General features: G+C 66.0%; 105 protein-coding genes, 1 tRNA gene, 1 other RNA gene and 1 pseudogene (2 of these 108 running past the window's edge). 39 read left to right on the top strand and 69 right to left on the bottom strand.

Annotation, left to right across the window (positions count from 1 at the left end):
• Positions 1–735, top strand: partial view of a 3-deoxy-D-manno-octulosonic acid transferase gene (locus tag B6K69_RS11940; RefSeq protein WP_108643939.1) — the 3' portion only. It extends 456 nt beyond the left edge of the window; the window shows 735 of its 1,191 coding nt (coding positions 457–1,191); its start codon lies off the left edge, out of view; the stop codon is at positions 733–735.
• Positions 735–1,727, top strand: a complete 993-nt coding sequence (gene lpxK, locus B6K69_RS11935) for a tetraacyldisaccharide 4'-kinase (RefSeq protein WP_108643938.1) — start codon at positions 735–737, stop codon at positions 1,725–1,727. The genes B6K69_RS11940 and lpxK overlap by 1 nt, the downstream gene beginning before the upstream one ends.
• Positions 1,728–1,777: 50 nt before the next feature.
• Here the strand turns inward: lpxK and dxs are convergent, their stop codons facing one another.
• The 6 genes from dxs to B6K69_RS11905 all read right to left on the bottom strand — a co-directional run bounded on the left by dxs (position 1,778) and on the right by B6K69_RS11905 (position 7,006).
• A complete protein-coding gene (dxs, locus tag B6K69_RS11930; RefSeq protein ID WP_108643937.1) occupies positions 1,778–3,691 on the bottom strand; it encodes a 1-deoxy-D-xylulose-5-phosphate synthase in 1,914 nt (637 codons plus the stop codon).
• A 32-nt stretch (positions 3,692–3,723) separates the two neighbouring features.
• On the bottom strand, positions 3,724–4,593 hold the full coding sequence (locus B6K69_RS11925) for a polyprenyl synthetase family protein (protein ID WP_108643936.1): 870 nt from the start codon (positions 4,591–4,593) through the stop codon (positions 3,724–3,726).
• On the bottom strand, positions 4,590–4,829 hold the full coding sequence (locus tag B6K69_RS11920; protein WP_107671478.1) for an exodeoxyribonuclease VII small subunit: 240 nt from the start codon (positions 4,827–4,829) through the stop codon (positions 4,590–4,592). The genes B6K69_RS11925 and B6K69_RS11920 overlap by 4 nt, the downstream gene beginning before the upstream one ends.
• Positions 4,826–5,734 (bottom strand): histone deacetylase family protein, encoded by a 909-nt coding sequence (locus B6K69_RS11915; RefSeq protein ID WP_108643935.1) that lies wholly within the window; start codon positions 5,732–5,734, stop codon positions 4,826–4,828. Before B6K69_RS11915 ends, B6K69_RS11920 begins: the two co-directional genes overlap by 4 nt.
• Positions 5,735–5,799: 65 nt before the next feature.
• The gene (locus tag B6K69_RS11910) at positions 5,800–6,498 is read right to left on the bottom strand and encodes a response regulator (protein ID WP_108643934.1); all 699 of its coding nucleotides are present in this window, start codon (positions 6,496–6,498) and stop codon (positions 5,800–5,802) included.
• 13 nt (positions 6,499–6,511) lie between these two features.
• A complete protein-coding gene (locus tag B6K69_RS11905) occupies positions 6,512–7,006 on the bottom strand; it encodes a MarR family winged helix-turn-helix transcriptional regulator (RefSeq protein ID WP_107671481.1) in 495 nt (164 codons plus the stop codon).
• A gap of 142 nt (positions 7,007–7,148) precedes the next feature.
• Between B6K69_RS11905 and B6K69_RS11900 the strand changes: the two genes are divergently transcribed.
• On the top strand, positions 7,149–8,015 hold the full coding sequence (locus tag B6K69_RS11900) for a branched-chain amino acid aminotransferase (protein WP_108643933.1): 867 nt from the start codon (positions 7,149–7,151) through the stop codon (positions 8,013–8,015).
• A gap of 84 nt (positions 8,016–8,099) precedes the next feature.
• On the opposite strand, the gene B6K69_RS11895 is transcribed toward B6K69_RS11900, so the two are convergent.
• Positions 8,100–8,528, bottom strand: coding sequence for an organic hydroperoxide resistance protein (locus B6K69_RS11895; protein WP_107671483.1), 429 nt, complete (start codon positions 8,526–8,528; stop codon positions 8,100–8,102).
• Positions 8,529–8,635: 107 nt separating this feature from the next.
• On the opposite strand from B6K69_RS11895, the gene B6K69_RS11890 reads away from it, so the two are divergent.
• Positions 8,636–9,067 (top strand): MarR family winged helix-turn-helix transcriptional regulator, encoded by a 432-nt coding sequence (locus B6K69_RS11890; RefSeq protein WP_108643932.1) that lies wholly within the window; start codon positions 8,636–8,638, stop codon positions 9,065–9,067.
• Positions 9,068–9,088: 21 nt separating this feature from the next.
• On the opposite strand, the gene B6K69_RS18200 is transcribed toward B6K69_RS11890, so the two are convergent.
• From B6K69_RS18200 to B6K69_RS11840, 11 genes are all read right to left on the bottom strand, one after another.
• Entirely contained in the window at positions 9,089–9,256 is a 168-nt protein-coding gene (locus B6K69_RS18200; protein WP_164681950.1) for a hypothetical protein, read from the bottom strand.
• 31 nt (positions 9,257–9,287) lie between these two features.
• Positions 9,288–10,358 (bottom strand): tRNA epoxyqueuosine(34) reductase QueG, encoded by a 1,071-nt coding sequence (gene queG / locus B6K69_RS11885; RefSeq protein WP_108643931.1) that lies wholly within the window; start codon positions 10,356–10,358, stop codon positions 9,288–9,290.
• A 48-nt stretch (positions 10,359–10,406) separates the two neighbouring features.
• Entirely contained in the window at positions 10,407–11,072 is a 666-nt protein-coding gene (gene fzlA, locus B6K69_RS11880) for an FtsZ-binding protein FzlA (protein WP_108643930.1), read from the bottom strand.
• 68 nt (positions 11,073–11,140) lie between these two features.
• The gene (gene mtgA, locus B6K69_RS11875; protein ID WP_108643929.1) at positions 11,141–11,890 is read right to left on the bottom strand and encodes a monofunctional biosynthetic peptidoglycan transglycosylase; all 750 of its coding nucleotides are present in this window, start codon (positions 11,888–11,890) and stop codon (positions 11,141–11,143) included.
• Between the two features lie 81 nt (positions 11,891–11,971).
• Positions 11,972–12,511 carry a DUF1269 domain-containing protein gene (locus B6K69_RS11870; protein ID WP_107671488.1) on the bottom strand — a complete coding sequence of 180 codons (540 nt, stop codon included), beginning with the start codon at positions 12,509–12,511 and terminating at the stop codon, positions 11,972–11,974.
• Positions 12,512–12,649: 138 nt separating this feature from the next.
• The gene (gene gltB, locus B6K69_RS11865; RefSeq protein ID WP_108643928.1) at positions 12,650–17,188 is read right to left on the bottom strand and encodes a glutamate synthase large subunit; all 4,539 of its coding nucleotides are present in this window, start codon (positions 17,186–17,188) and stop codon (positions 12,650–12,652) included.
• A 3-nt stretch (positions 17,189–17,191) separates the two neighbouring features.
• Positions 17,192–17,632: a GFA family protein gene (locus tag B6K69_RS11860; protein ID WP_108643927.1), complete on the bottom strand. Its 441-nt coding sequence runs from the start codon at positions 17,630–17,632 to the stop codon at positions 17,192–17,194.
• Positions 17,622–18,341: a hypothetical protein gene (locus B6K69_RS11855; RefSeq protein ID WP_108643926.1), complete on the bottom strand. Its 720-nt coding sequence runs from the start codon at positions 18,339–18,341 to the stop codon at positions 17,622–17,624. Before B6K69_RS11855 ends, B6K69_RS11860 begins: the two co-directional genes overlap by 11 nt.
• A gap of 68 nt (positions 18,342–18,409) precedes the next feature.
• Positions 18,410–19,846: an NAD(P)-dependent oxidoreductase gene (locus tag B6K69_RS11850; protein WP_108643925.1), complete on the bottom strand. Its 1,437-nt coding sequence runs from the start codon at positions 19,844–19,846 to the stop codon at positions 18,410–18,412.
• Positions 19,847–20,041: 195 nt separating this feature from the next.
• The gene (locus B6K69_RS11845; RefSeq protein ID WP_228156721.1) at positions 20,042–20,845 is read right to left on the bottom strand and encodes an undecaprenyl-diphosphate phosphatase; all 804 of its coding nucleotides are present in this window, start codon (positions 20,843–20,845) and stop codon (positions 20,042–20,044) included.
• A gap of 15 nt (positions 20,846–20,860) precedes the next feature.
• A complete protein-coding gene (locus B6K69_RS11840; protein ID WP_108644913.1) occupies positions 20,861–21,847 on the bottom strand; it encodes a complex I NDUFA9 subunit family protein in 987 nt (328 codons plus the stop codon).
• 153 nt (positions 21,848–22,000) lie between these two features.
• On the opposite strand from B6K69_RS11840, the gene B6K69_RS11835 reads away from it, so the two are divergent.
• Positions 22,001–22,085: transfer RNA gene (locus B6K69_RS11835), tRNA-Leu, on the top strand.
• Between the two features lie 395 nt (positions 22,086–22,480).
• The gene (locus tag B6K69_RS11830; RefSeq protein ID WP_108643924.1) at positions 22,481–22,831 is read left to right on the top strand and encodes a hypothetical protein; all 351 of its coding nucleotides are present in this window, start codon (positions 22,481–22,483) and stop codon (positions 22,829–22,831) included.
• 220 nt (positions 22,832–23,051) lie between these two features.
• Here B6K69_RS11830 and B6K69_RS11825 read toward each other — a convergent pair whose 3' ends face one another.
• From B6K69_RS11825 to B6K69_RS11795, 7 genes are all read right to left on the bottom strand, one after another.
• Positions 23,052–23,276, bottom strand: coding sequence for a formate dehydrogenase subunit delta (locus B6K69_RS11825; protein ID WP_107671494.1), 225 nt, complete (start codon positions 23,274–23,276; stop codon positions 23,052–23,054).
• Positions 23,266–24,069: a formate dehydrogenase accessory sulfurtransferase FdhD gene (fdhD, locus tag B6K69_RS11820; RefSeq protein ID WP_108643923.1), complete on the bottom strand. Its 804-nt coding sequence runs from the start codon at positions 24,067–24,069 to the stop codon at positions 23,266–23,268. Before fdhD ends, B6K69_RS11825 begins: the two co-directional genes overlap by 11 nt.
• On the bottom strand, positions 24,069–26,957 hold the full coding sequence (fdhF, locus tag B6K69_RS11815) for a formate dehydrogenase subunit alpha (RefSeq protein ID WP_108643922.1): 2,889 nt from the start codon (positions 26,955–26,957) through the stop codon (positions 24,069–24,071). The genes fdhD and fdhF overlap by 1 nt, the downstream gene beginning before the upstream one ends.
• Before the next feature lie 5 nt (positions 26,958–26,962).
• Entirely contained in the window at positions 26,963–27,169 is a 207-nt protein-coding gene (locus B6K69_RS11810) for a DUF4287 domain-containing protein (protein ID WP_107671497.1), read from the bottom strand.
• Positions 27,166–28,686 carry a formate dehydrogenase beta subunit gene (locus tag B6K69_RS11805; RefSeq protein WP_108643921.1) on the bottom strand — a complete coding sequence of 507 codons (1,521 nt, stop codon included), beginning with the start codon at positions 28,684–28,686 and terminating at the stop codon, positions 27,166–27,168. Before B6K69_RS11805 ends, B6K69_RS11810 begins: the two co-directional genes overlap by 4 nt.
• Entirely contained in the window at positions 28,683–29,165 is a 483-nt protein-coding gene (locus B6K69_RS11800) for a formate dehydrogenase subunit gamma (RefSeq protein WP_108643920.1), read from the bottom strand. The genes B6K69_RS11805 and B6K69_RS11800 overlap by 4 nt, the downstream gene beginning before the upstream one ends.
• An 81-nt stretch (positions 29,166–29,246) precedes the next feature.
• Positions 29,247–31,793 carry a glycosyltransferase gene (locus B6K69_RS11795; RefSeq protein ID WP_164681949.1) on the bottom strand — a complete coding sequence of 849 codons (2,547 nt, stop codon included), beginning with the start codon at positions 31,791–31,793 and terminating at the stop codon, positions 29,247–29,249.
• Positions 31,794–31,948: 155 nt separating this feature from the next.
• Here B6K69_RS11795 and B6K69_RS11790 point away from each other — a divergent pair, with 155 nt between their 5' ends.
• The 8 genes from B6K69_RS11790 to B6K69_RS11755 all read left to right on the top strand — a co-directional run bounded on the left by B6K69_RS11790 (position 31,949) and on the right by B6K69_RS11755 (position 37,141).
• Entirely contained in the window at positions 31,949–32,563 is a 615-nt protein-coding gene (locus B6K69_RS11790; RefSeq protein WP_108643918.1) for a ribonuclease D, read from the top strand.
• Positions 32,544–33,503, top strand: coding sequence for a KpsF/GutQ family sugar-phosphate isomerase (locus B6K69_RS11785; RefSeq protein WP_108644912.1), 960 nt, complete (start codon positions 32,544–32,546; stop codon positions 33,501–33,503). The genes B6K69_RS11790 and B6K69_RS11785 overlap by 20 nt, the downstream gene beginning before the upstream one ends.
• A gap of 6 nt (positions 33,504–33,509) precedes the next feature.
• Complete coding sequence (locus B6K69_RS11780) at positions 33,510–34,112, top strand: LPS export ABC transporter periplasmic protein LptC (protein WP_108643917.1); 603 nt, start codon at positions 33,510–33,512, stop codon at positions 34,110–34,112.
• 20 nt (positions 34,113–34,132) lie between these two features.
• Positions 34,133–34,627, top strand: a complete 495-nt coding sequence (locus B6K69_RS11775) for an LptA/OstA family protein (RefSeq protein WP_107671503.1) — start codon at positions 34,133–34,135, stop codon at positions 34,625–34,627.
• Positions 34,627–35,397 (top strand): LPS export ABC transporter ATP-binding protein, encoded by a 771-nt coding sequence (gene lptB / locus B6K69_RS11770; RefSeq protein ID WP_107671504.1) that lies wholly within the window; start codon positions 34,627–34,629, stop codon positions 35,395–35,397. Before B6K69_RS11775 ends, lptB begins: the two co-directional genes overlap by 1 nt.
• 210 nt (positions 35,398–35,607) lie before the next feature.
• Complete coding sequence (gene hpf, locus B6K69_RS11765; protein ID WP_108643916.1) at positions 35,608–36,183, top strand: ribosome hibernation-promoting factor, HPF/YfiA family; 576 nt, start codon at positions 35,608–35,610, stop codon at positions 36,181–36,183.
• Positions 36,184–36,221: 38 nt separating this feature from the next.
• Positions 36,222–36,686, top strand: a complete 465-nt coding sequence (locus B6K69_RS11760; RefSeq protein ID WP_107671506.1) for a PTS sugar transporter subunit IIA — start codon at positions 36,222–36,224, stop codon at positions 36,684–36,686.
• A 140-nt stretch (positions 36,687–36,826) separates the two neighbouring features.
• Positions 36,827–37,141, top strand: a complete 315-nt coding sequence (locus B6K69_RS11755; protein ID WP_108644911.1) for a hypothetical protein — start codon at positions 36,827–36,829, stop codon at positions 37,139–37,141.
• A 70-nt stretch (positions 37,142–37,211) separates the two neighbouring features.
• Here B6K69_RS11755 and B6K69_RS11750 read toward each other — a convergent pair whose 3' ends face one another.
• Positions 37,212–37,859 carry a carbonic anhydrase gene (locus B6K69_RS11750; protein WP_107671507.1) on the bottom strand — a complete coding sequence of 216 codons (648 nt, stop codon included), beginning with the start codon at positions 37,857–37,859 and terminating at the stop codon, positions 37,212–37,214.
• A gap of 176 nt (positions 37,860–38,035) precedes the next feature.
• Between B6K69_RS11750 and B6K69_RS11745 the strand changes: the two genes are divergently transcribed.
• From B6K69_RS11745 to B6K69_RS11735, 3 genes are all read left to right on the top strand, one after another.
• Positions 38,036–38,416 (top strand): hypothetical protein, encoded by a 381-nt coding sequence (locus B6K69_RS11745; RefSeq protein ID WP_108643915.1) that lies wholly within the window; start codon positions 38,036–38,038, stop codon positions 38,414–38,416.
• A 61-nt stretch (positions 38,417–38,477) separates the two neighbouring features.
• Entirely contained in the window at positions 38,478–39,866 is a 1,389-nt protein-coding gene (locus B6K69_RS11740) for a leucyl aminopeptidase family protein (protein ID WP_108643914.1), read from the top strand.
• A 3-nt stretch (positions 39,867–39,869) separates the two neighbouring features.
• On the top strand, positions 39,870–40,685 hold the full coding sequence (locus tag B6K69_RS11735; RefSeq protein WP_108643913.1) for a C40 family peptidase: 816 nt from the start codon (positions 39,870–39,872) through the stop codon (positions 40,683–40,685).
• A 4-nt stretch (positions 40,686–40,689) separates the two neighbouring features.
• Here B6K69_RS11735 and B6K69_RS11730 read toward each other — a convergent pair whose 3' ends face one another.
• Positions 40,690–41,037: a DUF2794 domain-containing protein gene (locus B6K69_RS11730; RefSeq protein ID WP_107671511.1), complete on the bottom strand. Its 348-nt coding sequence runs from the start codon at positions 41,035–41,037 to the stop codon at positions 40,690–40,692.
• A gap of 56 nt (positions 41,038–41,093) precedes the next feature.
• A complete protein-coding gene (locus B6K69_RS11725) occupies positions 41,094–42,098 on the bottom strand; it encodes an asparaginase (protein ID WP_108643912.1) in 1,005 nt (334 codons plus the stop codon).
• Positions 42,099–42,272: 174 nt separating this feature from the next.
• Between B6K69_RS11725 and B6K69_RS11720 the strand changes: the two genes are divergently transcribed.
• The 3 genes from B6K69_RS11720 (at position 42,273) to B6K69_RS11710 (ending at position 45,416) form a co-directional block, all read left to right on the top strand.
• Positions 42,273–42,797, top strand: a complete 525-nt coding sequence (locus B6K69_RS11720; protein ID WP_107671513.1) for an invasion associated locus B family protein — start codon at positions 42,273–42,275, stop codon at positions 42,795–42,797.
• Between the two features lie 125 nt (positions 42,798–42,922).
• On the top strand, positions 42,923–44,107 hold the full coding sequence (gene rlmN, locus B6K69_RS11715) for a dual-specificity RNA methyltransferase RlmN (RefSeq protein ID WP_108644910.1): 1,185 nt from the start codon (positions 42,923–42,925) through the stop codon (positions 44,105–44,107).
• A gap of 106 nt (positions 44,108–44,213) precedes the next feature.
• Positions 44,214–45,416, top strand: a complete 1,203-nt coding sequence (locus B6K69_RS11710) for a winged helix-turn-helix domain-containing protein (RefSeq protein ID WP_108643911.1) — start codon at positions 44,214–44,216, stop codon at positions 45,414–45,416.
• Here B6K69_RS11710 and B6K69_RS18630 read toward each other — a convergent pair.
• From B6K69_RS18630 to hspQ, 6 genes are all read right to left on the bottom strand, one after another.
• Positions 45,413–46,183 carry a GFA family protein gene (locus B6K69_RS18630; RefSeq protein WP_335601249.1) on the bottom strand — a complete coding sequence of 257 codons (771 nt, stop codon included), beginning with the start codon at positions 46,181–46,183 and terminating at the stop codon, positions 45,413–45,415. The genes B6K69_RS11710 and B6K69_RS18630 overlap by 4 nt on opposite strands.
• Entirely contained in the window at positions 46,183–46,635 is a 453-nt protein-coding gene (locus tag B6K69_RS11695) for a GAF domain-containing protein (RefSeq protein ID WP_108643910.1), read from the bottom strand. Before B6K69_RS11695 ends, B6K69_RS18630 begins: the two co-directional genes overlap by 1 nt.
• Positions 46,636–48,207, bottom strand: a complete 1,572-nt coding sequence (locus B6K69_RS11690) for a gamma-glutamyltransferase family protein (protein ID WP_108643909.1) — start codon at positions 48,205–48,207, stop codon at positions 46,636–46,638.
• Between the two features lie 228 nt (positions 48,208–48,435).
• On the bottom strand, positions 48,436–48,855 hold the full coding sequence (locus B6K69_RS11685; RefSeq protein ID WP_108643908.1) for an ATP-binding protein: 420 nt from the start codon (positions 48,853–48,855) through the stop codon (positions 48,436–48,438).
• Between the two features lie 19 nt (positions 48,856–48,874).
• Positions 48,875–49,210: an STAS domain-containing protein gene (locus tag B6K69_RS11680; protein WP_107671518.1), complete on the bottom strand. Its 336-nt coding sequence runs from the start codon at positions 49,208–49,210 to the stop codon at positions 48,875–48,877.
• 71 nt (positions 49,211–49,281) lie between these two features.
• Positions 49,282–49,608 carry a heat shock protein HspQ gene (gene hspQ / locus B6K69_RS11675; RefSeq protein WP_107671817.1) on the bottom strand — a complete coding sequence of 109 codons (327 nt, stop codon included), beginning with the start codon at positions 49,606–49,608 and terminating at the stop codon, positions 49,282–49,284.
• A gap of 240 nt (positions 49,609–49,848) precedes the next feature.
• Between hspQ and B6K69_RS11670 the strand changes: the two genes are divergently transcribed.
• Positions 49,849–50,433 carry a transglycosylase SLT domain-containing protein gene (locus tag B6K69_RS11670; RefSeq protein WP_107671519.1) on the top strand — a complete coding sequence of 195 codons (585 nt, stop codon included), beginning with the start codon at positions 49,849–49,851 and terminating at the stop codon, positions 50,431–50,433.
• 15 nt (positions 50,434–50,448) lie between these two features.
• Here B6K69_RS11670 and B6K69_RS11665 read toward each other — a convergent pair whose 3' ends face one another.
• A complete protein-coding gene (locus tag B6K69_RS11665) occupies positions 50,449–51,048 on the bottom strand; it encodes a LolA family protein (RefSeq protein WP_107671520.1) in 600 nt (199 codons plus the stop codon).
• Between the two features lie 170 nt (positions 51,049–51,218).
• Here B6K69_RS11665 and B6K69_RS11660 point away from each other — a divergent pair, with 170 nt between their 5' ends.
• Positions 51,219–51,890 (top strand): class II aldolase/adducin family protein, encoded by a 672-nt coding sequence (locus B6K69_RS11660; RefSeq protein WP_108643907.1) that lies wholly within the window; start codon positions 51,219–51,221, stop codon positions 51,888–51,890.
• Here the strand turns inward: B6K69_RS11660 and rlmH are convergent, their stop codons facing one another.
• The 4 genes from rlmH to B6K69_RS18195 form a co-directional block, all read right to left on the bottom strand.
• Positions 51,891–52,361, bottom strand: coding sequence for a 23S rRNA (pseudouridine(1915)-N(3))-methyltransferase RlmH (gene rlmH, locus B6K69_RS11655; protein ID WP_108643906.1), 471 nt, complete (start codon positions 52,359–52,361; stop codon positions 51,891–51,893).
• Positions 52,361–52,696, bottom strand: a complete 336-nt coding sequence (gene rsfS / locus B6K69_RS11650) for a ribosome silencing factor (RefSeq protein ID WP_108644908.1) — start codon at positions 52,694–52,696, stop codon at positions 52,361–52,363. Before rsfS ends, rlmH begins: the two co-directional genes overlap by 1 nt.
• A gap of 241 nt (positions 52,697–52,937) precedes the next feature.
• A complete protein-coding gene (locus B6K69_RS11645; protein WP_108643905.1) occupies positions 52,938–53,555 on the bottom strand; it encodes a TetR/AcrR family transcriptional regulator in 618 nt (205 codons plus the stop codon).
• A 56-nt stretch (positions 53,556–53,611) separates the two neighbouring features.
• A complete protein-coding gene (locus B6K69_RS18195; protein WP_164681948.1) occupies positions 53,612–53,788 on the bottom strand; it encodes a hypothetical protein in 177 nt (58 codons plus the stop codon).
• A 151-nt stretch (positions 53,789–53,939) separates the two neighbouring features.
• On the opposite strand from B6K69_RS18195, the gene mbfA reads away from it, so the two are divergent.
• The 7 genes from mbfA to B6K69_RS11610 all read left to right on the top strand — a co-directional run bounded on the left by mbfA (position 53,940) and on the right by B6K69_RS11610 (position 59,812).
• Positions 53,940–54,917, top strand: coding sequence for an iron exporter MbfA (mbfA, locus tag B6K69_RS11640; RefSeq protein ID WP_108643904.1), 978 nt, complete (start codon positions 53,940–53,942; stop codon positions 54,915–54,917).
• Positions 54,918–55,015: 98 nt separating this feature from the next.
• The gene (locus tag B6K69_RS11635) at positions 55,016–55,945 is read left to right on the top strand and encodes an AEC family transporter (protein ID WP_108643903.1); all 930 of its coding nucleotides are present in this window, start codon (positions 55,016–55,018) and stop codon (positions 55,943–55,945) included.
• A complete protein-coding gene (gene fghA, locus B6K69_RS11630; RefSeq protein ID WP_108643902.1) occupies positions 55,942–56,772 on the top strand; it encodes an S-formylglutathione hydrolase in 831 nt (276 codons plus the stop codon). The genes B6K69_RS11635 and fghA overlap by 4 nt, the downstream gene beginning before the upstream one ends.
• An 81-nt stretch (positions 56,773–56,853) precedes the next feature.
• Positions 56,854–57,333, top strand: coding sequence for a YaiI/YqxD family protein (locus tag B6K69_RS11625; protein WP_108643901.1), 480 nt, complete (start codon positions 56,854–56,856; stop codon positions 57,331–57,333).
• A gap of 9 nt (positions 57,334–57,342) precedes the next feature.
• Positions 57,343–58,287: a DMT family transporter gene (locus B6K69_RS11620; protein ID WP_108643900.1), complete on the top strand. Its 945-nt coding sequence runs from the start codon at positions 57,343–57,345 to the stop codon at positions 58,285–58,287.
• Positions 58,284–58,901, top strand: a complete 618-nt coding sequence (locus B6K69_RS11615) for an HAD family hydrolase (protein ID WP_108644907.1) — start codon at positions 58,284–58,286, stop codon at positions 58,899–58,901. Before B6K69_RS11620 ends, B6K69_RS11615 begins: the two co-directional genes overlap by 4 nt.
• Positions 58,898–59,812, top strand: a complete 915-nt coding sequence (locus tag B6K69_RS11610; RefSeq protein ID WP_108643899.1) for an ornithine cyclodeaminase family protein — start codon at positions 58,898–58,900, stop codon at positions 59,810–59,812. The genes B6K69_RS11615 and B6K69_RS11610 overlap by 4 nt, the downstream gene beginning before the upstream one ends.
• Positions 59,813–59,818: 6 nt before the next feature.
• On the opposite strand, the gene B6K69_RS11605 is transcribed toward B6K69_RS11610, so the two are convergent.
• The 11 genes from B6K69_RS11605 to leuC all read right to left on the bottom strand — a co-directional run bounded on the left by B6K69_RS11605 (position 59,819) and on the right by leuC (position 70,704).
• Entirely contained in the window at positions 59,819–60,937 is a 1,119-nt protein-coding gene (locus B6K69_RS11605; protein ID WP_108643898.1) for an ABC transporter permease, read from the bottom strand.
• Positions 60,934–61,842, bottom strand: a complete 909-nt coding sequence (locus B6K69_RS11600; RefSeq protein WP_108643897.1) for an ABC transporter ATP-binding protein — start codon at positions 61,840–61,842, stop codon at positions 60,934–60,936. Before B6K69_RS11600 ends, B6K69_RS11605 begins: the two co-directional genes overlap by 4 nt.
• On the bottom strand, positions 61,839–62,780 hold the full coding sequence (locus B6K69_RS11595; protein ID WP_108643896.1) for an HlyD family secretion protein: 942 nt from the start codon (positions 62,778–62,780) through the stop codon (positions 61,839–61,841). The genes B6K69_RS11600 and B6K69_RS11595 overlap by 4 nt, the downstream gene beginning before the upstream one ends.
• Complete coding sequence (locus B6K69_RS11590) at positions 62,773–63,405, bottom strand: DUF1956 domain-containing protein (RefSeq protein ID WP_108643895.1); 633 nt, start codon at positions 63,403–63,405, stop codon at positions 62,773–62,775. Before B6K69_RS11590 ends, B6K69_RS11595 begins: the two co-directional genes overlap by 8 nt.
• Positions 63,406–63,486: 81 nt before the next feature.
• Positions 63,487–64,443: a DMT family transporter gene (locus tag B6K69_RS11585; RefSeq protein WP_108643894.1), complete on the bottom strand. Its 957-nt coding sequence runs from the start codon at positions 64,441–64,443 to the stop codon at positions 63,487–63,489.
• A 115-nt stretch (positions 64,444–64,558) separates the two neighbouring features.
• A complete protein-coding gene (gene leuB / locus B6K69_RS11580) occupies positions 64,559–65,665 on the bottom strand; it encodes a 3-isopropylmalate dehydrogenase (RefSeq protein WP_108643893.1) in 1,107 nt (368 codons plus the stop codon).
• Positions 65,666–65,849: 184 nt separating this feature from the next.
• Positions 65,850–67,016, bottom strand: coding sequence for an endonuclease/exonuclease/phosphatase family protein (locus tag B6K69_RS11575; RefSeq protein ID WP_108643892.1), 1,167 nt, complete (start codon positions 67,014–67,016; stop codon positions 65,850–65,852).
• The gene (locus tag B6K69_RS11570; RefSeq protein ID WP_107671538.1) at positions 66,899–67,717 is read right to left on the bottom strand and encodes a hypothetical protein; all 819 of its coding nucleotides are present in this window, start codon (positions 67,715–67,717) and stop codon (positions 66,899–66,901) included. Before B6K69_RS11570 ends, B6K69_RS11575 begins: the two co-directional genes overlap by 118 nt.
• Before the next feature lie 416 nt (positions 67,718–68,133).
• On the bottom strand, positions 68,134–68,739 hold the full coding sequence (gene leuD / locus B6K69_RS11565; RefSeq protein WP_107671539.1) for a 3-isopropylmalate dehydratase small subunit: 606 nt from the start codon (positions 68,737–68,739) through the stop codon (positions 68,134–68,136).
• 13 nt (positions 68,740–68,752) lie between these two features.
• Complete coding sequence (locus B6K69_RS11560; RefSeq protein WP_108643891.1) at positions 68,753–69,268, bottom strand: HdeD family acid-resistance protein; 516 nt, start codon at positions 69,266–69,268, stop codon at positions 68,753–68,755.
• Positions 69,269–69,285: 17 nt separating this feature from the next.
• Complete coding sequence (gene leuC / locus B6K69_RS11555; RefSeq protein WP_108643890.1) at positions 69,286–70,704, bottom strand: 3-isopropylmalate dehydratase large subunit; 1,419 nt, start codon at positions 70,702–70,704, stop codon at positions 69,286–69,288.
• A 356-nt stretch (positions 70,705–71,060) separates the two neighbouring features.
• Here leuC and B6K69_RS11550 point away from each other — a divergent pair, with 356 nt between their 5' ends.
• The 4 genes from B6K69_RS11550 to tnpC all read left to right on the top strand — a co-directional run bounded on the left by B6K69_RS11550 (position 71,061) and on the right by tnpC (position 75,619).
• Positions 71,061–72,950, top strand: a complete 1,890-nt coding sequence (locus tag B6K69_RS11550) for a class I SAM-dependent methyltransferase (protein WP_108643889.1) — start codon at positions 71,061–71,063, stop codon at positions 72,948–72,950.
• 329 nt (positions 72,951–73,279) lie between these two features.
• Positions 73,280–73,603 carry a transposase gene (locus tag B6K69_RS11545; RefSeq protein ID WP_164681946.1) on the top strand — a complete coding sequence of 108 codons (324 nt, stop codon included), beginning with the start codon at positions 73,280–73,282 and terminating at the stop codon, positions 73,601–73,603.
• Positions 73,600–73,944, top strand: coding sequence for an IS66 family insertion sequence element accessory protein TnpB (gene tnpB / locus B6K69_RS11540; protein WP_108643887.1), 345 nt, complete (start codon positions 73,600–73,602; stop codon positions 73,942–73,944). Before B6K69_RS11545 ends, tnpB begins: the two co-directional genes overlap by 4 nt.
• A gap of 85 nt (positions 73,945–74,029) precedes the next feature.
• Complete coding sequence (gene tnpC, locus B6K69_RS11535; protein ID WP_108643886.1) at positions 74,030–75,619, top strand: IS66 family transposase; 1,590 nt, start codon at positions 74,030–74,032, stop codon at positions 75,617–75,619.
• Positions 75,620–75,764: 145 nt separating this feature from the next.
• Here tnpC and B6K69_RS18410 read toward each other — a convergent pair whose 3' ends face one another.
• The 9 genes from B6K69_RS18410 to ffs form a co-directional block, all read right to left on the bottom strand.
• On the bottom strand, positions 75,765–78,509 hold the full coding sequence (locus B6K69_RS18410; RefSeq protein ID WP_228156720.1) for a Hint domain-containing protein: 2,745 nt from the start codon (positions 78,507–78,509) through the stop codon (positions 75,765–75,767).
• A 711-nt stretch (positions 78,510–79,220) separates the two neighbouring features.
• Positions 79,221–80,498 carry a bifunctional folylpolyglutamate synthase/dihydrofolate synthase gene (locus B6K69_RS11525; RefSeq protein ID WP_108643885.1) on the bottom strand — a complete coding sequence of 426 codons (1,278 nt, stop codon included), beginning with the start codon at positions 80,496–80,498 and terminating at the stop codon, positions 79,221–79,223.
• Positions 80,495–81,421 (bottom strand): acetyl-CoA carboxylase, carboxyltransferase subunit beta, encoded by a 927-nt coding sequence (accD, locus tag B6K69_RS11520; protein WP_108643884.1) that lies wholly within the window; start codon positions 81,419–81,421, stop codon positions 80,495–80,497. Before accD ends, B6K69_RS11525 begins: the two co-directional genes overlap by 4 nt.
• Positions 81,422–81,507: 86 nt before the next feature.
• Positions 81,508–82,104, bottom strand: coding sequence for a recombination mediator RecR (recR, locus tag B6K69_RS11515; protein ID WP_108643883.1), 597 nt, complete (start codon positions 82,102–82,104; stop codon positions 81,508–81,510).
• A 7-nt stretch (positions 82,105–82,111) separates the two neighbouring features.
• A complete protein-coding gene (locus B6K69_RS11510; protein WP_108643882.1) occupies positions 82,112–82,456 on the bottom strand; it encodes a YbaB/EbfC family nucleoid-associated protein in 345 nt (114 codons plus the stop codon).
• A gap of 64 nt (positions 82,457–82,520) precedes the next feature.
• Positions 82,521–82,994, bottom strand: coding sequence for a GNAT family N-acetyltransferase (locus tag B6K69_RS11505; RefSeq protein ID WP_108643881.1), 474 nt, complete (start codon positions 82,992–82,994; stop codon positions 82,521–82,523).
• Positions 82,991–84,757, bottom strand: coding sequence for a DNA polymerase III subunit gamma/tau (locus B6K69_RS11500; protein ID WP_108643880.1), 1,767 nt, complete (start codon positions 84,755–84,757; stop codon positions 82,991–82,993). The genes B6K69_RS11505 and B6K69_RS11500 overlap by 4 nt, the downstream gene beginning before the upstream one ends.
• Positions 84,758–84,838: 81 nt before the next feature.
• Positions 84,839–85,861 carry a ribosome small subunit-dependent GTPase A gene (gene rsgA / locus B6K69_RS11495; protein WP_108643879.1) on the bottom strand — a complete coding sequence of 341 codons (1,023 nt, stop codon included), beginning with the start codon at positions 85,859–85,861 and terminating at the stop codon, positions 84,839–84,841.
• 132 nt (positions 85,862–85,993) lie between these two features.
• Positions 85,994–86,090: signal recognition particle sRNA small type (gene ffs, locus B6K69_RS11490), an RNA gene on the bottom strand.
• Between the two features lie 316 nt (positions 86,091–86,406).
• Between ffs and B6K69_RS11485 the strand changes: the two genes are divergently transcribed.
• From B6K69_RS11485 to B6K69_RS11475, 3 genes are all read left to right on the top strand, one after another.
• Complete coding sequence (locus tag B6K69_RS11485; RefSeq protein WP_108643878.1) at positions 86,407–87,258, top strand: sulfotransferase domain-containing protein; 852 nt, start codon at positions 86,407–86,409, stop codon at positions 87,256–87,258.
• A 73-nt stretch (positions 87,259–87,331) separates the two neighbouring features.
• Positions 87,332–88,720 carry a sulfotransferase family 2 domain-containing protein gene (locus B6K69_RS11480; protein ID WP_108643877.1) on the top strand — a complete coding sequence of 463 codons (1,389 nt, stop codon included), beginning with the start codon at positions 87,332–87,334 and terminating at the stop codon, positions 88,718–88,720.
• 115 nt (positions 88,721–88,835) lie between these two features.
• Complete coding sequence (locus B6K69_RS11475; RefSeq protein WP_123876559.1) at positions 88,836–89,210, top strand: hypothetical protein; 375 nt, start codon at positions 88,836–88,838, stop codon at positions 89,208–89,210.
• 39 nt (positions 89,211–89,249) lie between these two features.
• Here the strand turns inward: B6K69_RS11475 and B6K69_RS11470 are convergent, their stop codons facing one another.
• The 3 genes from B6K69_RS11470 to B6K69_RS11460 all read right to left on the bottom strand — a co-directional run bounded on the left by B6K69_RS11470 (position 89,250) and on the right by B6K69_RS11460 (position 95,096).
• A complete protein-coding gene (locus tag B6K69_RS11470; protein WP_108643875.1) occupies positions 89,250–92,432 on the bottom strand; it encodes a DNA translocase FtsK in 3,183 nt (1,060 codons plus the stop codon).
• Between the two features lie 13 nt (positions 92,433–92,445).
• Positions 92,446–93,624, bottom strand: a complete 1,179-nt coding sequence (locus B6K69_RS11465) for an aminotransferase class I/II-fold pyridoxal phosphate-dependent enzyme (protein WP_108643874.1) — start codon at positions 93,622–93,624, stop codon at positions 92,446–92,448.
• A gap of 140 nt (positions 93,625–93,764) precedes the next feature.
• Positions 93,765–95,096 carry an amidase gene (locus tag B6K69_RS11460; RefSeq protein ID WP_108643873.1) on the bottom strand — a complete coding sequence of 444 codons (1,332 nt, stop codon included), beginning with the start codon at positions 95,094–95,096 and terminating at the stop codon, positions 93,765–93,767.
• Between the two features lie 83 nt (positions 95,097–95,179).
• Between B6K69_RS11460 and B6K69_RS11455 the strand changes: the two genes are divergently transcribed.
• On the top strand, positions 95,180–96,409 hold the full coding sequence (locus tag B6K69_RS11455) for a UbiH/UbiF/VisC/COQ6 family ubiquinone biosynthesis hydroxylase (protein ID WP_108643872.1): 1,230 nt from the start codon (positions 95,180–95,182) through the stop codon (positions 96,407–96,409).
• Between the two features lie 67 nt (positions 96,410–96,476).
• On the opposite strand, the gene B6K69_RS11450 is transcribed toward B6K69_RS11455, so the two are convergent.
• Both B6K69_RS11450 and B6K69_RS11445 read right to left on the bottom strand, forming a co-directional pair.
• A complete protein-coding gene (locus tag B6K69_RS11450; RefSeq protein WP_108643871.1) occupies positions 96,477–96,683 on the bottom strand; it encodes a hypothetical protein in 207 nt (68 codons plus the stop codon).
• A gap of 80 nt (positions 96,684–96,763) precedes the next feature.
• Complete coding sequence (locus B6K69_RS11445; RefSeq protein ID WP_108643870.1) at positions 96,764–97,864, bottom strand: MFS transporter; 1,101 nt, start codon at positions 97,862–97,864, stop codon at positions 96,764–96,766.
• Positions 97,865–98,034: 170 nt separating this feature from the next.
• Between B6K69_RS11445 and bktB the strand changes: the two genes are divergently transcribed.
• On the top strand, positions 98,035–99,204 hold the full coding sequence (gene bktB, locus B6K69_RS11440) for a beta-ketothiolase BktB (protein ID WP_108643869.1): 1,170 nt from the start codon (positions 98,035–98,037) through the stop codon (positions 99,202–99,204).
• 82 nt (positions 99,205–99,286) lie between these two features.
• On the opposite strand, the pseudogene pbpC reads toward bktB, so the two are convergent.
• Together pbpC and B6K69_RS11430 are read right to left on the bottom strand one after the other, a co-directional pair.
• Positions 99,287–101,328: pseudogene (gene pbpC, locus B6K69_RS11435) on the bottom strand (penicillin-binding protein 1C).
• Positions 101,325–106,778 carry an alpha-2-macroglobulin family protein gene (locus B6K69_RS11430; protein WP_108643868.1) on the bottom strand — a complete coding sequence of 1,818 codons (5,454 nt, stop codon included), beginning with the start codon at positions 106,776–106,778 and terminating at the stop codon, positions 101,325–101,327. The pseudogene pbpC and the gene B6K69_RS11430 overlap by 4 nt, the downstream one beginning before the upstream one ends.
• A 178-nt stretch (positions 106,779–106,956) precedes the next feature.
• Here B6K69_RS11430 and B6K69_RS11425 point away from each other — a divergent pair, with 178 nt between their 5' ends.
• Complete coding sequence (locus B6K69_RS11425) at positions 106,957–109,524, top strand: hybrid sensor histidine kinase/response regulator (RefSeq protein ID WP_108643867.1); 2,568 nt, start codon at positions 106,957–106,959, stop codon at positions 109,522–109,524.
• A gap of 7 nt (positions 109,525–109,531) precedes the next feature.
• Here the strand turns inward: B6K69_RS11425 and yaaA are convergent, their stop codons facing one another.
• The 3 genes in view from yaaA to B6K69_RS11410 are tightly spaced (at most 16 nt apart) and all read right to left on the bottom strand, a layout consistent with a single transcriptional unit that may run on beyond the window.
• A complete protein-coding gene (gene yaaA, locus B6K69_RS11420) occupies positions 109,532–110,332 on the bottom strand; it encodes a peroxide stress protein YaaA (protein WP_108643866.1) in 801 nt (266 codons plus the stop codon).
• Positions 110,333–110,348: 16 nt separating this feature from the next.
• Positions 110,349–112,385 (bottom strand): DNA helicase RecQ, encoded by a 2,037-nt coding sequence (gene recQ, locus B6K69_RS11415; protein ID WP_108643865.1) that lies wholly within the window; start codon positions 112,383–112,385, stop codon positions 110,349–110,351.
• Positions 112,385–112,461 carry the final stretch of a YggT family protein gene (locus B6K69_RS11410; protein WP_107671566.1) on the bottom strand. It continues 211 nt past the right edge of the window, so only the last 77 of its 288 coding nucleotides appear in the window; the start codon falls outside the window, past its right edge — the gene reads right to left on this strand; the stop codon is at positions 112,385–112,387. Before B6K69_RS11410 ends, recQ begins: the two co-directional genes overlap by 1 nt.

Here is a 112,461-nt window from a genome sequence, read left to right as displayed (position 1 = left end):
ATCTTCGCACTTGATCCGGCCTCGGCCCAGGCCTTCCGCCGCGCCGGGGCCCTGCCCTCGGCCGTCACCTATGCGGGGCGGATGGAGGAACGCTCGGCCGTGCTGCCCTGCCTTGAGGCGGAACGGCAGGCGCTGGCGCAGATGCTGGCCTCGCGCCCGCGCTGGCTGGCCGCCGTCCTGCCCGAGGATGAGGTGGACAGCATCATCACCGCCCATCGCACCGCGATGGGGCTGGCGCACCGGCTCTTGCTGATCGTGATGCCCGAACGCCCCGAAGCCGCCGAATCGCTTGCCCAGCGGCTTGAGGGGGACGGCTGGTCGGTCGCCCTGCGCAGCGCCGAGCAGGAGCCGGAACCCGAAACCGAGATCTATGTCGTCGATCACCCGTCCGAACTGGGCCTGTGGTATCGGCTGGCGCCGATCACCTTTCTGGGCGGCAGCCTGGCCGGCCCCGGCGCGATCCGCAATCCGATGGAACCGGCCTCCTTGGGGTCGGCCATCCTGCACGGCCCCCGCCCGGGCGCGCATGGCAGCGCGCTGGGCCGGCTGGGCGCGGCACGGGCGGCGCGCGCCGTCGCCTCCCCCGGCGATCTGGCCGAGGCGCTGGGCGACCTGCTGTCCCCCGACCGTGCCGCCCGTCTGGCGCAGGCCGCCTGGACCGTGGTTTCCGAAGGGGTCGAGGTGACCGAGGCGGTGCTGGCCCGCATCCGCCGCGAACTGGAAGGCCGGGGCTGATGCGCGCGCCGGGCTTCTGGACCACGCCCCCTGACCGGCCCGCACTGGCCGCCCGCCTGCTGGCGCCGCTGGGCCGGATCTATGCCGCCGCCACCGCGCGCCGGCTGCGCGCCCCGGGCCACCGCGCCGCCGTGCCGGTGATCTGCATCGGCAACCTGAACGCGGGCGGCACCGGCAAGACGCCCACCACCCTGGCGCTGACCCAGCGACTGCTGGCGCGCGGCCACGCCGTCCACATCGTCAGCCGCGGCCATGGCGGCAGCCTGCCCGGCCCCGTGCGGGTGGACGACCGCCGCCACAGCGCCGCCGAAGTCGGGGATGAACCCCTGCTCCTGTCCGCTTTCGCGCCGGTCTGGGTGGCCAAGGACCGCGCCGCCGGCGTCCGCGCCGCCGAATCGGCCGGGGCGGGGGTGATCCTGCTGGATGACGGGTTCCAGAACCCCTCCGTCGTCAAGGATCTGTCGCTGATCGTGGTTGATGCCGAACAGGGGTTCGGCAACGGCCTGTGCCTGCCCGCCGGCCCCTTGCGCGAACCCGTCGCCACCGGCCTTGCCCGCGCTTCGGCGGTTCTGTCCATCGGCGCCCCCGCCGCGCAAACCGCGTTTCGCGCCACCTGGGGCACGGCCCTTGGCGCCCTGCCGCACCTGACCGGCCACCTGGCGCCGCTGCAAATGGGAATGGACTGGCAGGGCGAACGGGTGCTGGCCTTCGCCGGCATCGGCCACCCGGAAAAGTTTTTCGCCACCCTGCGCGAACTGGGGGCCGTTGTCGTGCGGGCCGAACCCTTTGACGACCATCAGCCGCTGTCCCCCGCCCTGCTGTCGCGGCTGGACTCCGACGCAGCCAGCCTTGGCGCGCAACTGGTGACCACCGAGAAGGACGCCACCCGCCTTCCCGCCAGCTTCCGCCCCAAGGTGCTGACGCTGGTGGTCCGGCTGGAGCTGGACGACTGGACCCCGCTTGACACGCTGCTGGCCGGCATGGGCCTGTAGCGGCAAAAAATCTTCGAAGATTTTTGCAAATTCCTTCGAAGGAATTTGGCCTAGGCCCGCAGCCCGATCACCTCGACACCCAGCACCTGTAGCACCTTGGCCTCGATCTGGGCCGCGTCCATTCCGGCGGCGCGATACATCGCTTCGGGGCTGGCGTGGTCGATGAACGTGTCGGGCAGCACCATGCTGCGGAAGCGGAAGCCGCGGTCGAACACGCCCTCCTCCGCCAGCAGTTGCGCCACATGGCTGCCGAAGCCGCCGATGGCGCCCTCTTCCACGCAGATCAGCGCCTCGTGGTGGCGCACCAGTTGCAGGATCAGCTCCCGGTCCAGCGGTTTGGCAAAGCGGGCGTCGGCCACGGTGGGCGCCAGCCCCCGCGCGGCCAGCGATTCGGCGGCCTTCAACACCTCGGCCAGCCTTGTGCCGAAGGACAGGATCGCCACGCGCGCGCCTTCGCGCAACACCCGGCCGCGGCCGATTTCCAGCGGCACGCCGCGCGCCGGCATCTCGACCCCCATCCCCTCGCCCCGCGGATAGCGGAAGGCGATGGGGCCCGCGTCATGTGCCACGGCGGTGGCAACCATATGCTTCAGCTCGGCCTCATCGGCGGCGGCCATCACCACGATGCCCGGCAGGTTGGCCAGGAAGGCCACGTCGAAGGCCCCGGCATGGGTGGCCCCGTCGGCCCCCACCAGCCCCGCCCGGTCAATGGCGAAGCGCACCGGCAGGCGCTGGATCGCCACGTCATGCACCACCTGGTCATAGCCGCGCTGCAGGAAGGTGGAATAGATCGCGCAGAACGGCTTCATCCCGCCCGCCGCCAGACCGGCGCTGAAGGTCACCGCATGTTGTTCGGCAATGCCCACATCGAAACAGCGGCGCGGGAACCGGCCGGCGAACAGGTCCAGCCCGGTGCCATCGGGCATCGCGGCGGTCACGGCCACGATCTTCTCATCCCGCTCGGCCTCGGCGATCAGGCTTTCCGCGAAGACGCGGGTATAGGCCGGCGCGTTCGACGGGGCCTTCTTCTGTTCGCCCGTCACCACGTCGAACTTGCCCCGGGCATGGCCACGGTCGGGCGCCGTCTCGGCCGGGGCATATCCCTTGCCCTTTTTCGTCAGCACATGAATCAGCGTCGGCCCCGTCGCCCGCGCCTTGACCATGCGCAACACCGGCAGAAGCTGGTCCAGATCATGCCCGTCGATCGGGCCAATGTAATTGAACCCCAGTTCTTCAAACAGCGTGCCGCCCACGGCCATGCCTTTCAGCATTTCCCGCGCCCGCCGCGCCCCTTCCTGCAGGGGCGGCGGCAACAGCGACACGAACCCCTTGGCCACCTGCCGCAGATCCTGCACCGGGGCCTCGGCATAAAGCCGGCTCAGATAGGACGACAGCGCCCCCACCGGCGGGGCGATCGACATCTCGTTGTCGTTCAGGATGACGAACATCCGCTTCTTCAGGTGGCCGGCGTTGTTCATCGCCTCGAAGGCCATGCCCGCGCTCATGCTGCCATCGCCGATTACCGCGATGGCATCGCCCGGATCGCCACCCAGATCCGCCGCCAGCGCAAAGCCCAGCGCGGCGGAAATCGAGGTCGAGGAATGGCCCGCACCGAACGGGTCATAGGGGCTTTCGCTGCGCTTGGTGAAGCCTGACAGCCCGCCCTCGGTGCGCAGGGTGCGAATCCGGTCACGCCGCCCGGTCAGAATCTTGTGCGGATAGCACTGGTGGCCCACGTCCCAGACCAGCTTGTCGCGCGGCGTGTCGAACACGGCATGCAGCGCCACCGTCAGTTCCACCACGCCCAGACCCGCGCCCAGATGCCCGCCGGTGACCGACACCGCCGAAATCGTCTCGGCCCGCACCTCCTGGGCCAGTTGCGCAAGCTCGCGGTCGCTCAGCGCCTTCATGTCGGAAGGCGACTGCACGCGGTCAAGGATCGGGGTGGCGGGACGGTCGGCCAAGCGGGCCTCCTTCGTGGCTGCGGTTCCGGCGCTCAGTTCCGGCGGTGGATGGTGAATTCGGCTGCGGCTATCAGCTTCGCCGCCGCCGCACCATAGGGCGACAGCGCCGCCGCCGCCTGCGACACAAGGTCCGCCGCCTTGGCCCGCGCGCCGTCCAGCCCCAGCAGCGAGACAAAGGTTGCCTTGCCCGCCGCCTGGTCCTTGCCCACGCGCTTGCCGGCGGTGGCGGCATCGCCGGTCACATCCAGAATGTCGTCGGCAATCTGGAAGGCAAGGCCCAGCGCCGTGGCATAGGTCCGCAGCGGTGCCCGGTCGGCCTGCGCCAGAATCGCCCCCGCCTCGGCGGAAAACCGGATCAGCGCGCCGGTCTTGCCTGCCTGCAAGGCGGTGATCTCGTCCAGCGTCAGCGGGCGGCCGGCGGTTTCGGCGGCAATGTCCAGCGCCTGTCCCAGCACCATGCCCTCGGCCCCGCTGGCCTGCGCCAGCGCCTGCACCAGCCCGATCCGCACCTCGGCCGGGCCGGCCACCGGGTCGCACAGCAGTTCGAACGCCAGCGTCTGCAGGGCATCGCCCGCCAGAACCGCCGTCGCCTCGTCCCATTTCACATGCACCGTGGGCAGGCCGCGGCGCAGGTCGTCATTGTCCATGCAGGGCATGTCATCATGCACAAGGCTGTAGGCGTGCAGACATTCCACCGCCGCCGCCGCCGGCAGCGCCCGCGCCTCGGGCAGGCCCAGCATCCGCGCCGATTCCAGCACAAGGAACCCGCGCAGCCGCTTGCCGCCCTGCACCGCATAGCGCATCGCCTGCACCACCGGCTGGTCGGGCTTGCCCGCCAGAACCGAATTCAGATGCGCCTCGATCCGGGCGGCATCGGCCGTCAGTTGCGCGGTGAAACTCACAGCCCCTCCGCGGGCACCGTGCCCGTGACCTTGCCTTCCGCGCTGCGGATCATCTCGACCTTGGCTTCCGCCTCGGCCAGCTTGGCGCCGCAATGCGCCTTCAGCGCCGCCCCGCGTTCATACAGCGCGATGGATTGCTCCAGCGCCACCTCGCCCCGTTCAAGCTGCGACACCACGCCTTCCAGCGCCGCCATCGCCTCTTCAAAGCTCATTTCCGATACGGGTTTGTCACTCATGCTGAAAGCCTTGTCATTTCGCCCACATAGGCCGCGACCGAGGCCGCAAGCGCATCCAGATCATAGCCGCCTTCCAACGCAGATACCATGCGTCCCCCCGCCGCTTCCCACAACCCCGCCGCGAGCCAGCGAAAATCCTCGGCCTGCCACGCCAGCCCGGCCAGCGGATCGGCGGCATGGGCATCGAACCCGGCGCTGACAAGCACCAGATCGGGCCGCCAGTCGGCCAGCGCCGGCAGGATCACCCGCTCATAGGCCGCCCGCATCGCCGCCCCGTCGCTGCCCGCGCGCAGCGGCAGGTTCAGCACCTGGCCATGCGCGCCGCGCTCCTCGGGGGCGCCGGTGCCGGGGAACAGCGGCCGCTGGTGGCTGCTGGCAAACAGGCAGCGCGCCTCGTCCCACAGCAAATCCTGCGTGCCATTGCCGTGGTGCACGTCGAAATCCACCACCGCCACCCGGGCCAGCCCGTGATGGTCCAGCGCGCGCTTCGCCCCGATCGCCACCGTGCCATAAAGGCAGAACCCCATCGCCTGCGCGGTTTCGGCATGGTGGCCCGGCGGCCGCGCCGCGACAAAGGCCGCCCCCGCCTCGCCCGCCACCACCGCATCCACCGCCGCGCAGATGCCACCCACCGCCCGCATCGCCGCCCGGTGCGACCCCGGCGCAAGAAAGGTGTCGCCATCCAGTTGCGCCCAGCCCTCCGCCGGCACCGCCAGCTTCACCCGCGCCAGATACCCCGCCGGGTGGCAGCGCAGAACCTCGGCCTCGTCCCCCGGCGGACAATCCCGCCGCTCAACCGCCAGCCCCTCCAGCCCGGCCTCAACCGCGCGCAGCCGCTCCACCCGCTCGGGGTGGCCCGGCGGCGTGACATGGCCGTCACACTCGGCATGGGTGAAGACCAGCACGCCCGCTCCTTCCAGTTGGCGCAAATACCCCGGGGTCCGGGGCAGCGCCCCGGGCGCCTGCCCGCTCAGTCCGGTGCCAGCATATAGCCTTCGCCGCGCACCGTCTGCAGATAGCGCGGCGCCTTCGGATCGTCCTCGATCTTGCGCCGCAGCCGGGTGATCTGCACATCCACCGCCCGTTCCTGCGCGGCATCCTCGCGGCCCAGATCGGCCACCAGCCGCTCGCGGCTGATCGCGGCGCCCGGCATGGCGGCGAACAACCGCATCAGCGCCGCCTCGGTCGCCGTCAGCCGCACCGGATCGGTGCCGCGCCACAGCTCGCCCCGGTCCATGTCATAGCGCACCGCCCCCAGATGCAGCACCTTGGGCGCCGGGTCCGCCGCCCGCACCTGCGGCACCCGCCGCAGGATCGCGCCCACCCGCAGCAACAGCTCCTTCGGCTCGAACGGCTTGACCAGATAGTCATCCGCCCCCGCTTCCAGCCCCTCGATCCGGTTCGCCGCCTCGCCCCGCGCGGTCAGCAGCAGGATGGGCGTCTGCATCCGGCGGCGCAATTCGCGCGTCAGGGTGATGCCGTCGTCCCCCGGCATCATCACGTCCAGCACGATCAGGTCGAACTCCAGCCCCGCCAGCAGCTTGCGCGCCTGCGCCGCGTCGCGCGCCGCCGTCACCAGATAGCCGTTGCGCAACAGGAACTTCTGCAACAGCCCCCGGATGCGTTCGTCGTCATCGACAATCAGCAGATGCGCCAGCGCCTCTGTCATGCCCGGCCCTCCTTCAGGTGCCATCCTTCAACCGGCTATATTGCACCCGCATTTCCGGGTCCATCATCGCCTCAAGCACCTGCCGGAAACCCTGCACCGCCTGCGGCCCCGCCGCGCGATAGGCCGCCCGCATCCGCGCCCGCTGCGCGTCGGACAGCGACCGTTCCAGTTCGGCCCCCTTGGCGGTCAGGTACAGGTGCCGCTCGCGCGCATCGACCTTGCCCTTCTCCACCCGCACCTGCCCCTCGTCGATCAGCGTGCGCAGCACCCGGTTCAGGCTTTGCTTCGTCACCCCCAGGATCGCCAGCAGGTTGGAAACCGTGGTGCCCGGGCTGCGGTGAATGAAATGCACCGCCCGGTGATGCGCGCGGCCATAGTCCATCGTTTCCAGAATCCGGTCCGGGTCGGCGGTAAAGCCGCGATAGGCAAAGAACATCGCCTCGATGCCTTTGCGCAACTGTTCGTCCGTCAGGTAAAGCAGGTTCTCCCCGCCCGGTGCCTCGGCCATGCGATCCTCCCGTGTCGGATCGAATTTACGTCAGCCTTGTTGACATTCCAAGTCATAAAAGCTAGCGATTCGCCGCCTTGACGCAATTTTATGTCCGATGCGGACCAATATCGCGCAAGATTCGAAAACAAGGGGGCCTATCATGGCATCATATGACGATCGCGACGGATTCATCTGGATGGACGGCAAGCTGGTTGAGTGGCGGACCGCGAACGTCCATATCCTGACCCATGCCCTGCATTATGCCAGCGCCGTCTTCGAAGGCGAACGCTGCTACAACGGCCGCATTTTCAAATCGACCGAACATTCCGAACGACTGCTGAAATCGGGGCAACTTCTTGACATGCCCATCCCGTGGACTGCCGCGCAGATCGACGCCGCCAAGGAACAGGTGCTGCAGGCCAACGGCCTGACCGATGCCTATGTCCGCGCGCTGGCCTGGCGCGGCGCGGGCGAAGAGATGGGCGTCGCGTCCCTGGGCAACCCGGTGCGGCTGGCCATCGCCTGCTGGACCTGGGGCGCCTATTACGGCGACGCCAAGTTCAAGGGCGCCAAGCTCGACATCTCGAAATGGAAACGCCCCAGCCCCGAAACCATCCCGTGCGAGGCCAAGGCCTCGGGCCTGTACATGATCTGCACCATGTCCAAGCACGCCGCCATGGCCAAGGGCTGCAGCGACGCGATGATGTTCGACTATCGCGGCTATGTCGCCGAAGCGACCGGCGCCAACATCTTCTTCGTCAAGGACGGCGAAGTGCACACCCCCGCGCCCGACTGCATCCTGAACGGCATCACCCGGCAAACCGTGATCGGCATGTTGCGCGACATGCAGGTCAAGGTTCACGAACGCCACATCGAGGCGCATGAACTGGAAGGCTTCGAACAGTGCTGGCTGACCGGCACCGCCGCCGAAGTCACCCCCGTGGGCCAGATCGGCACCTGGACCTTCGAAGTCGGCGACCTGACCCGCCGCGTGGCGACCGAATACGAAAAACTGGTCCGGGCCTGATCCCGGCCAGCCCCTGAACAGAAACGCCCGGACCGAAAGGCCCGGGCGTTTGCTTTCCCCACGGCGCGTTGCGCACCGTCAGGTTCAGGCCAGTTCGGTCACAACCTCGATATTGCCCTTGGTCGCGTTCGAATAGGGGCAGATGAAATGGCCGCGTTCGACGATCTTTTCCGCCACCGCGCGGTCAAGCCCCGGCAGGCTGACCACCAGCCGCACCTTCAGCCCAAAGCCACCGTCCGAGCGCGGGCCAATGCCGACATGGGCGTTCACCGTGGCATCGTCGGGCACCGTGCCCAGCTTTTCCGACGAAGCGGCAAAGCGCATCGCGCCCAGGTAGCAGGCGGAATAGCCCAGCGCGAACAGCTCTTCCGGGTTGTGGCCCAGGCCCGAACCGCCCAGCTCCTTGGGGCTGGCCAGCGTCATGGTCAGCTGCCCGTTGACCAGCGTGGTCAGGCCATTGCGCCCGCCGCCGGTCGCCTTGGCCTCGGTCCAGTATTTTGCATCCACGGTCATCGGCTTCTCCTGTCGTGTTCGATTTAATCGTGTGCGATATAATTACTCCCGAATCGCACCGCTGTCAATCGCTTGCGCTTGCATCGCGCGCGATATAAAATACCTGCATGGCCCTCGCCCCACCCGACATGCTCTGCTTTGCGCTGCATTCCGCGGCCCATGCCATGCACGCCGCCTATGCGCCGCTGCTGGAGCCGCTGGGCCTGACCTATCCGCAATATCTTGCGCTCAGTGCCCTTGCCGCCCGGGGTGACCTGACGGTCAGCGAACTGGGCGCCGACCTGCGGCTGGAATCCAACACGCTGACCCCGCTGCTGAAACGGATGGAGGCGGCGGGCTGGCTGTCCCGCCGCCGCGATGATCGTGACGAACGTCAGGTGCGCCTGTCGCTGACAGACGAAGGCCGGGCACTGGCCGAACGCGCCGCCGGGGTGCCGCGCGCCTTTGGTGAAAAGACCGGCCTCGACCTGGCCGAAATCACCGATCTTCGCGACATCCTCTCAGCCCTGCGCGACCGGCTGAAACCGGCCAGGGGCTGACAGTCCCCGCCGGGTCCGCGCTCAGGCCGTCCGGCCGCGCTCGATCCGCAGGAACTGCGCCAGACGGGCCGCTCCGGCCGCCTTGCGCGGCTGGTGCCAGGTTTCCCGGGCCGACCGCGCCAGCCGCAGGAAATGCTTCACCCGCCCGCTGGTCGGGGCTTTCTGATGATCTGCCAGATGTTTCGACATGGTCTGTCTCCTCATGCTGCTGCAGGTCAGCCTAGCATGATTCGCCGGCAAACCCCACCCGTGCATCCTGCGGTTGCGACAGTTGGCCCAGCGCCCAGCGCGCGGCCTCGGCCACCGTGGGGTCGACGTCGCCCGTCAGGCCCGCCGCCACCGGCGCCAGCGCCGCCTCGCCCGAATTGCCAATGGCATAAAGCGCGTTGCGCACCATCCGGTTGCGCCCGATCCGCTTGACCGGGCTGCCGGCAAACCGCGCGCGAAAGGCCGCGTCGTCCAGCCCCGCCAGATCGGCCAGTTCCGGCAGGCCCACCCGTGGCGCATAGCCGATCTCGCGCGCGGCCCGGGCAAACTTGTTCCACGGGCAGGCGGCCAGGCAATCGTCGCAGCCATAGACCCGGTTGCCCATCAGCGCCCGCAGCTCGGGCGCAACCGGCCCGTCATGCTCGATCGTCAGATAGGAAATGCAGCGCCGCGCATCCAGTTGATAGGGCGCCGGAAAGGCCGCCGTCGGGCAGGCGTCCAGACAGGCGGTGCACCTGCCGCAATGGCTGATCTCGGGCGCGTCCGGCTCCAGCTCCAGCGTGGTGAAGATCGCGCCCAGAAAGAACCAGTTGCCCAGATCGCGCGACAACAGGTTGGTATGCTTGCCCTGCCAGCCCAGCCCCGCCGCCTGCGCCAGCGGCTTTTCCATCACCGGCGCGGTGTCCACAAACACCTTGATCTCGCAGGCCGTCCCCTGCCTCGCCGCCTGGTCGATCAGCCAGCGCCCCAGCCGCTTCAGCCGCCGCTTGACCAGATCATGGTAATCCCTGCCCTGCGCATAGGCGCTGACCACGCCCCGCCCGGCCTGCCCGTGCCCCGCCAGCGGGTCGCCCTCGGGCGTGTACAGCTCGGCCAGCATGATGACAGACCGCGCCTCGGGCCACAGCGCCGCCGGGTTGCCGCGCCAGCCCTCGCGTTCGGCCATCCACTGCATCTGGCCATGCCGCCCCTGCGCCAGAAACGCGCGCAACTGCCCCGCCGCCTGCGGAATGGCATCGGGCCGGCAGATGCCCATGGCCGAAAACCCTTCGGCCAGCGCCTGATCGTGCAACCGCCGCTTCATCTTGGCGCAAATACCCCGGGGTCCGGGGCAGCGCCCCGGGGCCGGGGATCAGAAATCCAGATCGGCATAATGCGCCGGCGGCGGAAAGCCCGGCACCTGATCGGCCAGCAAGGGCCGGAAACTGGGGCGCGACTTGATCTTGGCATACCAGTCCTTGACCACCGCCGAACGGTTCCAGTCCACATCGCTGATATAGTCCAGACAGGACAGATGCGCCGCCGCGGTGAAATCGGCCAGCGTCATCTCGTTGCCCGCCAGCCAGCGCCGCTGGTCCAGCAGCCAGGCCAGATAGTCCAGATGATACTTGATCCGGTTCGCCCCGGTCTTGACGTTCTTCGAATCCGGGTAGCCCTGCCCCGTCAGCTTCTTGTTCACCCGTTCGTACAGCAGCTTCGAGGTCACTTCGGAATGGAACTTGTCGTCGAACCAGGCGCACAGCCGCCGCACCTCGAACCGCGAATCGGGGTCGCGCGGCATCAGCGCCGGGCTGGGCACCGTTTCCTCAAGATATTCGCAGATCGCCTGGCTTTCGCTCAGCGTCCGGTTCTCCAGCCGCAGCACCGGCACCTTGCCGGCCGGGTTGCGGCGCAGGAAATCGGGCGAGGGTTCCCAGTAGCGTTCCTCGACCAATTCCACCTCGATCCGCTTTTCGGCCAGCGTCAGGCGCACCTTGCGGCAGAATGGCGAAAGCGGAACGTGATAAAGACGGTTCATGCGAAGGTTTCCCGGGTGTTGCCCCTTCCTAGCCGCGCGGGCGGGGTCGTTTCAATCCCCGCGCGGGTCTAGCCCTCGAAACAGGCGGATCTTCCGTCGGCGGCAATCGTCTCGGCGCCCGAGATGATGGCCCGCGTCCGTTTCTTGACAAAGGCCGAAGGCTTGGCCGCATCGCGCCCTTTCGGATCGGGCAGCACCGCCGCCAGCCGGGCCGCCTGCAAGGCCGACAGATCCTTGGCATCGACGCCAAAGTAATGCTGCGCCGCCGCCTGCACACCGAACACGCCCTCGTCGAACTCGGCCACGTTCAGATAGACCAGCAGGATGCGCCGCTTGGTCCAGACCAGCTCCACCGCCGGGGTCAGCGCCGCCTCCAGCGCCTTGCGGAAATAATTGCGCCCCTGCCAGAGAAACACGTTCTTCGTCACCTGCTGGCTGATGGTCGAGGCGCCGCGGTTGCTGCCCTCTTCAATGGCCAGCCGGATCGCCGTCATGTCAAAGCCCCAGTGCAGGCAGAAATTCGCATCCTCCGCCGCCACGGCCGACCGTGCCATGACCGGCGCGATCTCGTCCCAGCTTACCCAGTCCTTCTCGATCCCGCCCAGACGGAAGCGTTCGCCCATCTGGTACAGGTTGATCGGCGGCGGCACGAAGGCGAACAGCACGATCAGCAGCGTGTAAAAGGCGAACACCCCGCCGGCAATGCGTCCGGCCCAAACCAGCGCCTGCCGCCAGCGCGGCGGTGTCGCCTCTGGCGGGGGCTCCGCCTTTTTCGCCGTCTTGCGGCGGGGCTTTTTCTCGGCGGTCGTCTCGGCCATGGGGCAGCATAGGCCCCAAGCCCGCGCCGGGGTCAAGCCTGCCGGGCCGCGCCAAAGCCGCGCGCCCGGCCGGGCCGGCGGTCAGGCGCGCGTATTGCCGCCCAGTTGCGGCTCGGCCGTGCCCATCGGGTGGGTCCGCTCCAGCACCTCGCGCAGCTTCGCCTCGGCCTCGCCGCTCAGCGATGTCTGAATCACCCGGCCCTTGGCCCGGAACTTGTCCATCCGCGCCAGCAGCTTGTCCGCCGTCATCTTGCGGATCAGCACCGCCACCGCCGACTGGCCCTTGTCCAGCGACTGGCCAATATCCTTGAGGAAGGTGTCGTCGATCCCCGCATCGCTCAGCGCGCCCGACAGGGCACCGGCACCGGCGCCCGCCGCGGCCCCCAGGATGGGGTTCAGGAACAGCAGGCCGATCAGCATCCCGAACATGCCGCCACTGACCGCCCCCGCCGCCGTCAGGTTCACCGCCTGATGCAGCTTGACCTCGCCCGCCTCGTTGCGGGTGACGACAACCGCATCCTCCATCTCGATCAGATATTCCTTCTGCAGGCGCACCAGTTCGGCCCGCGCCTCGAAGGCCGTGGCCTCGTCCTGAAAGGCGACAATCACCAGATCCGACATGTTCGCATCCTTCCGCTGTTCGCAGGCCCCCAGGGCCCGCTTCGCGACCAAGTGTAACCCTGTCCGGGGCAAAAAGGCACCTCACGCCTGCGTGGCCGGACCGCCATGGAAAAGGGCCCCCGAAGGGGCCCTGTCCTGTCATTCCGCCGGCACCCTGACCGGCTCGTCCGACAACGGGTGCGACAGCAGCGGCACCATCTCCTTCGGGCAGACCTGAAGGAAGTTGCGCTTCTCGCTCTCCCACTCGGCCAGGATGCGCTGCGCCAGCTTCGATCCGGTTTCCTCGGCGTGCCGCTCGATCAGGCCCTTCAGTTGCGCCTCCCAATGCGGGTGGCCGATGCCACAGGTAACCAGGCTTTCCAGGTTGACGAAATCCTCGGCCACGCCCTTCGGGTCGTAGACATAGGCCATGCCCCCGGTCATGCCGGCACCGAAGTTGGCGCCGATCCGGCCCAGAATCACCGCCACCCCGCCGGTCATGTATTCGCAACCGTTCGACCCGCAGCCTTCCACCACCACCGTCGCGCCCGAATTGCGCACCGCAAAGCGTTCGCCCGCCCGGCCCGCCGCGAACAGGAAGCCGTCGGTCGCGCCATACAGCACCGTGTTGCCGATGATGGTGTTCTCCTCGGCCTTCAGCGGCGAAGACATCAGCGGCCGCACCGTGATCGTGGCGCCCGACAGGCCCTTGCCAACATAGTCGTTGGCATCGCCCATCACCTCGATCTTCAGCCCCCGCACGCCAAAGGCGCCCAGCGACTGCCCGCAAGACCCGGTCAGCTTCACCGTCAGATGGTCGGGCTGAAGGCTGTTCTTCATGCCGAACTTCTTGACAATGTGGCTGGACGCCCGCGTTCCGATGGTGCGGTGGGTGTTCCGCACCGCATAGGAAAGCTGCATCTTCTCGCCGTCTTCAAAGAAGCGATGACCGTCCTTGATGATCTCGGCATCCAGCGTGTCGGGCACCGCGTTGCGCGGCTTCGAACGGTCATAGGTGATCCGGTTGGTGCCATCGACGCTGATCAGCAGCGGGTTCAGGTCAAGGTCATCCAGATCGGCATGGCCCCGGCTGACCTGCGTCAGCAGGTCGGCCCGGCCGATGATCTCGTCCATCGACCGCGCGCCGATCTGCGCCAGGATTTCCCGTACCTCCTGCGCATAGAAGGTGATGAGGTTCACCACCTTGTCGGCGCTGCCGCTGAACTTGGCGCGCAGCGCCTCGTTCTGGGTGCAGACGCCCACCGGGCAGGTGTTCGACTGGCACTGACGCACCATGATGCAGCCCATGGCGATCAGCGCGGCGGTGCCGATGCCGTATTCCTCGGCCCCCATCATGGCCGCCATCACGATGTCGCGCCCGGTGCGCAAGCCGCCATCGGTGCGCAGCGTCACCCGCTCGCGCAGGTTGTTCATCGCCAGCACCTGATGCGCCTCGGTCAGCCCCATTTCCCAGGGCAGGCCGGCATATTTGATGCTGGTGGCCGGGCTGGCCCCGGTGCCGCCGTTGTGCCCCGAAATCAGGATTACATCCGCCTTGGCCTTGGCCACGCCCGCCGCGATAGTGCCCACCCCGCTGGCCGACACCAGCTTGACCGTCACCTTGGCGCGCGGGTTGATCTGCTTCAGGTCGTAGATCAGTTGCGCCAGGTCTTCGATCGAATAGATGTCATGGTGCGGCGGCGGGCTGATCAGCGTCACGCCCGGCGTGCTGTGCCGCAGCCGCGCGATCAGCGCCGTCACCTTCATGCCGGGCAACTGCCCGCCCTCGCCGGGCTTGGCCCCCTGCGCCACCTTGATTTCCAGTTCCTCGCAGGCGTTCAGATATTCCGCCGTCACGCCGAACCGGCCGCTGGCCACCTGCTTGATCTTGGCGCTGGGGTTGTCGCCGTTCGGCTCGGGCAGGAAATGCGCCGGGTCTTCGCCACCCTCGCCGCTGTCGCTCTTGGCACCGATCCGGTTCATCGCCACGTTCAGCGTCTTGTGCGCCTCGGGGCTCAGGGCGCCCAGGCTCATCCCCGGCGTGACAAACCGCTTGCGGATCGAGGTGATGCTCTCCACCTCCTCGATCGGCACCGGCTTGCCCAGCGCCTTGATGTCCAGCAGGTCGCGCAGGTGGATCGGCGGGTTCGCCCGCATCGCGGCGGTGAACTGCTTCCACATGTCGAAGCTGGCCTTGTCGCAGGCCGCCTGCAACAGATGCATGGTCTGCGCTTCCCAGGCGTGTTTTTCGCCCGACCGCCGCGCCTTGTAGAACCCGCCGATGGGCAGAACATCCTGCCCGCCGCGCCAGCCCTTGGCATGAACCTCTTCCAGCTTCTGCTCCACGCCATGCAGGCCGATGCCGGAAATCCGGCTTTGCATTCCGGGGAAGTATTCCGCCACCATGGCCCGGCTCAGGCCCACGGCTTCAAAGTTCAGGCCGCCCCGATAGGACGAGATGACCGAGATCCCCATCTTGGACATGATCTTCAGCAGACCCGCATCCACCGCCTCGCGGTAGCGGCGCATCGCGTCTTCCAGGCTGCCCTCCAGCAGCCCGCGCGCAATGCGGTCTGCAATCGAATCCTGCGCCAGATAGGCGTTGACCGTGGTGGCGCCGCTGCCGATCAGCACCGCGAAATAATGCGGGTCGATACATTCCGCCGACCGCACGTTGATCGAACAGAAGGTCCGCAGCCCCTTGCGCGTCAGCCAGGAATGCACCGCGCTGGTGGCCAGGATCATCGGCATCCCCACCTTCTCGGGGCCCTGATGTTCATCGGTCAGCACAAGCTGCCCCGCGCCGCTGCGCACGGCATCTTCGGCCTCGGCGCGGATGCGCTCCAGCGCCTGGCGCAGGTCGTCATGGCCCTCGGCCACCGGGAAGGTGCAGTCGATATAGGCCACCTGGTCGCCGAAACGCTGCACCAGCACCTCGAACTCGGCATTGGCAATGAACGGGCTTTCCAGCACCAGAATCTCGGTCTGGCTGTTGCGCTCGTCCAGCACGTTGCGCAGGTTGCCGAACCGCGTCTTCAGGCTCATCACCCGGCCTTCGCGAAGACTGTCGATGGGCGGGTTCGTCACCTGGCTGAAGTTCTGCCGGAAATAATGCGACAGCGGGCGATAGACCTTGGACAGCACCGCCGGCGGTGTGTCGTCCCCCATCGAGGCGACGGTTTCCTTGCCGTCCTCGGCCATCGGCGCCAGGATCGTTTCCAGCTCTTCCACCGTATAGCCGGCGGCGATCTGGCGCTTGCGCAGCTCGGCCCCGGTGAACAGCGCCTTTTCCGGCACATGTACCAGATCGGCGTTCAGATCGACGATCTTGCCCACCCATTCGCCATAGGGCTGCCGGCTGGCCAGCCGGTCCTTGATCTCGGTGTCGTGGTACAGCTTGCCATCGGTCATATCGACCGCGATCATCTGCCCCGGCCCCAGCGCGCCCTTTTCGCGCACCGTGGTTTCATCCACCGGCACCATGCCCGCTTCCGACCCGGCGATCAGCATCCCGTCGCCGGTCACGACATAGCGCATCGGGCGCAACCCGTTGCGGTCCAAGCCCCCGCAGACCCAGCGGCCATCGGTCATGGCCAGCGCGGCCGGGCCATCCCAGGGCTCGATCACGCTGTTGCAGTAGGAATACATGTCGGCCCAGGCCTTGGGCATGTTGGTGGTGGCCTTCGACCAGGCTTCCGGCACCAGCATGGTCTTGGCCATCGGCGCCGACCGCCCCGACCGCACCAGAACCTCGAACACCGCGTCCAGCGCGCCGCTGTCCGACGTGCCGCTGGGGATGATCGGCTTGATGTCCTCGGCCGCATCGCCAAAGGCGCTGCTGGCCATGCGGATCTCATGGCTCTTCATCCAGTTGACGTTGCCCTTCAGCGTGTTGATCTCGCCGTTGTGGGCCAGCATCCGGAACGGCTGCGCCAGCCACCACTGCGGGAAGGTGTTGGTGCTGTAGCGCTGGTGATAGATCGCGAAGGCGGACTCGAACCGCTCGTCCTCAAGATCGGGATAGAAGGTCGAAACCTGCTCGGCCAGCATCATGCCCTTGTAGATGATGCTGCGGCACGACAGGCTGCACAGATACATCCCCTGGATGCCCGCCGCCGTTGCCGCCTTCTCGATGCGGCGGCGGATGATGTAGAGTTCGCGCTCGAACTGTTCCTGGTCGATGTCCTTCTCGCAGCGGATCAGGATCTGCTCGATCTCGGGCCGCGTAGCATTGGCCTTTTCGCCCAGCACCGAAATATCCACCGGCACATGTCGCCAGCCATAGATGTAATGGCCCATCCGCAGCACTTCGGTTTCCACGATGGTCCGGCAGCGTTCCTGCGCGCCGAAATCGGTGCGCGGCAGGAAGACCTGGCCCACGGCGATCAGCTTCTTCGTGTCCGGCTCGTGCCCGGTGCGGCGCACCACGTCATAGAAGAACTTGACCGGGATCTGCACATGGATGCCCGCACCGTCGCCCGTCTTGCCATCGGCATCCACCGCGCCCCGGTGCCACACCGCCTTCAGAGCGTTGATGCCGTTCTCCACCACCTTGCGCGACGGCTTGCCGCTGATCGAGACCACCAGCCCCACCCCGCAGGACGAATGTTCGTCCTCGGCCTTGTAAAGACCGTTCGCATCCAGCCAGGCGCGCTTTTCTTCCTCGGCCCGAACCCAGGCGTCATCATAGGTCGTCATGGCTCACTCCTTCGCGGCTGGCGGGGGAAGCATCGCAAGAAACTCGGCTTCCGTGATCTGGCGGGTGGGGCCGGCAAAGGCGAATGCCTCCGGCTTGCAGTCGATGTAGATTTCATTGGCCAGCGTCAGGCCGGACAGATCGTCCAGCAGGCCCGCCGCCAGGTAATAATCGGTCGGTGCGCCGGGGGCGGTCAGCCGATACCAAAGCGTGCTGCCGCAGGTGCCGCAAAAGCACCGCTGCGCCCAGTCGGACGAGGTGAAGGCCTTCACCGCCTCGGCACCCTCGATCTCGATCTGCCCCTCGGGCACGTCCAGCGTGACGAAGGCCAGCCCCGTCCAGCGCCGGCACATGCTGCAATGGCAGGCGTTCAGATGCGGTTCCGGGTCGGTCACGGTCACGCGGACCGCGCCGCACAGGCACCGGCCGCTGCGCTTATCCGCCATAGCCCGCCCTCCACACCGATTGCGGCAGCCCGGCATCGGCCGTCAGCGCATCGCAGTCATAGATCGGCTGCGTGCTGGCAAAGCCCTTGTCGCCCGGAAAGGTGAAATCCACCGGGCTGCCGTCGATGGGCAGCCACTGGCCATCGCCCAGATCGGTTTCGCCGGGGCCGGCGAAGAACAGGCGCTTGTCACGGCTGATGTATTCGTTGCCGCGCGCCCGGCGCAGCACCGTGCCGAAATCATCGGTCTCGGAATAGTCGAACTCGGTCTCTTCCAGCGTCTGCCCGTCGATCACCCGGGTCCGCCCGGTCAGCCGGTCCACCCCGATCACGTTGGAATGGCCGCCGTCATCGCGGCTCAGGCTGAAGGCATAGGTATCCACGCCCGAGGCCAGCAATTCGCTGAACGACGCGGGGTCTTCCGCGCCGGGGTCCAGCGTCTGGCGCACCGGCGGGTTCTGCTCAAGGCTTTCGATCCATTCGCCTTCCGCATTGATGCGCGACCGGAAGAACAGCCCTTCCTGATCGAAATCCGCCCGCCACTGTTCCCCCGCCGCGTCTTGCGTGCAGGTATAGTAGTTCGACACCCGGCACCCCTTGGACTGCACGGTCATGAACACCTCACACCCCTCGGGCGCGGTCCAGGTGCCGGCAAGGGCCGGCTGCGCCAGCGCGCCGGCGATCAGGGCAAGGGCAAGGGTCGTCTTCATTGCATCGCTCCCGGTCGGGGGTCTGTCGTCACATGGCCCTGCCCGCCCGAAAGGCGCGGGCAAGACGCCTATTCCGCCGCCACGCTGGCGGTTTGCGCCAGATAGGCCAGCATTGCCTCGGCCGCCTCGCGCCCGTCGCGGATCGCCCAGACCACAAGGCTGGCGCCGCGCACGATGTCGCCCACGGCATAGACGCCGGGCAGGCTGGTCGCGTGGCTGCGGAAATCGGCCTTGATGGTGCCCCAGCGGGTCACGGCCAGCTCGGGCACGCCCCACAGGCCGGGCAGGTCTTCCGGCTCGAAGCCCAGCGCCTGCACCACCAGATCGGCCGGCTCCACATAATCGGCGCCCTCGATCACCTCGGGCGACTGGCGGCCGCTGGCATCGGGCGCGCCAAGGCGCATCTTCTGCACGATGACGCCTTCCACCTCGGTGCCGCCGGTGAAGCCGCGCGGCGCGGTCAGCCAGACAAATTCCACGCCCTCTTCCTCGGCGTTCTGCACTTCGCGCTGGCTGCCGGGCATGTTCGCCCGGTCGCGGCGATAGAGGCACTTCACCGATTGCGCGCCCTGCCGGATGGCGGTGCGCACGCAGTCCATCGCCGTGTCGCCGCCACCAACCACAACCACCCGCTTGCCGCTGGCGTTCAGCGCGCCCGAGTCATACTCGGCCACATCGTCGCCAAAGCTCTTGCGGTTCGAGGCCGTCAGATAATCCAGCGCCTTGACGATGCCGCGCGCCCCGGACCCCGGCGCCTCGATGTCGCGCGCCTTGTAGACGCCCGTCGCGATCAGCACCGCGTCATGCTGGCCCCGGATGGCGTCGAAGGTCAGGTCGGTGCCCACGTTGCAGTTCAGGATGAAATTCACCCCCGCCGCGCGCAACTGCTCCACCCGCTGCATCACCACCGGCTTTTCCAGCTTGAACCCCGGAATCCCATAGGTCAGCAGCCCGCCCGCGCGGTCATAGCGGTCATAGACCGTGACCTGCACCCCCGCGCGGCGCAGCACGTCGGCGGCGGCCAGGCCCCCCGGCCCGGCCCCGATTATGCCCACGCTTTCGGGGCGCTCCATCGCCGGCAGGATCGGCTTGACCCAGCCGTTTTCCCAGGCGGTATCGGTGATGTATTTCTCGACCGCGCCAATCGTCACCGTGCCGTGGCCCGATTGCTCGATCACGCAATTGCCTTCACACAGCCGGTCCTGCGGGCAGATGCGGCCGCAGATTTCGGGGAAGGTGTTGGTCGCCTGGCTGATCTCATAGGCTTCCTGCAACCGGCCCTCGGCGGTCAGGCGCAGCCAGTCGGGAATGTTGTTGTGCAGCGGGCAATGCGCCTGGCAATAGGGCACGCCGCACTGGCTGCACCGGCTGGCCTGTTCGGCGGCCTTCTGGGCGGCGAACTCGCGGTAGATCTCATCGAAATCCTGGCTGCGCTGGGCGGCGTCGCGCTTTTCGGGCGTCTCCTTCCCGACGGTCACGAATTTCAGCATCTTCTGCGTGGCCATGGCTGGGCATTCCCTTGCAAGCACTCCGGGCGTGTTTTCCTACAGCCAGCCAAATCGAAATAAAAGTCAGTATAGTTTACCTATCTTTGGGTTTTTTACGCTTTGACCAACGCTCAGAGAAGTTTTTGCAAGATTTTAGGTCAGCACACGCTACCTATCCGCCCACATACCCCGCAAAAACCCTGTGATTCGCCGTCAGGCGGTAATCAGGCCGGCCCCGGCCAGCACCAGCAAAAGCCCGCCAAAGGCGATGCGATAGTAGGCAAAGATCCTGAAGTCATGGGTGCGGATGTAGGTCAGCAGCCATTTGACCGACACGAAGGCGGTGATGGTCGACGCGATGAAGGCAACGCCAAGCGCCGTCCAGTCCTCGCTGGCCGCCCCCGCCTGCAACTGCTTGGCAACCTCATAGGCGCTGGCCGCATACATGGTGGGGATGCCCACCAGAAAGGCAAACTCGGTCGCGGCGGCGCGGTTCGACGTGCCCAGCAGCATGGCGACAAAGATCGTGGTGCCCGAGCGTGACAGACCGGGGAACACCCCCGCCACGACCTGCGCAATGCCGACGGCAATGGCGACGCGCAGGGTGATGGTGGCGCAATCCGGCTTGCGGGCGGCAAAATACTCGGCCGCAATCATCCAGATCCCGCCCAGCACCAGCGCCCAGGCAACGGGCTGAATGGTGGTGGGCAGTTCGAACCCCAGCTTCTTGGCCAGCAGCCCCAGAACGGCGGTGATGCCGAAGGCCAGACCCAGCTTGATCAGATAGTCGCGGTTCTCGGGCCGGCGCCAGTTCAGCAGCAGCCCGGTGATGCGCTGCCAGTAGATCAGCGTCACCGCCAGAATCGCGCCGGCCTGGATCACGATGTTATAGGTATCGGACCGCGCGCCCAGCCAGTGCTGGGCCACCAGCAGATGGCCCGTGCTGGAAATCGGCAGAAACTCGGTGATCCCTTCGATCACGCCCAGCAGGATGTCGTTCAGATAGGTCACGGGCATCCTGCCTTGTCGGTTTCAGACCTTGCGCAGGTTCTTGGCCGAAGCCTTGATGGCCGCGTATTGCCCCGAGGGGCGATAGCGCCACAGGTATTCCGGCAGCACCGCATCCATCGCGGTGGGCGTGATGCCCAGATCGGCCAGCGTCCGCGCCTTGTCCGACACCACGTTCGGCACGCCAAGGCTGGCCAACTGGTCGCGCGTCAGCAGCCCGTTGCGCAGGATGCCCGCCGTCACGAACTCGATCACGTCGAACAGCGTTGCAACGGGGGCCATGACGAAGGTCGGCATGTTCACCACCGGGCGCCAGCGCTGGATCACCGCCTGCATCTTCTTCAGCAGCTTGCGGAAGGTGGCCACGTCCGGCCCGCCCAGCTCATACACACCCGGCGCGGCCTGCCCCAGCACGCCCTTCACCGCCGCCTGTGCCACGTCATCCACATAGACCGGCTGGAACTTGGTTTCCGACCGCACCACCGGCACGAAGGCCCAGGTGCGCGACATTTCGGCAAAGCGGTTGAAGAACTTGTCCTCCGCCCCGAAAATCACCGAAGGCCGCAGGATCACCGCGCCGGGGAACGCCTCGACCACCGCCGCCTCGCCCTCGGCCTTGGACTGGCCATAGCGCGACGGCGAATTCGCATCGGCCCCGATGGCCGACAGATGCACCAGCGTCTGCACGCCCTGCTCGGTCGCGATCCGGGCAATCCGGCCCGCCGCGCGGACATGGATCATGTGAAAGCTGTTGTTGCCCCGCAGATCGAAGGTGCCGACGCAGTTCACCGCCGCATCCGCCCCCTGCATCGCCGCGCGCACGCTGTCATCGTCGCGGATGTTGCAGAACACCGGCTCCACCTGGCCGGGCAGGCCATAGGTCTTGACGAACAGCGCCTCGTTCGGACGGCGCACCGCGACCCGCACGCGCCACCCCTCCCGCGCCATGCGGCGTGCGATATAGCGGCCGACAAACCCCGAACCGCCGTAGATGGTGACCAGTTTGTTCATCGTGAAAGCCTCCCGCACGGGCATCGAACACTGCCCGGATCAATAACGGCGCCGGCACAGCCCAGCAAGGCAAAAGCCCGTCAGGAAATTTGTGTTTTCCCCGCTTGCGCCGTGTTGACAGTCCCGCGCACCGCCTTTACATCGCCTCTCAGTGCCCAGATGGCGGAATTGGTAGACGCACTGGTTTCAGGTACCAGCGCCGCAAGGCGTGGAGGTTCGAGTCCTCTTCTGGGCACCAATTTTCCCAAGAAAGCCCTGCAACATCAATGTGTTGCGGGGCTCTTGTTTTTTTCAATCCCCCTTCCGGCGCTCGCTTGGCCTGACTTGCTGGCGTGAAACTGGTATTGAGCAGTCCTACGGTTGCCTCACGCGGAGATTCGACTATCGGCCTTGGTGGCTGGGGTATCGCTACGCCCGGCGCGGCGACTAGCCCGGCGCCTCGCGTTGTCACCAGGGGTAAACTGGCATGGCCTAACACCCATGGCCCCACAAAAAGGCGTGCGCGGGGGGCGGGGCCAAGGTATAGGTAAATGTCTGTTCGTCTCAGGGGGCGCGGCGCTTGACTGGCTATCTGCGGGACGTCAGCTTGACGTCCACCTGTCCAGATAGGTTCTGGCTTCAGAGGGTTTCAAAATGTTAAAGGGTTTTCTCTTTGCCGCTACCGCCGCAACACTCCTGCCGTCCATGGCACTTGCGGAAGACTTGAAGGAATCCGCCGGTCGTGGCCTCAAAGCCGCCGTTACGGTTCGCACCCTCGCTGCCGAGTGCGACAGGGAAATCACCAGCACCTACGAATATGTCCTCTCCGCGCTGGAGAAGAACGCCAAAGAGAACCTGTCAGAATTGGACTATCAGGTGATAGTGCAGTTCGGCCCTCAGGATGTCGAAAAGGTGCTCGACGAAGAGGGGCGAACCTTCACCTGCGGTCCATATCTGGAAAGGGTCAATGAGATTTTGGGCGGGAAGGTTTTCCGGCCAAACTGACACCACCCCTCGCCACAAGGTGGCTCTAAGGCTAGTCCCTCACTGTCATTGGATGACAGTGAATCACAGCCTGCACCCGCGCGTAGTGCGCTCTTAATCCCGCAAGCCTTCGCGGTGCCTTGCCCACCTTTGCCGTTGTGCCTGCCGGCACTTTCCCCAGTTTGCGCAACACAGCGCGGCCTTTGTCATTTCCGGGGTTATATCCAGCCGGGCGGCGCGGTCAGGCCGCGTCGGCGGGGCGGCGGATGTCCTTTGCCGCGTCAATCACCACCGGGCGCAGGCCCAGACCGCCGGTATCCAGCACCTGGAACAGTTGCCGCCGCATCCGCGGTTCCCAGAAATCGTTGATATGGGCGGCAACGCCCTTCACCGCCTGTTCATGCGGCATCGATTCGAAGAAGCGGGCAATCTGGTTTGCCATGTAGATCAGCTTGTCAGCGGGCATGGGTCACCTCTGTCAGTCGGTCGGAATGGGAATAAACGTCGAATCGCCCGGGGCGCACCCCGGCGATCAGGGTGATGCCGGCCTCTTCGGCCAGATCGGCGGCATGGGCGGTGGGGGCCGACAGCGCGATCAGCACCGGCGCACCGAAGGCCGCCGCCTTTTGCACCATGTCCACCGAAACGCGGCAGGTCAGCACAAGGGCACAGTCGCCCGACGCCCCGCCCCGGATCGCCGCCCCGATCAGCTTGTCCAGCGCGTTGTGGCGGCCCACATCCTCGCGCAGCAGGGCAATGGCATCAGGCTGCCACAGCGCGGCGCAATGGGCGGCGCGCGTCAGGTCATGCAGCGCCTGCCCGGCCCGCAGCCCCTCGGCCGCCTGATGCACCTGCGCCGGCGTCATGCGAAACCCCGAAGGCGCGACCCGCGCCACCGGACGCAGCGCCTCGTCGATCGAGTCAATCCCGCACAGCCCGCAGCCCACCGGCCCCGCCATCGTGCGCCGCCGCTGCGACAGCCGCTCGGCCGCCGCCGGGGCCACCCAGACCTGCAGGTCAATGCCGCGCGGCGTTTCCACCGCCTCGACCGTTTCCACCTCATCGGGGCGGGCAATGCCTTCGGTCAGGGCAAAGCCATAGGCGAAATCCACCAGATCGGCGGGTGTCGCCATCATCACCGCCTGCGTGCTGCCGTTGAACGACAGCGCCACCGCCGCTTCCTCGGGCAGCATCCGGTCGGCCCGCGACACGCCGTCGGGGCCAAAGCTCAGATGCGCACGGCGGCGGGCGGCGTCCATCACTCGGCCGCCGGCAGGATGCGCCGCGACAGCGCCGCCTGCGCGGCATAGTCTTCCTGCCATTCCGAAGGCCCGTTCGACGGGCTGACCTGCACCGCCGTCACCTTGTATTCCGGGCAGTTGGTCGCCCAGTCCGAAAAATCGGTGGTGATGACATTGGCCTGCGTGTCGGGGTGGTGGAAGGTGGTATAAACCACGCCGGGCGACACCCGGTCGGTGATCTTGGCCCGCAGCGTGGTTTCGCCCGACCGGCTGGCCAGCCGCACGAACTGCCCTTCGTTCACGCCGCGCACCTCGGCATCATGCGGGTGAATCTCCAGCACATCCTCGTCATGCCAGACCACGTTCGACGTGCGCCGCGTCTGCGCGCCGACATTGTATTGCGAAAGGATGCGCCCGGTGGTCAGCAGCAGCGGGAACCGCGGGCCGGTCTTTTCATCCGTCGCCACATATTCGGTGTTGATGAACCGCCCCTTGCCGCGCACGAAGCCGTCGATATGCATCAGCGGCGTGCCGTCCGGCACCTTCTCGTTGCAGGGCCACTGGACCGAACCCTTCTCCTCCAGCACGTCATAGGACACGCCGGCAAAGCTGGGCGTCAGCATCGCGATTTCATCCATGATCTGGCTGGGATGGGTATAGCCCCAGCCCGCACCCAGCGCATTGGCCAGCATCTGGGTGATCTCCCAGTCGGCATAGCCGTTGCGCGGCGCCATCACCTTGCGCACGCGGTTGATGCGGCGTTCGGCATTGGTGAAGGTGCCGTCCTTTTCCAGGAAGGTCGATCCCGGCAAAAAGACATGGGCATAGTTCGCGGTCTCGTTCAGGAACAGGTCATGGACGATCACGCAATCCATCGCCGCAAGGCCCGCCGCGACATGCTTGGTGTCGGGGTCGGATTGCAGGATGTCCTCACCCTGGCAATACAGGCCCTTGAAGGTGCCCTCCACCGCCGCATCCAGCATGTTGGGAATCCGCAGCCCGGGTTCTGAGTCGATGGTCGTGCCCCAGGCCCGCTCGAACAGGTCGCGCACATCGGCGTTCTTCACATGGCGGTAGCCCGGCAGTTCATGCGGGAACGACCCCATGTCGCAAGACCCCTGCACGTTGTTCTGCCCGCGCAGCGGGTTCACCCCCACGCCGGGCCGCCCGACGTTGCCGGTCAGCATGGCCAGGTTGGCGATGCCGATCACGGTGGTCGACCCCTGGCTGTGCTCGGTCACGCCCAGCCCGTAATAGATCGCGCCATTGCCGCCGGTGGCATACAGCCGCGCCGCGCGGCGCAGCTCTTCGGACGGAACGCCGGTCAGCATCTCGGTCGCCTCGGGCGAATGCTGCGGCCGGCTGACGAACTCGGCGTAATCCTGGAACTCATCCCAGTCGCAGCGGGTGCGGATGAACTCTTCGTTCATCAGCCCCTCGGTCACGATCACATGCGCCAGCGCCGTGACCACGGCGACGTTGGTGCCGGGCCGCAACTGCAGGTGATGCGCCGCCTTGATATGGGCCGATTTCACCAGGTCGATCCGCCGCGGATCGACCACGATCAGCTTCGCCCCCTTGCGCAGCCGCTTCTTCAGCCGGCTGGCAAAGACGGGGTGGCCATCGGTCGGGTTGGCCCCGATCACCATGACGACATCGGTCTGTTCGACCGAATCGAAATCCTGCGTCCCGGCGCTGGTGCCGAAGGTCTGCCCCAGGCCATAGCCGGTGGGCGAATGGCAGACGCGGGCGCAGGTGTCGGTGTTGTTGTTGCCGAACACCGCGCGCGTCAGCTTCTGCACCAGGAAGGTTTCCTCATTGGTGCAGCGGCTTGAGGTGATGACGCCGACAGCATTCTTGCCATACGTTTGCTGTATGTTGCGCATACGCGTCGCAGCGAAGCTCAGCGCCTCATCCCAGGACACTTCGCGCCACGGTTCGCTGATGCTGTCGCGGATCATCGGGTTCAGGATGCGGTCCTTGTGGCTGGCATAGCCATAGGCGAAGCGGCCCTTCACGCAGGAATGGCCCCGGTTGGCCTTGCCATGCTTGTAAGGCACCATCCGCACCAGCTCATCACCGCGCATCTCGGCCTTGAAGCTGCAGCCAACGCCACAATAGGCGCAGGTGGTGATGACCGCCCGGTCCGGCGTCCCGATCTCGATCATCGACTTTTCTTGCAAGGTGCCCGTCGGGCAGGCCTGCACGCAGGCCCCGCAGGACACGCAGTCCGAGGTCAGGAAACTGTCGCCCGCCGCCCCGGCATGAACCCGGCTGTCCCAGCCCCGGCCGGTGATGGTCAGCGCAAAGGTGCCCTGCACTTCCTCACAGGCCCGCACGCAGCGGCTGCACACGATGCACTTGGCCGGATCATAGGTGAAATAGGGGTTCGACTCATCCTTCGGCAGCCATTGCGGATTGGCCTCGCCGCCGGTGTTGCGCGGGCGGAAATGGGTTTCCACCGCCTCATACCGCACATCGCGCAGACCCACGGCCCCGGCCATGTCCTGCAATTCGCAATCGCCATTGGCAGCGCAGGTCAGGCAATCCAGCGGGTGGTCGCTGATGTACAGCTCCATCACCCCGCGGCGCAGGTCTTTCAGTTTGGGCGTCTGGGTGTGAACCTTCAGCCCCGGCGCCACCAGCGTGGTGCAGCTTGCCGGGGTGCCGTTGCGCCCCTCGATCTCGACCAGGCACAGCCGGCACGATCCGAAGGCATCCACGCTGTCGGTGGCACACAGCTTCGGCACGGGAATCCCCGCCTCGGCGGCAGCACGCATGATGCTGGTGCCCTCGGGCACCGTCACGTCAAAGCCGTCGATGGTCAGCGTGACCATCTGCTTCGCTTTCGCGGCAGGGGTGCCGAAATCGCGGTCGGGAATGATGAAGTCCTTGAAGTCTTTCATGTCATTCACCCTTTTGCAGCCAGCGCATGGGCAACCACCGCATTCGCGTGGCCGTGCCCCATGCCATGTTCATCTTTCAGAAACGCCACGATCTTCATGTGCGGCTGGTCCAGCAGCGGCGCGATCTGGGTGAACCAGTGCTGCATCGGCTGGCCATATTTCGCCTCGATCGACGGGAAATAGGAGGCGGGCCCTTTCACCTTTTCGGTCATTCGGCGGCCTCCTTCGCGCGGGCGAAGTCGTCGGGGAAATGCGTCAGCGCCGACATCACCGGATAGGGGGTAAAGCCGCCAAGCGCGCACAGCGACCCGGCCTTCATCGTGTTGCACAGATCGGTCAGCAGCGGGATGGCGGCGGTATCGCCCCGCGCGATGCGGTCGATGGTTTCCACACCGCGCACCGCGCCAATCCGGCAGGGGGTGCATTTGCCACAGCTTTCGATGGCGCAGAACTCCATCGCGAACCGGGCCTGTTTCAGCATGTCGGCGGTGTCGTCGAACACCACGATCCCGGCATGGCCGATCAGCCCTTCGGCGCTGGCGAAACTTTCATAGCAGGTCGGCGTGTCAAACAGCGACGACGGGAAATAGGCCCCGAGCGGCCCGCCCACCTGCACCGCCTTGACCGGGCGGCCGCTGGCGGTGCCGCCGCCGATGTCGTTGACGATCTCGCCCAGACCCATGCCGAAGGCCACCTCGAACAGCCCGCCATGGCGCACGTTGCCGGCGATCTGCAGCGGAATCGTCCCGCGCGACCGGCCCAGCCCGAAGTCGCGGTAGAAGGCCGCACCCTTTTCAAAGATCACCGGCACCGTGGCCAGCGAGATGACGTTGTTCACCACCGTCGGCTTGCCCAGGAACCCTTCCAGCGCCGGCAGCGGCGGCTTGGCGCGCACCACGCCGCGCTTGCCCTCAAGGCTGTTCAGCAGGCTGGTCTCCTCGCCGCAGACATAGGCCCCGGCGCCAACCCGGATTTCGATGTCGAAGGCATAGGCCGACCCAAGGACCGACGGCCCCAGCAGCCCCGCCTTGCGGCCAACCTCCACCGCGGCGCGCATCACCCGGATCGCGTCGGGGTATTCGCTGCGGATATAGACATAGCCGCGCGTCGCCCCCACGGCGATGCCGGCGATGATCATGCCTTCGATCAGGTGGAAGGGGTCGCCCTCCATCAGCATACGGTCGGCAAAGGTGCCGCTGTCACCTTCGTCGGCGTTGCAGACAATGTATTTCTGATCGGCCTTCGCCTCGGCCACCGTTTTCCACTTGATGCCGGTGGGGAACCCCGCCCCGCCCCGGCCACGCAGGCCCGAGTCGATGACAGACTGCACGATTTCGGTCGGCGGCAGCGCCAGCGCGCGTTCCAGCCCGACAAGCCCGCCCTCGGCCCGGTAATGCGCCATGTCCAGCGGGTCAATCAGGCCGACGCGGGCAAAGGTCAGCCGCGTCTGCTTTTTCATCCAGGGCAGATCCTCCGTCGGCCCCAGCGCCTTGGCCGAGGTGTCGTCCAGAATGGCGGCCACATCGGCGGCTGTTGCGGGGCCATAGGCCAGCCGCATCCCATCGCGCTCCACCTCGACCAGCGGTTCCAGCCAGACCATGCCGCGGCTGCCGTTGCGGACCAGCGTCAGGTCCAGCCCGCGGCGGGCGGCCTCGGCCTGCACGGCGGCGGCCACATCGTCAGACCCAAGCGCGCGCGCGGCGGCATCGGCAGGAACATAGACCTTCATGCCAGCACCTCGGTCGCGATACGGTCCACCGCCGCCTCATCCAGCCGGCCTACCAGCCGGCCATTGACCATGGCCGCCGGGGCACAGGCGCACAGGCCCAGACAATAGACCGGCTCCAGCGTCACCTTGCCGTCGGCCCGGGTTTCATGGAACCCGACGCCCAGCTTGCGCTCGGCATGGTGGGCCAGATGGTCGCCGCCCATGGCCTGACACGCCTCGGCCCGGCACAGCTTGACCACCGACCGCCCGGCCGGTTCCGCGCGGAAATCGTGGTAGAAGGAAATCACGCCATGCACCTCGGCCTTGCCCAGGTTCAGCGCCTCGGCAATCACCGGCACCACGGCCTGCGGCACATGGCCGAAGGCGGCCTGAATGTCGTGCAGGATGGGTAGAAGCGGCCCCTCATCCGCGGCATGGGCGCGCAGGATGTCATCCAGCGTCTGGCGGGCATGTGGCTCAAGCACGTCGGCGACGGGCATCTGGCTCCTCCTCTTCCTTGCGTCCGGTCTAGAAGCGCCTTGATAGGAGATCAAACCTGAATATCCGTCATTTGATAGATTTCAGCTATCAAATTCGACAGGCGCCCGCGCTTGCAAATCCGCTGCCATGTCTTCGCGCAGGCTGGCCAGAGCATCGTTCCCGCCCTGGCGGTGCAGCCTTGCCAGGGCCAGATGTGCCTTGGGGTCATCGGGGGCCAGCGCCAGCGCCCCCCGCCGCCAGGCCAGGGCCCGATCAGGCTTGCCTGCCTGTTCCGCCGCCGCACCCGCCAGCGCCCACAAGGCCCCGGCCCCCGGCGCCCGCAACAGCGCGGCCTCGGCTTCGGCCAGGGCCGCCGCGTCGTTGCCGCGCGCCCGGTGCAGGCGGACAAGTTCGGCCACCGGGCCAGAGGTGGCAGGGTTCAGCGCCATCGCGGAACGGAAATACGGCGCGGGGTCGCCGGTCTCCGCCTCAACCGTCAGCAGGCCGGCAAGATACGCCTTGCGCCAGTCCTGCGGATCGGCCGTCACCGCCGCCAGCGCCTCGGTCAGCGCGGCGGCGGGGCTGAACGGGCGCAACGCTTCGGCCCGGGCAGCGGCAACATCGGCCTCATAAAGCCGCTCCAGCGCGTCGATGGCACCGGCGGCCCCCGCCTGCGTGGCCAGCCACTGCATCGCCTGCACCGCAGCTAGACGGCGCGGCGACAACCCGCCCCATCGCGCCGCCGCCGATTGCGCATGACCGCAGGCCGTTGCGATCCGCGCCGAAAACTCCGCCTCGGCCTTGTCGGACCCGACCCAGCCGCGAAACGGCGGGTGGTCTGCACGGCGCATCCCGCGCGCGCGTTCATCCGCCAGCAGGTCGCCCAGCATCGCCGGATCGCGGTGCGCGGTCAGCACCTCGGGCGCCCAGACCGGCAGGCCAATGTGATCGGCCCGGTGGTTCAGCACGCCATCTTCGTTCACGCGCAATCCGGGCGGGAAGGCGCCCGCCTCTTCCAGCAGCCAACGGGCGAAGGATCGGCCAAAGTGCATCCGCTGCACATCGGGCGTTTCCGGGTGACGGCCCCAGTAGTGCAGGTAATGCGCCGCGATCCCGGCCAGACTGTCCGTCTCGGCCGGCAGAACCGGGGTTGAAACTGACAGCGCCCCGGCCAGATGCCTCCGCATCCGCCCCGAGACCCACCCCGGCGCGGCCGTGCAATCGCCCGCCAGAAAGGCAACGTATTCCGCACGCGAGGCATCGACGCCGATGTTGCGCGCGGCCCCCACATAAAGCGGCGCCTCCACCTGGATCAGCCGCACGGCAGCGGCCAGCGGCCCAAGAACCGCCGCCGCATCTCCGCCGCCCGAGTTGACGACCACGATTTCCGCCGCCTCATCCTGATCCAGCAGCGACCGCACGGCCGCCGCCAGGCCGGGCTGGGCCTGATAGCCCAGAACGATCACGCTCATCCGCGCGCCCCGCGCCAGACCGGCCCCTTCGGACAGGCGGGCACGGCCCGAAACCCACCGTCGCCACAGGGCATCTGGCGCGGCGAAATCTACGGTGGCGCGGCAGCAGGCCGTGGCCAGCCAGTCCAGCACGGGCGACCCCGCCAGACCACCGGCCAGCACGGCAAGGCTTGCCTCCGCCAGATCGGCGCGCCCGCAACGGGCGGCGGCCAAGGCGTGCAGCAGATGGGCGTGCAGGTCGGCCTTGCCGCCCCGCACCAGCGGCACGGTCAGCTCCAACGCGGCTTGCGGATCGCCGGCAACCAGCGCGCGGCGGGCGCAGGCATGGGCCAGATCGGCATCTTGGGGCGCGGCCCGGCACAAATCCTGCAACGCATGAAAGGCCGCCGCATGGCCCCCGCGTTCGATCGAGCGTTTGGCGAAATGCAAGCGCACCGCAGGCGGGTCTGGCATGACCTGCCCGATCCGGCCTGGATCAGGCGCCCAAAGCCCGTGATCCTCGACAAAGGGCGGGGAATAGCCGCGCCCCTCGGGAATGGGCTCCAGCCGCATACCGCGTTCGTCATCCAGATAGTCATATCCCGGCCGCTGATACTGCCGGTCCGGGTCGGCGGCGGCATAAAGTGCGCGGCGCAACCGGCGCCGCACCGGCGAAGCCATCCGCATGTGATAGACGTTCAGGCCCGACGCGGCGGTACGGAACCTTTCGGCATCGGTCACCCAGGCCGCGTGCAGGGGCACCGTCAGATCCTCGCCCACGGCCGAGACGGAGAAAAACCGCATCACCGCCTTGGCACCCCAGATGCCATCTGTCCGGTAATGGGTGGCATCGAACATCTCGCGCATGGCCACAGTCCACAGCGTGCCCTCGCCTTCGGCCGCCATCTCGGGCAGGCGGCGGGCAAGACGATCCTCGAACCGTTCGTCCGGGTCGCAGGCCAGAAGCCACGCCGCCCCCAGCTTCTGCGCCTCAAGGATCAGCCGGTTCCGGCGCATCGGTTCGTCCGACAGGGCGGCAGCGGAACCGCGGTCATCCCAGGCAACATAGCCATGCACGGCCGGGCGGATGTTCTTGATCAGGCCGGGCACCAGATGCGCATCATAGCGATAGGAAAACACCGCAATACGACGGGCTTCGCCACGGCGGGGGGAACGAAAGATCTCGGTGTGAAACATCTGGGGCCAATATGCAGGGCACCGGGGAAATTCCGGCCGGTTGCAGCCTATCACCCCGCCGCTTTCCGGCAAGCCGGGAAGCCGCAGGTTGACCGCAGGGGGGCGGGCCGCTAAGCCAGCCGGCATCTGCCGCAACCCCGAACCGGGAACCTGCCTTGGCCATTCACCTGCACCAGAACGACCTTCCCGACGGCCTGACCCTTGGCACCGTCGTTGCCATCGACACCGAGACGATGGGCCTTGACCCGCGCCGCGACCGGCTTTGCGTCGTGCAACTGTCCGACGGCAACGGCGATGCGCATCTGGTGCAGATCGCCCGTGGCCAGACCCGCGCGCCCAATCTGGAACGGCTGCTGACCGATCCGGCCACGCTGAAGCTGTTTCACTTCGGCCGCTTCGACATTGCCGCGCTGAAACGCGCCTTCGGCGTGACCACGGCGCCGGTCTGGTGCACCAAGATCGCCGCCAAGATGGTGCGCACCTTCACCGACCGGCATGGCCTGAAATACCTGCTGGCCGATCTGGTCGGCGTCGATGTCTCGAAACAGCAGCAGACCTCGGACTGGGGCGCTGCGGTGCTGACCGAGGCGCAGAAGGAATATGCCGCGTCAGACGTGCTGTATCTGCACGCGCTGAAAGCCGCACTTGAGGAAAGGCTGGTCCGCGAAGGCCGGCTTGAGATGGCGCAGGCCTGCTTTGCCTTCCTGCCGACGCGGGCCGAGCTGGATCTTCTGGGCTGGGATGATGACCATGACATCTTCCACCACTGACCATCTGGCCATCGGCCGCCGCGTCATCCGGCGCGAGGCCGAGGCGCTGACCATGCTGGCCGAGACGCTGGGGCCCAGCTTCACCGAAGCGGTATCGCTGATCCTGCGCGCGACCGGCCGTGTGGTGGTGTCGGGCATGGGCAAATCGGGGCATATCGCGCGCAAGATCACGGCCACGCTGGCCAGCACCGGCACGCCGGCGCAGTTCGTTCACCCGGCAGAAGCCAGCCATGGCGATCTGGGTATGGTCACGCAGAATGACGTGCTGCTGGTGCTGTCCAACTCGGGCGAGACGCCGGAGTTGGCCGACATCGTTGCCCATTCCCGCCGCTTTTCCATTCCGCTGATCGGCGTTGCCGGGCGCGAAGGCAGCACCCTGCTGCGCGAGGCGGATGTGGCCATCCTGCTGCCCCCGGCCCCCGAGGCCTGCGACAGCGGCATCGTTCCCACCACCTCGACCACCATGACGCTGGCGCTTGGCGATGCCATCGCCATTGCGCTGATGGAACACCGCGCCTTTTCGCCCGACCAGTTCCGCATCTTTCACCCCGGCGGCAAGCTGGGGGCCCGGCTGCTGCATGTGCGCGACCTGATGCACGACAACGCGCCCCTGGTCGGCGAAGCCACCCCGATGAGCGAAGCCTTGCTGACCATCACCCGCGCCGGCTTTGGCGTGGTTGGCGTAACCGATGCGAAGGGCCATCTTCTGGGCATCGTCACCGACGGAGACCTGCGCCGCCACATGGACGGGCTTCTGTCGCTGACCGCCGGGCAGGTGATGACGCGCGCCCCGCGCACCATCGCCCCCGACGCCCTTGCAGTCGAGGCGCTGGCGCTGATGAACGAAAAGAAGATCACCTGCCTTCTGGTCACCACCGATGATACCCGGGTGACCGGCGTTCTGCACATCCACGATTGCCTGCGCGCAGGCGTGGCCTGATCGCGCATGACCCGCGGCGACACCCATTCGCGCCTGGTTGGCTGGCTCAAGCTGGCCCTGCCGCTGGCGGCGCTGGTGATCCTGTCGACGCTGTTCCTGATCGCCGACCGGATCGACCCAGAAGCAGCCATTCCCTATGCCAATGTGGATGTCGAGGATCTGGCGCGCGATCCGCGGATGACCACCCCTTCTTACGCCGGGCTGACATCGGACGGCTCGGCGCTGACGCTGACGGCCGAAACCGCCCGCCCCGCGGGCGAGGACAACTCCGCGCAGGCCAAGGGCGTGCAGGCCCGGCTGGACATGCCCGGCGGCGGCCATGCCGACATTGCCGCAGCAACCGCTGCGCTGGATACGGTGGCCGGGCGGCTGACCATGGCTGGTGGCGTGACCATCACCACCTCGACGGGCTATACCGTCACCACGGATGAAATGATCGCCCGGCTTGACCGGACGGGTGCCGAAAGCAGCACCGCGGTGGCTGCCGAAGGCCCCCCCGGCAGGATTACCGCCGACTCCTTCACCCTTTCGCAGTCACCCGATGCCGGAAATCCCTATCTTCTGGTTTTCAGCGGCCGCGTTAAGCTGCTATATCAACCCGGCGGCTGAAGCTGCATGACAGGCTCATCATGATTGGCGCCCTTCGCACCTTGTTCCTTGCTGCCGTTCTTGGCGCCAACGTCTCTGTGGCCATGGCCCAGGAGGCCAAGGTTGCCTTTGGCGGCCTGTCGCAAGACCCCAGCCTTCCGGTCGAGGTTCAGGCCGACAAGCTGTCGGTGAACAACGGCGACGGCAGCGCGGTCTTTGCCGGGAATGTTGTGGTCGTGCAGGGAGAAATGCACATGAACGCCGCCGAGGTGCGGGTGGAATACACCCCCGGCGGCAACCAGATCTCGCGCCTGCACGCGACCGGCGGCGTCACGATTTCCAACCTGGCCGACGCGGCCGAATCCCGCGAGGCGGTTTACACCATTGATGCCGGGACCATCGTGATGACCGGCGATGTGCTGCTGACCCAGGGGCCGACCGTGCTGTCGGGCAAGAAGCTGACCATCCACCTCAAGGACGGCACCGGGGTGATGGAGGGCCGCGTTTCCACCACTTTCGTGCCGAGCGGCAACTGATGGCCGCCTCGACCGCCCGCCCGGAACTGACCGTCACGGAAGGATCGCAAGGGCTGCAGATCCGTGCCTTGCGCAAATCCTACAAGAAACGCCCGGTGATCCGGGACGTGTCGATGGACCTGCGCCGCGGCGAAGTGGTGGCGCTGCTGGGGCCTAACGGCTCGGGCAAGACGACCTGCTTTTACGCCATTGCGGGGCTGGTCACGCCGGATGGCGGACAGGTGCTGATCGACGGCAAGGATGTGACCGCGCTGCCGATGTATCGCCGCGCCCGGATGGGAATCGGCTATCTGCCGCAGGAAGTTTCGATCTTCCGCGGCCTGTCGGTGGAAAACAACATCCTGGCCGTGCTGGAGATTGCCGAGCCCGACCACCACAAGCGGCGCGAGCGGCTGGAAGAACTGCTGTCGGAATTCTCGATCACCCATCTGCGGCAGGCGCCCGCGCTGGCCCTGTCGGGCGGGGAACGGCGCCGGGTGGAAATCGCCCGCTGTCTGGCGGCTGATCCCAAGTATCTGCTGCTGGACGAGCCCTTCGCCGGTGTTGACCCCATCGCCGTGGGCGAAATCCGCCATCTGGTGCATGATCTCAAGGGGCGCGGCATCGGGGTGCTGATCACCGACCACAACGTCCGCGAGACGCTTGAGATCGTGGACCGCGCCTATATCCTGCATGACGGCAAGGTTCTGATGTCGGGAACGACGGATGAGGTCGTCCGCGACGAGACCGTTCGCCGGGTCTATCTTGGCGAGAACTTCCGCATCATCTGATCGCGTCATCTGTGCCTGTTGACAGGCCGCCCTACCTGTCACCAAATGGAGGAGATGAGCGCCAAGATCGCCCCCTGCTTCCCCATGGACGCGGCTGATCACCGGCCCCGCCCCCGTGCGGTCAAACCGGCGCCATCACCGTCCGCATCAGAAGACCCGCGCAGCCACATGAAGGCTGGCCTGCGCGACCATGCATGAAAAGGAGAGAGCATGCGTTATCAGATCAGTGGAAAACAGATCGACATTGGCGAGGCTCTTCAGACCCATGTGAAAGCCGAGCTGGGCGAGGTGATTGAGAAGTATGCCCAGCGTCCGACCGAATGTGTGGTCGTCTTTTCAAGATCCGCGCATGAATACGTCTGCGAAACCGTGATACGCCTGTCCACCGGGCTGACGGCGCAGGCCAAGGGCACGGCGACCGAGATCTATGCCGCGTTCGAAGCCTGCCGCGAACGGATGGACAAGCAGCTGCGCCGCTACAAGCGGCGAATCCGCAACCACCATGTTGATCGCAAGGGCCCGGTTGAATTCGCCGGAGCGTCCCAGTATATCCTCGCCGCATCCGAGGAGACCGAGGACGCAGAGCCGGATACGCTTGCCCCCGTGGTCATCGCCGAGATGGAGACGAAGATCCCTTCGATCACTGTTGGCGAGGCCGTGATGCAACTGGATCTGGCAGGGCAGAAACTTCTGGTCTTCCGCAACGAAGGTCATGGGGGCGTGAACGTCGTGTACCGCCGCGAAGACGGCAACATCGGCTGGATCGACCCGCGCAACAGCAGATAGGCCAACAGGCCCCAACGGCGACAGGACCGAATTCCCGCATGGAACTTTCCAGCCTTCTCGTCCCCAATGCTGTCCGTGTTGTGGGGCAGTTCACGTCAAAGAAACGGCTCTTTCAGGAGCTGGGTGAAATCGCGGCGCAGGCCTACGGTATGCAGTCCGCGCTTGTTGTGGACGGGCTGCAGGAACGCGAAACCCTGGGACCAACCGGCGTGGGGCATGGCATTGCTCTGCCCCATGCCCGCCTGGAAGACCTGACCCGCATCGCCGGCATCTTCATCCGGCTGGAACGCCCGCTGGATTATGACAGCGTGGACCGCCAGCCGGTCGATCTGGTGTTCGGACTGCTGGCCCCCAAGGATTCGGGGGTAGACCATCTCAAGGCGCTGGCGCTGGTCAGCCGGACCATGCGCGATCAGGGCGTGGTATCCAAGCTGCGGGCCAACACCGACCCGGCCAAGCTGCACGCCATCCTGACCGAAGCCCGCGCGCCACAGGCGGCCTGAACCAGCCGCCCCGAAATCCGGCTGGTGCAGCAGGCGGGTGTCCGGTCAATCCGTCTCATTGCCAGTGCGGGATGGCGGCGGTAGTCAACCGGCGGCAGAAGCGATTCACCCTTCCCTCGTCGCCAAGAAGGATGCCCGACATGTTCCAGTTCCTCGCCTGCTCTTTTGCGCTGTCGCTGGTGCTGTTGCTGGGCGCGGCCGAGCTGGAGCGGCGGGCGATCGTGGCGCGGCGCATGGGCCCGAACGGCCGGGCCATGCTGGCCGCGCTGGCCATTTCGGCGCTGGCCTCGCTGGTGGTGATCGTGGTCGCGGCCTATTCGGCGGGCTGGATCTACCTGCTGCACCTGCTGGGGGCGACCATCGTCTATCACGGGGTCATGGGGGTTTTCCTGGTGCATGGCTTGCAGGAAGTCTCGGCCCGGGCAAATGCCGAAAGCGGCCCCTTGCGGAGCTGACGCCGCCCGGTGTCACGGGCGGCATCGGCCGATTTCATCGCGTCAGAGGCCGCGCGCCTGACGGCGTGGCTCAGACCGGCATGAACGCCTGACGTTCGGGATCGAACTGTTCCAGATCCCCTTCGCCGGTATCGGTCCAAAGACCGTGCAGGGTCAGCCGCTCGGCCTGAACCGCCTCGGCCACGAAGGGGAAGGTCATCAGGTTTTCCAGGCTGGTCAGGACGGCCTGCTTTTCCAGCGCGCGCAGGATCGTGTCATCGGACAGATGCGCGACCTTCTCGAAGCCGGGGCGAAGGATGTCCATCCAGCGACCGACAAAGCTGGTCTTTTCCTCCAGTGCCGGGGCATGGCCCCTGCACATGTCGTGACACCCCTTCACGCCGCCGCAGTTCGAATGCCCGAGCACGACGACATGCGCGACCCCAAGCGAGGTGACGGCATATTCCACTGCGGCCGAGGTCCCGTGATATTCGCCATCGGGGTTATAGGGCGGCACCAGATTGGCAACGTTGCGGTGGATGAAGAACTCGCCCTCGTCGGCCCCGAAGATCGAGGTGACGTGGACACGCGAGTCACAACAGGAAATGACCATCGCGCGCGGGTGCTGGCCGCTTTCGGCCAGGCGGCGATACCAGGCGCGGTTCTGCTGGTAGGTCGTTGCCTTCCAGCCATGGAAACGCTGGATCAGATAGGCGGGCAGCGGGCGGGCGTGGATCATGGGCGTCCTCCTTGCGGGCCTCAACAGGGGCGGCCTTGAGGTAGGGCGCATTTGCGGAAAATGCGAGGGGCAAAATGCGTGATCAGGCATCTGGTCGCAACGAACGGGTAAGCATGGCCTGCGAAACTGGCGGACGGGTGTGAAATGACGGGCTTTGAGGGGCGGGGGGTATCGGGATGGGCAGGGTCACGCAGTTGCGCCCGCGCGAACGGGTGCGCCAGGATGGTGAGGCTATCGCGGTGATCTACCGCAACCTTGGTGCTGCGGCGGCAGACCAGATCGTCGCCCGCGCGCTGGCGGAACTGGCGGCGGCCATGGCGGGCGTCGCCGCGCAGGTGAAGGGGCATCAACTGGCCGATCTGGGTCGCCACCTAAGGCGGGTGCAGGGCATGGCTGAAAACCTGGGCATGGTCAGCCTGTGCAATGTGGCCGCCGATGCGCGGGCCTGTCTGGACCGTGGCGATTCGACGGCCTTCGCGGCGGTCTGGGCGCGGCTGTTGCGGGTGGCGGAACGGTCGCTGGCGGCCGACCACGGCTTTGCCGATCTGTCGGTCTAGGGCTTGCAGGCGGCGTGGCCAGCGTTAGGGTCGGGGCGGAAACACCCAACCGGACCGGACCATGACCCCCGCCTTTGCCCCTGCCGATTCTGCCACGCTGCCCTTTCACGTTGTTTCGCCTGACGGGCTTGAGGCGTTCCTGTCGGGGCCAGGCGCGGCCCATGCCGGATGGCTGACCGCGACCGGCTTTCAGGCTGCCTTGGGTGAACTGCGGCTTCTGCCGGGCGCCGATGGCAAACTGGCCGGGGCCGTTGCGGGGTTGGGCACGGACAAGGCCCGCGCACGGCAACGCTTTGGCCTTGCCAAGGCCGTGGCCGGGCTTCCGGGCGGCGACTGGCACCTTGAGGGCCCCCTGACGCAGGACCAGACGGCAGAGGCGGCGCTGGCCTGGCTGTTGTCGGGCTATCGCTTCGACCGTTACCGCCCCGGCGCGGCGGCACCCGCGCTGTCCCGGCTGAAGGCACCCGCCGGGCTGGACACCGCGCGGATCGAGGCGATGGCGGCAGGTGAATTCCTGACGCGCGACCTGATCAACACCCCGGCCCAGGACATGGGGCCGGCCGAGCTGGAACAGGCGGTGCTGGATCTGGCCGCCCGCTTCGGCGCGACAACGCAGGCGATCCGGGGCGATGATCTGCTGGCGCAGAACTTCCCGATGATCCATGCCGTCGGCCGCGCCAGCCCGCGCGAACCACGGCTGCTGGACCTGCGCTGGGGCAGCACCGGGCCACGGCTGACGCTTGTGGGCAAAGGCGTCTGCTTTGATACCGGCGGGCTGAACATCAAGCCCTCGAACGGCATGAGCCTGATGAAAAAGGACATGGGCGGCGCCGCCACCGTGCTGGGTCTGGCGCAGATGGTCATGGCGCTGAACCTGCCCCTGCGGCTGCGGGTGCTGATCCCGGCGGTGGAAAATGTCATCTCGGGCAATGCGCAAAAACCCAAGGACATCCTGATCAGCCGCAAGGGCCTGACCGTTGAGGTCAATGATACCGATGCCGAGGGGCGGCTGATCCTGGGCGATGCACTGGCCTATGCGGTGGAAGAAGAAACCGATGCGCTGATCAGCATGGCCACGCTGACCGGCGCCGCGCGCATTGCCGTGGGCCCGGACCTTGCCCCCTACTGGGCGCAGGATGATGCCATGGCCGCCGCGCTGGAAGCGGGGGCGAAGACAGGGTTCGATCCGGTCTGGCGGCTGCCGTTCCATGACGCCTATGAAAGTGTCATCGAACCGGGCATCGCCGATCTGGACAACGCGCCGGGCTTCGGCTTTGCGGGCAGCATCACCGCCGCGCTGTTCCTGCGCCGCTTTGCCGACCATCCGCGCTACATGCATTTCGACATCTACGGCCACAGCCCGACCGAGGCCCCGGCCCGCCCGAAAGGCGGCGTCGGACAGGGGGCGCGGGCCATCCTGAACGCGCTGCCGCAGATGCTGGGGATCTGACCCATGGATCGCCGCCTGACCCCGTTTTCCGGCCGCAAGGCCCTGACCGTGCTGCAAGGCCAGGTCGCGGCCAGCTTTACCGAAGGCGAACCGGCCCGGATTGCGCCTGCGCTGGCCCCGCTGCTGGCCAACCCCGGCGGAATCGTTGACCGCACTCTGATCCATGGCGATGCGGTGACGGTGATCGACCGGCGTGACGGACATGCCTTCGTGCAGGCCGCGAAAGATGGCTATTGCGGCTGGCTGCCCGAAGCGGCGCTTGGGCCAGACGGCCCCGTCACCCACCGGGTCAGCAGCCCGGCCACCCATCTTTACCCCGCGCAGAACCTCAAGGCGCCGCCCATCATGCCGCTTTACCTGAATGCCCGCGTTCAGGTGCTGTCGGTCAGCGGCAAATGGGCCGAAACCCCCGCCGGCTTCATCGACTCCAGCCATCTGGCACCCGAAGGCAGTTTCGCCGCCGATCCGGTGGCGGTGGCCGAAACCATGCTGCACGCGCCCTATCTCTGGGCCGGCAATTCGGTGTCCGGGGTCGATTGTTCGGGGCTTGTGCAACTGTCGCTCCACGCCGCCGGCCGCCCCTGCCCCGGCGACAGCGACCTGCAACGCAGCCTTGGAACCGAAGTTCCCGAAGATGAACCGTTCCGGCGCGGCGACCTGATCTTCTGGAAAGGGCATGTCGCGCTGCTGGCGGCGCCCGACACGATCCTTCATGCCACCGCCCATACGATGCGCGTGATCCGAGAGGATCTGCAAACGGCCATCACCCGGATCGAGGCACGCGAAGGGCTGCCGGTCATCGCCCGGCGTCGGCCCTGAGGCTTCAGTCCACCGGGCGGATCAGCTTGCGCTCCAGCACCTTGAGAACAGCCTCAAGCTCATGCCCGCGGCGCAGGATATGGCCGCCTTCGCTGACCACGGCATAGATGCCCTGCTTGGCCCGCAGCTTTGGTCGCTTTTCAATCCGGTAAAGCGGGGTTTCGGCTGTGCGGCGGAATACGGCGAACACCGCCGCCTCGGCCCCGTGGGAAATGCCGTAATCCCGCCATTCGCCGGCGGCCACCATCCGGCCGTAAAGGCGAAGGATCAGCGAAAGCTCCCGCCGGTCAAAGGCCACCTGCTCGGGCAGATGGCCACCCGACGGAAAGGGAACGGGCGCTTCCATGTTCATGGGATCAGCCTGCCCGACCTTCCCCTTCAAATCAAGCGCGCGGCGTCACCTTGCCGTTACACGAACCCCGGCGCGACGCGCAGTTCGCCCGTGACCAGCCCGCGCCAGTTCTTCTGGATCGGGTTCAGCCGTTTTTGCGCGTCGGGATGGGCGGCGTCCAGCACCCCCAGCTTGACCAGCAACGCGGCGATGGCCGCCTCGGACGCGCGGGAATTGCCGTCCAGCACCTTCAGCGCGATGCCAAGGCCCTGTTCAGGCAGGATCGCCACGAACACCGCCTCGGCCCCGGTCTTGATGGCCACCTTGCCGCCCATGGCCCGCATCAGTTCGGTGCAGGCGCGGCCTTCGCCGGCCACCAGTTCGGGATACTGCGCCATGGCATGGGCCAGCCGGTGCATCGCGCTTTCGTGCACACCATGGCCTTCGCGCGCCGTGGCAAAGGCCGCCATCGACCGGGCCAGCCCTTCAAGGCTCATCGCGAAGTTCGGGGCGGAACAGCCGTCGATCCCCCAGCCCGAGATGGTTTCGCCGGTCACCTCCTCGGTCGCGGCGCGGATCGCCTTTTGCAGCGGGTGGTCGATCTCCACATATTCCGGCCCGGCCTTCAGATGGCGGGTTGCCGTCAGGAAGCCGGAATGTTTGCCGGAACAGTTGTTGTGCAACTGGCAAGGGGCGTCTCCGGCGCGGATCAGGCGGTCACGTTCCTCGCGGTCGGCGGGTTCATGCGCGCCGCAGCGCAGGTCGGCCTCGGTCATGCCAAGATTGGCCAGCCAGCGCCCGGCCATTTCCACATGCAGATGCGCGCCCTGGTGGCTGGCGCAGGACAGCGCCAGATGCGCATCGGTCAGACCCACCGCAGCGGCAGCCCCGCTTTCGACCAAAGGCAGCGCCTGGATCATTTTGCAGGACGACCGCGGAAACACCACCGCCGCCGGATTGCCCCAGGCCTGGACGATGCCACGGGCATCGCAAATCACGGCATGGCCCAGATGCGTGCTTTCCAGAAGCCCGCCACGCCACACCTCGGCCATGGGAACCGCGCCCTGATCCACCCTTGTCATGCCGCCTCTCCGTCACAGATGTGCGATTTTCTGCCCATGGGGCTTTCGCCCAATGGCCTTTTTCAGTAAAGCTGGAGTATCGGGTTCAGGACGCCTCTGCCAGCACGAACAAGGCCAAAGGCCGGGCAGCGCAGGGGCAAAGAGGCAAAAGACAGCTTGGAGGCTGCGTCAGACATGACTTCCGCCCTTCGCCGCGTGCTCTGCGCAGCCGCGTTCACCTTGGCCGCCACTGGCGTGGTTGCCGCTCAGGAATCAACCAATCGGGTGGCGACGCTGACCGACTGGAACGTATTTGTCGAGGAAAGCCCCAAGGAATGCTGGGGCGTGTCCAAGCCGAAGGAAACGGTCAACAGCCGCGATGGCAAGCCGGTCTCGGTGCGCCGCGGCGACATCCTGCTGTTCGTGACCTTCCGCCCCGGCAAACCCGGCGAGATCAGCTTTACCGGCGGCTATCCCTTCGCCAGCGGTTCGACCGTCAAGGTCACCATCGACGGCGGCAACAGCTTTGACCTGTTCAGCGATGGCGAATGGGCCTGGCCGGGCAGCGCGGCGGATGATGCGGCGCTGCTCAAGGCGCTCAAGGCCGGCGGCAGCGCGGTGGTCAGCGCCCGGTCGGGCAAGGGCACCCAGACCAAGGACACCTTCAGCCTGCGCGGCTTTACCGCCGCCATGGCCGATGCCGAGAAGCGCTGCAAGTAAGCCGCAGCCTGCGACCGGCCTGTAGATTTGCGCCCCGGCTTCCGGGGCGCTTTCGTTTTTCGGGGGAATCATCTATATCCCCGCCATCCGCCAGATCGCCTGTGACAAGGCCCGAACCGAAAGATCTGCCCATGACCGCCCCGATCACGCAAGACGTGCTGACCCTGCCGCGCAAGCTGCCCGACACCGGGCGGACCAACATCGTCGGCCTGACGCGCCCGCAACTGCGCGAGGCGCTGATCGCCGCCGGCACGCCGGAAAAGCAGGCCAAGATGCGCGTGGGCCAGATCTGGCAATGGGTCTATTACTGGGGCGTCCGCGATTTCGCCGCGATGACCAACCTGGCCAAGGACTATCGCGCCCTTCTGGCCGAGCGGTTCGAGATCGCGCTGCCGCAGATCGTGACGCGCCAGATCAGCGCCGACGGCACCCGCAAATACCTGCTGCGCATCGCCGGCGGGCATGAGGTGGAAACCGTCTATATCCCCGAGGAAGGCCGCGGCACCCTGTGCATCAGCAGCCAGGTGGGCTGCACGCTGACCTGTTCCTTCTGCCACACCGGCACGCAGAAACTGGTGCGCAACCTGACCGCGGGCGAAATCGTTGGCCAGGTCATGGTGGCGCGCGATGATCTGGGCGAATGGCCGGAACCGGGCGAAGGCAGCACGGGTGAACGCCTGATCTCGAACATCGTGCTGATGGGCATGGGTGAGCCGCTCTACAACTTCGACGCGGTGCGTGATGCCATGGGCGTGGTCCGCGATGACGAGGGGATTGCCCTTGGCCGCCGCCGCATCACCCTGTCGACCAGCGGCGTGGTGCCGGAAATTTCCCGCTGCGCCGAAGAAATCGGCTGCCAGCTTGCGATCAGCTTCCACGCCACCACTGACGAGGTGCGCGACCAACTGGTGCCGATCAACAAGCGCTGGAACATCAAGACCCTGCTGGACACCCTGCGCGACTATCCGCGCCTGTCGAACAGCGAACGGATCACCTTTGAATATGTCATGCTGAAAGGCGTGAACGACAGCGACGCCGACGCGCGCCGACTGGTCAAGCTGATTGCCGGCATCCCGGCGAAGATCAACCTGATCCCGTTCAACGAATGGCCCGGCAGCCCCTACCAGCGGTCGGACTGGGAGCGGATCGAGGCCTTCGCCGACATCATCTACAAGGCGGGCTATGCCAGCCCCATCCGCACCCCGCGCGGCGAAGACATCATGGCCGCCTGCGGCCAGTTGAAATCAGCCACCGAACGCGCGCGGAAACCGGCGCGCGAAGTGACGGCCGAGGCGGGGCTTCCGGCCTGACGCCACCGCGCTTGGCAAGCGGTGCATCGGGTATTTGGGCCAAGATGAAGTTCACGCTTTGTTTTCTTTTCTGGCGTGAAAACGCCGGGGCTGCTAGCCTGCGCGCATGACCCTGCCGCTGATCCCGAACACCACCGCCCGCCGCCTGTTCCTGGACCGTCATGCCCTGGCCGAAGCCCCCACGGGCGCGGCAAAGGGGGCGGCGCTGGCCGGGCTGATCGACCGTATCGGCTTCGTACAGGTGGACAGCATCAACACCGTCGAACGGGCGCATCACATGATCCTGTGGTCGCGCCGGCAAAGCTATCAGCCGGCCGCGCTGAAGCGGCTGGCCGAGCGCGACCGCGCGCTGTGGGAACACTGGACGCATGATGCCAGCGTGCTGCCGATTTCGGTCTATGGGCATTGGAAGCACCGCTTCAACCGCGACCGGCAGCGGCTGGTTGACCGCTGGACCGGCTGGCAGCGCGACGGGTTCCACCACAAGTTCGACGAGGTACTGAAGCGGGTGGCCGACGGTGGCCCGGTCAGCAGCGGCGACGTGGGCGAAGGGGAAGAGCGCGGCAAGGGCGGCTGGTGGGACTGGCACCCGTCAAAGGCGGCGCTGGAATACCTGTGGCGGGTGGGCGATCTGGCTGTCTGTCACCGCGACGGGTTCAAGAAGGTGTATGACCTGACCGAGCGCGTCATCCCCGAAGCGGCGCGGCGGGCTGACCCCGCGCCCGGGGAAACGCTGGACTGGGCCTGTTCCACCGCGCTGGACCGGCTGGGTTTTGCCACCAGCGGCGAATTGGCGGCCTATTGGGCGCTGGTCGGCCCCGACGAAGCCAAGGCCTGGACACGCGAGGCCCTGGCCCGCGGCACGGTGATCGAGGCCGAGGTCGAAGGCTGGACCGGCACCCGCCGCAAGGTGGTGACACGACCCGAAACGCTGAACATCGTGCCGCCGGCCCCACCCGCGCGGCTGCGGGTTCTGTCGCCCTTCGATCCGGCGCTGCGCGACCGCAAGCGGGCCGAGTTCCTGTTCGGCTTCTTCTACCGGATCGAGGTGTTCGTGCCCGAACCGCAACGGCAATACGGCTATTACGTCTTTCCGCTGCTGGAGGGCGACCGGCTGGTCGGCCGGCTGGATGCCAAGGCGTTCCGCGACACGGCCACGCTGAAGGTGCGCGGCTTGTGGCCCGAACCGGGCGTCCGGCTGGGCACCGGCCGCCGCGCGCGGCTTGAGGCAGAACTGGACCGACTGGCGCGCTTTGCCGGCTGTGATCGGGTCGAATATCTGCCGGGCTGGGAAAGGGCGGCGGCCTAATCGCCCGCGCCGGGCCATTGCGGCAGCCCGTCGGTCAGCGCGTAGTAATCGCCCTTGTCAGCCACGAAGATATGGCCGGCCAACCGCCCGCCGGTCGGCGCCTCGATACAGCCCGCCTCGACCGAGAAGCTGCCATCAGCCGCACGGAAAAACAGCGATGTGCCGCAACCGGGGCAAAAGCCGCGCCGCCCGCCCCCCGTGGTGACATATTCGGCCAGATGCCGGGCCTGCCAGTGCAGATCGGGTTCGCTGGCGTCAAAACTGGCCGCGTAATGCCCCGAGGTCTTGCGGCACTGGCGGCAGTGGCAGGCGGTGACTACGCCCATCGGGCCGGGCAGGGAAAAGCGGTTTGCTCCGCACAGGCAGGCGCCCTGCAGGACAGCGGGGGTGGTGGTCAGCCGGGGCGGCGGGCCACCGGCGGGGGTGTAATAGTCGCCCGCATCGGCATGAAAGATGCTGTCCGCGGTGGCCAGCCCGGTTTCCCCGTCCAGCGCGCCGGCGGCAAAGGACAGGCGATCCTCGGCTTCCGGCTGCCAGAACAGGAAGGACCCGCAATGCCGGCAGAAGCCGCGTTGCGCGGCGGGGCTGGCACGATACCAGACCAGACCGTCATCGCGCGTCAGGCGAAAGCGATCGTGCGGAACCGAGGTTGCGGCCCAGAAATGCCCCGATTGCTTGCGGCATTGCCGACAATGGCAATCAACCACGTCGCGCAAGGGCGGGTCCACCTCAAAGGCGACGGCACCGCAAAGGCAGGCGCCCTGCATCACGCCGCATCCCGGAACACCGTGGCCAGCAGCGGCACCAGCCAATCTTTATCGGCCTTGGTAAAGGCGGCGGGCGTGTTGCTGTCCAGATCCAGCACCCCCAGAAGCCGCCCCGCGCCGTTCCAGACCGGCAGCACCAGTTCGGACCGGGTGGTCGAGGAACAGGCGATATGGTCGGGGAAGGCGTCGACATCCGGCACGTTCTGCACCTGTCCGCTGCGGGCGCAGGCGCCGCAGACCCCGCGCGAGAACGGGATGACCAGACAGCCATGCCCGCCCTGATAGGGCCCGATCTTCATCAGCTCGGGCGCAACGACGCGGTAGAACCCCGTCCAGTCGCTGAACGGATGGCGGGCGTGAATCTCGCAGGCCAGCGTGGCCATCAGCGCCACCGCATCGGTTTCCCCGTGGGTAAGCGCGAGAATTTCCTTCGTGGCAGTTTCGTAATCCATTCAATACCCCAAAGCGCAGCCGTCCTTGCGCGCATCAGACCCGCCGGTCAGCAGCCCGTCCTCTCCGATCAGGATCGCCTGCGCGCCGCCCAGTGGCGTGCCCGGAATCGTCACCGCATGGCCCATCCGCGCCAGCGCGGCACGGGTTTCAGCGGAATAGCCGCGCTCCACCTCAAAGCCTTTCGGTCCGGCAAAGCTGCGCGGTGCGTCGATGGCGGCCTGAAGTTCCATCCCGTAATCGACAAGGTTCGACACCAGCCGCGCATGGCCGGCCGGCTGATACTGCCCGCCCATCACACCAAACGGCATGACGACACGGCCCGCGCGCCGCAGCATGGCCGGAATGATGGTGTGCATCGGCCGCTTGCCGCCGCCGGCCTCATTCAGGTGGCCCGGGGTCAGGCTGAACCCTGCGCCGCGGTTCTGGAAATTGATGCCGAACCGGGCCGAGGCAAGGCCCGAGCCGAAGCCCCAGAAGATGGAATAGATCAGCGACACCGCCATGCGATCCCGGTCAACCACGGTCAGATAGACGGTATCCTTGTGGACCGCCTCGGTCACAGGGGCGGGGTCGGGCATGGCGCGGTCAGCGTCGATCAGCGCGGCCAGACGGGCGGCGGTTTCCGGGGCAAGCATATGGTCCAGCCGCGGCGCCGGATCGGCGATGAAGCGGTTGCGCGCGTCATAGGCCAGTTTGGCCGCCTCGGCCTCAAGATGGGCGCGCAGGTGGCCCATCGGGGGCAGCGATTTCAGTTCGAACCGCGACAGGATGTTCAGAAGCAGGATTGCCGTAGCGCCCTGCCCGTTCGGCGGGTGCTCCAACAATTCGACATCGCCATAGCTGCCGCCGATGGGGGCGCCCCAGGTGGCCTGGGTGGCGGCAAGTTCATCGGCGGTATGGCTGCCGCCAAGGGCGCGCAGCGAGGTGATCATGTCCTCGGCCACCTCGCCGGTATAGAAACCGTCGCGGCCATGGCGGGCGATGCGGCGCAGCACTTCGGCCTGGCCGGGGGCGCGGAACATCTGGCCGGGTTGCAGCGCCGAACCATTCAGCGTGTAGAAGCGGATCGCGTCGCCTTGCAGCACCGGGGCATCCTCGGCCCAGTCATAGGCGGTGCGGGCTGCCACGGGGATGCCCTCATCCGCATAGCGGATGGCGGGGGCCAGCACCTGATCCAGCGGCAGGCGACCATGCGCCTCATGCAGTTGGCAAAACGCATCCACCGCGCCGGGCAGGGTGACGGCTTCGATGCCATGGATCGGCATCTTCGCATGACCGGCCCGCCGCAGCGCCTCGGCCGACAGCCCGGCCGGCGCGCGCCCCGAACCGTTCAGCGCCTGCACCTCTTCGGTTCCGGCGGGCTTGATCAGAACGAAGCAATCGCCCCCCAGCCCGCACATCTGCGGCTCGGCCACGTTCAGCACCATGGCGGCGGCAATGGCCGCATCCGCCGCGCTGCCGCCGGCTTTCAGGGTTTCAAGGGCGGTCAGGCTGGCCAGCGGGTGCGACGTGGCGGCCATGGCATTGGTCGCCAGAACGGCCGAACGGCCGGGAAGATGAAAATCGCGCATGAAGGCTCCTGTTTGGAAGGAGCCTATGCGGGCGGCTGCAGTCTGCCAAGCTGAAGTCTGGGGAAGGCTGCGAACCCCGGCGCCGAAGTTGGGTGGGGGCTGTTACTCCGACGCCGGGGTGAAGCTAACAAGCAGCTACGGGTCGCGTGTGCCAAACGGCGCTGGCGCTTTTTGGCGCGGATTCCGGCGGGATTGTGGCATTTCCTTTGCGCTGTTGACGATCCCTGCTCAGCCGGCAGACTGTTCCGTCCGAAGGTGAAAGCACAGCCGGTTCAGTGAACCGCAGCGGTCATAACGCAGGTCAGAGGCAAGCGCGCGAATCAGGTGCCAGCCGAATCCGCCTTCGGCAAGTTCGCCCGGCGCCGGCAGGCGGTCTGACGGCAGGCGATGGCCCGGCATCGGCCGACCCTCATCTTCAACCCGCAGACACAGCCGGCCGGGTTCGCGCGCCACCCAAAGCCGGATCGGGCCGGGCCGGCCGGCATAGGCGTGTTCGGCGATGTTGTTCAGCACCTCGGCCAGCACGATTTCGGCATTGCTGCGGTCAGCCATAGCCAGCCGGTCAAACGGCGGACCGCGCAACGCGCGACGCAACCCGTCGCGCACCGATTTCGTGCCGCTGGTCAGTTCAATCGCCGTCTCGGCCATCGTGAACCGCGCCCATCCGTCAGCCGGCCTGCCGAAGGCCAGCCTCAAGTCCGCGATGAATGGTGAAGATCGTATCCATCCGGGTCAGCCGGAACACCTTTTCCACTGTGGGCGTCAGCCCCGCCAGCTCCAGCGGACGATCCGGCGCCAGCAGTTTCATGACCGCGACCACAGCCCCCAGCCCCGACGAATCGAGGAAATGCACCCTGGCAAGATCCAGGATCACCCGCGCCGAAGGCACCGCCGTCAGGTCGCGCATCCGTTCCTTGAACTGGATGGCGGCGGCGGCATCAATCCTGTCGTCCAGTGCGCGAATAACCAGGGTCGTGCCCTGCATGGTGGATTCAAGCTGCATGTCCTTGCCCCTTGTTGCAACGGGGCAAGGCTAGAACCGAAGCGTTAGCAAGCCGTAAGCGCGGGCCGGCTTCAGTTCAGGTTGAAGGTCAGCGGATAACGGCCATCCTCGAAATCGCCGAACAGGTCAGGCACATCGGGGTGGTCGATCGGTTCGCCGGTCTCGTCGGGCACAAGGTTCTGCTCCGAGACATAGGCGACGTAATAGCTTTGCTCGTTCTCGGCCAGCAGGTGATAGAAGGGCTGGTCCTTGGACGGGCGGCTGTCTTCCGGGATATTCTCATACCATTCATCGGTGTTCGAGAACATCGCGTCCACATCGAAAACGACACCACGAAACGGATGCTTCCGATGACGGAGCACCTGCCCGATGTGATATTTTGCATGTGTGGTCTGCATCCCGATGGGGCCCTCCATGCCCGATAAATAGGCTTGGGCGGCCGTAATGTCCACCGGATCACCCGTTCAGCACCCGGTTGTGCCGGAAACAGTCTGTGACCGCGCAAGCCTCGTTCGCCCCACGAAACGGCGCCTTGCTCGCGCATATCTGATCGCAAACGCAAGGTATGAAAGGTTTTCTCCGGCGCGTCTTTGCGTTAGACTTGGACAAAAGAAAGAACAAAACCGCACGAGGGGCAAATGAGCAGGTTTCTCCGTGCGGCGCTTCTGCTGCTGTTGCTGGCCTCTTGTGGAGGCGGTAGAGAGTATGCGGCGCCGCGCCAGTTGGATGACGCATGTGCGATCATCCGCGAACGTCCGCAGTATCTTCGGGCAATGAAGGCCACCGAACGCCGCTGGGGCGTGCCGGTTGCCGTGCAGATGGCGGTGATCCATCAGGAATCTAAGTTCATCGGAAACGCCCGCACGCCGCACCGCTTTGCCCTTGGGGTGATTCCGATGGGGCGGCAAAGCACGGCCTATGGCTACAGCCAGGCGCTGAACGGCACTTGGGAAGAATACCAGAAGACCGCGGGTGGGCGCGGCGCCAAGCGCGACCGGATCGACGACGCGACGGATTTCATGGGTTGGTACTTCTCCGAGACCACCCGCAAGCTGGGCATCCCGCTGGACAACGCCGAAGCCCAGTATCTGGCCTATCACGAAGGACGCAGCGGCTATGCCAGCCAAAGCCATCTGGGCAAGCCGTGGCTTGTGCAGGTTGCCGCCAAGGTTGGATCGCGCGCGACAATGTACAGCCAGCAACTGGCGGGCTGCAGCCGCTGAACCTGACGCCGCGGCCTAGCCGCGGCGTTCAACCTCGCGCGGGATCGAGAACAGGGCGCTGCCAAGATCGCCGCCCTTCTTCATCGTGCCCAGGATCACCGTGGTCTCCTTGCCAAGATCGTCGGTGATCACCCATTGGCGCAGTTCCACCGGATCGGCCGTGAACACCAGCTCGATGGTGCCGTATTCGGGGTGCTCGGGGTCTTGTGCCTTGACCCGGGTCGAGGTGCCGTCGGCCCGGTGGCCAACCACCATCTTGGCCCGCGCCAGATCAATGTTGCTGTCCAGAATCAGGTTCAGCGGCGTCCGCTTCAGCGGATATTGCTCGGGCGCCTGGTTCGATTTGCCATCGAAGATCGCCACGCTGCCGGAACTGGCCAGCACCAGCGACTTGTCCGGCGGCGCATACTCAAACCGCACCCGGCCCGGGCGCTTGATATAGATCTTGCCGGTCGAAACCGACCCGTCCGCGTTCACTTGTGTGAAGTCAGCCTCAACCGTGGTCAGGCTGTTCAGGTATTTTGACAACGTGCCCAAGGGCAGCTTGTCGGCCAAGGCGGGCTGGCCAAGGGCCAGCAGGGCAAGCGGGGCGAGGATCGCGGTACGGCGGTTCATACCTCCTATATAAGGTATCGGCGGGGCCGGCGGAATATCCCTGCCCCGGACACTCGCGGGAATGTGCCGCAGCCGTGAAGGGCCGCCATGCCGCAGCGACAAAACACCGGCGCCGGGAATAGGGTGGGCAAGAATCTTCATTTCAGCAGCCATCCCGAAAGATCAACCACATGACCGATGATGAACGCGCTCTTCGCAGCCGCATGATCGACACCTGCCGCAAGATGAACGCAACCGGGTTGAATCAGGGCACGTCCGGCAACCTTTCGGTCCGCCACGGCGCGGGGCTGCTGATCACACCATCGTCGATGCCGTATGACGGTATGCAGCCCGAAGACATTGTCGAAATGGCCTGGGACGGCACCTATCTTGGCCGCCGGCCCAGCTCGGAATGGCGCTTTCACCGCGACATCCTGAAGGCGCGACCCGATGTCGATGTGGTGCTGCATTGCCATTCGGTACATGCGACCGCCGTCGCCTGCCATCGCCGCGATATTCCGGCCTTTCACTACATGGTGGCGGTCATGGGGGGGAACACCCTGCGCTGTGCCCGCTATGCCACCTTCGGCTCTCAGGCCCTGTCGGATGCCGCGATTGCGGCGCTGCATGACCGGAAGGCCTGCCTTCTGGGCCAGCATGGCCAGATCGCGCTTGGCAAGACGCTGGACGCCGCGCTGTCGATGGCCGTCGAGGTGGAGGCGTTGGCGCAGATGTACATCGCCGCCTGCGCCTTGGGCGAACCGCCCGTGCTGCCAGACGAGGAAATGGAGCGGGTAATCACGCAAATGCAGCGGATGAGCTATGGCCTTGCGCCCGAAGGTGACAGCACCAAGCCGGCGTGATCAGACCCGGTGATAGGGTGACCCGGCCAGAATCGTTGCCGCGCGATACAGTTGTTCGGCCAGCATCACCCGCACCAGCATATGCGGCCAGACCATCCGCCCGAAGCTGATGGCCAGATCCGCCCGCGACCGCAGGGCAGGGTCAATCCCATCGGCCCCCCCAATGACAAAGGCCGCGTCCTGCCGCCCGGCATCACGCCAGCCCGCCAGGGCTTCGGCAAACTCGGGCGAGGTCATCTGCCGGCCACGTTCATCCAGCACGCAAATCGCAGCCCCCGCAGGCACGGCGCGGGCCAGCAACTGGCCCTCGGCCACCATGCCGCCGCCGCGCTTGTCCTCAACCTCATGCTCTTCGGCCGGCCCCAGCCCCAGGGGGCGGCCGGTCTTGCCCAGACGGTCAAGGTAATCATCCACCAGCACGCGCTCGGGGCCGGCGCGCAGCCGCCCCACCGCACACAGGTGCAGCCGCATCAAAGCGTGCGCGCCCCGACCACCTGCCCGGCGGGCAGCCACATCTTTTCAAGCTGGTAGAAGTCACGCACTTCGGGGCGGAAGACATGGACGATCACGTCGCCGGTGTCGATCAACACCCAATCGCCGGTCTCTTTCCCTTCCATCTTCGCGCTGACCCCGAACGTCTGCTTAAGCCGGTCAGCCAGCTTTTCGCTGATCGCAGCCACTTGCCGCGACGACCGGCCCGAGCAGATCACCATGTAATCGGCCACGTCCGACCGGCCGCGCAGATCAATCTGCACGATGTCCTCGGCCTTGTCGTCATCGACCGAGGCAAGGACAGCCTCAAGCATCTGTTCGGGGGTAAAGGTTTCGGGCAACCGCTTGCGGTCGGCCCGCGGTCCGACCGGCAACCCGGTCGAGGGATCAGAGTGAGACAGGTGTTCGTCCTCCGGAAATGCGCGCATGCCCCGCGCCGGGCCTTGGCCCCAAAGTAGCACCGCCCCCCTGCAATCTCAACTGCAAGCCGCTTGTTTGGCAAAGGCTGGCCGGATGGCCCGCCCGCAGGCACCGATGCCCGGGGAAAGCGGCGCCTTAGCGGGGCACGCCGTAGCAGGCCATGAACATCCTGACCGCCCCCCGGAGCGAGGCTTCGACGCCTTCGGCGGTAATGCTGTCTTCCATGCCGAACAGCAGGCGGTCGCTGATATGGGCCTTGCTCAGATAGGTGAACTGTTCGGCGGCCAGATCGGCGTTGTCGATGGAAAGGCGCCCGGCATCGGCCAGACGGCGCAGGTGATGCGCCAGCCGGTCCTGGGCCAGCCCCGGCCCGTTCTGCCAGAAGTCGCGCGCCAGATCGGGGAAACGCCCGCCCTCGGACGCGACCAGGCGAAAGGAGGCGCGGCCAAGGTCCGAAAGGAAAAAGCCGACGATGCGCCGCCCGGCGAACAACAGCAGGTCTTCGACCGGGGCAGACATGTCGATTTCGGCTTCGGCCGCCTCGGTCTGGCGCCGACATTCGGTCGCGCAGATTTCGCGAAACAGAACGTTCTTGTCGGGGAAGTAGGAATAGAGCGTGGCCTTGGACACGCCCGCCTCGCGCGCGATGTCATCGACCGAGGCGCCGTCGTATCCGTCCCGAACAAAGACGCGACGGGCGCCTTCAAGCACCTGGTCAAACTTGCGCCCCTTGCGGATTTCCGTCTCGGCCATGTGATCCCCTTTCGGGGACCATAGACCGCCTGTCAGGGCCGCGACAAGGCAGCCGGTCACTTCTGGGCGGGGCAGGCGGTCGCGTCCTGTGCCGTGGTCACGCAGGATTTTGTCGAAGCGGTGATGCTGTCATCAGGCCAGGTCAGGCGCGGCATGATCGTGTCCATGCCCTGCGCCGCAACCGGGGCGGCGGCCATCATCAGCAGGGCAAGAGAGGCGGCGAAGCGGGTCATCGGGAAACTCCATCGGATGTTGATGAACCCAGATATGAACTAAACGGTTTAGTTCTGTCAATCCAATTCTGAACCGATCAGTTCAGTTTGTTTCGCTTGCCGAAAGATCGGCGGCAGCATACTTAGAATCATTCCAGATTGGAGCTGTGTCATGCTGTCTGCCCTGTCCTCTCGCCGCCGGTTCTCGGACCTGACCGAGCAAGAGGTGCTAGCGCTGGCGATTTCCTCGGAAGAGGATGACGCCCGCATCTACCGCGGCTATGCCGAACACCTGCGCGCCGCCTATCCGGCCTCGGCCGCCGTGTTTGACGATATGGCGGCGGAAGAAGACGGCCACCGACAGCAGCTGATTGATCTGCACCAGTCGCGCTTCGGCGCCGTGATCCCGCTGATCCGGCGGGAACACGTTGCCGGCTTCTATGCCCGCAAGCCGGTCTGGCTGGCGACCAACCTGTCGCTGGAAACGATCCGTGGCGAAGCACGGGCGATGGAGCGGCAGGCATCCGAATTCTATACCCGTGCAGCGCAGCGCACCGCCGATGCCGGCACCCGCAAGCTCTTGGGTGATCTGGCCGCCGCCGAGGCGGGGCATGAGACGATTGCCGGCACATTGGAGGCGCAGCACCTAGGGGGCGATGAGAAGAACGCCGAAGATGCCGATGCCCGGCGGCAGTTCATCCTGACCTGGGTGCAGCCTGGGCTGGCAGGGTTGATGGACGGATCGGTTTCAACGCTGGCGCCGATCTTCGCCACGGCCTTCGCCACGCAGAATACCTGGACGACGTTTTTGGTCGGCGCGGCGGCCAGCGTCGGCGCGGGCATCTCGATGGGGTTCACCGAAGCGGCGCATGACGACGGCGTGCTGTCGGGGCGCGGCAGTCCGCTGAAACGCGGCCTTGCCTCGGGGGTGATGACGGCGATCGGCGGCCTGGGCCATGCCCTGCCCTATCTGATTCCCGAATTCTGGACGGCGACGACCATCGCCATGATCGTGGTCTTCGTCGAACTTTGGGCGATTGCCTGGATTCAGAACCGCTTCATGGAGACACCCTTCCTGCGGGCCGCTCTGCAGGTGGTTCTGGGCGGCGCACTGGTCTTTGCCGCCGGTGTGCTGATCGGCGGCGGGTGAACCGGGAGCTGCACAAAGCCTGACCATCCGGCCCGGGGCAGGCGGCGCGAAAGGCGCGCTGCCTTGCCCTTTTGGCCGTGCCGTGACAGTTGGGCACCATGCTGGCCATCCTTCTCAAGACCCTGCCATTCTTTGCCGTGATCGGCCTTGGCTACGCCGCCGCGCGGCGGGGGTTCTTCAATGCCGAAGCCACGGCCTATCTGACGCGCTTCGTCTTCTACTTCGCGCTGTCGGCCATGCTGTTCGGCTTTGCCGCCAACCTGTCGCTGGCCGAGATCTTCAGCCTGCCCTTCGTGCTGGCCTATCTGGGGGCGACGGGGCTTTTGTGGCTAATCCTGTTCGCCGTCACCCTGATCCGCGGCGTGCGGGCCGAAGAAGCCGTGTTCGAGGCGCATACCGGGGTGACCGGCAACACCGGGTTCCTTGGGATTCCCATGCTGGCGGCCCTTCTTGGGCCGGCGGCCGCGGCGCCGGTGCTTCTGGTGCTGACGGTGGACATGGTGGTGTTTTCCTCCCTCCTGACCATGGCAATCACCGGCCTGCGCTCGGGGCGGGTGTCGCTGGCAACGGTCCGAATTCTGGCGGTGGGGCTGCTGAAGAACCCGATGATCGTCTCGATCGCGCTTGGCCTGATCTGGGGCGCCACGGGCCGCCAGCTCTGGCCGCCGGTGCAGGAATTCATGACGCTGCTCGGCGCTGCCGCCACGCCTTGCGCGCTGTTCGCCATCGGCGCCTCGCTGGTGGGCCGCGGGGGTGAACGCCTTGGCCTGGCGGCCTGGCTGTCCTTTGCCAAGCTGGTTCTGCACCCCGCCTTCGTTGCCGTTGCCGCGCTGTGGATCTTTGCGGTCGATCCCTTCGCCGCAGGCGTGATGATTGCCGCCGCCGCCTTGCCGGTGGCGGGCAACGTCTTCATCCTGGCACAGCATTACAACGTGGCGCCGCAGCGCGTTTCAACCGCGATCCTTGTCTCGACCGTGCTGTCGATCCTGACGGTCAGCGCCGTCATTTCCCTTGTGGAGGTATCATGAAAACAATTTCCGAAAATCGCTGCTTCGGCGGCGTTCAAGGGGTCTATACCCACCCGTCCGCGGCCACGGGCACCGACATGACCTTCGGCCTGTTCCTGCCCGCCGAAGCCGAAAATGGCGCCGTGCCGGTGCTGTGGTATCTGTCGGGCCTGACCTGCACCCATGAAAACGCCATGGTCAAATCCGGCGCGCAACGCTGGGCGGCCGAACAGGGCATTGCCCTTGTCTTCCCGGATACCAGCCCGCGCGGCGAAGGCGTGGCGAATGACAGCGCCTTTGATCTGGGACAGGGCGCGGGGTTCTACGTCAACGCGACGCAAGACCCCTGGGCGCTGAACTTCCAGATGTGGGATTATGTGACCGAGGAACTGCCCCGCCTGCTGTTCAATGCCTTTCCGCTGGAAGAGGGCGCGCAGGCCATCACCGGCCATTCCATGGGCGGCCACGGCGCCCTGACCATCGCGATGAGCTTTCCTGGCCGCTTCGCCAGCGTCTCGGCCTTTGCGCCGATCTGCGAACCCACCCGCAGCGACTGGGGCCGCAAGCAGTTCACCGCCTATCTGGGCAGCGATGAAACGCTGTGGGCGGGGCATGATTCCACCCATCTGATGCGGCGCTTCGGCTTTGACGGGCCGATGCTGATTGATCAGGGCACCTCGGACCAGTTTCTTGATCTGCTGCGCCCCGAGGCGCTGGCCACGGCGATGACCGAACGGCGGCAGGGCGGCATCGTCCGTATGCAGAAGGGCTATGACCACAGCTATTTCTTTGTCTCGACCTTCATGGAAGACCATGTCGATTTCCACGCGCAGGCGCTGCGTGGCTGAGCGCGGCCAAATTCCTTCGAAGGAATTTGCAATGTTCTTCGAAGAACATTGCCCCCGCCACGCGTGGCCGGGGGCCGCGCCATGACGCTTTACATCGACGCCGACGCCTGCCCCGTGAAGGCCGAGGCCGAGCGGGTGGCCACGCGGCTGGGCGTGCGGATGGTGCTGGTCTCGAACGGGGGCATCCGGCCTTCGGCCAACCCGCTGGTGGAAAGCGTCTATGTGGCTGCCGGGCTGGATGAAGCCGACCGCTGGATCGCCGACCACGCCGCGCGCGGTGACGTGGTGGTGACCTCTGACATTCCGCTGGCGGCACGGGTCATTGCCTCGGGCGCGGCGGTGGTGAAGCCGGATGGCGACGAGCTGACCACAGCGAACATCGGCAGCGTGCTGGCCACGCGCGACCTGATGGCCGACCTGCGCAGCGCCGATCCGTTCCGGCAGGGCGGCGGGCGATCCTTCTCGGCGCGCGACAGGTCGCGCTTCCTGGATGTGCTGGACCGCGTGTTGCGGCGCGCACGTGTCGCGGGTGGAACAGATTCCGACCGCACGCCGGGGTGATCTGGCGTCATGCAACGCACAGCCCCCCCTGCCCCGGCGGCCCTGACCGGCATTCTTCTGGTGGTCGGCGGAACGGTGATCTTCTCGATCAACGACATGTCGATCAAGTTCCTGTCCGGTGACTATGCGCTGCATCAGGTGATCCTGATCCGGGCGCTGGTCGGGATGGCCTTCCTGATGGGGCTGATTGCCGTTACCGGCACGGGCTTCGGCCAGTTGCGCACCCGGCGCTGGAAGGCGCATCTGCTGCGCGTCTCGATCATCCTGGCCTCGAACCTGACCTATTTCACCGGGCTGGCCTCCCTGCCGATCGCCGACGCGGCCGCCGTGGCCTATGTCAGCCCGCTGGCAATCACCGCCCTGTCGGTGGTCTTCCTGAATGAAAAGGTCGGTCCACGCCGTTGGGCGGCCGTGGTGGTGGGCCTGGTCGGCGTGGTGGTCATGCTGCGCCCCAGCAGCGGGGTGATCCAGCCGGCGGCGCTGCTGGTCTTCGTGTCCGCCCTGCTTTACGCCAGCGGCAACCTGATCACCCGCCGGGTTGGCGGCACCGAAAGCGCGATGGCGCTGTCGTTCTATACCCAGCTTGGGTTCATCATCGCGTCTGCCACCATGGGCCTGTGGTTCGGCGACGGGCATCTGGCCGGCGAAGGCACGCTCTGGTCGTTCCTGTTCCGGCCGTGGATCTGGCCTCCGGCCGCGGACTGGCCCTATTTCATTGCCACCGGGCTGTCCGTCGCCATCGGCGGGCTGATGGTGACACAGGCCTATCGCACCAGCGAGGTCGGGCTTGTGGCGCCCTTCGAATACATGGGTATGCCCATGGCCATTTTCTGGGGTGTGGTGATGTTCGGCACCTGGCCCGATGCCACAAGCTGGCTGGGGATTGCCCTTATCTGCGGGGCCGGGCTTTATGTGATGTGGCGCGAAACGGCGCGGCGGCAGGGGGCGGAATGACAGCGGTTGTGTTCGATATCGGGAATGTCCTGCTGGGCTGGGATCCCGAAGCGATGTATGACGCCCGCATCGGCCCCGACGCGCGCCGCCGCTTCTTTTCCGAAGTGCCGATCCATGCGGCCAATGTGGCGATGGACGCCGGCGCCCCATTCCTGGCCACACTGGACGCGCTGGCTGAAAACCACCCGCAATGGCGGCGCGAAATCGGCTGGTGGCGCGATGACTGGATTGAAACGCTGCAACCCGTCATTCCGCAGTCGGTTGCGCTGCTGCGCGCGTTGCGAAAGCGGGGCGTGCCGGTCTTTGCCCTGACCAACTTCGGCGCCGAAACCTTCGAACTGGCCCGCGCCGACTATCCGTTTCTGGATGAATTCGACCGGGCTTGGGTTTCGGGCCGGATGGGGGTGATGAAGCCCGACCCGGCGATCTATGCCGCGGTCGAGGCCGACAGCGGCCTGCCGCCCGGGCAGCTTCTGTTCACCGATGACCGGGCCGAAAACATTGCCGCCGCCGCCGCCCGGGGCTGGCGTACCCACCTGTTCGACGGCCCCGAAGGCTGGGCCGCGCGGCTGGTGGCCGAAGGATTTCTGACCGCGCAGGAGGCCGCGCCATGACCATCGAGATTGTCCCGTTCGATTGCGAAAGCCTGCTGTCCTGGCAGGGCCTGCTGCGGGCGTTCGAGGCGGGCCACCGTCTGGCGCAACCCGACATCAAGGATCTGTTCGTGTATCGCGGCGCCGATACGCTGCTGGACCGTGCCACCTGGATCAACGGCATCGGCGCGCTGGTCAAGGTGGCGACGGTCGTCCCCGGCAATGCCGCGCTTGGCAAGCCCACGATCAATGGCGCGGTCACGCTGTATGACGATACGACCGGTGCCTTGACGGCGCTGGTCGATTTCCACCTTGTCACCAAATGGAAAACCGCCGGCGACAGCCTGCTTTCCGCGTCAAAACTGGCGCGGAAGGAAAGCCGCAAGATCCTGCTGGTCGGCGCGGGCACCGTGGCGCGATCCATGGTGCAGGCCTATTCCAGCCTGTTCCCCGAAGCCGAATTCCGCGTCTGGTCACGCAAGGCCGCCACCGCCGCCGAGATGGCCGAACCGCTTGGCCTGACCGTTTCGACCAGTCTTGAGCAGGACGTGCCCTGGGCTGACATCATCTGCACCTGCACCATGTCAACCGAACCGCTGCTGCGCGGTGACTGGCTGCGCCCCGGCCAGCATCTTGACCTGATCGGCGCCTACCGCCCCGACATGCGCGAGGTGGACGATACGGCCATGGCGCGGGCACGGCTGTTCGTGGATGCCCGGGCCACCACCGTTCACCATATCGGGGAAATCATGGCGCCGCTGAAATCCGGCGCGATCCGCGAAGACAGCATCCTTGCCGATTTCTACGACCTGCCCTCGGGCCGTTTCGCCCGCCAGTCGGAGGAAGAGATCACCATCGCCAAGAACGGCGGCGGCGCGCATCTGGACCTGATGACCGCCGATTACATCCTGCGCAGTTGGCAGGCCCGCTGAGCCGGGTCAGTCCAGCGTCTTGCGGAAGCGGAACACCGCCACGCTGGCCAGCACCACCACGATGATGGCCAGCGCGCCGAACTGCCCGGCCACATCCACCGGGGTGGCACCCTTCAGCATGACGCCACGCACCAGCCGCAACAGATGGGTAACCGGCAGGATTTCCCCCAGCGTCTGCGCCCATCCGGGCATACCCCGGAACGGGAACATGAAGCCCGACAGCAGGATCGACGGCAGAAAGACAAAGATCGAAAGCTGCATCGCCTGCATCTGCGTCCGCGCGACCGAGGAAATCAGATAGCCCAGCAACACCAGCGCCAGCACGAACAGCAACACCCCCGACAGCAGCAACCCGACCGACCCGACGAAGGGCACGTCGAATAGCACCGCTGCAGCGCCCAGAATCACCAGCATCTGCACCGCGCCAACGCCGATGAACGGGGTGATCTTGCCTACCATGATCTCGGCTGCGTGGACCGGCATCGACAGCAGGTTTTCCATCGTCCCGCGCTCAATCTCGCGGGTCAGGGCCATGGATGTCATCATCACCATGGTCATCTGCAGGATGATGCCCAGCAGGCCCGGCACCACGTTGTATTGCGTCAGCCCCTCGGGGTTATAGCGGCGATGCACCACGATTTCGGGGCCTGACCCGGGTGTAACCGTCACCCCCAGTTCCCGCGTCAGCGCCTGCGCCGACACCGTGCCCAGCGTGGAAATCGCGCCCGAGGCGGCGGCGGGATCGGTGGCGTCCGCCTCGATCAGGATCTGCGGGCGATCCCCGCGCAGCATCCGCGCCCCGAAATCCGAAGGCACCGTCACCACGAAGGCCACCTTGCCCGTCGCGATCAGCCGTTCGGCCTGCGCGGCGGTGGCGTCGGGATGGGTGAAATCGTAGTAGCCGGTGTTTTCCAGCGCCGCCGTCATGGCGCGGGTGAACCGGTCCTGCGTCGGCGCCACCAGCGCGGCGGGCAAGTGCTTCGGATCGGTGTTGATGGCATAGCCGAACAGCAGAAGCTGCATCACCGGCACCACCAGCATCATGGCGAAGGTCACGCGGTCGCGGCGCATCTGGATGAATTCCTTGCGCAGGATGGCAAGGATGCGGGACAGCGAGGCGATCATGTCATGTTGTCCGCGCTTTGGCCCATCAGGCGGATGAACACGTCTTCCAGACTGGTCTCGACCTTGCGCGGCACCGCGCCTTCGGCCCGGATCGCCGCCTCCAGCGCCGCCGCATCGGTGCCTGTCACATGCAGCGCCGTGCCGAAGGGTTCCACCTGCTCCACCCCTGGCGCCCGCCGCAACCGGGCGGCCAGCGCACCGGGCTGGTCGGTGTCAACGGTCATGGTCACCAGCCCCGATCCGGCAATCACCTGCGGCACCGTTCCTGTGGTGACCATGCGGCCATAGGCGATATAGCTGATCCGGTGGCACCGCTCGGCCTCGTCCATGTAATGGGTCGAGACCAGCACCGTGATCCCGGTCGCCGCGCGGGCGTGGATCTCATCCCAGAACTGGCGCCGCGCCTTCGGGTCCACCCCCGCCGTGGGTTCGTCCAGCAACAGCAGCCTTGGCCGGTGCATGATGCAGGCCGCCAGCGCCAGCCGCTGCTTCCAGCCGCCCGACAGGCTGCCCGCAAGCTGGGCGCGGCGCGAGGTCAGGCCCAGGTCTTCCAGCGTGTCGCGCACCGCCTGCTTCGGCAATTGATAAAGGCCCGCCACGAACTGCAGGTTCTGCTCGATCGACAGGTCTTCGTAGAAGCTGAACCGCTGCGTCATATAGCCGACCTGCCGGCGGATTTCGCGCTGGTCGCGCCGCACGTCCAGCCCCAGCACCGTGCCGCTGCCGGCATCGGGCGTCAGCAGCCCGCAGATCATGCGGATGCAGGTCGTCTTGCCCGAACCGTTGGGGCCAAGAAATCCCGAAATCTCGCCCTCGGCCACGCGCAGGCTTACGGTGTCCACCACCTTGCGCTTGCCGAAGGTCTTGGTCAGGCCCTGCACGTCAATGACAAGGGGGGCGGTCATGGCGCGATCTGCACCTCGACGATCTGGCCGGGCTTCAGCGGTGCGCCCGGATCGGGCCGCGCCTCGACCTGATAGACCAGCTTCTGCCGGGCATCGTTGGAATAGATCACCGGCGGGGTGAACTCGGCCTGATCCGCGACATAGGTCACGGTCGCGGTGGTGGCGGCGCAGCCGTCACAGGTGACATCCAGCCGGGTGCCAACCGCGACCCGCGCCAGATCGGGCTCGGGCACATAAAGCCGCAGCTTGATCGCCCCGTCGGGCAGATAGCTCAGCACCGGCGCCGAAGGTCCGGCCACCTCGCCGGGGCGGCGCAGGATGTCGGTCACCACGCCGGGCGCGACGGCGGTCAGGCTGCGCTGCGCCAGTTGCCAATCGGCCAGCGCCTTTGTGGTGCGGGCCACCTCGACCGCCGCCGCCGCCGCGTCAATCAGATGCGGTCGGGCGGGCAGGCGGGCCACCTCAAGCTGCGCCTCGGCCTCGCTGACGGCAGCGGCGGCCATGTCGGAGGCGGCGCGGGCAGCATCCAGTTGCGCCTGCGAGGAAACCTTCTGCCGCAGCAGTTGTTCCTGCCGCTCGGCCTCTTTCGCGCTGCGGTCGGCATTGGCGCGGGCCGAGGCCAGCGCCGCCTCGACCGCCGCAATCTCGGGCGCGCGGCTGCCTTCCAGCAGGTTCGCCAGATCGCTTTCCGCCTTGTCCAGCGCCGCCTTGGCCGAGGCCACGGCGATGCGCGCGTCCTGATCTTCAACCCGGGCCAGCACCTGCGCGGCTTCGATCCGGTCGCCGCGCGCCACGGTCAGGCTTTCCACGCGCACCACCACCAGCGGGGCCGCCTGCACATAATCGCCCTCGACATAGCCGGTGGCCAGTGGCGGCGGGGCCGCGCAGGCGGTGAAGAAGGCCGACAGAAACCCCAGCGAACACAGGAAATCAGCCATCCGTCGCCTCCAGCATCGCATCAAGATTGGCCAGCAGCCGCCGCGCGATGGCAGCGGTTGCGGGGTGCGGATAGCCCGCCCATCCCATCCTCCGCTGCACAATCGGGGCGGCCAGCCGGAAATAGGCCGCCTGCCCGACCATCGAAAACACCGCCAGCCGCACATCGACCGAGTCGGCCGGTTGCCCGGTTGCCGCCGCCCACAGCGCACACAGCGCCCGGTGCCGGGGTTCAACCAGCGTCGTATAGATGCGGTCCAGCACCGGGCTGTCAGGCTGCGCCAGTTCGCGCAGCAGGAAGGCCACGGTATCCTGGGCCTCCGACCGGGCGATCAGGAAGGAAACGATGCGCGTCAGCAAGCGCCGCAGCACGGCCCGCGCGGTGCCGCGCGTCAGGTCTGCCGGGTTGCCCGGCAGCGGGCGGATGACCCGCCCGATCCGCTCGGCCACCATATCTGCGCAGGCCAGCCGTAGCCCTTCCTTGCCACCGAAGTGATAGGCGATCGACGAAATATTGGTGCCGGCAGCAGCGGCCAGGGTCCGGGTCGAGGTGCCCTCATACCCCTCGCGTCCGAAATGATGCAGCGCGGCGGCGATCAGGGCGGTGCGGGTTGGGTGCCGGGTCATGGCGACTCATGATTCAATCAAACGATTGATACATGAAAACCAGTTTCGGTCCAGCGGCCTGATGCCGCGTTTCGGGCTGCGTCAGCCTTCCTTTGGACCGAAGCGCCGCAGCCAGAGCGAAATGCGGGGAATGGTGCCGGTATCCAGCCGCGAACGATTTTCCAGCACCGGCCGGTTCTGGCTGACCGAAGGCGTTCCCTCACGCAGCACGATATAGATGCCCGACAGGATGATCACCGCGCTGCCAACGGCGGTCCATCCGTCGATGGTTTCGTCAAAGAACAGCCAGCCGTAAAGCGCCGCCCAGATGATCTGCGAATACTGCATCGGCGCCACCACCACGGCCGGCGCCGCCCGATAGGCCGCAATCACCAGCGCCGCACCGCACATGCCAAAGACCGAGATCACCCCGGTCAGCGCCAGATGTTCGAACGGCATCGGGCGATAGACGAAGGGCATGGTCAGCGCCATGACCCCCACCGACATCAGCATCGGATACATCATCAGCACGATGGAACGTTCATTCTTGCCGATCTTGCGCACGATGACCGAGGCCAGCGCCCCCGAAAGGGCGGCCCCCAACCCCGAAAGATGCCCCCAGGAAAACGGCACCGATCCGGGCCGCAGCACGATCAGCACACCGATCAGCCCGACAATCACGGCAAGCGCGCGGCGCACGCCAACCTTTTCGCCCAGAAACGGGATCGACAGCAGCGTGATCAGCAGCGGGGTGGCGAACAGCATCGCGTAGCATTGCGCCATCGGCAGCACGGAAAAGGCATAGAACCCCAGGCCCCCGGTCACCACCGCCAGCACCGACCGCAGCAGCGACAGCCACGGATGGCGCGGCACAAGGTTCACATCGCGCTTGTCCGACATCAGCAGGACGGTGACGAAGGGAAAGCTCAGCAGCCCCGAGAAGAAGATGATCTGGAACGAGGAGTAATGATGCCCCAGCGTCTTCACCACCACGTCATGCGTGGCATAGATGCCGAAGGCCGCAAGCGACAACAACGCGCCGCGCAAGGTGGGTGACATGGTGCTGATCCGGTGGGCAGGTCGGGGCGCGTTCTGTTAGCGCCACCAAGTCATGCCCGGTTTCGCCTTGCCTCGCAAGGTTGGGAAAGGGCGCCCTGCGGCGCCCCGCCGGTTTTCAGAGACTGGCCTCCAGCGCCGCAAGAACGGCATCGCCCATCTGCGTGGTCGAGACCGGGGTGCCCCCTTTCGGGCCCATCAGATCGGCGGTGCGAACGCCGTCGGCCAGCACCTTCTCGACCGCCTTCTCGACACGGGTCGCTTCCTGACCCAGGTCGAAGCTGTAGCGCAGCGCCATGGCAAAGCTGAGGATACAGGCAATCGGGTTGGCCTTGCCCTGCCCGGCAATGTCGGGCGCGCTGCCATGGACGGGTTCATACAGCGCCTTCGGGCGGCCGTTCGCCATGGGCGCCCCCAGGCTGGCCGAGGGCAGCATACCCAGGCTGCCGGTCAGCATCGCGGCGCAATCCGACAGCACGTCACCGAACAGGTTGTCGGTCACGATCACGTCGAACTGCTTGGGCCAGCGGACAAGCTGCATCGCACCGTTGTCGGCATACATATGCGACAGTTCGACATCGGGATATTCGCGGTCGTGGATTTCCTGCACCACGTCGCGCCACAGAATGCCCGATTCCATCACATTGGCCTTCTCCATCGAGCAGACCTTGTTGTTGCGCTTGCGGGCCAGCTCAAAAGCCGACCGGGCGACGCGGGCGATCTCGCTTTCGGTGTAACGCTGGGTGTTGATCCCCACGCGCTCGTTGCCTTCCTTGAAGATGCCGCGGGGTTCGCCGAAGTAAACGCCGCTGGTCAGTTCACGGACGATGACGATGTCAAGGCCGGCCACCACATCACGCTTGAGGCTGGAGAAATCGGCCAGCGCGTCAAAGCATTGGGCCGGTCGAAGGTTGGAATAAAGGTCCATCTCCTTGCGCAGGCGCAGCAGGCCGCGCTCCGGCTTCACCGAGAAGTCGAGCTTGTCGTATTTCGGGCCGCCAACCGCGCCCAGCAGAACCGCATCCGCCGCCTGCGCCTTGGCCATGGTGGCATCGGTCAGCGGGGTGCCGTGGGCATCATAGGCGCAGCCGCCAACCAGATCTTCCGACACGTCGAAGCGGATGCCCCGCTTGTCACCCATCCAGCCGATGATCTTCTTCACCTCGGCCATGACTTCAGGGCCGATGCCGTCGCCGGCAAGGATCAGGATCGAGGGATTGGCCATGGTTCGGGCGCTCCGCAACAGAATGAAAAGGGGTTGCGGCGGGGCTAGCTGAAGGGGCGCGCGGGGTCAAGCGGGGCGGTGGGGGGGCCGAAAGGGGGGGCCTCACGGCGAGACATGCAAAATACACGCATTTTCAGGGCACTGCTTTCGATCCGCAGATCCCGCCCAACATGGCGCGGGCCGGTCAGGGCACCGCAATCTCGACCCAGACCGGGAAATGGCGGGATGCCGCCAGAAGGTCCGGCATCAGCGGGTCGTCCTCTGGCGGCCAGAGCACACCGGCGGCTGTGACCGTCACCCCGGCCGAGGGCAGCACCAGATCAACGCGCAGGCCGCCGGTCTGCGGGAACACGGCGGTATCCAGAACCGGGTCGCCCGAATGGCCCGGATCGGCATGGCCTGATCGGCCCTTTGGCTGCGGATCTTGCAGGGCCGGATGGGCCAGCAGGGCGCGGATCGCCTGCGGCCGGCCGTCGCCATCGGCAGGGTCAAGGTTGCTGTCGCCCAGCAGGACGAAGGGCGCGGCGGGCGGCGGAAACGGCAGGTCGCCGTTCAGCAGGTGCAGCCAGAAGGCGGCCTCATCATGGTTGCGGCGCCCGTTGCGATCTTCCGGCCCGTCAAAGACCGGCGGGGTGGCGTGAAAGGCCAGAAGCCGCAGCCGCCCGCCAGACGCCAGACGCAGCGGCACCTCCCAATGCCCGGTCGAGGACAGGCGTTGCAGGCGGCGGGTCTCCTCTCCCATGCCATCGGGCAACAGGGCGCCGGGCAGGTCGGCCCAGAGGAAGGCCGAAAAATCGCGCACGGATTCGGCTTCAATCGGCAGACGCGACAGGATGGCCATGCCGCCCTGCCCCGAGAATTGCCCCCAGCCCTGCGCATCGCCCGGCCCGCCGGCGCGGCCATCGCCATCAAGGTCGATACCGGTCTGCCATCCGGTGTTGGGCCGCAGGGCAAAACGGTGCGGGTAGGGTGCGCCAAGCGTGGCCAGCCGGTCTGCCATCAGCGACAGCGCCGCAAGGTTGCGGTCATAATCGACCGAGGTCAGCAGAATGACATCGGCATCCAGCGCGGCCAGCACACGCAGCACCGCCTCGGCCTGCGGATCGCGGCCCTTGAGCAGCGCCTCGGCCAGAAGGCCGGGACCGGCCCGGTCAAGTTCAACATTCCATGTGGCGATGCGCAGGGTTTCAGCCGCGCAGGACAGCGCCGACAGAAGCAGCGCGGCGGCGGCAATCAGGCTGCGGCCAGCGGTGCCGAGGCAAGTTTGGCGTCGCGCTTGCTGCGGATCATGCGCGCGACCCGCGCCATGGCAATGCCGCGCATCAGAAGGCTTGCGGGAAGAAAGGCCCATGCTGCCATTGTCCAGACCAGCGTTTGCGGAGAGGTGAACGTCAGCGGTTCGAACCCGGACGAGGCAACACGAACCAGCGCAGGAATCAGGAACGGCAGCAGGAAGCCCAGGGTCAGGTTGATGCGGGCGTCCCGTTCAAGCCGGTCAACAATATCGCCACCGGCGGTTGGCTCGAATGTCGGAAGGTTGATCCAGACGTTGAAGGCCTGATGCGTATAGGGCCAGCCCTTCAGCTTGAGAATGATCACGAAAAAGGCCAGCGACAGCAGCGACAGCACATAGGCGGTGCCGGCGGCAGTGCGCACCATGAGAACCTGCATGGGCGAGGCGCTGTCGGCCATCATCAGTGTGGCCAGACGCACCGGCGAATAGGGAATGTCCATCGCGTGGCCGACAAGGATTCCGATGGCTTCGAACAGCCGGGTGAAGGGCGAGGACGATTCGCTGGCGGCCAGGATAGCGGACAGCGAAAACACGATCACCAGCAGCATCGCATACCGCACGCGGTTGAACGGCGGGGCGTCACGAAACTCGACAAGGCTGGGATAGGTGGCGTTGTATTCCGCAAAGGTCAACGCCGCGCCGAACAATGCGACCAGCGCCACCATCTGCTTGGTGTCGGCACCAACGCCCGGCAGGATGACCGAGGGCGTGGCGACAAGAACCATCACCAGAAAGGCGCGGGCAAGGGCGCCTGTCATCCGGGAAACTGCCGTTCGCTGTAATCCGGCCATTGCCAAAGGAAACCGCGCTTTCAGTTCGCTGTGCGCCCGCGCAACCGCGGGCCGCAAGCCGCAATTATGTCCGATTTGTGGCGCGTTCCGGGGGGCGCCGCAACTGTTCCGCGAGAAACGGACAAGGTTTTCGGAATTTCAGAAAGACGGGTGTAGCAGGATTGCATCAAACACGCAGCAAGAGAGCTGGCGCGCGCAATATGTTGTGTGTGAAGGATTTTCAGGCGCAAGACGAGAACCCGTCGCATCTGCAGGACATCCCGGGTTCCCGGCGGGTTGGCAGGCGAATTGCCCACCAGACGGGAATCGGGCGCCCTGGCCAAAGGCCGGTTTCCCGGGCTACCGCCAGCCCCGCCATACGCATGGGGCTGGCGGCAGATTCGTCAGATCCAGGGGCGGGCGGTGGCGGCGCGGGCCTCGAACGTGTCGATCGCGGCGGCCTTTTCCATGGTCAGGCCAATGTCATCCAGCCCGTTCAGCAGGCAGTGCTTCTTGAAGGCATCCACCTCGAAGGCAAAGGACTGGCCATCGGACGAGGTAACGGTCTGCGCCTCCAGATCGACGGTGATCCGGGCGTTCTCACCCTTCTCGGCGTCTTTCATCAGCGTCTCGACGGCTGCGGGCGGCAGCACCACCGGCAGGATGCCGTTCTTGAAGCAGTTGTTGTAGAAGATGTCGGCAAAGCTGGTCGAGATCACGCAGCGGATGCCGAAATCAAGCAGCGCCCAGGGTGCATGTTCGCGCGACGAACCGCAGCCGAAGTTGTCGCCCGCGACGATGATCTGCGACTTGCGGTATTGCGGCTTGTTCAGCACGAAATCCGGGATTTCCTTGCCGTCCTGCGTATAGCGCATCTCGTCGAACAGGTTCACCCCAAGGCCCGACCGCTTGATGGTCTTCAGGAACTGCTTGGGGATGATCATGTCGGTGTCGATATTGACCAGCGGCATGGGCGCCGCGATGCCGGTCAGCGTGGTGAACTTTTCCATGGGTGTTCCCTCCTCAGGAACGATTGCGGGCCGCGATGCCCAGCACGATCAGCGCGGCACCCTCGGCAATGAGTTCGAAGCCCAGAAGCAGGCCCAGCAGGCTGCTGGCCGCTTCGGGAAACCAGATCAGGATCAGCGCGCCCAGCAGGGCCGAGGCCGCCCCTGACAGAAGCAGCAGCCAGAAGAACTGGCTGCCGCGCAGGGTGAAGGCACCGATGATCCGGGCGGCGCCCGTCAGCAGGAACAGGACCGCCAGCAGCAGGGTCAGCGACAGCACGCCCTGCAGCGGATTTGCCAGCAGGAAGAAGCCGGCAAGCAGCCCCAAAGCCCCGACCACCCCGTTCCACAGGCGGTGCGGCAGGGTCGGATCGCTGAAGGCGATCCAAAGCTGCAACACGCCGCCGATCAGGAACACGGCCCCCACCAGCGTGGCAACGGTCAGCGAGGCCGCAAAGGGGTTGGCCAGGGCGGCCAGACCACCAAGCGCAAAGAACGCGCCCAGAAGCAGGAGGAGGGTCGAGGGTTTCATGGTCTGCGTTCCTTTGTTCAGGCGTTTTCGCCCATCAACTCGCGCACATCCGTCAGATGCCCGGTGATCGCCGCCGCCGCCGCCATGGCTGGCGACAGCAGGTGCGTGCGCCCGCCGCGGCCCTGACGGCCCTCGAAGTTGCGGTTGCTGGTCGCGGCGCAGCGTTCGCCGGGCGCCAACTGGTCAGGGTTCATGGCAAGGCACATCGAGCAACCCGCCAGACGCCATTCAAAGCCGGCGTCGATGAAGATCTGGGCCAGACCTTCCTCTTCCGCCTGCGCCCGGACAAGGCCCGAACCGGGAACGACCATGGCGCGTTTCACCGCGATCTTCTTGCCCTTCAGGATGGCAGCGGCGGCACGCAGGTCTTCGATCCGGCCATTCGTGCAGGAACCGATGAAGACGGTGTCGATCTTGATGTCGGTCAGCTTCTGGCCGGCCGTCAGACCCATGTAATCAAGGCTGCGCTGCACGGCTTCAACCTTGCCACCACTGAAGTCAGACGGCGAAGGCACGGTGCCGGTGATCGGCAGCACGTCTTCGGGGCTGGTGCCCCAGGTGACGACCGGGGCGATGTCTTCGCCCCTGATGGTGACAACCTTGTCGAAATGCGCGCCTTCATCGGTGTAAAGCGTCTTCCAATAGGCCAGCGCGGCTTCCCACTTGGCGCCCTTCGGCGCATGGGGGCGGCCCATGACATAGGCGAAGGTCTTTTCGTCCGGCGCTATCAGGCCGGCGCGGGCGCCGCCTTCGATGGCCATGTTGCAGACGGTCATCCGGCCTTCCATCGACAGTTCGCGGATCGCCTGCCCGCAATATTCGATGACATAGCCGGTGCCGCCGGCAGTGCCGGTTTCACCGATGACCGACAGGGTGATGTCCTTGGCGGTGACGCCGGGGCGCAGGCTGCCGGTGATCTCCACCTTCATGTTCTTCGATTTCTTCTGGATCAGCGTCTGCGTCGCCAGAACGTGTTCAACCTCGGACGTGCCGATGCCATGCGCCAGGCTGCCAAAGGCACCATGGGTGGCGGTATGGCTGTCACCGCAGACCACGGTCATGCCCGGCAGCGTCCAGCCCTGTTCGGGGCCAACGATATGGACGATGCCCTGACGAACGTCCGACACCGGATAGTAGTTGATCCCGAAATCCTTGGCGTTATTGTCCAGCGCCTCAACCTGGATGCGGCTGTCCTCGGTCATGGTCGCGGCATTTGCGCGGTCCAGCGTGGTGGGGACGTTGTGGTCCGGCACAGCGATGGTCTTTTCCGGCGCGCGCACCTTGCGCCCGGTCATCCGCAGCCCTTCAAAGGCCTGCGGGCTGGTGACTTCATGCACCAGATGACGGTCGATATAGAGAATGCAGGTGCCGTCTTCGGACGTGTGGACGACGTGGTCGTCCCAGATCTTGTCGTAAAGCGTGCGGGGAGCGGACATGGCCGGAATCCTTGGCTGGAAAGGCTTGGGAATGCTGTGCGCGGAAGCAGGCCGCCCGCGCGGGCGGCGGCACCGTCAGGAAAGCCGGGCCGAGATCGACCGGGTTTCACGGGCAAAGCGCCAGGGCAGGCGCGCGCGGTCAGCCATGTCGAAAAAACGCATCATGAGCCGGGGAGATACGCCTTATTCTCTTGGCGATCAAGCTGGGAGTCATCCCCCTGCCCCGGTGTCGGGCTTGTGGTTTCCCGGTCCGTTCGGGCGGACAATCACGATCACGGCACCGTGACGCAACGCAACCCACTATGAGGCGGCACACGGATGCAGGTTCCTGTATCCAAGATGCGGGGCTATAGAATATGGCTCAGGTGTTCAATTTCGTCGAAAGGTTCAGCCAGGTGTCCGACACTTCCGTTGCTGGCAAGTCTGCCTCTGAAATGACGGCCCAAGCCCGTGGGATAGACCCCCTGACAACTGCGGCCATCATCAACGGCACAGACAAATATGGCTATCATGACTACACACCCAACTACTTTCGGGTGCTGAAGCATCTTCGCGACCGGCCGCTGCGCCTGCTGGAAATCGGGGTTGGCGGCTACAGCGATGAAGATCGCGGGGGCGAATCCCTGGCCGTCTGGCGGGACTTCTTTCCTCTGGCGCAGGTGACGGGACTGGACATCCAGAAGAAGACGCTGCCCCTTGGCCCGCGCGTCCATATCGTGCAGGGCAGCCAGGTCGACGCCGAGTTTCTGGCCAGCGTCGAGGCGGCGCGGGGGCCTTTCGATGTAATCCTTGATGATGGCAGCCATCGGAACGAACATGTGGTCGAGACGTTCCGGCTGCTGTTCCCCGGCCTGGTTCCTGGCGGCATCTATCTGATCGAAGATGTGCAAACCTCCTTCTTCCCGCGCTTCGGCGGATCGCTGGAACTGACCCAGCCGAACAGCGTTGGACTTTTCGCCCAGGCGATGACCCAGCTCAGCGGCGCACGCGACGGGATTTTCGATGAAATCGCCTCGATCGAGCGGTTTCACAACATGATCGTCATTCACAAGTCCCTGGCTTCGGGCGCCAAGCGCGAACTTGACGTCAGCCCCCATTTGTTGCGGGCCGGCGAAGGGATTGTTGATCGCCCCGTCAAGGTGGCGCTGGTCGGCGGGGCCAAACTGCCCGCACCCTTTGCGGGGCGAGATGTTGAAATCGTCCAGTCGGACTGGTCTGCCGACTGGGGGCAAGGCAAGCTGGCGGAGCTGGATCTGATCGTCGCCCAACTGGACAGCCCAAAGCCGGGCAAGAAAAGCAGCGGTTCAAGTCGCCAAACCAAGGTCAGTGAGGAAATCCTCAGATCGCAGATCGGCGCCCTGCGCGCCGATGGCGGTGTTCTGGTGGTCAGCGCAACCAATCCTGCCCGCGATCTGGCTGCCGACAGCCTGATCATGCAGTTTGCCCAACGGCGGTTTGTCGAGGTCGACCATCGTGAGATGCGCGTGCATTTCCCCGATGTTGCCGTTGATGAACTTGCGACCCAGATTCATACCATCGAGCGGACGCCGGACGCGCTTCTGTTCGTCAAGGCGCCCAATGATTGGCCGTCGAATTTCGGCTATGACGACCGGAACCCGCAGGCAGCCGAGGCCTTGGCCAATATCCGTGCGGTTCTGGCCAACAGTGATGTCGAAGGTGGGCTGGTTCATCTTCTGCAGATCGAAAGCCGCTTCGGAAGACCTGAAGACACCCTTGCCCTCGAAGAAAAGCTGAGCGCGATGGGGGCAACCGCGCGGCGTTACTTTGAACACGCCATTACACGGGCTCAGCGTGAGCGCGACCAGGCCCGTGTCGGCGCTTTACTGACAAAGGCGCTGGCGAACTATCCCGCCGACCCGGGCTTTTCGGCGGGCATGGCGCGCCATCTGATCGCCGAACGTCAGCAGGAGGACGCGATGCGCGTTCTGAAGGAGGGTCTTGCCAAGACGCCCTCTCATCGTGTGCTGAACCAGTTGATGTCCAAGCTGCTTGTCGCAAAGGGTGATATTGAAGCAGCTCTGCCCTTCGCGCGCGAAGCCGCCGCAAGAACGCCACGGGATCAGCGCCCGCCACTTCAGGCGCGCTACGCAAAAATGCTGACCCAGGTTGGCAAATGGGCCGAGGCAGAGCGCTATGCAGCGCGGGCAGTGGATGTAACACCCAACAACGATGAGTTGCTAGCGATGCTGGACTATGTTCGCAAGGCACGCGCATCCCACCCCTGAGGGTCGCGCTGATACGCGTTTGGCAAGCGGTGAATCAGAAGCTGAATACGGCCCGCCGTCTATCGCGGGCGGAAGGCTCGGTCAGTCGTGGCCACCGGGCTGATGGGCACGGCCTAACAGGTTCTGTTTGCACAGCCATATGTGGGCCGCATGAACGTCGGGCTTCCGACGGTCGGAGCAACCAAGCCGTATGTTGGAAGTAAGCGACAAGGAGACCCCGTGGGTTAGCGGCGTGGCTGGTCTGGGATAGGCTGTTGGCGTTGGTCTGACGCCGAGGTTCCATGTCTACGACTAGTTCTACGCCTATGCCTGCGACTGGTAGCTTACAGTTGGTCGAGGCTGTCATTGAGCGTTTTGACGGAGCACCGGTCGGGGAGCGCCGCCGGTGGTCGGATGATTTCAAGGCGCAAGCGGTCGCGGCGGCGCTGGAGCCGGGCGTGAACGTTTCTGCGCTTGCCCACCGCCTAGGGATTTCGCCGCCGCAGTTGTTCGGCTGGCGCAAGGCCTTTCTCAAGAAGCAGGACGCGGACATCTCGGCGGGCACGCCAATACCCATGGTGGAGATCGTGGTCGGTGAGGTGTTGATCCGCGTCGGTGCCGACGTCAGCGATGCTGCGCTGCGCCGGATCCTGAGTGCGGTGCGCGCGACATGATGCCGTCGGGCGTGAAGGTCTATCTGGCGAGCCAGCCCGTGGACTTCCGCAAGGGCCCGGACAGCCTGCTGTCGCTAGTGCGCGATGGAGGCCACGATCCGTTCAGCGGCGCGCTTTACCTGTTCCGGGCGAAGCGGGCAGACCGGGTGAAGATCGTCTGGTGGGATGGCAGCGGGGTGTGCCTGTTTGCGAAGCGGCTGGAGAAGTCCTCGTTCTGCTGGCCGCGGATCGGGCCTGTCCGGGTGCAGCTCAACCACGCCCAGCTCGCGGCGCTGCTTGAGGGGCTGGACTGGAAACGGGTGCGGCCCGCGGCGGTGAAAGCCCCTGTATTTGCTGGCTAATCGGCCAGCTGCAAAGTGAATCACCCCGGCCCGGAATGTCGATCAGCCGAGGCATGCCCAAGCGGGATGTGCTATCCTTTGCGGTATGCGGACCGATGATCTTTCCCTTCCGGACGACATGGACCTGCTCAAGGCCATGGTCCGCGCCATGGCGGAGAAGACATCGGCGCTGGAGGATGAGAATGCGGCTCTGAAGGCACGCGGTCTCGATGCCGACGCGCGGATCAAGCGGCTGATGCAGATCCTGAAGGCCTATGATCGCGCCCGGTTCGGGCGGCGCTCAGAGAAGCTGGGCGCCCCTGCGCTCAGTGCTGACGAGGAGGCACAGCAATCCTTCGTCTTCGAGGAGATCGAGACCGGCATTGCCGCCCTACGGGCGCAGGTTGGCAAAGGCCGGGCCTCGGGCGAGATGCGGGCGCCTCGGCCGCGCAAGGGCTTTCCGCCCCATCTCGAGCGGGTGGAGGTGGTGATCGAGCCCCAGGTCCGGCCGGAACACGCGGGCCGAGAGAAGGTGCTGATCGGCGAAGACGTCTCGGAGCGGCTGGATGTCATCCCGGCCAGGTTCCGTGTCATCGTGACCCGCCGCCCGAAATACGCATTCAAGGACGCGGATGGCGTCATCCAGGCGCTTGCTCCGGCCCATATCATCGAAAGCGGCCTGCCAACCGAGGCACTCCTGGCCCAGATCGCGGTCTCCAAATATGCAGACGGCCTGCCGCTGTTCCGGCAGGAGGGGATCTATGCCCGCGACGGAGTGGAGATCGACCGGAGGCTGATGGCGCAGTGGATGGGCCGGGTCGGGTTTGAGCTGGAGATCCTCGCCGCGCATGTGCTGGGTGAAATCCTGAAGGGCCCGCGCGTCTTCGCCGATGAGACCAGCCTTCCGACCCTCGCGCCCGGCACAGGCGCGGTGAAGAAGGCCTGGCTCTGGGCCTATGCCCGTGACGACAGCACCTTCGACGGCAGCGGGCCGCCCATGGTGGCCTATCGCTTCGAGGACAGCCGATCCGGCCAATGTGTTCGTCGACATCTCGGCTGCTATGGCGGCATCCTTCAGGTCGACGGCTATGCCGCCTACAACCAGCTCGTCCGCAAGGACGGAGGCAATGACGGCCCACGCCTCGCTGGATGCTGGGCCCATAGCCGGCGGCGCTTCTATGAACTCCATACCGCCGGGGACAGCCAAGTCGCCACCACCACGGTCGAGCGCATGGCCGAACTCTGGAAGCTCGAGGCCGAGGTGCGCGGCCAAAGCCCGGCAGCGCGTGCGGCCGCGCGGCAGGCCATCTCGGCCCCCATCGTCGCCGAGCTGTTCACTCTCTGGCAGCAGACCCTGCCACGCATATCGGGCAAGTCGAAGCTGGCCGAGGCCATCCGCTACGCCATCGCCCGGCGCGACATCCTCGAGCGCTTCCTGACCGACGGCCTGATCGAGCTCGACTCCAACATCGTCGAGCGCGCCATCAGGCCACAGACCATCACCCGCAAGAACAGCCTCTTCGCCGGATCGGACGGCGGTGGCCGCACATGGGCCACCATCGCCACCCTTCTGCAGACATGCAGGATGAACAACGTCGATCCAACTGCCTGGCTGGCCCAGACCCTCGAGCGCATCGCCAAACAATGGCCGAGCGCCGAAATAGACGCCCTCATGCCCTGGAACTACCGGACCTGAACGGCCTCAGCTTCCCGCTTACGGTTGGAATAGGTTACCGCACCCGATAGCAAGTTAAAGCTATCGGGCGGCAACCGATGCTAGCACCTTGAAGCGCCGTTTTACCTTCTCCGCCGGCAATCGCGACCGCCCCCAAAAGGAAGCACTACGCGACCAGGCATCTGCCATTTCTCGAGACACGCTCGGCCAGACGGCGCGCCAGACGGCCGGGGACAAGCGGGCGGGCGGGTAGCGGATTGCCCGCTGTTTCGCCCTGAAGCGAAGGGAAGATCGCGAGGATCTCAGACCGAGCCTCGGGCGTAACCGATTTCAATGCCTCAGGTCCCGTGAAAAGGCTCTCGGACGCCGCACCGTTTGCATAGACCACCTGATGCTTGTCGAAAAGAAAGTGCCAGTATGTCACCGCCGCAGCCTCCTCAACAACCTCGACCCCATCGATCGTCAGAAGGGACTTGGCTGCCACCAGAACCTCTTCGGCGCCGAACATTCGCTCCGCCACTTTTGACCGAACAAAGATCCGGTGCTGAGGGGAGACCATCAGATCTTGCTCAGGCTGATTGATGCCCAATGCCCCGGCGCGAATCCGGATCGGGCGCAAATGCGGATAGGTCTCAAGCTCCTCGGCCGACAGCCGACGCGACCCGATCCATCGGATCACCTGATAACCGTCATCAAGCGTCAGAACAGCCGATCCGGGGCGCAGCTTCTCGACAGGCGTCTCTCCTGCCCGGGTCTTGATGGCTGTTCCGGACGCGAAACAGATCACGCTTACCTGGACCGACTCCCACTCAGAGATATAAAGATTACTCCAGCTTAGCGGCAGGTTGTTGCCGGCCGCATCCTGCGGATTCAGCGAACCGTCGGGATTCTGCGTCCACCCCGCCGCCAGAGCCGCAGCTACAAAATCCTGCAGGGCCGCATCGTTTTCGAAGGTGAGTTGAAGGGTATCCAGATCGCCGGCATTCTCTCCTCCCAGCAGATCAACGCCATTCACAGGGCCCATATCGGCGATGACAACAAGTGTCGCCGAGTCATCCCCTTGGCCAAGTGAGATCAGGCCACCCGTAGATTCCCAACCGTAGCCAAGGTTCAAGGTCGTGCTTTCGTCTGCCGCAAGAATTGTGCCGAATATGAACCCGTTCCCGGCAGAAAAATCTATGTTGCAGCCCGCAGTGCTTCCAAGGTTGACGGTTCCGTCAATCTTCGCACCGTTGCCTATTGTCACGATCGCATTCTGGCCTGACGCACCAAATGTAGCATCCTGATAGATATGTGTGTTGTCCCCGAGCAGAACATTGCTGGTTCCGTTCACATGCCCGAAATTGGCATTGGTGTAGACCATCAAGTTATTTCCACCGACGAAGCTCATCGTTTCGCCGCTGACATCCAGACTGTTGAAAGCGCTTCCCGCTCCGATCGTGACGGTTGATTGCAGGGTTGTGGCTGTACCAAACTGCCCGGTCTGCGCCGCTTCCATAAAACCCAAGGCGGTGAACTCGACCGTTTCGCCCAGAACATGCACGGAACTTTCGGTCTTGAAGCCATCGCCGACCGTCACGGTCGTCTGTCCGCCGTCCTGACCAAACGTTACGTCGCCGGCACAAGAAAAATAGGTGTCCGTCACGACATCAACAACATCGCCCAGAACAAGCAGATTTCCGCCAACGAAAGTTTCGATCCCGATATTCAGCGTGACATTACTTGAATCGACAGTCCCGATCTGTAGATTCTGATCGAATTGCGCTTCAGAAATCATGTTGACGTTGATATTATCGCCGAAAATTTCGACCGGCGACTGGAACATCACTGTGTTCCCGATCGTGATGTTGCTGGTCGTGCTGTTGATCGAAACAGGTCCCGCAAAGGTGGATTCGGCGCCGACACTCATCAAGAGCTGATCGGCATTCAGATCGAATACACCGGCATAGGCTCCGCCTCCACCAGCGAAGTATCCATAATTTCCCAATGAAAGATCTACGTTACCTCCATCAATAATGAAATTCCCACCGACACTATGATAATCTCCAAGAGATATACTCAGCTGATCTCCATAGAATTCGGCTGACAGCGCGAAATTGACGAAGTCCGCACCGATCACGCTGGTCGCGCCCCCAGCCCGACCGATTTCCAGATCAGAGCCGAATGAGACCTGCGAGCCGAAATCCACCGTGACATTGTCTGCCACGATCCGCACGACATCGCCGGTGGATACCGAATCCGAGGTGAAGGTGACATCAGCAAGGCCGCCGCCCGGCGGTACGTCCAGCACAAGTCCCGCGCCCTGGAACTCCACCTCCGGGCCGAAGGTGATGATCTTGTCGCCAGCGCCGCTTGCCACCAGCCCGAGGCGGAAACTGGCACCCGCACCGAACGTGCCAGTCAACTGCCCCGATCCGAAGTCGACGACCTCAAGGAAATTGACGTAATCGCCAACATCAAGTTCCGTGTCGCCATTGCCCGGAGAGATATCTCCTGTGACAAACACGCTATTGGCAATCTGAATGATGTTGTGCTGACCGTTGTCCCCATCACCAAGCGGCAGGTCGGCAACCGTGGAGGCTTCGGCAATCTGGTAATGAACGCCATCGACCCCGTCGCTGACAAATGGGTAGGTCGTGGCATCGAGGTTTGGCCCTACCACCACCGTAGGCGAAGTCGAATCCCCCAACGTGATCGGATAGGAACCCGACCCGCTACCAGCCGCCAGATTCTGGCTCTGGATCGCGATCGTGTAGCTCACGGTGCCGGGGCTGCCTGCGGGGGCTACAAAACTGATCGGTGCCGACACGCCAGGATCAATGATATAGGTCGAGCCCTCTTCGACAACGATGGTTCCCTGAACGATCTGATCCGGACCGGTTATTGTCGACACAACAGTATAGATCGCCATCAAGAGGCTCACTTTCTAGCTATTCGGTTTTCTGGTTGTTCGCAGACGGGCTCAGGGCGCTGCTATGCGGCGGCGTCAGGGCGGTTTGGCATCACCGACAGGCCTGGCGGGAAAGCACGACAGGCCAAGCCGAGAGGCGACGAAACATCAATTGTGTGAAGGTCAACCGGCCGGATGTGGCAACCGGCCCAAACCGGGCAGGAGTGATGCCCTGAACGCCGGCCTGGGGCCATGACCTGTGCGCACACGGTTTGATCTGGTGCTGCAGATCGAACCGTGTGCGGGGAAAATAGGGCAGGACCCGCGGGTGTGAGGCGTGCCGCAAGATTACCAACTACCATAAACCACCACAGGCCAACGATTCACAAATACCGGCTGCGCTAAGGCGGCTCCCTCGATACTCCACAAACTTCGCGCCGTGGATAAAGCTTTGCCAAAGACCGGCCGTGCGTCGACTGAAATTTCACAAAAATATCGGCATATTGGCGCGATTGTCACAAGATGTTCTTTGCGACTGGCGCCAACAATTGGGGGTGCGCGAAATGTTGTATTTTGGAACGGAAAACACCCTCGCAGGCCCAAAATGAAAGGCGGGAGGGTCAGCCTTTCCGGGAATCTGCAAGCATTTGGCCATAGATAAACCCTGTCATTCTGAAATGACAGGTCGCCGGCGCGGACAAGGCAGGCTCCCGTCCGGGGTCAAGACCTGGATCAGCCGTTTTCCTTGAGCACCTGCCCGGCCAGATACAGCGAGCCGCAGATCAGGACGCGGGCGTCGGGCTGCTCTGCCGCAATGGCCGCCAGCGCCGCCGCAACCGAGGGGGCGGCTTCGGCCGCCATGCCGGCGTCGCGGGCGGCATCGCGGGTGGTTTCGGCCGGCAGCGTGTTCGCCTCGCCCGGGATCGACACGGCGTATAGCCGGGTAACATGCGGCGACAGCGGTCGCATGTAGCCGCGCACGTCCTTGGTGTTCAGCATCCCGCATATCAGCCACGTCGGGCGTGCAGGCATCCGGGCCAGGGTGGCGGCGACGGCCTCTCCTCCGGCGGGGTTGTGCCCGCCGTCCAGCCACAGTTCCACCTGCGGCGCCAGATCGACCAGCGGCCCCCGGCGCAGGCGCTGCATCCGGGCGGGCCAGACGGCGCGGCTGACGGCGGCTTCGCAGGCGGCCTCATCCCGGCCAAGCAACCGCAGCGCGGCCACCGCCGCGCCGGCGTTCTGAATCTGGTGCGGCCCCGGCAGATTGGGCAGCGGCAGGTCAAGCAGGCCGTTCTCATCCTGATAGATCAGGCGACCGCGTTCTTCCCACGCCTGCCAGTGCTGGCCATGCGCGAACAGTGGCACACCCAGACGGGCGGCCTTGGCCTCGATCACGGCCAGCCCCTCGGGCGCCTGCGGGCCCACCACACAGGGCACGCCGCGTTTCAGGATGCCAGCCTTTTCGCCGGCAATCTCGGGCAGGGTTTCACCCAGATATTGCTGATGGTCGATCGACACCGGGGTGATGATGGTCAGCGCAGGTTTGTCGACCACATTCGTCGCATCCAGCCGCCCACCAAGCCCCACCTCAAGCAGGGTCCATTTCGCCGGCGTCCGGGCAAAGGCCAGGAACGCCGCGCAGGTGGTGATCTCGAAGAAGGTGATGCCTTCGCCGCCATTGGCGGCAGCACATTCATCCAGCAGCGCCGTCAGCGCGGATTCGCTGATCAGCTCGCCCGCCAGCCGGATGCGTTCGTGGAACCGCGCCAGATGCGGCGAGGTATAGGCGTGAACACGGTCGCCGCCGGCCTCAAGCCCGGCGCGGATCATCGCCTGCGTGCTGCCCTTGCCATTGGTGCCCGCGATGTGAATCACCGGCGGCAAGCGGCGTTCGGGGTGATCCAGCGCCGCCAGCAGGCGATGCACCCGGTCCAGCGTCAGGTCGATGACCTTGGGATGCAGGGTCATCAACCGTTCAAGAATGGCGTCCGAGCCCTGTGGCAAGGTCACCCTTCGCTCTCCGCCGGAGTGGGTTCGGGTTCGGGCGGCGGGGGCGGTGGGGCCAGATCGCCCTTGATCGGCGGCGGCAGCGACATCAGCATCCGGATCATCGTCGCCAGCTCTTCCCGCAGGTTCTTGCGGTGAACCACCCGGTCCAGCATTCCGTGATCCAGCAGGTATTCCGCGCGCTGGAACCCTTCGGGCAGCTTTTCGCGGATGGTCTGTTCGATCACCCGCGCCCCGGCAAAGCCGATCTGCGCATTCGGTTCGGCAATCTGGATGTCGCCCAGCATGGCATAGCTGGCCGTCACCCCGCCCGTCGTCGGATGGGTCAGCACCATGATATAGGGCAGACCCGCCTCTTTCAGCAGTTGCACCGCCACCGTGGTGCGGGGCATCTGCATCAGCGACAACATGCCTTCCTGCATCCGCGCGCCACCGCTGGCCGAAAACAGCACCAGCGGCTTCTTGGTCTTTACCGCATGTTCGGCGGCGGCAATGATGGCATTGCCGACATACATGCCCATCGACCCGGCCATGAAGCTGAAATCCTGCACGGCGGCCACCACCGGGGTGCGGGCGATCTCGCCCTCGGCCACCAGCATGGCATCCTTGGCGCCGCTGGCCTTTTGCGCGGCCTTCATCCGGTCCGAATATTTCTTCTGGTCACGGAACCCCAGCGGATCGACCACAGGGTCCGGCACCTTGATTTCCGAGAAGATGCCGCCGTCGAACAGCGACATCATGCGTTCGCGCGCGCCCATCGTCATGTGGTGGTCACAGGCCGAACAGACGTTGAGATTGGCCGCCAGTTCCCGGTGGAACAGCATCGTTCCACATTCAGGGCACTTGGTCCAAAGGTTCTCGGGCACTTCGCGCCGCGAGAAGAGCGAATTGATCTTCGGGCGGACGTAGTTCGTGATCCAGTTCATGCCGGTCCTTCCGGGGTCGGTCGCGCAGGTGCCAAGGAAATAAGCCGAGGGGGCGGCGATTGCAATCCGCAGCCCGGCGGGTGGTGTCAGACCCGCCGACGGGCGCGCAGCGCCGCGCCAAGGGTGCCGTCATCCAGATAATCCAGCTCGCCGCCCACCGGCACACCCTGCGCCAGCGACGAAAGCTGCACCCCGGTCGGGGCCAGCGCATCGGCGATGTAATGCGCCGTCGTCTGGCCATCGACGGTGGCGTTCAGCGCCAGAATCACCTCGCGGACGCCGTCATCCGCCACGCGGCGAGCCAGCCGGGGTATTCCCAGTTCCTCGGGGCCCACGGCATCCAGCGCCGACAGAAGGCCGCCCAGAACGTGATAGCGCCCGCGGAACACACCTGCCCGCTCCAGCGCCCAGAGGTCGGCCACGTCCTCCACCACGCAAACCTCGCCATTGGCGCGGGCCGGGTCGGCGCAGATCGGGCACAGGTCCGCGGTGCCGATATTGCCGCAGATGTGGCAATCTTTCGCGGTCAGCGCCACCTGCGCCATGGCCTGCGCCAGGGGGGCCATCAACTGCCCCCGTTTCTTCAACAGCATCAGCACCGCCCGCCGGGCAGACCGGGGGCCAAGACCCGGCAGCCGGGACATCAGTTCGATCAGACCCTCGATCCCGGCGTCGTCTGCCATGCCGGTCTCAGAACGGCAGTTTCATGTCGGTCGGCAGACCCAGGCTTTCGGTCATCTTGCACATTTCCTCGGCGTTCTTCGCCGCGCCACGGGCCTGACCATCCTTGATCGCCGCAACGATCAGGTCTTCGACCACTTCCTTTTCCGAGGCGAGCAGGATCGACGGGTCGATGTCCAGCCCGGTCACTTCGCCCTTGGCGGTGACACGCGCCTTGACCAGACCGCCCCCCGCTTCGCCCAGCACCACGGTGCGGGCCATGGCATCCTGCAACTCGGCCATGCGGGTCTGCATTTCCTGGGCCTTTTTCATCATGCCCGCCATATCGCCCAATGCGCCAAGACCCTTGAACATGTGCTTCCTCCAGCCTGGGGTTTCTCCTGAGATACGGTTCCGCGCCCGCGCGCGCAAGCACAGCTCAGGGCGTTGCGCGGTAAAGCATCCGGCGAAGGGCAAAGCCTTGCGCTTCAAAGAAGGCATGTGCCGCGTGGTTGCCCTCCCAGGTGTCGAGCAGGATCTCGTCCACCCCAAGCGCGCAGGCCAAAGCCCGCGCCTCGGCCAGCAGCGCCGCACCGATGCCCCGCCGCCGGACTTGCGGCGCAACGGCGACATGCTCGATCATCAGCCGCCGAACCGGCGGGGAAAACACCGAAAGACCGCGCTCTTGCAGCGAACACAGCGCATAACCGGCAGCCGGATCACCGGCCAGCAGGCAGGTCACGCCCGGTTCGGACAGCCGGCCCGCGAAATGCGCCGTGAGCGCCGCCGGATCGGGCTGCGGAAAGAACGCTTCGGGGTAGTGCGCGGCGTGCCAGCCCTGCACATGGGCATTCAGCGCGGCCACCGCCGCCGCATCGTCCGGGCCGGCGCGGCGGATTGCCACGGCGGTCATTCCTCGAACGGGTCCCAGTCGTCGTCCACTTCGGGCTCGGCTTCGGGAAGCGCCTCTTCGGCGGCGCGGGCGGCCAGCGCCTCGGGCGTGCGGATCTCGGTGATCTTTGCCTCGGGGAACGCGGCCAGAACCGCCTGCACCAGCGGATTTTCCATCGCCTCGGCGCGGGCAGCGATCCGGTCACGGTCGCGCTGTTCGGCCAGCGTCGGCGCCCCGCCCGACGCCACCACCGACACGCCCCAGCGGCTGCCGGTCCAGGCTTGCAACCGCTGGCTCAGCCGCGCGGCAAGGTCAGGGCGGGCGCCCGGGGCCGGTTCAAACTCGATCCGGCCGGGGCAATAGCGCACCAGCCGCACGCCATCCTCAACCTCGACCAGCAGGGTCATGTCGCGCTTTTCGCGGATCAGGTCGACCACGGCCTCGAACGTGGCGCAAACCACCTCCTGCCCGACCGCCAGCGCCGGCGCGACTGCGGTCATGGTCGGCCCGCGGGCCGGCGCCATGGGCGCCCGCATCATCGGCGCATGGACAGTGCCGCCGCCCCCTCCTCCGCCGCCCGCAGGCGCCCCGCCCGAAGGCGGGCGCGGCCCGTCGGTCAGTTTCTTCACCAGCGTCTCGGGATCGGGCAGATCAGCCACATGCGTCAGCCGGATCACCGCCATTTCGGCGGCCATCATGGCATTCGGGGCCAGCCCCACCTCTTCGATCGCCTTCAGCAGCATCTGCCACATCCGGCTCAGGGCCCGCATCGGCAGCCGCGATGCCATGTCCAGCCCGCGCGACCGTTCGTCGGGCGGCACCGTCGGATCATCCGCCGCTTCGGGGGTGATCTTGATCACGCTGATCCAATGGGTGATCTCGGCCAGATCGCGCAGCACGACCATCGGGTCGGCCCCGGCGGCATATTGCCCCGACAGTTCCGACAGGGCCGCCGCCGCATCGCCCTTCATCACCAGATCGAACAGGTCCAGCGTGCGGCCCCGGTCGGCCAGACCCAGCATGGCGCGCACCTGTTCGGCCGTGGTTTCGCCCGCGCCATGGCTGATCGCCTGGTCCAGCAGGCTGGTCGCATCACGGGCAGACCCTTCGGCAGCGCGGGTGATCAGCGCCAGCGCCTCGTCGCTGATCTGTGCGCCTTCGGCCCCGGCGATCCGGCGCAGCAGCGCGATCATCACCTCGGGCTCGATCCGGCGCAGGTCGAACCGCTGGCAGCGCGACAGCACCGTGACCGGCACCTTGCGGATTTCGGTGGTGGCGAAGATGAACTTCACATGTGCGGGGGGTTCCTCAAGCGTCTTCAGCAGCGCGTTGAAGGCGCTGGTCGACAGCATGTGAACTTCGTCGATGATATAGATCTTGTAGCGGGCGCTGGCGGCCCGGTAGTGCACACTGTCGATGATCTCGCGGATGTCGCCCACGCCGGTGCGGCTGGCGGCGTCCATCTCCATCACATCGACGTGCCGGCCTTCGGCAATGGCGCGGCAGGGTTCGCACTGGCCGCAGGGTTCGGTGGTGGGGCCGCCCTTGCCATCGGGTCCAATGCAGTTCAGCCCCTTGGCAATGATCCGCGCCGTGGTGGTTTTGCCCGTGCCGCGAATGCCCGTCATGATGAAGGCCTGCGCAATCCGGTCGGCTGCGAAGGCGTTCTTCAGGGTGCGCACCATAGCCTCCTGGCCAACCAGATCGGCAAAGGTCTCGGGCCGGTATTTGCGGGCCAAAACCTGATAGGCTTGCCCTTGGGCGGTGTCTGCGGCGTCGGTCATGGGGCCTCTCGTGACTCGGCGCCAGACTAGGGCGCGGGGGGGCGAAGGTCCACCGCCAAGGCAGACCTTCGCCCGGTCTTGTCAGTCCCACCCCCGACGCTTGGCCGCCGACCGCGCCCGCCCCTGGTCATACAGCCGGTCGGTGCGCCGCTGCCGGTCATGCGCCTGGTGCAGGGATTCGCTGTTGTGACGATCCTCGCGCTTCAGCTTTTCCCAGCGGGCCAGCCGGCCCGGGTCCAGCCGGCCTTCGGCAAGGGCCGCCTGCACCGCGCAGCCCGGCTCGGCCTCGTGCCGGCAATCGGCAAAGCGGCAGCGGGCGGCCAGATCGGCCACGTCCTCGAACAACGTGTCAATGCCCTCGGCCGCACCCGCCAGCCCCAGTTCGCGCATACCGGGCGTGTCGATCAGCCAGCCGCCAAAGCGGGTGGGCCGCAGCGCGCGGGCGGTGGTGGTGTGCCGCCCTTTCGCATCATCTTCACGGATGCCTTGCGTCGCCGCCGCATCGCCGGTCAGGGCGTTCTGCAGCGTGGTCTTGCCCACGCCACTGGACCCCACCAGCGCCAGCGTCTGCCCGTCACGGCACCAGGGCGCCAGACGGGCCACGTCCTCGGGATCGGTGGCATCCACCGCCAGAGCGGTCAGCAGCGGCGACAGGCGTTCCGCCTGCCGACGCCAGCTTTCGGCATCAGGCACCAGATCGGCTTTGGTCAACACCACCAGCGGCAGCGCCCCCGCGGCCAGCGCCACGGCCAGATACCGCTCAAGCCGTGCAGCGTTGAAATCGGCGTTGCAACTGGTGACGATGGCCAGCGTATCGACATTGGCCGCGATCAACTGGTCGTGCGCGGGCTGGCCCGCGGCGCGGCGATGAACGGCGGTGGCGCGGTCCAGGCAGCGGGTGACGCGGGCGCCGTCATGTACGACCCAATCGCCCACGGCCAACAGGCCTGTGTCGGCGCAGCGCAGGGTCAGCGGACCTTGGGGTGAAAGCGCCTCAATCCGATCGCGGTGGATGGCGCTGATGCGCGCCGGAGTTTCATCACCCGTCAGTTGACGGGCAAAACGGGCCGACCATCCAAGGCCGGCAAGAGAATGGAAAGACAAGGTTCTGTCCTCTGGCAATCACGCAGGGAGCGTGGGCCGCCAGCGGCAGGCACACGCGATCAGGCGCGGGGCACAGCCCCGAGGGTGACGGCAATCGGCATACACATCCCCTTTTCAGCCAGAGTGAACCAAGGTGAGAGGCTGGACAGCGACCCAAGCGGGTCTCGTTACGGCTGCTTCCTTCCGGACCTGACCGGGTTGGCGAGGCGCTCGCCCGCGCCAACCTCTCGTCCGCTGATATAGGCGGGCGAGCCGGGATTCGCAAGAACGGTCGGGGGCTGTTGGCCGGATCAGGGCGCACCCGCCGGGCCTTTGGAACATGGGCCGGACAAGACACTGATCGCAGGGCGTGATTTCAACAGGTTACACGGCAAATTCGGAACATGTCGACACTTGCGACAGACGGTGTTCCAGATTCCTGCGGCCTGAATTCCGCGCGGTCACGGCAATATGCGGGCGGTCAATATCTCTTGCACCGTCTTTGATCCATCGCATATTAGGCGGAGCCTCACATTCGGGGCTGTTTCCGTATGTTGGCGAGTATCATGGTTTTACCGAATGTCCTGGGTATTGGCGCGCAAAAGGCCGGGACATCGTGGCTGCACGAAAACCTGAAGTCCAATCCGGGCGCCTGGCTGCCACCGTTCAAGGAACTGCATTTCTTCGATCACAAGTTCATCGCGGATCACCGCCGCTGGACGGGTGGGCATGTGAAGCGGGGCCTGCGCATTGCCCGGGAAAACGCCGCGCTGGCCGAAGACACTGACATGCTGGCGTATCTGGAAACGATTTCCGAACCGCCGCTGCTGACGCGCAGATGGTATCGGCAGGTCTTCAAGCCCTGCCCCAAATCCCGGGTCGGCATTGACATCACCCCAGAGTATTCCTCGCTTCCGCCGGAAGGTGTGGAGTTCGTCCGCGACGTGCTTGGTCCTGATCTGAAGATGATCTACATCATCCGCGATCCGGTGGACCGCGCGCTGTCACAGATGCGAATGTACATGGGCCGCCGCAAGAGAGTGCCCGAAGCCCCCGAGGATTGGGCCGAATTCCTTGACCACCCCGATCTTCGGGATCGGGGCAATTACCTTAGCCATATTCCACGATGGGAAAGCGTGTTCCCGCAGGAGAACTTTCTTTTCCTGCCCTATGGCATGATCGCGACAGACCCAATCGGGTTCCTGCGGCGTGTCGAATCCTTCTGCGGTCTGCCCGCAGCCGACTATCCGCGATCCGAGGAAAAGATCTATCGCGGGCCAACGGTTGAGGTGCCGCAGCACATTCGTGACACGTTGGCAGACATGCTGGCCGATCAGGTTGCCTTCCTGAAGACGCGGTTCAGCGCAGACTTCGTTCACGCCACGTCCGCGCCGGCCAGTAGGGGCGGGCAAGGATGATGCCGGTTACTCGATCCATTCAGCAAGACAAGGAGCACCGCTTGCACCCTCTTTGTCCCAAGCGAAGGTTGCCATGACAAATTTCCTGTATCGACAGCCCGATCTTATCTTCATTCATATCCACAAGACCGGGGGCACCTCGATCCGCGCGGCGCTCAGGAACCGTCAGGACTGGGCCGGCGGGTATATTCCGCATGACTGGCCGAAGGTTCGAAGCCTTGCGGTGACACGCAATCCGGTGTCGCGGTTCCTGTCGACCATCAACATGTTCCGCTTCGGGCGTACCGATATTGAAGGCTATTACGCTACGGGGCAACTGCCCGACCTTACTGCCGAACAGGCGCTGGATGTGCTTGAAGATCCTGCGATCCCGTTTGACCGTCGCGTCAGCAACGAACTTGCCAACCTCAAGCACCATCTCCTGCCGCAGACCCACCCGTTCAACTGTATTCAGCACGCCGACACGCTGTTGCGGTTTGAAAATCTGGACGAGGAGTTCAGGAAGTTCTGTGATGAGCTTGGGATGTCGATCCAGCTTCCTCATGTCGGGGCCAGCCGTGGCGAGGACAGGAAACTGCGGCAAAGCGACCTGACACCGCGGGATCTGGAGCGGATCGCCCACAATTACCAGCGCGATTTCGAACAACTGGGCTATGCCTTCCCGACCGACACCGTGCCCGAAGCGCTTGAACCCCTATCCGAAGACCCTTGGCCAACGCTGCGGTTTCATCTGAAGGGAAAGACCGTGGCCGCGCGCGACCGGCTGCCCGATCCGAATGCAGACCTGTCCTGCTTCCTGGTCGAGACGGTGACGGCCGGACCCGGCAAGACCTGGGCCGGGCGCGCCCGTGACCTGACCGAACATTTCAACCAGCTTGAGCCCGAGTTTCATGGCCGGCCACGGCTGGCCCATCTGCTGGCCTGCGTGATCGTCGTTCTGCGGCGCGACATGGACGATGCTGCCGCCCGGAAGATCTTTCACCGGATCGTGACCGAACACGGAGCTGCCCTTGCGGGCGAGCTGAACATTCGCTGGCTGACCTCGGTCTGCGATACGTTCATGGACGTGTCAGACAATGCCGAAGTGCGGGCCACGGCAATGGCCGGGTCGCTCCTGGCCAATACCGTCAAACTTGCAGAGTCCGAACGGCGACTGTTCCAGCCGAACCTTCCAGGCAAACCCGAGATCCAGTTCGGACGGGGGGGGCCGCTTTTCGATGGCATGATCACCTTCTGGGTCAGCAATGGTGACATGATCGACAACCTTCTGGCCCGATGTGCACGAACGCTGGATACCGGCGGGATTGCCGCGCCTTTCGTGGCCGAGATCGTTGCCAAATTGCTGGAGTTCAACACCGTCTGGCGCCGGATGATCGAACGTCAGGACAAGCCCGCCCCGACAGCCGCGTCCGAAGATATGATCCGGGAGATTGCCAAACTGCTTGGGCAGCGGGCCCCGTGATGCGGATGCCCATGTAGAGCGTCAGATTTTTGATGCGTGGACCTTGGACTTGTTGGAAGGTTGCCATGCAGGATTTCGGCCCGGCTGCCACCCCGGCGGGCCCCGTGTCCAGCGTGTGAGGGTGCGTGAGGTGTTTGTGAACAGTCCGTCGGATGTATCAGTCGAAGTGCGCGATCGCACGGTAAAGCTGAATTTTGGTGCCGGTGTTGGGCTGCCGGAAACGCTGGAAGGCCGCATAAGGGATCTGATCCCCCTGCTGCTGTCGCTGCTTGAAGCCGATGATCGGTGGTCGCGGCTGTCAGACGATGCCAAGGCCAGCCGGCTGCAGGCCGGCGCCGCGCAGGGGTTGCGATTCGACATGGCGCTTGCAGCCGCCTTGCGTCAGGCCGAGCTTCTGGTCGCAATTGTTGACGGAACCGAGTCCATCGCCAACCACGGTTTCCCCGAATTCGCCGACGACGCGCCGCAGGCATCGGACGGCGATCTTTGACAGGCGCCGGGCGAAGTTCGCCCGAACGCAGTGCCAGCCTTACGATTCCGGGATCAGGATCTCGCGCTTGCCAACGTGGTTGGCCGAGGTCACGACGCCCTCTTCCTCCATCTGCTCGACCAGACGCGCGGCCTTGTTGTAGCCGATGCCCAGCTTGCGCTGGATGTAGGACGTGGAACACTTGCGATCCTTGGCCACGATGGCCACCGCCTGATCATAAAGCGCATCATCGCCACCGTCGCCGGACGACAGGCCCAACACCATGTCGATGTCGTCTGCCTTGTCATCCTCGGGGCCCTCGACCACGCCCGACATATAGGTCGGCGGACCGAAGCTCTTGAGGTGGTTGACGATTTCCTCAACCTCTTCGTCCGAGACGAAGGGGCCATGGATACGGGTGATCCGCGCGCCATTGCCCATGTAAAGCATGTCGCCCTGCCCCAGAAGCTGTTCCGCCCCCTGTTCGCCCAGGATGGTGCGGCTGTCGATCTTGCTGGTCACCTGGAAGGAAATCCGGGTGGGGAAGTTGGCCTTGATGGTGCCGGTGATCACGTCCACCGAAGGCCGCTGCGTGGCCATGATCAGGTGAATGCCGCTGGCCCGCGCCATCTGCGCCAGCCGCTGGATGCAGGCTTCGATTTCCTTGCCGGCAACCATCATCAGGTCGGCCATTTCATCCACGATCACCACGATATAGGGAATCGCCACCGGGGCAAATTCCTCGGTCTCGAACACCGGATCGCCGGTTTCGTCGTCGAACCCGGTCTGGATGGTGCGCTTGAACATCTCGCCCTTGGCCAGCGCCTCGCGCACGCGGCCGTTGTAGCCCTCGATGTTCCGCACGCCCATCTTGGACATCTTGCGGTAACGCTCCTCCATCTCGCCCACCACCCATTTCAGGGCGACGACCGCCTTCTTCGGGTCGGTCACAACGGGCGACAGAAGGTGCGGGATGCCGTCATAGACCGACAGTTCCAGCATCTTCGGGTCGATCATGATCAGCCGACATTCCTCGGGCGTCAGCTTGTAAAGCAGCGACAGGATCATCGTGTTGATCGCCACCGACTTGCCCGAACCCGTGGTCCCGGCGATCAGAAGGTGGGGCATCTTGGCCAGGTTGGCGATGATCGGGTCGCCGCCGATGTCCTTGCCCAGGGCCAGCGGCAACCGCATGTTGGAATCGCCAAACTCGCGGGCCGAGAGAAGCTCTTTCAGGAAGACCTTCTCGCGATGTGCATTCGGCAGTTCGATCCCGATCACGCTGCGCCCCGGCACGGTGGACACGCGCGCCGACAGCGCAGACATGCTGCGCGCAATGTCATCGGCCAGACCAATCACGCGACTGGCCTTCAGACCCGGTGCCGGTTCAAGTTCATACATGGTGACAACGGGGCCGGGGCGGACGCTGACGATCTCACCCTTGACGCCATAGTCATCCAGCACGCTTTCCAACATGCGGGCGTTTTCTTCCAGCGCCTCGTCGGACAACTGGTTGCGGGCAACAGACAAGGCCGAGGCCAGCAGCGACAGCGGCGGAAGTTCATAGGCCACCTGCGGGGGTTCCTCGAACCGCAGCCGGGGCTGCGCTTCGGCCAAAGCGCGGGACGAGGGTTGCACCGGCTTGGCCGGGGCCTGCACAACGGCACGGCGGTCGGCAACAAATCCGGGCGCGCGGGTCGAGGTGAAAGAGACCGGGGCCGGTTCGGGATCAAACCCGATGTCATCCTCGGGGTGCCAATCCTCATCAATCTCGGGCGTCGGGTCATAGGCCACCGGGGCGGGTGCCGCCATCGGGGCGGCCATCGGGGCGGCTTGCATCGGCGCCATCGCTGCCAGCGTCTCCGCCGGAAGATGATCGGCATAGGGTTCGATCTTCGGCGCAGAGACACGCACGTCGGGGCGCAACTCGGCGCGGGGTTCAAACCGGGGCTCGGTCCGCAATTCGGGCCGCACTTCGGGCCGCGGCTCGGGCGGCAGGGTATGGGGGCGGGTATCCGCCACCAGCGGCACCGGACCGCGCGGGCGCATGACCGGCGGCTCGGCCCGGCGGGCGGCAACGGCGGCCTGCACCGGCGTCATGCCTGCCATGGCCGCGGTTGACCCCGGCACCAGCCGCGCCCGCGACCGGATCACGTCCGAGATGCGGGCCTTGATACGGTCTTCCGCCGGCAGGCCCGCTTCATAGGCCTGTTCGGGCGGGGTGTGTTCAATCAGCTCCGGCTCGGGGTCAACCACACGGCGCATACGGGCCAGGAACCCCAGCTTTTCCTTGGGCAGTTCGGGCGGGGCTTCAAAGCGGCGCGGCTCTGCCCGCAGGATTGACGGCGCGTTCCATGCCGGGGCTGCCGACAGCGGCTCGGGGGCATAGGCGTTGTCCTCGGCCAGAACCGGCGGCGGCGCACGCCGAACAACGGCCGGGCGGGCCAGTCCCGCCGACAGCGGTTCGGCGGGGGCATAGGCAGCAGGCTCGGACCGGGCATAGGCGGCGGCCTCGGCGCGGGCATAGGCGGCATCAGCGGCGCGGGCGCGGCGCCGTTCGGCAAGGTCACGCGCGCTGTCCAGCGCACCCGCAGCCCCGCGATTGGCCAGTGCGACAGCCATGGAATAGGCATTGATCGACCCCAGCATCAGCCCGCGGACAATGCCCTGCAATTCGGCCCGGTCAAAGCCGGTGACGTAAAGCATCATCGCGATCAGCGCGAAGAAGGACAGAACCGACAGCACCTTGAGCGAAAAGCCGGCCGAGCCGGGAATGATGCCAACCAGCGAACCGGCAACCGTATCCCCGAACAGCCCGCCCAGGCCGAAGGCATGGGCCCAGGTGGACGGCGCGGCCAGCGTGGCCGCATAGGTCGAGGCCAGCGCGACGGCGATCACCGCAAAGACGATCCGCGCCAGCGCCCGCTCCCCGCCCCGGTGCAGGATGAAGCGCAGGCCCCAGACCAGCAGGATCAGCGGAATGGCCCAGGCCCCGCGCCCGATCAGGATGACCATGGTCGAAGCGATGGCCGCCCCGAAGCGCCCCAGCATGTTGCGGGCGGGTTCCTCGGTTGCGACCATCCAGCCGGGATCTTCGGGCGAATAGGTGCCAAGGATGGCCACGAACAGCACCGCAACCAGGATCAGCGCGACGCCAATCAGCTCGCGCCCGCGGCGTTCAAGCATCGCCTGGGTGTTCTGGTCCAGAAGCGGATCGCGCTGCCTTACCTGATAGGATGCCATGCTGCCCTGCCCTTCAATCGTACAAGCAGTCGCGAAGCTGGATCAGCCCGCGCTGCGTTTCTTCCCTTGGGGCCACAAGCGCGACCCGGATATACTCGCTACCGGGGTTCTTTCCCCCGACATCGCGCGAAAGATAGGCGCCGGGCAGAACCCGGACCCCCGTCTCGCGCCACAATTTCAGTGCGGCCTGTTCGCCATCTTCCACCGGAAGCCACAGGAAGAAGCCGCCCTCGGGCAGCGTGATGCCCTGATGGCCTGCGAAAACCCTGGCGGCATCGCGGAACTTGTCCTGATACAGCGCACGGCTGGCGGAGACATGCGCCTCATCCTGCCAGCAGGCCTCGGCCACCTTTTGCAGCGGCAGGGGCAGCGGCGCACCGGCAAAGGCGCGCAACTGGCGAAGACGAACCATGCTTTCGGCGCCCGCCGCCACAAAGCCCGACCGCAGCCCCGGCAGGTTTGACCGTTTCGACAGCGAATGGAACACCGCCACGCGCTCGGGGTCTGCCCCCTGCGCCTGTGCCACGGCCAGCAGGCCGGGCGGCGGCGCCTCGCGCCAGATCTCGGAATAACACTCGTCGGCGAAAACGCGGAAATCGTGCTTCTCGGCCAGCGCCAGCAGGTCGGCCAGATAATCGGCACTGGCCACCGAACCCTGCGGGTTGGCGGGCGAACAGATATAGGCGATGGCCACGCGGTCCAGCACAGACGCGGGCAGGCTGCCGTAATCGGGCAGGAATCCCGTTGCGGCGGTTGCGGGCACATAAACCGGCTCAGCCCCCACGGCCAGCGCGGCCACCGCATAGACCTGGTAAAACGGGTTCGGCATCAGCACCACGGGGCGCCCACCGGCCTTTTGTTCCGGGCACAGCGCCAGCGCGGCATTGAACAGCCCTTCGCGGGTGCCGTTCAGCACCATCAGCCGGTTTTCCGCAACCTGCACGCCATAACGGCGGGCGATCCAGCCGGAAATGGCGGCCAGCAAGTCGGGCGTGCCGTCATTGGGCGGATAGACGCCAAAGCCAGCCAGGTTGTCTGACAGGATACGGCCAACGAAATCGGGCATCGGGTGGCGCGGCTCACCGATGGTCATGGCAATGGGTTCGCCGCCCGGCTCATGGGCATCGAGAAGTTTCCGCAACCGCGGAAACGCATAGTCAGGCAGGTTCGAAAACCGCTCTGGAAACGCCATTGCTGCCTCAAGTCGGGGTCGTTTCGCCCCGTTTGAGGATCAGGATAACGGCGGAACTTGCGGCGGTCCAGATTTTCCGAACCATCCCTAGGGGTTGGTTGCGAAAATTGTGGCTTTTTTGTCGGAAGATCGGGGGCTTGTCAGGTCAGCGCGCGTTCCGCCGCCGTTCCCAGCCGCAACAGGCGGTCTTCCGCCATGGGCGCGGCCATCAGCGAAATGCCGCAGGACGGCTCGGATGTGGGCAGGGTCAGAACACACAGACCCATGAGGTTGCCGATCCGGGTGTTGCGCAGGGCCAACAGGTTCTCGGTGACGTAATAATCCTGATCCGTCATCAGCCGGTCCGCATTCGGCGGCAGGATGGGCGAAGTGGGCAGGATCACCGCGTCGAAACCGGCGGTGCGGTCGTGCCAGATCTGGCGCAGGTCCATCAGCCGGCGCCAGGCCGCCACATAATCGGGGGCCGAAACAGCCGCACCGGCGCGGAAGCGTTCCAGAATCCGCGGGAACATCTTTTCCGGCGCTTTTTCAATGGTATCGCGCCAGATCCCATAGGCCTCGCCCGTGAACAGGGCGACGGTCAGCCCCATGGCCTCGGCCACTTCGGGGGCCCTGATCCGGGTGATGGTGGCACCCGCGCGGGTCAGACGGGTGCAGGCATCATCAAAGCCGTTGGCGGGGCGTTCGCGCAGGTTGTCCAGCGCGACGGTCTCCAGCACCGCCAGCCGGGCCCCGGCCAGATCGGCCCCGGTCAGATCGGGCGGGCGGCGCCCTTCCATCGCGGCCAGCAGCAGGGCGCAGTCTTCCACGGTATAGGCCAGCGGGCCCACGGTATCGAAGCGTTCGCACAACGGCACGACGCCGCTGATCGACAACCGGCCCGAAGTGGTTTTCAACCCGACCAGATCATTCCAGGCGGCGGGAATACGAACCGAACCGCCGGTGTCCGACCCGATGGCCGCAGGGGCCAGACCAAAGGCAACAGACGTCGCCGCGCCCGAGGATGACCCGCCCGCCACGGCACGATCATCGTTCAGGCAGGGCGGCGTGGCCGTGACGGGGTTCAGGCCAAGGCCCGAGAAGGCCAGTTCCGACATATGGGTCTTGCCCAGACAGACCAGACCGGCATGGGTGGCCATTTCCAGCACCACGGCATCGCGGTCGGGGGTGCGGCCGCGCAACAGGGCGCTGCCGGCTTCGGTCGCATCGCCGGCGGTATCGAACAGGTCTTTCCAGCTAATCGGCACCCCATCAAGGATGCCGCGGCGCAGGCCGGCCTTGGCGCGCGACGCGGCCCCCATCGCCTCGCCCCGGGCACGAACTTCGGTGGCACGGGCATAGATGCGGGGGGCAAGTGGGTGATTGGCGATCTTCTCCAGGAAGGCCTCGGTCAGTTCAACCGGGTTGATCCGCCCCTCGCCGATAGCGCGGCCCAGATCGGCCGCCGACATGTGGAACCAGGTTCCCTTCATCCGTCACCCCTGCGCGATGTTGCGGCGACCCTAGCGGCTGTGGGCCGCATGGACAATCCCGCGACTTGTGCTAGGTCACGCACATGGAAATGCAGGCTGATGTTCTGATCGTGGGCGGCGGGCTGAACGGCCCCGCGCTGGCCTTGGCGCTGGCGCAGGCAGGGCTGTCGGTGGCGGTGATTGACGCCCGCCCGGCACCCCATCGAGCCGAAGCCGGGTTTGACGGGCGGGCCTATGCGCTGGCCATCGCGTCGAAGCGGCTGTTGCAGGCCATCGGCGTCTGGCGGTCGGTCGAGGCGCAGGTGCAGCCGATCCTCAGGATCAAGACCAGCGACGGGCGCCCCGGCCAGGGTCCGGCACCGTTCTTCCTGACCTTCGATGCCGACGAAATCGAAGAAGGCCCGATGGGCTATATGCTTGAGGACCGCTTCCTGTACGCCGCCTTCCTGCAGGCCATGCGCACGACCGACGGGATCACCCTGTTGTCGGGCGAAAAGGTCGAGGCGCAAGAAGTGACGGCGGCCGGGGTTTCGGTGCGTCTCGCCTCGGGGAAAACGCTGACCGGGCGGCTGCTGGTCGGCTGCGACGGGCGCGGGTCGGGCGTGGCGGAACGGGCGGGCATCCGCCGGCTGGGCTGGGGCTATGGCCAGACCGCGCTGGTGACGGCTGTGCACCATGAAAAGCCGCATGAAGGCACCGCCTATCAGTATTTCATGCCCTCGGGGCCGCTGGCCATTCTGCCGCTGCCCGGCGGCCATCATTCCTCAATCGTCTGGTCCGAGACCGAGGCCGTGGCGACCGAGATTCAGGCGCTGGACGACGCCGGGTATCTTGAGGCGCTGAAGCCCCGCTTCGGCGGCTTCCTTGGCGATCTGTCGCTGGCGGGGGAACGCTTCACCTATCCGCTGTCGCTGTCCCTGGCCGAAAGGTTTGTGGAAGAGCGCGTCGCGCTGGTGGGCGATGCGGCGCATGGCGTGCATCCGATTGCCGGGCAAGGGCTGAACCTGGGCCTGCGCGACGTGGGCGCACTGGCCGAGGTGGTGGTCAACGCCGCCCGGCGGGGCGAAGACATCGGCAGCGCGGTGCCGCTGGGGGAATACCAGCGGTGGCGGCGGTTCGATGCCACGGCGCTGGCGCTGGGGATGGATGCGGTGAACCGGATCTTCTCGAACGACAACCCGGTGATGCGGCTGGGGCGTGATCTGGGGATGGGCGTGGTGAACGCCCTGCCCGCCCTGCGGCGGCGCTTCATCCGGCAGGCGGCCGGGCTTGAGGGCGAATTGCCCCGCCTGCTGACCGGGCGGAAGCTGTAGGGCCGGGCCACCGGGCAAGGCGGCGCTTTCTGGAATCGGCGGGTTGCGACTGCCTTCCGTGACCCCTTTAAGGATGCTCACGCCGGATCATGCGCTTGATCGTCCAGATGGCCGTGCCGCCGAACAGCGCCAGCGCGACACCGACCACCTCAACCAGCGCCGGGCCGTCAGGCAGACCGCGCAGGAAAATCGCGGCGCCAAGGAAGGCCAGCCCCAGAACCGAGACGACCAGCCGGAACCACAGTTCCCCTCGTGTCGGACCGTATTTGAACACCCCTGCCTCCGCCCTTTGCAGGGGCAAGAGATAGCGCGGAACCAGGCGACGCAAAGCCCCGACCGCCTGCCGGCGCCGCCCTAACGCGCCATTGACCGCAGCGACAGCAACGCAAGCAGGCTGGTCAGGGCGGTCAGGCCCAGCATGATCCAGAAGAACCCCAGCGGGCCAAGGGCCCCCATGGCGGGGGCAATGGCCAGGGGCGAGAAGATGCCTCCCACCAGCCCGGCGGCAATGATGGTGGGCGGAACGCGCGGGTCATCGCCCATCTTGCGGCTGGCGGTGACATAGAAGCCAGGGAAGAACAGCCCGGCCGGCGCCCCCGCCGCCACGAAGAACACCGCGGGGCTGACCAGCACCGCGCCAAGTGCGCAGACCAGCGCCATCAGCATCGCCGCGGTGTAAAGCCCGAATGACGGGATGCGATGCGCCGTGAAGGTCAGCACCAGACGCGCAATCAGGAACACCACGAAGAAGGCCGAAAGATGCCGGGCCGCCGATGCTTCGGAAAGACCGGCCGCGATCAGGGCGGTGGGGCCAAGCCCGCCAAGGCAGGCCTCAAGCCCGATGGCGACGGCACCGAAGGCCAGGATCGGCAGATGCGGCCGGAATGGCCGCGTGCCAATGGTGGCGGTGGCCGCCGCAACGCCCGTGCGGCCCGCACCGGCCCAGGTGGCGGCGCAGAAGGCGGCGGTGATGCCGAAGCCAAGCTGCGGATCGCTGCCAAGCGCCACGAAGACCAGCGGCGCCGCGATGGCGCCAATGCCGAAGGTGGCGTTCAGGAAACTGAGCATCGACGGGCCACGGGCACCAAAGGCCACCAGAACCCGCGGGTTCAGCACCGAGGTCGCCATGCCGTAACCGGCCCCGAACACAAGCGCCGAAGCCAGCACCATCCACCAGCCCGCCATGGTGGCGATGCCGGCCGAACCCAGCGTCATCAGCGCCAGCGCGTGGCGGGGGGTGACACCGCGCCCCACCGCAAACATGATGGCGACGCCAACGAAACAGCCCACCCAATGCGCCGACAGGACCAGCCCCGCCTCGGCCAGCGTCACGCCAAAGGCGCGGGTAAAGGCGGGCAATGCCGGGCCATAGATCGACTGGCCGATCCCCATGGCGACAAAGGTCGCGACACCGGCAAAAAGAAGGCCCGCGTTGGCCTTGATGAGGTCGCGCACGCAGGCCGCTCCTGTAGGATCAGACGCATCCTGTCGCCCGTCGTCGCGGCACTGTCAACGGGCGGCGACGGTGCGTTCAGGACGTGACGTCATGCTGCCCCTTGGCCCGAACCCCGCTAGGGTGCACAAGAGAACCGTTCCTTCCTGTTTCCTTGAGCCGGGGCCCTGTCATGACCGATGTCTTCATCCTTTCCGCCGCCCGCACCGCCATTGGCACCTTCGGGGGATCGCTGGCCGCGCTGCCACCGATCGACATTGCCACCCATGCCGCCAAGGCGGCCATCGCGCGGGCAGGCGTCGAAGGCGGGCAGATCGGCACCGTGGTCTTCGGCCATGTGATCAACACCGAACCGCGCGACATGTATCTGAGCCGTGTGGCGGCCATGAACGCGGGCGTGCCCGAAACGACCCCGGCGATGAACGTCAACCGGCTGTGCGGATCGGGGGCGCAGGCGATTGTCTCGGCTACGCAGGCGCTGATGCTGGGCGATGCCGATTTCGCGCTGGCCGGCGGGGCCGAATGCATGAGCCGGTCGCCCTATGCGCTGCAGGCTGCGCGGTGGGGGCAGAAGATGGGCGACACCAAAGCCCTCGACATGATGACCGGCGCGCTGACCTGCCCCTTCGGCACCGGGCATATGGGGGTGACGGCGGAAAACGTGGCGGCGCAGGACGGCATTTCCCGCGCCGATCAGGATGCCTTCGCGATGGAAAGCCAGATCCGCGCGGCGCGGGCCATCGCCGAGGGCCGGTTCGTTGACCAGATCGCGCCGGTCGAGATTGCCAGCCGCAAGGGCCCGGTGACCTTTGCCGTGGACGAACACCCCAAGGCCACCTCGCTTGAGGCGCTGGCCGGGCTGAAGCCGGCGTTCCAGAAGGATGGCTCGGTCACGGCGGGCAATGCGAGCGGGCTGAACGACGGGGCGGCGGCGGTGGTGCTGGCGCGGGCCTCTGCCCTGGGCGGGCTGGTGCCGCGGGCACGGGTCATGGGCTATGCGGTGGCGGGGGTTGACCCCAAGGTCATGGGCATTGGCCCGATTCCGGCGGTGCGGGCGCTTTGCGCCAAGCTGGGCGTCAGCCCGCAAAGTTTTGACGTGGTGGAATCGAACGAAGCCTTCGCCGCGCAGGCGCTGGCCGTCAGCCGCGCGCTGGACCTGGACCCGGCCAAGGTGAACCCCAACGGCGGCGCCATCGCGCTGGGGCATCCCGTGGGCGGAACCGGGGCGATCCTAGTGACGAAGGCGCTGTATGAGCTGGAGCGGACCGGCGGCAAGACCGCGCTGATCACCATGTGCATCGGCGGTGGTCAGGGCATCGCCCTGGCGATCGAGCGGGTCTGAACCAACCCGGCCCGCCGGCCCCGACGGGCTGGCGGAAAGCTGCCTCGCTCGCACCGGCTTCCCAAAGGGCGCTAACCGTCCGCTACCAGACCCGCACCTGTGCGCGGGCAGAGCGGCCGGCGGCGTCGATCACCGAGAGGGTGACGAAGCCCTTACCCGGCAGGGCCAGCATCGCCTCGCGGTCACGGGCGCCGGTGGTAACGGGGGTGCCGTCCACCATCCAGGTAAAGGGCGCGGTGCCGCCGGAAACGCGCACCTTCAGGCCGGCGTCCAGCAGTTCCACCTCGGCCCCGTCAGGGGGGAAGGCAACGGCGGGCGCATCCGGGGCGGCGGCAAACACGGCGTTGCGTGGGCGGAAGCGTTGCAGCGGCGGCGGAAGCTGGGCGTTCGAGACCAGCAGCGTGGCCGCCGGCGGGGGGGCTGGGGGTCCAGCGTGCGCTTCAGCCGGTTGAAGGCCTGGAACAGCACCGGCGCCGCCAGATCGGCGCCGAAAACGCCGGGAACCGGGGTGCCATCGGCCCGGCCCATCCAGACGCCAATGACATGGCGGCCGTCAAAGCCAATGGCCCAGGCATCGCGGTGGCCATAGCTGGTGCCGGTCTTGTAGGCGAGCCGGTTTGACGGTGCGCCGGGCGGCGGCGCAAGGCCCGCCAGGATGTCACCCACCTGCCAGGCGGCCACGGCGGAAATCACGCGCTGGCCTTCGGGGCGCTCGCCCTCCATCCGCCAGCCCAGGGGCAGGGCCACGCCGCCACGGGCGATGGCGGCGTAAAGCTGAACCATGTCGGTCAGGGTGACGCCCACCCCGCCAAGCGCCACCGCAAGCCCCGGCTGGTTGCCCGGCACGCGATAGTGCATCCCGGCCTTGCCCATGGCCGACAACAGCTTGGCCGGCCCCAGCGCATCGGTCAGCGCCACCACCGGCAGGTTCAGCGATTTCTGCAACGCCTCTCGCGCGCGGATTTCGCCACGGAACAGCTTGTCGAAATTCTGCGGCGCATAGCCGCCAAAGGTCATCGGGCGGTCGTCCAGAAGGGTTTCGGGATGGGCAAGACCTTCGTCAAAGGCCAGCCCATAGACCAGCGGCTTCAACGTCGATCCGGGGCTGCGCAGCGCAGTCGTCATGTCAACAAAGCCCTGCCGCGCATCGGCGGCAAAGGCGGCAGAGCCGACCGAGGCAAGGATTTCGCCCGATGCGTGGTCGGCCACCACGATGGCGACCTGCAACTGTTCGCCACGCCCTTCCACAGCCTCGGCCGCCAGCGCCTCGATCTTCTTCTGCAAGGACAGGTCCAGCGTCAGGCGCTGTTCGCGGGCGGCCGGGTCTTCGGCGCGGGCGCGGTCGGCCAGATGCGGGGCATGGGCCGGGAAGGGCTGGCGCAGGCCGGGAACCCGCTCGGTCAGGGCGGCGGTGGCCTCTTCCTCGTCGATCAGGTGGAAGGCCACGGCGCGGGCCAGCACCCGGTCACGCGCGGCTTCGGCACGGTCGGCGGCGCGGTCGGGGCGGCGGCTTTCCGGGGATTGCGGAATGGCCACCAGAAGCGCTGCCTCGGCCGGGGTCAGCCGGGCCGGTTCCTTGCCGAAATAGGAAATCGAGGCGGCGCGCACCCCTTCCAGATTGCCGCCGAACGGGGCAAGCAGCAGATAGAGCGACAGGATTTCATCCTTGGACAGCCGGCGTTCCAGCGCCAGCGCCACCCGCATCTGCCGCAGCTTGCCCGAGACCTGGCCGGTGGTGCCTTCTTCCAGCAGGCGCGCGACCTGCATGGTCAGCGTGGACCCGCCCGAAACGACACGCCCGTTCCAGGCTGCCTGCGCCAGGGCGCGGGCCATCGCGCGCAGATCCACGCCGTCATGGTCGCGGAACCGGCGGTCTTCAAAATTCAGCAGCATGTCGATGTAGCCGGCATCGACTTCATCCAGACCGACGGCCAGCCGCCACCTTCCATCCGCCACGGTATAGGCCCGCAGCAGATGGCCGTTACGGTCCAGCACCTCGGCGCTGGTTTCAATCGTCAGCGGCGGCAGCACGGTGGCATCGACCCAGGCATCGAACCTGTCATGCCCAAGGGCGGCAAGCCAAAGGCCTGCCGCCGCCGCGAGAAAGCCGCGCGCCCGCATCATTTGCCGGCGATGGTCACCGTTCCCACATCGCTGCGGGCGCGGAAGTCGGGGCGATACATATCCTCGACCGAGGCCGCCGGGTGGTGGAAGGTTCCGGGGCTGACGGCGCGGACGATGTAGGACAGCTTGAACGGCTGGTCGGACGACCAGTCCACCTGCGCAAGGAAGCGGTCCTGCCGGAATTCGGCATGGGTCACCTGATCCAGCGTATCCAGCCAGCCAAGCGCCGAGGTCGAACCGCTGGCCATGATGTTGGGGTTGTCGATCTCGAACCCGGCGGGCAGCGGATCGGCCACCATCAGGCGCCCTTCGGAATATTCGAAGGGCTTGACCGTCACAACCACGACCAGCCGGTCGCCAACCTTGACACCTTCCAGCGAAACCGGCTCGCCCTCCATCGTGTAATAGTCACGGTTGATGGCATAGCCCTTGCCACCGGCGGGCTCCGGTTCGGAAGGCACGCCATAGGTGGTGATGGTCAGGTAGGTATCCGCGCCTTCATTACTGACGGTGACCGGGGCCTGACCATCGGTCAGCACCTTGACCAGCGGCCCGGTCGGGGCCTGCCCGTCGATCTTGATGCCATCCGTGCCGGGCCGGTCGATCAGCGCGTTCGTCGCCATCAGCGCCCAGGTCGCCTCTTGCGTCGAAAGGTTGCCGTTGGCGGTGGCCAGCCGGGCCACCAGCGCCTCGCGGTCCATCGCCTCGGACCCGGCCTCGACGGCCAGCGTCAGCAGGGCGGCGGCGTCGCGGTAGCCGGTGCCATAGTCGGCCCGCCAGACCTGCCTGGCGTCGCCGTCAAACAGCGCGGGCACCCGCGCGGCAGCCTTGCGGAACATGGCGTCGGCGCGGGTCTGGTCGCCATAGGACGCCAGTGCCGCACCGATCTGCGCCTGTGCCAATGCGCTGGCGAAATCGTCGCCCTTCACATCGGCATAGTAGCGCAGATCGCCAATCGCCGCGGCCCCTTCGCGGGCCAGCACCATCAGCGCATAGGCCAGCGCCTCACCCCCGCCATTGGTGGAGCCGTCGAAATCGGGCGCCGAGTTCACCTGATTGCGCAGGTTGGCCAGGGCGTTCTTGAAGGCCAGATCCGGCACCGCATAACCCTGTGCCCGCGCCCGGCTGAGGAAGTCGGTCACATAGGCATCAAGCCACATGTCCCCCGACCCCGGCGCCCAAAGGCCGAAGGCCCCTTCCGCCCCCTGGTTCGACAGGATTTCGGCCACCGCCTGGTCAATCCGGGTCTGGATGTTGTCAGCCCCTTTCAGATTCATCACGCGGGCGATTTCGTCGAAATACAGCAGCGGCATCGCCTTCGAAGTCATCTGCTCGGTGCAGCCATAGGGATAGCGGTCAAGACCGGCCAGAAGCCCCGGCGCGTTCAGCCGCGCGATGGGGCCGATCGCCATGACCGATTTGCCCGAACCCGGAACAAGGCCGGTGAACACGGCCTGATCGAAGGTCATCGACTGGCCCTTCTTCAGGTCAAGCCGGCTGATCTTGGCAATCTCCGGGTCATTCACCTGAACCGGCAGCGTCAGGGTCTTTTTCAGAACCTTGCCGTCGGGCGTGGTCAGCGTCACGTCGATGGTATGGATGCCGGCGCTGACGGCGGTCAGCGGCACCTCAACCACCTGCTTGCCCTTTTCGGCAAGGGTCACCTCGGCCGGGGCGGTGCCCAGCGTCACGCCATTGCCCGCCACGGCCAGCGCCATCTTGCCGGCAGGGCCGGTGGCATGGACAATTTCCAGAAGGACGCGGCTTTCATCGCCGGGCGACATGAAGCGCGGGATCGAGGCGGTAACAACCACCGGATCGCGCACCAGCACATCGGCGCTGGCCTGCCCCACGCCGGTCTTCGACCAGGCCACGGCCATCACCTTCACCGTGCCGTTGAACGAAGGCAGGTCAAAGCTTGCGCGGGCATAGCCATCAGCCCCCACCTGCACCGGGCCGGTGAAATAGGCCACCAGTTCCTCTGTCGGAGGGGGGGCTTGCAGGCGGGCCTGCGCGCCGGCATCACCGCCGGACCGGACCTGCCCTTCCGCGCCGTTCAGCCCGTCGATCAGACGGCCATAGACATCACGGATACCCACGCCCAGCTTGCGCTGGCCGAAGAAATGGCCCTGCGGATCGGGGGCCTTGAAGCCGGTCAGGTTCAGGATGCCCTGATCGACGGCAGCAATGGTGACATAGGCGGTTTCGCCTTCGGTGATGCCGTCCACCTTGACCGCCACTTCCATCGGGCCGCGCGGCGCGGCCTCGGCGGCGGTTTCGATGCTGGCGGTCAACGCGTGGGTGCCCGGGTCAATGCTGGCATAAGACAGGCCAAGCGCGCGGGCCGGGTTGCGGCCGGCAGCCACATCCATCGGCCGCAGGACCGAGGCGGTGACATAGACGCCGGCGCCCCAGTCCGCGGTGACGGGCAGTTCGATCAGGTTTTCCCCTTCGCTGACCTCGACCGCCTTCATGGTGACCAGGCGGTTCGACAGCACCGTCACCAGCGCGGTTCCGGCGGCGCGGGGCACGATGCGCAGCGTCGCGGTGTCACCGGCCTTGTAGGCGGGCTTGTCCAGCGACAGTTCCAACGTGTCGGGCGTGGCCGAGGTGTCGGCGGGCGCATACCAGCCGGCCCAGAAGGTGGTGGACGTTTCCGCGATGGTGCCGTCGGTCCGTTCGACCTTGATCTCGTATTCGCCCCAGGTCACCGGGGCGGCCACCTGAACGGGCGCATCGCCCAGGGTAGCCTCGCCTTCGGCAACCGGGGTGCGATAGGTCACCGGCTCCCAGTTCCAGTTGCCGTAGGATTGATACCACTGATAGTCGGTCTCGATCCGGGTGATGGTCCATTTCACCGGCATCGGCGCGGGCTTCAGATCAGTGCCGACACCGATCAGTTCAAAGGTCGCGTTGGTGCCTTCGCCGGCCACGCCATCGAACAGCGGCTTGACGCCGATCATGGCAGAAATCGGGGTGACCGGCTTGGTCACCTGCCGTTCCACCGGCCGACCCGAACCTTCGGCAACGCGGACGGTCACCACCGCCTCAAGCGGAAGGCCGGGGTCGGCCATCTGCGGCAGGGCCACATCGACATATCCCTTGCCGTCTTCCAGCGTGGTGCCGTTTTCAAGCGACTGCATCGTCGCGTTGAAGGGTTCGTCGTAGCGGCCGAAGACATAGCCGGGGAAGGCTTCCAGCCCCTTGGCGGCGCGAAGCAGGACTTCGCCTTCAATGGCAAGGTCGGCCCCCGGAGCGCCGAAAAGATACCGCGCATCGACAACCAGTTCGCCGGGCGTATCGCCAAAGGCAAGCGGCGTGTCCCCCAGCGACAGGGTAAAGTCGATCCGCTCGGGAAGGAAGTCTTCCACCAGGAAGGTGCGGCTGGTCAGCGGCGCGGCGTCAAGATCCGCCCGCACCTCAAGCCGCCAGACACCGCGCGGGGCGCTGCCGGCAATGGGCATCTGGAACACATGGCCGCCGGCCCCGGAATCCTGCACCAGTTGGCGCGAATATTCCACGCCGTCGGGGCGCATCAGAATGGCGGTCAGCGGCAGCCCTTCCACGGCTGTGGCCTGCGGGTCGCGGGCCAGCGCGGTGGCATAGACGGTTTCGCCGGCGCGATAGGCCCCGCGGTCGGTGGTCAGGAACACATCGACCGGCGGCGCAGGTTCGCGGCCTTCGACGCCCCGGTCGGACAGGTCAAACTCGGGGTCGGTCAGCGACAGGAAGGCAATGTCCGACTCGCCATCCTTCACCACGATCAGCGCGGGCGCCGCGCCGCCGGTGCCACGGGTCAGCCCGGCATCGAAGCGGGCATAGCCCTGGTCATCGGTGGTGGCGGTGCCCAGCACGGCATTGGCGCGATTCAGCAGTTGGACAGACACGCCCGGCTTGGCGGCGGCGGTGCCCAGGCTGCGGACAAAGACATGCAGGCCATCAACGCCGGACAGCGTGGTCAGCCCAAGGTCGGAAACAACGAACCACTGCCAGCCCGGCGCAACGGTGTAAGGGTCAACCCCCGGCACCGCGGCCTTGAGCGCGTAAATCCCGGCGGGGCGGTCCTTCAGCGCCTCGGCCAGCGGCAGGCGGGTGGTGACATCCTTGTTCACCTCTTGCGCGACGGTGGCGGTGCCGGTCCAGATCGATTCCCCCACCGTCTCGGCAAAGTAACTCTCGGTGTATTCCTGCATCGGCCAGCCGAAGTAGCTGTCCTGAATGGCGCGCAGCATGTTGCGGTCTGTCACCTGATACAGCGTCAGGTCCAGCTTGGTGGTGTTCACCGTCTGCACCGGCAGGGCGGCATTGTCCGATTTGGGCAGCACATAGCCGCGCCCGGGGAAGCTGACGCCGGGGTTGCGGTCGCGGACATACATCGTCAGGTCCACGTCCTTGGCCAGAACCTGGCCGTCCTTGGCCGGTAGCCCTTCGCGGAAGGTCACGGTATAGCGGCTGCCGTGGCTGACGCCGGTCACGCAAAGCTGGCGATAGCCGCCGGCCTCAACCGCCATTCCCGCCTCGGGCAGCTTGACGTAATTGGCATAGTCCACGCCCGACGGCACCAGTTCTTCGGTAAAGGTGGCGCAGATGCGCGGGCGGGCAAGATCGGCCTCAACCGTGTTGTCGCTGATGCGGAAGCCGTATTTGCCGATCGCATCATCCAGAAGCGCGGCCGTGTCATCCCGGCTTTGCAGCGATTGCGCCAGACGCAGCGCCTGCACGGTGTCGCGGCCACGGCCAAGCGATTCAAGCACAGCGCCCATCTGCACCAGAATGGAATGGCGCAGGGCGGGGTTTTCGGCCCGCAGATAGGCGTTGATCGACGCCTGATAGGCGCGGTTGCGATACCAGTTCTGATCGTTGTTGCTTTGGTTCGATGCCTGATAGGCGCGGCGGGCATATTCCAGCCAGATCTCTGCCGAATCATCGCGGCTGAGGGCAGCCCCCGTATAGGCGGTCGCCATCACCCAATCGCCCGAGCTTTCGGCGTTCGCCGCCGCTTCCATGTGTTCGTCCGCGCTCCACGGGCCGGTGGTGTGGGTACGCCCAAGCGTAAGCGCCATGTCATACGCTGACTGCACGTCCCAATCAGGCATCCACGGCTTCAACTCATCGCGGCGGTCGGCGGCACGGGCGGCCACGGCGGGATCACCCGCCACCATGATGGCCGAAAAGGCACCCTGGAAGAACTGCGGTTCCCCCGCGCCAGCCTTCAGGAAACAACTGCCGTTGCGGGTGTTGAACGTATAGGCCTCGCAGCGCGTGTTGGTCAGACAGGCACGTTCGCAAGCCTCGTGCGAGGTGTCGAAAATCGAGGAAATGTCGCCACCCGGAAGGTCGGCATCCTGCGTGACGATCGCCCGCCGTTCGGGGATCAGATCCTCACCCATCGCCAGAGACGGGACACCAAGCAAAAGTGCCACCACGGCAGCTCTGGCGAAAACGCGCATGAAAAACCCTCCTGTCACATGACGGTGAGAGTGCCATGCCCCCCGGCAAGCGGCAAGCAGAGGTTCCCTCATTTTGTCGTTAAGTCTTGGTTCATTCTGCTGGGCGAAGGTAGTCGCGAAAACCGGACGTTGGCCCCGCCAGCGCCGGGGCGGCAGGCAGGATGTCGGCTGGGGCGCGATGGATCTGAGCGAGAGACTGGCAAAGGAACGCCGGGCCCGGCTGGCGGCCGAACGCCTGCTGGAACAGCGCACGCGCGAACTGTTTGCTGCCAATGAAAAGCTGGCGCTTCATGCGCGCGTGCTGTCGGACCAGATCGTCGAACAGCGGGTTGTGGTGCAGACCGCCGTGACCGAGGCCGAGACGCTGAAAGGCCAGAATACCCGCGTCCTGCGCGATCTGGAACGCGCCCATACCGCCGCTGTCATGGCGGAACGGCGGTTGTGGGATTCGATCGACACCATCCGCGACGGGTTTGCCGTCTATGACGCGCAGCTTCGGCTGATCACCGCGAACAGCGCCTTTGCAGCCGGTTTTGGCGGTTCTCAGATCGAGCCCGGGGTCACCTATGGCGCGCTGTTGCATCTGCTGGCCGATCAGGGGCTGATCGACACCGGCGAGATGCCGGCAGAAGATTGGGTGGCCGGCATGATCGCCCGGCTGGACGAAGACCCGATCCCGCCCGAAACGCTGCATTTCCGCAGCGGGGCCTGGGTGCGGCTGGTCAACCGTCGCGCCCGTGATGGCGGGGTGGTCAGCCTTGGCCTGGATATCACCGAACAGATGCGCATCTGGGCCGCCGTCGAGGCGCTGCCCGATGGCTTTGTCCTTTTCGACAGGGAGGAACGTCTCTTGACCTGCAACCAACGGTATCGGGACATGTTTCCCGACAGTGTTCCGGTGATGGTGCGCGGCACCAGCTTCGAGGATCTGCTGCGTCACGGGCTGCGCAACGGCCATGTGCCCGCCGCCGTGGGCCGCGAGGATGACTGGCTGGCCGACCGCCTGCGCCAGATGCGCGAGGCGAACGGCAGCAGCGAATGCAGGCTGGCCGATGGCCGATGGATTCTGGAAAGCGACCATGTGACACCCGACGGCGGGCGGGTGGGCCTGCGCACCGACATTACCCAGTTGCGCGAACAGCAGACCGCGCTGGAAGCCGCCCGCCGGCAGGCCGAAGCGGCGAACCGCGCCAAATCGGCGTTTCTGGCCAACATGAGCCATGAGATCCGCACCCCCATGAACGGCGTGGTCGGCATGGCTGAACTGCTGTGTGACACCAGTCTCAGCGATGAGCAGCGGCTGTTCGCGGAAACCATCCGCTCTTCGGGCGAGGCGCTGCTGGTGATCATCAACGACATTCTCGATTATTCCAAGATCGAGGCCGGGCGGCTGACCCTGAACCCCGAGACCTTCGATCTGGAGCGCACCATCCACGAGGTGACAATGCTGCTGCAGCCGCAGGCCCGGGCCAAGGGCATCGACCTGATGATCGACTATGACATGTTCCTGCCCACCGGGTTCGTGGGCGACCCGGGGCGGCTGCGGCAGGTGCTGACCAACCTGATCGGCAACGCGGTCAAGTTCACCAACACCGGCCATGTCCTGACCCGCGTGGTCGGCGTCGAGGCGGAAGACGGGCGCCAGCAGTTGCATGTCACGGTCGAGGATACCGGCATCGGCGTCGCGCCCGAGCACCTGGATCACATCTTCGGCGAGTTCAATCAGGTCGAGGACGAACAGAACCGCAAGTATCAGGGCACCGGGCTGGGGCTGGCGATCACCCGGCGGCTGATCGAACATATGGGTGGCGCGGTCTGGGTGGATTCCGAGCCGGGCAAGGGATCGGTCTTCGGCTTTCGCGTCAGCCTGCCCGTGGCCGAGGTGGCTGAAATGGCACGGCCCCCGGTCAAGATACGGCGGGCGCTGGTGGTGGATGACCGTTTCATCAACCGCACCATCCTGGAACGGCAACTGGCGCCTTGCGGCATCGGGGTGACCCTGTGCCGGTCAGGCACCGAGGCACTGGCGGTGCTGGCCGAGGGGCCGCCGGTGGACGTGGTGCTGACCGATCACGACATGCCGGAAATGGATGGCGTCACGCTGGCCGGGCGCATCCGGGCGGCGGGGCTGACGATGCCGATCCTGCTGCTGTCGTCAAACCCGGCGATGGCGCGGGAACGCGAAGGGGCGGTGGCGCTGGATGCAATCCTGCAAAAGCCGGTGCTGCGGGCCGAACTTTACCGTTGCCTGCGTAGCCTGACCGGGCAGGAAGAGCAGGAGACCGCCCCCCCTGCCCAACCGCTGTTGCTGCTGTCGCCCGAACTGGCGGTAGATCGGCGGATGCGGGTTCTTGTGGCGGAGGACAACAGGACCAATCAACTGGTGTTCCAGAAAATGGTGAAGGGGCTGGAGATTGACCTGCGCTTCGCCGCCAATGGCCGCGAGGCGCTGGCGCTATGGAAAGACTTTCACCCCGACCTGATCTTCATGGACATCTCGATGCCCGAAATGGACGGCAAGGAAGCCGCCGCCGGTATCCGCGCCGCCGAAGGGCCGGGCGCACATGTGCCCATCGTCGCGCTGACCGCCCATGCAATGGAAGGGGATGCCGAGGCCATCCTGGCCGCGGGAATCGACCGTTACATGACCAAGCCGCTGCGCAAGGCCGCCATTGCGGCCACGCTGGCGGAACATTGCCCCGCCGGAGCGCGGCCTCTGTCGATATCGGCCGAAGATGCGGCGTAAGGGGCGGTCAGGCGGCCTGATCGTCCTGATCCACCGCAGCGCGCAGGAACACCGGGCGGTCTGGCGTGGACAGCGCGGGCTGATAGGCATAGCCGCCGGTGGAAAAGGCAGGCAGATCGGCCGGGTCGGTCAGGTGGTTTTCGCACAGGAAACGCGCCATGGACCCGCGCGCCTTCTTGGCGAAGAACGAAACGATCTTTGCCTCACCCGCGCGTTCCTCAAGGAAAACGGGCGAGATCACCCACAGTTTCAGGGCCTTGCGGTCGGCGGCGGTGAAGTATTCGACCGAGGCGCAGTTGATCAGCACATCCGTCCCCACCTCGGCCGCCTGCGCCACAAGCGCACGGGCGATGCGGTCGCCCCAGAAGGCGTAAAGGTCGGGGCCGCGCGGATTGGCCAGCCGGCTGCCCATTTCAAGCCGATGCGGCTGGATCGCATCCCACGGACGCAGCAGCCCGTAGAGGCCCGACAGGATGCGCAGGTGCCGGTCGGCCCAGCGCAGGGCATCATCGCCAAGCGTGCGCACCTCGAACCCGGCATAGGTGTCGCCGGCGAAACACTGGATGGCGGGCAACGCCTGATCGGGGCCGGGATGGCGCTGGAAGCCCGCGAACCGGGCATGGTTCAGCCGGGCCAGCGGGTCGGACAGGTGCATCAGCGCGCGCAGGTCGTCCACCGACAGGGCGCGGGCGGCCTGCACCAGTTTCCACGTTTCGGGCAGGAAATCGGGTTGTGTCATCTGCCGCCCTTCGGGCAGCGCCTTCGGCTTTTCATCCAGCCGTTTCGCAGGTGAGACAACGCAGAGCATGGCAGTTCCCTTTCTGTCAGCCGTCCTGCAACACATCAAGAAAAGCCGCGCCGAAGCGTTCCGCCTTGAGCGGGCCCATCCCCTGCACCCGCTCCAGTTCCGCCAGCGTGCGCGGGCGACGTTCGGCGATCTGGCGCAGGGTGGACCAAGAGCAGGACAGCGGCTTTTCCGTGCCATCTTCACCGCGTTGCAGGCGGGCCTGAACTTCGGCCAGCCGGTCGAAGACGGCGCCTTCGGGCCGGCCTGCCAGCGCCATCCGGGCCGGGTGCAGCGGTTCGGCGGCGCCGGCGATCACCTCAAGGAACAGCCGGCCGAAACTTTCCAGCTTCTTCGCGCCAACGCCGGTGATCCCGGCCATATCGTCCAGCGTCTGCGGCCGCTTTTCGGCCATTTCAATCAGCGTGCGGTCGGCAAAGATGACATAGGCCGGAACACCCGCCGCCTCGGCCAGGGCGCGGCGCTTGGCCTTGAGCGCGGACAGCAGCGGCGCGTCTTCCTCGGCCACCAGCGAACGGACCATCGCCTTTGCCGCGGGCGCCGCATCCTTGCGGAACAGCATCTGCACCTCGCCCCGCAGCACGGGGCGGGCGGCGTCTGTCATCCGCAGCGCGCCATGGCGTTCGGGATCGGGCCGCACCAGATCGCGGCCCATCATCTGGCGGAACAGCGCGGTCCATTGCGTTTTGGACAGCTCGCGCCCGACGCCAAAGGTGGGCAGGGCATCATGGCCCCGGTCGCGAACCTTGTCGGTCAGGCTACCGGTCAGGATGTCGATCAGGTGGCCCGCGCCAAAACTTTCGCCGGTGCGCAACACGGCGGACAACGCCTTTCGGACGGCTTCGGTGGCGTCGAACACCTCGGCCGGGCGGTCACACAGATCGCAATTGCCGCAAGGCTCGGCGGCTTCGCCGAAATAGCCCAGCAAGACCTGCCGGCGGCAACCGATCGCTTCGGCCAGACCGAGAAGGGTGTTCAGCCGCCCGTGATCGGCCTGCTTGCGTTCCAGCGGGGCGGCGCTTTCGTCGATCTGCTGGCGACGGAAACGGATGTCGTCCGCGCCGTAAAGCGTCAGCGTTTCGGCGGGCGCCCCGTCACGGCCGGCACGGCCGATTTCCTGATAATAGGATTCGATGGATTTGGGCAGGTCGGCATGGGCGACCCAGCGGATGTCGGGCTTGTCGATGCCCATGCCGAAGGCCACCGTTGCCACCACGATCAGCCCGTCATCGCGCTGGAACCGGGTTTCAACAAAGCGCCGGCGGTCCGGGTCAAGCCCGGCGTGATAGGCCAGCGCGTGATGACCGGCCTCGCACAGCGCCTGCGCCAGCGTTTCCGTCTTGGCGCGGGTGCCGCAATAGACAATGCCCGACTGCCCCTTGCGGGCGGCGGCAAAGCGCAGGATCTGGTCGCGCGGGCTGTCTTTCGCGGCAAAGGCCAGATGGATGTTCGGCCGGTCAAACCCGCGCAGGAAGGTGGCCGGGGCCGCACCGTTGAACAGGCGGGTCACGATCTCGGCCCGGGTTTCTTCGTCTGCCGTCGCGGTGAAGGCGGCCAGCGGCACGTTCAGCGCAAGGCGCAGATCGCCGATCCGCAGATAATCGGGGCGGAAATCGTGGCCCCATTGCGAAACGCAATGCGCCTCATCCACCGCGATCAGCGACACACCGGCGCGGCGCAAAAGCGGCAGGGTTGCCGGCGAGGCCAGCCGTTCCGGCGCGATATAGAGCAGCTTGAGACGGCCTTCGTCGATGGCCGAGAACACCTCTTCCGTCTCATCCTCGGTATTGCCCGATGTCAGGGCGCCCGCCTCAACCCCGGCCTCGCGAAGGCTGCGAACCTGATCGCGCATCAGGGCGATGAGCGGCGAGATCACAACCGTCACCCCGTCGCGGCACAGGGCCGGAAGCTGGAAACACAGCGACTTGCCGCCGCCGGTGGGCATGATGGCCAGCGTGTTGCGCCCGGCAAGGACAGACTGGACAATTTCTTCCTGACCGGGGCGGAACCCCGGAAATCCGAAAACCCGGGCCAGAAGCGTGGCAGGTTCAGGCATCAGAAGAAAGCGGCGGCGTTGTTCCGAAGCACGATGCGAAGCGCGATGATGCCAACCAGCACAACCAGCGGTGCGA

The organism is Pseudogemmobacter blasticus (genome assembly GCF_003071405.1).
Lineage (GTDB): Bacteria > Pseudomonadota > Alphaproteobacteria > Rhodobacterales > Rhodobacteraceae > Pseudogemmobacter > Pseudogemmobacter blasticus.
The sequence above is the reverse complement of the archived record's forward strand: the minus strand, read 5'-3'. Positions and strand labels throughout refer to the sequence as shown.

Coding starts and splice junctions, on each gene's coding strand:
- lpxK (WP_108643938.1), top strand. CDS start 735: ATGCGCGCGCCGGGCTTCTGGACCACGCCCCCTGACCGGCCCGCACTG.
- B6K69_RS11920 (WP_107671478.1), bottom strand. CDS start 4,829: ATGAGTGACAAACCCGTATCGGAAATGAGCTTTGAAGAGGCGATGGCG.
- B6K69_RS11910 (WP_108643934.1), bottom strand. CDS start 6,498: ATGACAGAGGCGCTGGCGCATCTGCTGATTGTCGATGACGACGAACGC.
- B6K69_RS11905 (WP_107671481.1), bottom strand. CDS start 7,006: ATGGCCGAGGCACCGGGCGGGGAGAACCTGCTTTACCTGACGGACGAA.
- B6K69_RS11900 (WP_108643933.1), top strand. CDS start 7,149: ATGGCATCATATGACGATCGCGACGGATTCATCTGGATGGACGGCAAG.
- B6K69_RS11895 (WP_107671483.1), bottom strand. CDS start 8,528: ATGACCGTGGATGCAAAATACTGGACCGAGGCCAAGGCGACCGGCGGC.
- B6K69_RS11890 (WP_108643932.1), top strand. CDS start 8,636: ATGGCCCTCGCCCCACCCGACATGCTCTGCTTTGCGCTGCATTCCGCG.
- B6K69_RS18200 (WP_164681950.1), bottom strand. CDS start 9,256: ATGTCGAAACATCTGGCAGATCATCAGAAAGCCCCGACCAGCGGGCGG.
- queG (WP_108643931.1), bottom strand. CDS start 10,358: ATGAAGCGGCGGTTGCACGATCAGGCGCTGGCCGAAGGGTTTTCGGCC.
- fzlA (WP_108643930.1), bottom strand. CDS start 11,072: ATGAACCGTCTTTATCACGTTCCGCTTTCGCCATTCTGCCGCAAGGTG.
- mtgA (WP_108643929.1), bottom strand. CDS start 11,890: ATGGCCGAGACGACCGCCGAGAAAAAGCCCCGCCGCAAGACGGCGAAA.
- B6K69_RS11870 (WP_107671488.1), bottom strand. CDS start 12,511: ATGTCGGATCTGGTGATTGTCGCCTTTCAGGACGAGGCCACGGCCTTC.
- gltB (WP_108643928.1), bottom strand. CDS start 17,188: ATGACGACCTATGATGACGCCTGGGTTCGGGCCGAGGAAGAAAAGCGC.
- B6K69_RS11860 (WP_108643927.1), bottom strand. CDS start 17,632: ATGGCGGATAAGCGCAGCGGCCGGTGCCTGTGCGGCGCGGTCCGCGTG.
- B6K69_RS11855 (WP_108643926.1), bottom strand. CDS start 18,341: ATGAAGACGACCCTTGCCCTTGCCCTGATCGCCGGCGCGCTGGCGCAG.
- B6K69_RS11850 (WP_108643925.1), bottom strand. CDS start 19,846: ATGGCCACGCAGAAGATGCTGAAATTCGTGACCGTCGGGAAGGAGACG.
- B6K69_RS11845 (WP_228156721.1), bottom strand. CDS start 20,845: ATGCCCGTGACCTATCTGAACGACATCCTGCTGGGCGTGATCGAAGGG.
- B6K69_RS11840 (WP_108644913.1), bottom strand. CDS start 21,847: ATGAACAAACTGGTCACCATCTACGGCGGTTCGGGGTTTGTCGGCCGC.
- B6K69_RS11830 (WP_108643924.1), top strand. CDS start 22,481: ATGTTAAAGGGTTTTCTCTTTGCCGCTACCGCCGCAACACTCCTGCCG.
- B6K69_RS11825 (WP_107671494.1), bottom strand. CDS start 23,276: ATGCCCGCTGACAAGCTGATCTACATGGCAAACCAGATTGCCCGCTTC.
- fdhD (WP_108643923.1), bottom strand. CDS start 24,069: ATGGACGCCGCCCGCCGCCGTGCGCATCTGAGCTTTGGCCCCGACGGC.
- fdhF (WP_108643922.1), bottom strand. CDS start 26,957: ATGAAAGACTTCAAGGACTTCATCATTCCCGACCGCGATTTCGGCACC.
- B6K69_RS11810 (WP_107671497.1), bottom strand. CDS start 27,169: ATGACCGAAAAGGTGAAAGGGCCCGCCTCCTATTTCCCGTCGATCGAG.
- B6K69_RS11805 (WP_108643921.1), bottom strand. CDS start 28,686: ATGAAGGTCTATGTTCCTGCCGATGCCGCCGCGCGCGCGCTTGGGTCT.
- B6K69_RS11800 (WP_108643920.1), bottom strand. CDS start 29,165: ATGCCCGTCGCCGACGTGCTTGAGCCACATGCCCGCCAGACGCTGGAT.
- B6K69_RS11795 (WP_164681949.1), bottom strand. CDS start 31,793: ATGTTTCACACCGAGATCTTTCGTTCCCCCCGCCGTGGCGAAGCCCGT.
- B6K69_RS11785 (WP_108644912.1), top strand. CDS start 32,544: ATGACATCTTCCACCACTGACCATCTGGCCATCGGCCGCCGCGTCATC.
- B6K69_RS11780 (WP_108643917.1), top strand. CDS start 33,510: ATGACCCGCGGCGACACCCATTCGCGCCTGGTTGGCTGGCTCAAGCTG.
- B6K69_RS11775 (WP_107671503.1), top strand. CDS start 34,133: ATGATTGGCGCCCTTCGCACCTTGTTCCTTGCTGCCGTTCTTGGCGCC.
- lptB (WP_107671504.1), top strand. CDS start 34,627: ATGGCCGCCTCGACCGCCCGCCCGGAACTGACCGTCACGGAAGGATCG.
- hpf (WP_108643916.1), top strand. CDS start 35,608: ATGCGTTATCAGATCAGTGGAAAACAGATCGACATTGGCGAGGCTCTT.
- B6K69_RS11760 (WP_107671506.1), top strand. CDS start 36,222: ATGGAACTTTCCAGCCTTCTCGTCCCCAATGCTGTCCGTGTTGTGGGG.
- B6K69_RS11755 (WP_108644911.1), top strand. CDS start 36,827: ATGTTCCAGTTCCTCGCCTGCTCTTTTGCGCTGTCGCTGGTGCTGTTG.
- B6K69_RS11750 (WP_107671507.1), bottom strand. CDS start 37,859: ATGATCCACGCCCGCCCGCTGCCCGCCTATCTGATCCAGCGTTTCCAT.
- B6K69_RS11745 (WP_108643915.1), top strand. CDS start 38,036: ATGGGCAGGGTCACGCAGTTGCGCCCGCGCGAACGGGTGCGCCAGGAT.
- B6K69_RS11740 (WP_108643914.1), top strand. CDS start 38,478: ATGACCCCCGCCTTTGCCCCTGCCGATTCTGCCACGCTGCCCTTTCAC.
- B6K69_RS11735 (WP_108643913.1), top strand. CDS start 39,870: ATGGATCGCCGCCTGACCCCGTTTTCCGGCCGCAAGGCCCTGACCGTG.
- B6K69_RS11730 (WP_107671511.1), bottom strand. CDS start 41,037: ATGAACATGGAAGCGCCCGTTCCCTTTCCGTCGGGTGGCCATCTGCCC.
- B6K69_RS11725 (WP_108643912.1), bottom strand. CDS start 42,098: ATGACAAGGGTGGATCAGGGCGCGGTTCCCATGGCCGAGGTGTGGCGT.
- B6K69_RS11720 (WP_107671513.1), top strand. CDS start 42,273: ATGACTTCCGCCCTTCGCCGCGTGCTCTGCGCAGCCGCGTTCACCTTG.
- B6K69_RS11710 (WP_108643911.1), top strand. CDS start 44,214: ATGACCCTGCCGCTGATCCCGAACACCACCGCCCGCCGCCTGTTCCTG.
- B6K69_RS18630 (WP_335601249.1), bottom strand. CDS start 46,183: ATGCAGGGCGCCTGCCTTTGCGGTGCCGTCGCCTTTGAGGTGGACCCG.
- B6K69_RS11695 (WP_108643910.1), bottom strand. CDS start 46,635: ATGGATTACGAAACTGCCACGAAGGAAATTCTCGCGCTTACCCACGGG.
- B6K69_RS11690 (WP_108643909.1), bottom strand. CDS start 48,207: ATGCGCGATTTTCATCTTCCCGGCCGTTCGGCCGTTCTGGCGACCAAT.
- B6K69_RS11685 (WP_108643908.1), bottom strand. CDS start 48,855: ATGGCCGAGACGGCGATTGAACTGACCAGCGGCACGAAATCGGTGCGC.
- B6K69_RS11680 (WP_107671518.1), bottom strand. CDS start 49,210: ATGCAGCTTGAATCCACCATGCAGGGCACGACCCTGGTTATTCGCGCA.
- hspQ (WP_107671817.1), bottom strand. CDS start 49,608: ATGCAGACCACACATGCAAAATATCACATCGGGCAGGTGCTCCGTCAT.
- B6K69_RS11670 (WP_107671519.1), top strand. CDS start 49,849: ATGAGCAGGTTTCTCCGTGCGGCGCTTCTGCTGCTGTTGCTGGCCTCT.
- B6K69_RS11665 (WP_107671520.1), bottom strand. CDS start 51,048: ATGAACCGCCGTACCGCGATCCTCGCCCCGCTTGCCCTGCTGGCCCTT.
- B6K69_RS11660 (WP_108643907.1), top strand. CDS start 51,219: ATGACCGATGATGAACGCGCTCTTCGCAGCCGCATGATCGACACCTGC.
- rlmH (WP_108643906.1), bottom strand. CDS start 52,361: ATGCGGCTGCACCTGTGTGCGGTGGGGCGGCTGCGCGCCGGCCCCGAG.
- rsfS (WP_108644908.1), bottom strand. CDS start 52,696: ATGCTTGAGGCTGTCCTTGCCTCGGTCGATGACGACAAGGCCGAGGAC.
- B6K69_RS11645 (WP_108643905.1), bottom strand. CDS start 53,555: ATGGCCGAGACGGAAATCCGCAAGGGGCGCAAGTTTGACCAGGTGCTT.
- B6K69_RS18195 (WP_164681948.1), bottom strand. CDS start 53,788: ATGACCCGCTTCGCCGCCTCTCTTGCCCTGCTGATGATGGCCGCCGCC.
- mbfA (WP_108643904.1), top strand. CDS start 53,940: ATGCTGTCTGCCCTGTCCTCTCGCCGCCGGTTCTCGGACCTGACCGAG.
- B6K69_RS11635 (WP_108643903.1), top strand. CDS start 55,016: ATGCTGGCCATCCTTCTCAAGACCCTGCCATTCTTTGCCGTGATCGGC.
- fghA (WP_108643902.1), top strand. CDS start 55,942: ATGAAAACAATTTCCGAAAATCGCTGCTTCGGCGGCGTTCAAGGGGTC.
- B6K69_RS11625 (WP_108643901.1), top strand. CDS start 56,854: ATGACGCTTTACATCGACGCCGACGCCTGCCCCGTGAAGGCCGAGGCC.
- B6K69_RS11620 (WP_108643900.1), top strand. CDS start 57,343: ATGCAACGCACAGCCCCCCCTGCCCCGGCGGCCCTGACCGGCATTCTT.
- B6K69_RS11615 (WP_108644907.1), top strand. CDS start 58,284: ATGACAGCGGTTGTGTTCGATATCGGGAATGTCCTGCTGGGCTGGGAT.
- B6K69_RS11610 (WP_108643899.1), top strand. CDS start 58,898: ATGACCATCGAGATTGTCCCGTTCGATTGCGAAAGCCTGCTGTCCTGG.
- B6K69_RS11605 (WP_108643898.1), bottom strand. CDS start 60,937: ATGATCGCCTCGCTGTCCCGCATCCTTGCCATCCTGCGCAAGGAATTC.
- B6K69_RS11600 (WP_108643897.1), bottom strand. CDS start 61,842: ATGACCGCCCCCCTTGTCATTGACGTGCAGGGCCTGACCAAGACCTTC.
- B6K69_RS11595 (WP_108643896.1), bottom strand. CDS start 62,780: ATGGCTGATTTCCTGTGTTCGCTGGGGTTTCTGTCGGCCTTCTTCACC.
- B6K69_RS11590 (WP_108643895.1), bottom strand. CDS start 63,405: ATGACCCGGCACCCAACCCGCACCGCCCTGATCGCCGCCGCGCTGCAT.
- B6K69_RS11585 (WP_108643894.1), bottom strand. CDS start 64,443: ATGTCACCCACCTTGCGCGGCGCGTTGTTGTCGCTTGCGGCCTTCGGC.
- leuB (WP_108643893.1), bottom strand. CDS start 65,665: ATGGCCAATCCCTCGATCCTGATCCTTGCCGGCGACGGCATCGGCCCT.
- B6K69_RS11575 (WP_108643892.1), bottom strand. CDS start 67,016: ATGGGCCTTTCTTCCCGCAAGCCTTCTGATGCGCGGCATTGCCATGGC.
- B6K69_RS11570 (WP_107671538.1), bottom strand. CDS start 67,717: ATGACAGGCGCCCTTGCCCGCGCCTTTCTGGTGATGGTTCTTGTCGCC.
- leuD (WP_107671539.1), bottom strand. CDS start 68,739: ATGGAAAAGTTCACCACGCTGACCGGCATCGCGGCGCCCATGCCGCTG.
- B6K69_RS11560 (WP_108643891.1), bottom strand. CDS start 69,268: ATGAAACCCTCGACCCTCCTCCTGCTTCTGGGCGCGTTCTTTGCGCTT.
- leuC (WP_108643890.1), bottom strand. CDS start 70,704: ATGTCCGCTCCCCGCACGCTTTACGACAAGATCTGGGACGACCACGTC.
- B6K69_RS11550 (WP_108643889.1), top strand. CDS start 71,061: ATGGCTCAGGTGTTCAATTTCGTCGAAAGGTTCAGCCAGGTGTCCGAC.
- tnpB (WP_108643887.1), top strand. CDS start 73,600: ATGATGCCGTCGGGCGTGAAGGTCTATCTGGCGAGCCAGCCCGTGGAC.
- tnpC (WP_108643886.1), top strand. CDS start 74,030: ATGCGGACCGATGATCTTTCCCTTCCGGACGACATGGACCTGCTCAAG.
- B6K69_RS18410 (WP_228156720.1), bottom strand. CDS start 78,509: ATGGCGATCTATACTGTTGTGTCGACAATAACCGGTCCGGATCAGATC.
- accD (WP_108643884.1), bottom strand. CDS start 81,421: ATGAACTGGATCACGAACTACGTCCGCCCGAAGATCAATTCGCTCTTC.
- recR (WP_108643883.1), bottom strand. CDS start 82,104: ATGGCAGACGACGCCGGGATCGAGGGTCTGATCGAACTGATGTCCCGG.
- B6K69_RS11510 (WP_108643882.1), bottom strand. CDS start 82,456: ATGTTCAAGGGTCTTGGCGCATTGGGCGATATGGCGGGCATGATGAAA.
- B6K69_RS11505 (WP_108643881.1), bottom strand. CDS start 82,994: ATGACCGCCGTGGCAATCCGCCGCGCCGGCCCGGACGATGCGGCGGCG.
- B6K69_RS11500 (WP_108643880.1), bottom strand. CDS start 84,757: ATGACCGACGCCGCAGACACCGCCCAAGGGCAAGCCTATCAGGTTTTG.
- B6K69_RS11485 (WP_108643878.1), top strand. CDS start 86,407: ATGGTTTTACCGAATGTCCTGGGTATTGGCGCGCAAAAGGCCGGGACA.
- B6K69_RS11480 (WP_108643877.1), top strand. CDS start 87,332: ATGACAAATTTCCTGTATCGACAGCCCGATCTTATCTTCATTCATATC.
- B6K69_RS11470 (WP_108643875.1), bottom strand. CDS start 92,432: ATGGCATCCTATCAGGTAAGGCAGCGCGATCCGCTTCTGGACCAGAAC.
- B6K69_RS11465 (WP_108643874.1), bottom strand. CDS start 93,624: ATGGCGTTTCCAGAGCGGTTTTCGAACCTGCCTGACTATGCGTTTCCG.
- B6K69_RS11460 (WP_108643873.1), bottom strand. CDS start 95,096: ATGAAGGGAACCTGGTTCCACATGTCGGCGGCCGATCTGGGCCGCGCT.
- B6K69_RS11455 (WP_108643872.1), top strand. CDS start 95,180: ATGGAAATGCAGGCTGATGTTCTGATCGTGGGCGGCGGGCTGAACGGC.
- bktB (WP_108643869.1), top strand. CDS start 98,035: ATGACCGATGTCTTCATCCTTTCCGCCGCCCGCACCGCCATTGGCACC.
- B6K69_RS11430 (WP_108643868.1), bottom strand. CDS start 106,778: ATGCGCGTTTTCGCCAGAGCTGCCGTGGTGGCACTTTTGCTTGGTGTC.
- B6K69_RS11425 (WP_108643867.1), top strand. CDS start 106,957: ATGGATCTGAGCGAGAGACTGGCAAAGGAACGCCGGGCCCGGCTGGCG.
- yaaA (WP_108643866.1), bottom strand. CDS start 110,332: ATGCTCTGCGTTGTCTCACCTGCGAAACGGCTGGATGAAAAGCCGAAG.
- recQ (WP_108643865.1), bottom strand. CDS start 112,385: ATGCCTGAACCTGCCACGCTTCTGGCCCGGGTTTTCGGATTTCCGGGG.